At 55.1% G+C, this 115,343-nt stretch carries 98 protein-coding genes and 3 tRNA genes (1 of these 101 running past the window's edge); 54 read left to right on the plus strand and 47 right to left on the minus strand.

What is annotated here, in order from left to right; genetic code table 11:
- The 6 genes from CU041_RS11480 to CU041_RS11505 all read right to left on the minus strand — a co-directional run.
- Positions 1 to 1,712: Ig-like domain-containing protein (locus CU041_RS11480; protein WP_212733794.1), on the minus strand; the 1,712-nt coding region annotated here is incomplete at its 3' end.
- Between the two features lie 146 nt (positions 1,713 to 1,858).
- Positions 1,859 to 3,214, minus strand: a complete 1,356-nt coding sequence (locus tag CU041_RS11485) for an HlyD family type I secretion periplasmic adaptor subunit (RefSeq protein ID WP_068518769.1) — start codon at positions 3,212 to 3,214, stop codon at positions 1,859 to 1,861.
- Positions 3,211 to 5,352: a peptidase domain-containing ABC transporter gene (locus CU041_RS11490; RefSeq protein WP_068518768.1), complete on the minus strand. Its 2,142-nt coding sequence runs from the start codon at positions 5,350 to 5,352 to the stop codon at positions 3,211 to 3,213. The genes CU041_RS11485 and CU041_RS11490 overlap by 4 nt, the downstream gene beginning before the upstream one ends.
- Positions 5,349 to 7,070: a peptidase domain-containing ABC transporter gene (locus tag CU041_RS11495; RefSeq protein WP_068518767.1), complete on the minus strand. Its 1,722-nt coding sequence runs from the start codon at positions 7,068 to 7,070 to the stop codon at positions 5,349 to 5,351. The genes CU041_RS11490 and CU041_RS11495 overlap by 4 nt, the downstream gene beginning before the upstream one ends.
- Before the next feature lie 199 nt (positions 7,071 to 7,269).
- On the minus strand, positions 7,270 to 7,677 hold the full coding sequence (locus CU041_RS11500) for an RNA-binding S4 domain-containing protein (protein ID WP_369813520.1): 408 nt from the start codon (positions 7,675 to 7,677) through the stop codon (positions 7,270 to 7,272).
- A gap of 95 nt (positions 7,678 to 7,772) precedes the next feature.
- A complete protein-coding gene (locus CU041_RS11505; RefSeq protein WP_101247065.1) occupies positions 7,773 to 10,613 on the minus strand; it encodes a helicase-related protein in 2,841 nt (946 codons plus the stop codon).
- Positions 10,614 to 10,766: 153 nt separating this feature from the next.
- On the opposite strand from CU041_RS11505, the gene CU041_RS20615 reads away from it, so the two are divergent.
- Positions 10,767 to 11,075 carry a hypothetical protein gene (locus CU041_RS20615; RefSeq protein ID WP_170310210.1) on the plus strand — a complete coding sequence of 103 codons (309 nt, stop codon included), beginning with the start codon at positions 10,767 to 10,769 and terminating at the stop codon, positions 11,073 to 11,075.
- Between the two features lie 31 nt (positions 11,076 to 11,106).
- A complete protein-coding gene (locus CU041_RS11515) occupies positions 11,107 to 11,868 on the plus strand; it encodes a hypothetical protein (protein WP_101247067.1) in 762 nt (253 codons plus the stop codon).
- A gap of 23 nt (positions 11,869 to 11,891) precedes the next feature.
- Here CU041_RS11515 and soxR read toward each other — a convergent pair whose 3' ends face one another.
- Positions 11,892 to 12,350, minus strand: a complete 459-nt coding sequence (soxR, locus tag CU041_RS11520; protein WP_101247335.1) for a redox-sensitive transcriptional activator SoxR — start codon at positions 12,348 to 12,350, stop codon at positions 11,892 to 11,894.
- 115 nt (positions 12,351 to 12,465) lie between these two features.
- On the opposite strand from soxR, the gene CU041_RS11525 reads away from it, so the two are divergent.
- Positions 12,466 to 13,056: an NADPH-dependent FMN reductase gene (locus CU041_RS11525; protein ID WP_101247068.1), complete on the plus strand. Its 591-nt coding sequence runs from the start codon at positions 12,466 to 12,468 to the stop codon at positions 13,054 to 13,056.
- A 219-nt stretch (positions 13,057 to 13,275) separates the two neighbouring features.
- Here CU041_RS11525 and CU041_RS11530 read toward each other — a convergent pair whose 3' ends face one another.
- Complete coding sequence (locus CU041_RS11530; protein WP_068518762.1) at positions 13,276 to 13,602, minus strand: HPF/RaiA family ribosome-associated protein; 327 nt, start codon at positions 13,600 to 13,602, stop codon at positions 13,276 to 13,278.
- Positions 13,603 to 13,915: 313 nt separating this feature from the next.
- Here CU041_RS11530 and htpG point away from each other — a divergent pair, with 313 nt between their 5' ends.
- The 3 genes from htpG (at position 13,916) to CU041_RS11545 (ending at position 17,521) form a co-directional block, all read left to right on the plus strand.
- Positions 13,916 to 15,796 carry a molecular chaperone HtpG gene (gene htpG, locus CU041_RS11535; protein WP_101247069.1) on the plus strand — a complete coding sequence of 627 codons (1,881 nt, stop codon included), beginning with the start codon at positions 13,916 to 13,918 and terminating at the stop codon, positions 15,794 to 15,796.
- Positions 15,797 to 15,952: 156 nt separating this feature from the next.
- Entirely contained in the window at positions 15,953 to 17,287 is a 1,335-nt protein-coding gene (locus tag CU041_RS11540; RefSeq protein WP_233433092.1) for a deoxyguanosinetriphosphate triphosphohydrolase, read from the plus strand.
- Positions 17,288 to 17,290: 3 nt separating this feature from the next.
- Positions 17,291 to 17,521, plus strand: a complete 231-nt coding sequence (locus CU041_RS11545; RefSeq protein ID WP_101247071.1) for a hypothetical protein — start codon at positions 17,291 to 17,293, stop codon at positions 17,519 to 17,521.
- Between the two features lie 107 nt (positions 17,522 to 17,628).
- On the opposite strand, the gene CU041_RS11550 is transcribed toward CU041_RS11545, so the two are convergent.
- The 7 genes from CU041_RS11550 to CU041_RS11580 all read right to left on the minus strand — a co-directional run bounded on the left by CU041_RS11550 (position 17,629) and on the right by CU041_RS11580 (position 25,754).
- A complete protein-coding gene (locus CU041_RS11550) occupies positions 17,629 to 17,826 on the minus strand; it encodes a YqaE/Pmp3 family membrane protein (protein WP_068518759.1) in 198 nt (65 codons plus the stop codon).
- 30 nt (positions 17,827 to 17,856) lie between these two features.
- The gene (locus tag CU041_RS11555; RefSeq protein WP_228194417.1) at positions 17,857 to 18,621 is read right to left on the minus strand and encodes an OmpA family protein; all 765 of its coding nucleotides are present in this window, start codon (positions 18,619 to 18,621) and stop codon (positions 17,857 to 17,859) included.
- A 575-nt stretch (positions 18,622 to 19,196) separates the two neighbouring features.
- Positions 19,197 to 20,039, minus strand: a complete 843-nt coding sequence (locus CU041_RS11560) for an AsmA family protein (RefSeq protein WP_101247072.1) — start codon at positions 20,037 to 20,039, stop codon at positions 19,197 to 19,199.
- A 182-nt stretch (positions 20,040 to 20,221) separates the two neighbouring features.
- A complete protein-coding gene (gene xth / locus CU041_RS11565) occupies positions 20,222 to 21,019 on the minus strand; it encodes an exodeoxyribonuclease III (RefSeq protein ID WP_068518756.1) in 798 nt (265 codons plus the stop codon).
- 76 nt (positions 21,020 to 21,095) lie between these two features.
- Positions 21,096 to 21,782 carry a fumarylacetoacetate hydrolase family protein gene (locus CU041_RS11570; protein WP_101247073.1) on the minus strand — a complete coding sequence of 229 codons (687 nt, stop codon included), beginning with the start codon at positions 21,780 to 21,782 and terminating at the stop codon, positions 21,096 to 21,098.
- Between the two features lie 66 nt (positions 21,783 to 21,848).
- Positions 21,849 to 24,596: a cation-transporting P-type ATPase gene (locus tag CU041_RS11575; protein WP_101247074.1), complete on the minus strand. Its 2,748-nt coding sequence runs from the start codon at positions 24,594 to 24,596 to the stop codon at positions 21,849 to 21,851.
- Positions 24,597 to 24,767: 171 nt separating this feature from the next.
- The gene (locus CU041_RS11580; RefSeq protein ID WP_068518754.1) at positions 24,768 to 25,754 is read right to left on the minus strand and encodes a 2-hydroxyacid dehydrogenase; all 987 of its coding nucleotides are present in this window, start codon (positions 25,752 to 25,754) and stop codon (positions 24,768 to 24,770) included.
- A gap of 200 nt (positions 25,755 to 25,954) precedes the next feature.
- On the opposite strand from CU041_RS11580, the gene CU041_RS11585 reads away from it, so the two are divergent.
- Positions 25,955 to 26,470, plus strand: a complete 516-nt coding sequence (locus CU041_RS11585; RefSeq protein ID WP_101247075.1) for an SH3 domain-containing protein — start codon at positions 25,955 to 25,957, stop codon at positions 26,468 to 26,470.
- A gap of 224 nt (positions 26,471 to 26,694) precedes the next feature.
- On the opposite strand, the gene CU041_RS11590 is transcribed toward CU041_RS11585, so the two are convergent.
- Entirely contained in the window at positions 26,695 to 27,741 is a 1,047-nt protein-coding gene (locus tag CU041_RS11590; RefSeq protein ID WP_101247076.1) for a flagellin N-terminal helical domain-containing protein, read from the minus strand.
- Positions 27,742 to 28,001: 260 nt separating this feature from the next.
- On the minus strand, positions 28,002 to 29,393 hold the full coding sequence (locus tag CU041_RS11595; protein ID WP_101247077.1) for a class I SAM-dependent RNA methyltransferase: 1,392 nt from the start codon (positions 29,391 to 29,393) through the stop codon (positions 28,002 to 28,004).
- 390 nt (positions 29,394 to 29,783) lie between these two features.
- Between CU041_RS11595 and CU041_RS11600 the strand changes: the two genes are divergently transcribed.
- On the plus strand, positions 29,784 to 32,411 hold the full coding sequence (locus CU041_RS11600; RefSeq protein WP_068516910.1) for a bifunctional diguanylate cyclase/phosphodiesterase: 2,628 nt from the start codon (positions 29,784 to 29,786) through the stop codon (positions 32,409 to 32,411).
- A gap of 127 nt (positions 32,412 to 32,538) precedes the next feature.
- Here CU041_RS11600 and mgtE read toward each other — a convergent pair whose 3' ends face one another.
- The 3 genes from mgtE to CU041_RS11615 form a co-directional block, all read right to left on the minus strand.
- Entirely contained in the window at positions 32,539 to 33,942 is a 1,404-nt protein-coding gene (gene mgtE / locus CU041_RS11605) for a magnesium transporter (protein ID WP_101247078.1), read from the minus strand.
- 202 nt (positions 33,943 to 34,144) lie between these two features.
- The gene (locus tag CU041_RS11610) at positions 34,145 to 36,436 is read right to left on the minus strand and encodes an NADP-dependent malic enzyme (protein ID WP_068516912.1); all 2,292 of its coding nucleotides are present in this window, start codon (positions 36,434 to 36,436) and stop codon (positions 34,145 to 34,147) included.
- A 343-nt stretch (positions 36,437 to 36,779) separates the two neighbouring features.
- Positions 36,780 to 36,866 (minus strand) — tRNA-Leu (locus CU041_RS11615).
- Between the two features lie 117 nt (positions 36,867 to 36,983).
- Here CU041_RS11615 and lipB point away from each other — a divergent pair.
- The 3 genes from lipB (at position 36,984) to CU041_RS11630 (ending at position 39,536) form a co-directional block, all read left to right on the plus strand.
- Positions 36,984 to 37,646, plus strand: a complete 663-nt coding sequence (gene lipB / locus CU041_RS11620) for a lipoyl(octanoyl) transferase LipB (protein ID WP_101247079.1) — start codon at positions 36,984 to 36,986, stop codon at positions 37,644 to 37,646.
- 65 nt (positions 37,647 to 37,711) lie between these two features.
- Positions 37,712 to 38,641 carry a diguanylate cyclase gene (locus CU041_RS11625; protein WP_068517010.1) on the plus strand — a complete coding sequence of 310 codons (930 nt, stop codon included), beginning with the start codon at positions 37,712 to 37,714 and terminating at the stop codon, positions 38,639 to 38,641.
- 355 nt (positions 38,642 to 38,996) lie between these two features.
- Positions 38,997 to 39,536, plus strand: coding sequence for a hypothetical protein (locus CU041_RS11630; RefSeq protein ID WP_228194426.1), 540 nt, complete (start codon positions 38,997 to 38,999; stop codon positions 39,534 to 39,536).
- Positions 39,537 to 39,969: 433 nt separating this feature from the next.
- On the opposite strand, the gene CU041_RS11635 is transcribed toward CU041_RS11630, so the two are convergent.
- Positions 39,970 to 40,371 carry a DUF4169 family protein gene (locus CU041_RS11635; protein WP_101247080.1) on the minus strand — a complete coding sequence of 134 codons (402 nt, stop codon included), beginning with the start codon at positions 40,369 to 40,371 and terminating at the stop codon, positions 39,970 to 39,972.
- 132 nt (positions 40,372 to 40,503) lie between these two features.
- Complete coding sequence (locus tag CU041_RS11640; RefSeq protein ID WP_068516916.1) at positions 40,504 to 41,622, minus strand: hypothetical protein; 1,119 nt, start codon at positions 41,620 to 41,622, stop codon at positions 40,504 to 40,506.
- Between the two features lie 336 nt (positions 41,623 to 41,958).
- Between CU041_RS11640 and CU041_RS11645 the strand changes: the two genes are divergently transcribed.
- A tRNA-Arg gene (locus CU041_RS11645) sits at positions 41,959 to 42,035 on the plus strand.
- Between the two features lie 56 nt (positions 42,036 to 42,091).
- A tRNA-Arg gene (locus CU041_RS11650) sits at positions 42,092 to 42,168 on the plus strand.
- Positions 42,169 to 42,350: 182 nt separating this feature from the next.
- On the opposite strand, the gene CU041_RS11655 is transcribed toward CU041_RS11650, so the two are convergent.
- Positions 42,351 to 42,839, minus strand: coding sequence for a fasciclin domain-containing protein (locus CU041_RS11655; protein ID WP_068516917.1), 489 nt, complete (start codon positions 42,837 to 42,839; stop codon positions 42,351 to 42,353).
- A 267-nt stretch (positions 42,840 to 43,106) separates the two neighbouring features.
- Between CU041_RS11655 and CU041_RS11660 the strand changes: the two genes are divergently transcribed.
- Positions 43,107 to 43,628 carry a glycine cleavage system protein R gene (locus tag CU041_RS11660; protein WP_068516918.1) on the plus strand — a complete coding sequence of 174 codons (522 nt, stop codon included), beginning with the start codon at positions 43,107 to 43,109 and terminating at the stop codon, positions 43,626 to 43,628.
- A gap of 54 nt (positions 43,629 to 43,682) precedes the next feature.
- Here the strand turns inward: CU041_RS11660 and CU041_RS11665 are convergent, their stop codons facing one another.
- Positions 43,683 to 44,843, minus strand: a complete 1,161-nt coding sequence (locus CU041_RS11665) for a GGDEF domain-containing protein (protein WP_101247081.1) — start codon at positions 44,841 to 44,843, stop codon at positions 43,683 to 43,685.
- Positions 44,844 to 45,220: 377 nt separating this feature from the next.
- Between CU041_RS11665 and CU041_RS11670 the strand changes: the two genes are divergently transcribed.
- Positions 45,221 to 46,207, plus strand: coding sequence for an HpcH/HpaI aldolase/citrate lyase family protein (locus CU041_RS11670; protein WP_101247082.1), 987 nt, complete (start codon positions 45,221 to 45,223; stop codon positions 46,205 to 46,207).
- A gap of 87 nt (positions 46,208 to 46,294) precedes the next feature.
- Here CU041_RS11670 and CU041_RS11675 read toward each other — a convergent pair whose 3' ends face one another.
- Complete coding sequence (locus tag CU041_RS11675; RefSeq protein ID WP_101247083.1) at positions 46,295 to 47,317, minus strand: zinc-binding alcohol dehydrogenase family protein; 1,023 nt, start codon at positions 47,315 to 47,317, stop codon at positions 46,295 to 46,297.
- Between the two features lie 178 nt (positions 47,318 to 47,495).
- On the opposite strand from CU041_RS11675, the gene CU041_RS11680 reads away from it, so the two are divergent.
- Entirely contained in the window at positions 47,496 to 47,864 is a 369-nt protein-coding gene (locus CU041_RS11680; RefSeq protein WP_101247084.1) for a winged helix-turn-helix transcriptional regulator, read from the plus strand.
- On the opposite strand, the gene CU041_RS11685 is transcribed toward CU041_RS11680, so the two are convergent.
- Positions 47,861 to 48,352, minus strand: a complete 492-nt coding sequence (locus CU041_RS11685) for a GNAT family N-acetyltransferase (protein ID WP_101247085.1) — start codon at positions 48,350 to 48,352, stop codon at positions 47,861 to 47,863. The genes CU041_RS11680 and CU041_RS11685 overlap by 4 nt on opposite strands.
- Positions 48,353 to 48,500: 148 nt before the next feature.
- On the opposite strand from CU041_RS11685, the gene CU041_RS11690 reads away from it, so the two are divergent.
- The 7 genes from CU041_RS11690 to CU041_RS11720 all read left to right on the plus strand — a co-directional run bounded on the left by CU041_RS11690 (position 48,501) and on the right by CU041_RS11720 (position 58,056).
- Positions 48,501 to 49,457 (plus strand): acetyl-CoA carboxylase carboxyltransferase subunit alpha, encoded by a 957-nt coding sequence (locus CU041_RS11690; protein ID WP_101247336.1) that lies wholly within the window; start codon positions 48,501 to 48,503, stop codon positions 49,455 to 49,457.
- A 159-nt stretch (positions 49,458 to 49,616) separates the two neighbouring features.
- The gene (locus tag CU041_RS11695; RefSeq protein WP_101247086.1) at positions 49,617 to 50,450 is read left to right on the plus strand and encodes an ion transporter; all 834 of its coding nucleotides are present in this window, start codon (positions 49,617 to 49,619) and stop codon (positions 50,448 to 50,450) included.
- A gap of 117 nt (positions 50,451 to 50,567) precedes the next feature.
- Positions 50,568 to 51,347: an MBL fold metallo-hydrolase gene (locus CU041_RS11700; protein ID WP_068516925.1), complete on the plus strand. Its 780-nt coding sequence runs from the start codon at positions 50,568 to 50,570 to the stop codon at positions 51,345 to 51,347.
- An 88-nt stretch (positions 51,348 to 51,435) separates the two neighbouring features.
- The gene (locus CU041_RS11705; RefSeq protein WP_101247087.1) at positions 51,436 to 54,672 is read left to right on the plus strand and encodes an ABC transporter transmembrane domain-containing protein; all 3,237 of its coding nucleotides are present in this window, start codon (positions 51,436 to 51,438) and stop codon (positions 54,670 to 54,672) included.
- A gap of 30 nt (positions 54,673 to 54,702) precedes the next feature.
- On the plus strand, positions 54,703 to 54,948 hold the full coding sequence (locus tag CU041_RS11710; protein WP_101247088.1) for a hypothetical protein: 246 nt from the start codon (positions 54,703 to 54,705) through the stop codon (positions 54,946 to 54,948).
- 179 nt (positions 54,949 to 55,127) lie between these two features.
- Positions 55,128 to 56,615 (plus strand): NAD-dependent succinate-semialdehyde dehydrogenase, encoded by a 1,488-nt coding sequence (locus tag CU041_RS11715; RefSeq protein ID WP_101247089.1) that lies wholly within the window; start codon positions 55,128 to 55,130, stop codon positions 56,613 to 56,615.
- 40 nt (positions 56,616 to 56,655) lie between these two features.
- Positions 56,656 to 58,056 carry an aspartate aminotransferase family protein gene (locus tag CU041_RS11720; RefSeq protein ID WP_068516929.1) on the plus strand — a complete coding sequence of 467 codons (1,401 nt, stop codon included), beginning with the start codon at positions 56,656 to 56,658 and terminating at the stop codon, positions 58,054 to 58,056.
- Positions 58,057 to 58,191: 135 nt separating this feature from the next.
- Here the strand turns inward: CU041_RS11720 and CU041_RS11725 are convergent, their stop codons facing one another.
- A complete protein-coding gene (locus CU041_RS11725) occupies positions 58,192 to 58,617 on the minus strand; it encodes a hypothetical protein (RefSeq protein WP_170310212.1) in 426 nt (141 codons plus the stop codon).
- A 328-nt stretch (positions 58,618 to 58,945) separates the two neighbouring features.
- The gene (locus tag CU041_RS11730) at positions 58,946 to 59,965 is read right to left on the minus strand and encodes a TRAP transporter substrate-binding protein (RefSeq protein ID WP_068516931.1); all 1,020 of its coding nucleotides are present in this window, start codon (positions 59,963 to 59,965) and stop codon (positions 58,946 to 58,948) included.
- A 219-nt stretch (positions 59,966 to 60,184) separates the two neighbouring features.
- Here CU041_RS11730 and ehuR point away from each other — a divergent pair, with 219 nt between their 5' ends.
- The 10 genes from ehuR to CU041_RS11780 all read left to right on the plus strand — a co-directional run bounded on the left by ehuR (position 60,185) and on the right by CU041_RS11780 (position 69,906).
- Entirely contained in the window at positions 60,185 to 61,582 is a 1,398-nt protein-coding gene (gene ehuR, locus CU041_RS11735; protein WP_068516932.1) for a MocR-like ectoine utilization transcription factor EhuR, read from the plus strand.
- Positions 61,583 to 61,738: 156 nt separating this feature from the next.
- Positions 61,739 to 62,320: a TRAP transporter small permease gene (locus CU041_RS11740; protein ID WP_228194436.1), complete on the plus strand. Its 582-nt coding sequence runs from the start codon at positions 61,739 to 61,741 to the stop codon at positions 62,318 to 62,320.
- 13 nt (positions 62,321 to 62,333) lie between these two features.
- On the plus strand, positions 62,334 to 63,617 hold the full coding sequence (locus CU041_RS11745) for a TRAP transporter large permease (protein ID WP_068516934.1): 1,284 nt from the start codon (positions 62,334 to 62,336) through the stop codon (positions 63,615 to 63,617).
- A gap of 117 nt (positions 63,618 to 63,734) precedes the next feature.
- On the plus strand, positions 63,735 to 64,520 hold the full coding sequence (locus CU041_RS11750; protein WP_101247091.1) for a maleate cis-trans isomerase family protein: 786 nt from the start codon (positions 63,735 to 63,737) through the stop codon (positions 64,518 to 64,520).
- Positions 64,521 to 64,532: 12 nt separating this feature from the next.
- Positions 64,533 to 65,522, plus strand: a complete 990-nt coding sequence (gene eutB, locus CU041_RS11755) for a hydroxyectoine utilization dehydratase EutB (RefSeq protein ID WP_101247092.1) — start codon at positions 64,533 to 64,535, stop codon at positions 65,520 to 65,522.
- A gap of 5 nt (positions 65,523 to 65,527) precedes the next feature.
- The gene (locus CU041_RS11760; RefSeq protein ID WP_101247093.1) at positions 65,528 to 66,520 is read left to right on the plus strand and encodes a cyclodeaminase; all 993 of its coding nucleotides are present in this window, start codon (positions 65,528 to 65,530) and stop codon (positions 66,518 to 66,520) included.
- Positions 66,521 to 66,577: 57 nt separating this feature from the next.
- Positions 66,578 to 67,759 carry an ectoine hydrolase DoeA gene (gene doeA / locus CU041_RS11765; protein ID WP_068516937.1) on the plus strand — a complete coding sequence of 394 codons (1,182 nt, stop codon included), beginning with the start codon at positions 66,578 to 66,580 and terminating at the stop codon, positions 67,757 to 67,759.
- 101 nt (positions 67,760 to 67,860) lie between these two features.
- Positions 67,861 to 68,859, plus strand: a complete 999-nt coding sequence (doeB, locus tag CU041_RS11770) for a N(2)-acetyl-L-2,4-diaminobutanoate deacetylase DoeB (protein WP_101247094.1) — start codon at positions 67,861 to 67,863, stop codon at positions 68,857 to 68,859.
- A 1-nt stretch (position 68,860) separates the two neighbouring features.
- Entirely contained in the window at positions 68,861 to 69,352 is a 492-nt protein-coding gene (locus CU041_RS11775; RefSeq protein ID WP_068516939.1) for an Lrp/AsnC family transcriptional regulator, read from the plus strand.
- A 116-nt stretch (positions 69,353 to 69,468) separates the two neighbouring features.
- Positions 69,469 to 69,906 (plus strand): EamA family transporter, encoded by a 438-nt coding sequence (locus CU041_RS11780; RefSeq protein WP_068516940.1) that lies wholly within the window; start codon positions 69,469 to 69,471, stop codon positions 69,904 to 69,906.
- 120 nt (positions 69,907 to 70,026) lie between these two features.
- Here the strand turns inward: CU041_RS11780 and CU041_RS11785 are convergent, their stop codons facing one another.
- From CU041_RS11785 to CU041_RS11835, 11 genes are all read right to left on the minus strand, one after another.
- The gene (locus CU041_RS11785) at positions 70,027 to 70,212 is read right to left on the minus strand and encodes a hypothetical protein (protein WP_068516941.1); all 186 of its coding nucleotides are present in this window, start codon (positions 70,210 to 70,212) and stop codon (positions 70,027 to 70,029) included.
- On the minus strand, positions 70,212 to 71,564 hold the full coding sequence (locus CU041_RS11790) for an amidase (RefSeq protein WP_101247337.1): 1,353 nt from the start codon (positions 71,562 to 71,564) through the stop codon (positions 70,212 to 70,214). The genes CU041_RS11785 and CU041_RS11790 overlap by 1 nt, the downstream gene beginning before the upstream one ends.
- A 13-nt stretch (positions 71,565 to 71,577) precedes the next feature.
- A complete protein-coding gene (locus tag CU041_RS11795; RefSeq protein ID WP_068516942.1) occupies positions 71,578 to 72,999 on the minus strand; it encodes a TRAP transporter large permease in 1,422 nt (473 codons plus the stop codon).
- 57 nt (positions 73,000 to 73,056) lie between these two features.
- On the minus strand, positions 73,057 to 73,629 hold the full coding sequence (locus CU041_RS11800; RefSeq protein ID WP_068517014.1) for a TRAP transporter small permease subunit: 573 nt from the start codon (positions 73,627 to 73,629) through the stop codon (positions 73,057 to 73,059).
- 98 nt (positions 73,630 to 73,727) lie between these two features.
- On the minus strand, positions 73,728 to 74,885 hold the full coding sequence (locus CU041_RS11805; RefSeq protein ID WP_068517015.1) for a TRAP transporter substrate-binding protein: 1,158 nt from the start codon (positions 74,883 to 74,885) through the stop codon (positions 73,728 to 73,730).
- Between the two features lie 208 nt (positions 74,886 to 75,093).
- Positions 75,094 to 76,059 (minus strand): 2-hydroxyacid dehydrogenase, encoded by a 966-nt coding sequence (locus CU041_RS11810; protein WP_101247095.1) that lies wholly within the window; start codon positions 76,057 to 76,059, stop codon positions 75,094 to 75,096.
- Positions 76,060 to 76,564: 505 nt separating this feature from the next.
- Complete coding sequence (locus tag CU041_RS11815) at positions 76,565 to 77,728, minus strand: Gfo/Idh/MocA family protein (protein ID WP_101247096.1); 1,164 nt, start codon at positions 77,726 to 77,728, stop codon at positions 76,565 to 76,567.
- A gap of 56 nt (positions 77,729 to 77,784) precedes the next feature.
- Positions 77,785 to 78,840 carry a sugar phosphate isomerase/epimerase family protein gene (locus tag CU041_RS11820; protein ID WP_101247097.1) on the minus strand — a complete coding sequence of 352 codons (1,056 nt, stop codon included), beginning with the start codon at positions 78,838 to 78,840 and terminating at the stop codon, positions 77,785 to 77,787.
- A 104-nt stretch (positions 78,841 to 78,944) separates the two neighbouring features.
- The gene (locus tag CU041_RS11825; RefSeq protein ID WP_068516946.1) at positions 78,945 to 79,901 is read right to left on the minus strand and encodes an ABC transporter substrate-binding protein; all 957 of its coding nucleotides are present in this window, start codon (positions 79,899 to 79,901) and stop codon (positions 78,945 to 78,947) included.
- A 63-nt stretch (positions 79,902 to 79,964) separates the two neighbouring features.
- On the minus strand, positions 79,965 to 80,978 hold the full coding sequence (locus tag CU041_RS11830) for an ABC transporter permease (RefSeq protein ID WP_068516947.1): 1,014 nt from the start codon (positions 80,976 to 80,978) through the stop codon (positions 79,965 to 79,967).
- Positions 80,971 to 82,524 (minus strand): sugar ABC transporter ATP-binding protein, encoded by a 1,554-nt coding sequence (locus CU041_RS11835; RefSeq protein ID WP_101247098.1) that lies wholly within the window; start codon positions 82,522 to 82,524, stop codon positions 80,971 to 80,973. The genes CU041_RS11830 and CU041_RS11835 overlap by 8 nt, the downstream gene beginning before the upstream one ends.
- A 255-nt stretch (positions 82,525 to 82,779) precedes the next feature.
- Between CU041_RS11835 and CU041_RS11840 the strand changes: the two genes are divergently transcribed.
- Positions 82,780 to 83,814, plus strand: a complete 1,035-nt coding sequence (locus tag CU041_RS11840) for a LacI family DNA-binding transcriptional regulator (protein WP_101247338.1) — start codon at positions 82,780 to 82,782, stop codon at positions 83,812 to 83,814.
- A gap of 60 nt (positions 83,815 to 83,874) precedes the next feature.
- On the opposite strand, the gene CU041_RS11845 is transcribed toward CU041_RS11840, so the two are convergent.
- Positions 83,875 to 84,363, minus strand: coding sequence for a VOC family protein (locus tag CU041_RS11845; protein ID WP_068516949.1), 489 nt, complete (start codon positions 84,361 to 84,363; stop codon positions 83,875 to 83,877).
- An 811-nt stretch (positions 84,364 to 85,174) separates the two neighbouring features.
- On the opposite strand from CU041_RS11845, the gene nspC reads away from it, so the two are divergent.
- Both nspC and CU041_RS11855 read left to right on the plus strand, forming a co-directional pair.
- On the plus strand, positions 85,175 to 86,272 hold the full coding sequence (nspC, locus tag CU041_RS11850; protein ID WP_068516950.1) for a carboxynorspermidine decarboxylase: 1,098 nt from the start codon (positions 85,175 to 85,177) through the stop codon (positions 86,270 to 86,272).
- A gap of 76 nt (positions 86,273 to 86,348) precedes the next feature.
- Positions 86,349 to 87,590, plus strand: a complete 1,242-nt coding sequence (locus tag CU041_RS11855) for a saccharopine dehydrogenase family protein (protein WP_068516951.1) — start codon at positions 86,349 to 86,351, stop codon at positions 87,588 to 87,590.
- 54 nt (positions 87,591 to 87,644) lie between these two features.
- Here the strand turns inward: CU041_RS11855 and CU041_RS11860 are convergent, their stop codons facing one another.
- On the minus strand, positions 87,645 to 88,082 hold the full coding sequence (locus tag CU041_RS11860) for an Lrp/AsnC family transcriptional regulator (protein WP_068516952.1): 438 nt from the start codon (positions 88,080 to 88,082) through the stop codon (positions 87,645 to 87,647).
- 245 nt (positions 88,083 to 88,327) lie between these two features.
- Here CU041_RS11860 and CU041_RS11865 point away from each other — a divergent pair, with 245 nt between their 5' ends.
- Positions 88,328 to 88,561 carry a hypothetical protein gene (locus CU041_RS11865; RefSeq protein WP_101247099.1) on the plus strand — a complete coding sequence of 78 codons (234 nt, stop codon included), beginning with the start codon at positions 88,328 to 88,330 and terminating at the stop codon, positions 88,559 to 88,561.
- 128 nt (positions 88,562 to 88,689) lie between these two features.
- On the opposite strand, the gene CU041_RS11870 is transcribed toward CU041_RS11865, so the two are convergent.
- Together CU041_RS11870 and CU041_RS11875 are read right to left on the minus strand one after the other, a co-directional pair.
- Positions 88,690 to 89,832, minus strand: coding sequence for an alpha-hydroxy acid oxidase (locus CU041_RS11870; protein ID WP_212733795.1), 1,143 nt, complete (start codon positions 89,830 to 89,832; stop codon positions 88,690 to 88,692).
- A 4-nt stretch (positions 89,833 to 89,836) separates the two neighbouring features.
- Entirely contained in the window at positions 89,837 to 90,454 is a 618-nt protein-coding gene (locus CU041_RS11875; RefSeq protein WP_101247101.1) for a helix-turn-helix domain-containing protein, read from the minus strand.
- A 407-nt stretch (positions 90,455 to 90,861) separates the two neighbouring features.
- Here CU041_RS11875 and CU041_RS11880 point away from each other — a divergent pair, with 407 nt between their 5' ends.
- The 17 genes from CU041_RS11880 (at position 90,862) to CU041_RS11960 (ending at position 110,017) form a co-directional block, all read left to right on the plus strand.
- Complete coding sequence (locus tag CU041_RS11880; protein WP_101247102.1) at positions 90,862 to 91,896, plus strand: TRAP transporter substrate-binding protein; 1,035 nt, start codon at positions 90,862 to 90,864, stop codon at positions 91,894 to 91,896.
- A gap of 135 nt (positions 91,897 to 92,031) precedes the next feature.
- Positions 92,032 to 92,550 (plus strand): TRAP transporter small permease, encoded by a 519-nt coding sequence (locus CU041_RS11885; protein WP_101247103.1) that lies wholly within the window; start codon positions 92,032 to 92,034, stop codon positions 92,548 to 92,550.
- An 8-nt stretch (positions 92,551 to 92,558) separates the two neighbouring features.
- On the plus strand, positions 92,559 to 93,863 hold the full coding sequence (locus CU041_RS11890; RefSeq protein WP_101247104.1) for a TRAP transporter large permease: 1,305 nt from the start codon (positions 92,559 to 92,561) through the stop codon (positions 93,861 to 93,863).
- Positions 93,864 to 93,893: 30 nt separating this feature from the next.
- Positions 93,894 to 94,793, plus strand: coding sequence for a 4-hydroxy-tetrahydrodipicolinate synthase (gene dapA / locus CU041_RS11895; RefSeq protein WP_101247105.1), 900 nt, complete (start codon positions 93,894 to 93,896; stop codon positions 94,791 to 94,793).
- Between the two features lie 83 nt (positions 94,794 to 94,876).
- Positions 94,877 to 96,235, plus strand: a complete 1,359-nt coding sequence (locus tag CU041_RS11900; protein ID WP_267893501.1) for an FAD-binding oxidoreductase — start codon at positions 94,877 to 94,879, stop codon at positions 96,233 to 96,235.
- Positions 96,236 to 96,526: 291 nt separating this feature from the next.
- Complete coding sequence (locus CU041_RS11905; RefSeq protein ID WP_101247107.1) at positions 96,527 to 96,988, plus strand: (2Fe-2S)-binding protein; 462 nt, start codon at positions 96,527 to 96,529, stop codon at positions 96,986 to 96,988.
- A 3-nt stretch (positions 96,989 to 96,991) separates the two neighbouring features.
- Positions 96,992 to 99,160, plus strand: a complete 2,169-nt coding sequence (locus tag CU041_RS11910; protein WP_101247108.1) for a xanthine dehydrogenase family protein molybdopterin-binding subunit — start codon at positions 96,992 to 96,994, stop codon at positions 99,158 to 99,160.
- Positions 99,161 to 99,262: 102 nt separating this feature from the next.
- Positions 99,263 to 100,258: an XdhC family protein gene (locus CU041_RS11915; protein ID WP_101247109.1), complete on the plus strand. Its 996-nt coding sequence runs from the start codon at positions 99,263 to 99,265 to the stop codon at positions 100,256 to 100,258.
- A 13-nt stretch (positions 100,259 to 100,271) separates the two neighbouring features.
- A complete protein-coding gene (locus tag CU041_RS11920; RefSeq protein ID WP_101247110.1) occupies positions 100,272 to 100,916 on the plus strand; it encodes a nucleotidyltransferase family protein in 645 nt (214 codons plus the stop codon).
- 56 nt (positions 100,917 to 100,972) lie between these two features.
- The gene (locus CU041_RS11925) at positions 100,973 to 101,653 is read left to right on the plus strand and encodes a response regulator transcription factor (RefSeq protein WP_101247111.1); all 681 of its coding nucleotides are present in this window, start codon (positions 100,973 to 100,975) and stop codon (positions 101,651 to 101,653) included.
- A 5-nt stretch (positions 101,654 to 101,658) separates the two neighbouring features.
- Positions 101,659 to 102,999 carry a sensor histidine kinase gene (locus CU041_RS11930; RefSeq protein WP_101247112.1) on the plus strand — a complete coding sequence of 447 codons (1,341 nt, stop codon included), beginning with the start codon at positions 101,659 to 101,661 and terminating at the stop codon, positions 102,997 to 102,999.
- Positions 103,000 to 103,074: 75 nt separating this feature from the next.
- Positions 103,075 to 103,983 carry a LysR substrate-binding domain-containing protein gene (locus CU041_RS11935; protein ID WP_068517017.1) on the plus strand — a complete coding sequence of 303 codons (909 nt, stop codon included), beginning with the start codon at positions 103,075 to 103,077 and terminating at the stop codon, positions 103,981 to 103,983.
- A 428-nt stretch (positions 103,984 to 104,411) separates the two neighbouring features.
- Positions 104,412 to 105,572 carry an ABC transporter substrate-binding protein gene (locus CU041_RS11940; protein ID WP_101247113.1) on the plus strand — a complete coding sequence of 387 codons (1,161 nt, stop codon included), beginning with the start codon at positions 104,412 to 104,414 and terminating at the stop codon, positions 105,570 to 105,572.
- Positions 105,573 to 105,792: 220 nt separating this feature from the next.
- Entirely contained in the window at positions 105,793 to 106,782 is a 990-nt protein-coding gene (locus CU041_RS11945) for an ABC transporter ATP-binding protein (protein WP_101247114.1), read from the plus strand.
- Complete coding sequence (locus CU041_RS11950) at positions 106,779 to 107,750, plus strand: ABC transporter permease (RefSeq protein ID WP_068516961.1); 972 nt, start codon at positions 106,779 to 106,781, stop codon at positions 107,748 to 107,750. Before CU041_RS11945 ends, CU041_RS11950 begins: the two co-directional genes overlap by 4 nt.
- A complete protein-coding gene (locus CU041_RS11955) occupies positions 107,740 to 108,555 on the plus strand; it encodes an ABC transporter permease (protein WP_101247115.1) in 816 nt (271 codons plus the stop codon). Before CU041_RS11950 ends, CU041_RS11955 begins: the two co-directional genes overlap by 11 nt.
- Positions 108,556 to 108,589: 34 nt before the next feature.
- Positions 108,590 to 110,017, plus strand: a complete 1,428-nt coding sequence (locus tag CU041_RS11960; protein ID WP_068516963.1) for a gamma-aminobutyraldehyde dehydrogenase — start codon at positions 108,590 to 108,592, stop codon at positions 110,015 to 110,017.
- A gap of 66 nt (positions 110,018 to 110,083) precedes the next feature.
- Here CU041_RS11960 and CU041_RS11965 read toward each other — a convergent pair whose 3' ends face one another.
- The 4 genes from CU041_RS11965 to CU041_RS11980 form a co-directional block, all read right to left on the minus strand.
- On the minus strand, positions 110,084 to 111,304 hold the full coding sequence (locus CU041_RS11965) for an amidohydrolase family protein (protein ID WP_101247116.1): 1,221 nt from the start codon (positions 111,302 to 111,304) through the stop codon (positions 110,084 to 110,086).
- Positions 111,297 to 113,846 (minus strand): branched-chain amino acid ABC transporter ATP-binding protein/permease, encoded by a 2,550-nt coding sequence (locus CU041_RS11970; RefSeq protein ID WP_233433094.1) that lies wholly within the window; start codon positions 113,844 to 113,846, stop codon positions 111,297 to 111,299. Before CU041_RS11970 ends, CU041_RS11965 begins: the two co-directional genes overlap by 8 nt.
- A gap of 14 nt (positions 113,847 to 113,860) precedes the next feature.
- Positions 113,861 to 114,736, minus strand: coding sequence for a branched-chain amino acid ABC transporter permease (locus CU041_RS11975; RefSeq protein WP_101247118.1), 876 nt, complete (start codon positions 114,734 to 114,736; stop codon positions 113,861 to 113,863).
- Between the two features lie 105 nt (positions 114,737 to 114,841).
- A protein-coding gene (locus CU041_RS11980; protein WP_170310213.1) for an ABC transporter substrate-binding protein crosses the window boundary here: on the minus strand, positions 114,842 to 115,343 show its end. It continues 686 nt past the right edge of the window; the window shows 502 of its 1,188 coding nt (coding positions 687–1,188); the start codon falls outside the window, past its right edge; it ends in the stop codon at positions 114,842 to 114,844.

A 115,343-nucleotide genomic window follows, 5' to 3' on the forward strand; every position in this document is an offset into this window, starting at 1 on the left:
GCGTCAATGTCGAGCGCGATGGCAGAATCCTCGGAGCCGGATGCATCGGCGACATCCAAAGTCGGCGCATCCGCAACACCCGCAACATCAACCGTAATCGAACCGGTCGTGGTGGCGATATCGTCACCATCAGCAGACTGAGCCGTCACGCCGAGATCAAACGACCCGCTGAAGTCCTCAGCCGGTGTAATCGTCAGACCTTCGAGCTGGTCCGGGTTCAGGGTCCAGGTACCATCACCATTATCAGTCCCTGCCGACAACGTCGCGCCGTCCGGAACGCCGGAAATGGTAATCGTCAACGTCTCGCTGGAATCTGTCAAACCTGCATCGATGTCCAGCGCAATCGCGCTATCCTCGGCGCCCGAAGCATTTGAAGTCTCTAGCGTCGGCGCATCTGCGATGCCTTCGACATCGACTTTGATTTCTTCCATCACAACGGCGGTGTCGTCGCCATCGGTGGTCGAGACGAGGACCGAGAGGTCGATTTCGCCGCTGAAATCCGGTGCCGGGGTGATGGTCAGGCCTTCGAGCTGATCCGGGCTGAGCGTCCAGCTGCCATCGCCATTGTTGGTCCCGGCCGAAAGTGTGGCGCCGTCCGGGACACCGGTAATCTTGACGGAAATGCTTTCGCTGCCATCGAGAAGTTCGGTATCGATATCAAGTGCAATCGCGCTGTCTTCGCGTCCGAAAGCATCCGAAACATCAAGCGTCGCGCCGTCGGCAACGCCGGCAACATCAACCGTGAAGCTTGAAGAGGTCGAGCTGGTGCTACCATTTGCTTCGCGGCTGGTTGCGGTTACGGTGAGGTTGAAACTGCCGCTGTAATTTTCCGGCGGCGTGATTTTCAATCCGCCAAGCTGCCCTGCCGGAACCGACCAGGTGCCATCACCATTATTGGTACCGGTCGACAAAATAGCGCCTTCGGGCACGCCGGAGATCACCACCGAGAGTGTTTCACTTCCGCCATCAAGGTCATTAAGCGCAGCAGACACATTGAGCGAAATGGCACTGTCTTCCGACCCGGTAACACTGCCGGCCGACAGTGTCGGCGCGTCGGCGACTTTTTCGACCTCGATCACGTCATCTGTGATCGCATCATCGGTGATCTCGGACTGGGCTGCATCATCTGCAAGGGCGGTTGCATCCGCATCGGTCGCAGGTGCTTCTTCCCCGGACGGGACGAAATCGGGTCCGCGTTCGCCGCGGCCGGTGCCGCGCGGTTGTTCACGATCACCACGCAACTGGTTGGTGTCGCTGGTCGAAAGCGGGATTTCAGGCAGCTCGATCGTGCTGGGATCGGATTTCAGCGAAATGTCGTCATGACCGAAGCTGTCAAGATTGCCGTCAAAGGTTCCATCAACCGTATCAAGATTGTTTTCAATCTCGGCATTTATCGCCTGGGCGATAGACTGTTTTTCGGTGGCTTCTTCTGCCTGGACGCGTTCCTGGCGCTGGGTCGCGGCATTCTGGCGACGGAAGGCCTGCTGGGCTTCGGCCTGGGGGTTAAAAACCTGGTTGCCATAATGGACAGAGCCAAGCTCCTCTTCGGGCGGACGCGCAGTATTGTTCAGGTCGTCATGAAGTTCGACCAGTTCATTACTTTCCCCATCCTGTTCCTCCACGCGCATCAGCTCTTCTGGCGTCGCTTCCTCATTGACGCTGCTGATATCTTCACTGCGTGAAGTTTCCGTATCGCGAGGATCGTCCGCCATCTAACCCATTCTCCGTGAGACGCAAGACGGGTATAACCCGACTCACACTTCTATACCTTAGTATAGACACCCTGACACATGCCAGAGTTTTGTGCGGCCAGGCAGTAGAAATGGTTTCGGCATTTCCAGCGGGACCAAATGAAAGCTCATCGTTCTTTGAACGCCTGATCAAGCGAGACATACACAGGTTTCAGCAAATACTGAAGAAGGGTACGTTCCCCGGTCTGGATGTCTGCCTGCACAGTCATGCCCGGTATGATCCGTTGAGCCGAAGCGCCTTCACCAACCATGTCGGTATCAAGCGCGACCTTTCCTTTATAATATGGTTGTCCTTCCTCATCAATAAAAGTAGATGCAGAGATCGATACCAATTCGCCGGAAATACCACCATAACGTATAAAGTCAAAGGCGCTGACCTTGACCGTCACCGGCTGCCCGAGATGGACATGACCGATATCTTCGGTCGAGATGCGGGTTTCCGCAATCAGGTCATCATCAACCGGCACCAGTTCCATCACGATCTGCGCCGGGGCAATCACCCCGCCGATCGTGGTGAATTGCAGCCCCTTGATATAACCGCGCGTTGGCGCAACGATTTCAAGGCGGGCAACGCGATCACGCAATTTGCGCAATGCCTCGCGGGTCTGGGCAATTTCACCGCCTAGCCGGCCAAGCTCGGTAATTGCTTCTTCGCGCTGGCTTTTTTCAAGTTCATTCAGACGCAGCTTGGCCTCGGCAATGGTTTCGCGGGCCCGGGCCTGTTCGGCAACGACCCCTGAAAGATTGCCCTGGGCTTCGTTCAGTTCACGCTGGATATTAAGGAACAGCACCTTGGAATTCAGCCCCTGCTCATAAAGCGAACGGCGCATGGTGACTTCCTGGCTTAGCAAATCAACCGATTTGCGAAGCGTTGCTTCCTGTTCACTGAGCTGGGCGAGTTCGGCGTTGCGTTCCTTGATCTGGACCTGAAGGATTTCGTTCTGGTTGCGATCAAGTTCGGTCTGGATGTTATAGATTTCCTGCTGATTGCGTGCGAGTTCCGGATATTGCGCAAGCAGGCTGGCAAAGTCCGGGTCGCGGCCTTCGGCAAGGGCACGATAGCGTTCTGCTTCGAGCTGAAGGTTGCCAAGTTTGGTTTCCGTCTGTGACAGTTCGGCCTGCGCGCCGTCGGCCTTGAGCCGGACAAGAACCTGGCCTTTTTCAACAAGATCGCCGTCACGCACCATAATCTGTTCGATGATACCGCCTTCAAGATGCTGGATCTTGTTGACCGCACCTGTTGGCATCACCTGACCGAATGTAATGGCCGTTTCCTTGATCTCGGTGGTCGCAGCCCAGGCAACAAGCGCCAGAAAGCCCACCGACAACAGCACCATGGCCGAGCGGATAAAGACCGAAATACCGCCTTCTTCAAGCAGCACGGCATGCGAAAGATAACGCGCCATGCGACGGGACCGGCGGAACCGTTCAATCGCAGTATTCTGCACAGCTGCATCACTCATAGGTAGCCTCCGTCTATCACCTGCTGCTTGATCCGTTCGGGCGGGCCGTCGCCGCGCAGCTGTCCGGCTTCAAGAACAAGTATGCGGTCGGCCAGATCAAGGTGACTTGGCCGATGGGTAATCAGGAAAATGGTCGACCCGCCACGCAACCGGTTGATTGTGTGCTGGAAAGCGCGATCGGCGCGCTGATCCAGACCGTTGGTCGGTTCATCAAACAAAATGATCGGGGCTTCACGCACAAAGGCGCGCGCCAATGCCAACCGTTGCAGGAAGCTTGCCGAAAACCGCGAGGAATGCTGATCACCGACACGGGTATCAAACCCGTCGGGCAAGGCTTCGACTTCCTGCAAAATGCCCGCAGACATGCACGCCATGCGCAAGTCATCAGGCGATGCGACCGGATTGGCCAGACGCAGGTTCTGGGCGATCGATCCCCGGAAAAATTCGATATCCTGCGGCACATAGGAAATGGCCTGACGCAGGGTTTGCGGATCCATCTGGCGTATATCCGCCCCGTCGATCAGGACCGCACCGGCCTGGGGCTGATACATGCCGGCCACCAGCTTGATCAGGGACGATTTGCCCGCGCCATTGGCCCCGACCACGGCAACGACCTGTCCGGGTTTGATGTCAAAATTGACCCCGACCAGTGCCGGATCGGAATCCGAGCTGTAGCGGAAACTGACGCGCGAAAACGTAATCGCCCCTTCAAAGCGGCGCTGTTCGACCGAACGCGGCACAAGATCGCCTTCGGGCTGAAGGTTCATCAGCCGGTTGATCTGGCGGACACTTCCACGCAGCTGTGCCAGACGCGGCAAACCAAGAAAGGCCTGGTTGATCGGCCCCAGTACACGCCAGGCCAGCATCATCGAGGCCACAAGCGCACCGACACTCATTTGCGCATTCATCACCTGGTCCGCACCGAATGCCAAAACCAGCGCGCCCGCAGAAATCATCAGGATCTGGGCCGATGTGTTGATGATATTGTTGACCATCGAAACCCGGAACCCGGCATAGGCCGTATCGGCCGATATGTCGCGGAACCGTGCCAGCCAGCGCTTCTCGGATGCGGTATATTTCAAAACCGACATCTTGCCGACCGTTTCGACCAGGAATTCCTGGCGGCTGGCCCCATGACGGCCAAGCTCGACCACCCGGCGTGAAACAACCGGAAAGGCAATGACGCCGATCAACAGGAAGACCGCCATCAGAACAATCGGAATGACTGCCAGCCAGCCCCCCAGATAGAACATCGCAATCAGGAAGATCGGAACAAACGGCATTTCTAGCATCACCATGGCCATCGGCCCGGTAAAGAATTCACGCACACTTTCAAAGTCGCGAATACGCGAAATCTGTACCCCGACCGGTGCCCGTTCGGTAAAGGTCGGCGGCAACGACAGCAACCGTTCAAAGATCGCGCCACTGACCAGCGTATCAAGACGCGCCCCAAAATGACTGACGATCTGACTGCGCAAGGATCGAAGGATCCAGCCCAGAACCATGACAATCACGATCCCGATTGAAAACTGGATCAGCATCGGAATGGATCGGGTTCCAATCACCCGGTCATAAATGCCCATAACAAAGACCGGCGTTGCCAGTGCCATGATGTTAAGAACAAGCGTAAGCAGCAGCAGCTGATAACCGAGCGAGGAAAAGCGCGCAGCAATCCCGCCAAACCAGCCGCGCTTGTCATCTTCGAAATAGCGGGCCCGGCGATCGGCCATCGTGAACTGATACAGCTTGCCCGGCAGAGAAGACGACCGGATGACCATTTCACGATCCGTTCCGCCATCAAAAACCCGGATACCGTTATCTTCGGGGCGAATGACCACCAGTGCGGTGCCGTTATCGGGCACGAACAGGCAGGGCATCATGCGTTCGTCAATCTGATCGAAGGTCGCGTCAATTTCGCGCGACTGATAGTTCAGATGCGCAAGAACGTTGCGGAAATCCGTGATATCAAGCGTCTGGTCCAGATGCGGCAGGGCTTCTGCGACCTGGCGGGGCAACCCGCGCCAGCCAAGTGCCTGAAGCAGCGGCCACAAACAGGCATCGAAATCCGACTGGGCATCAATGCTTGCCATCCCCATGCGATAGCCCAGCGCATAGTTCATGTTTTCGAGCTGTTTCATTGTGCCCCCGTCTCTACTGGTGCACTGAAATTCGATTCTGCACGGGTAACGCGGGCATTGCTGCGTTTGAGAACCGGCACAAGATGATGATCGACAATCCGGTATTGCTTGTTTGCCAGCGCAATCAGCGACGGTCGGTGCGAAACCATGACAAGGGTGCAGTGCTTTTTCAGTTCCAGCATCAGGCTGGCCATGATGTTGTCACCGGCCATATCAAGCGAACTGTTGGCTTCGTCAAACAGCACGATGCGCGGATAATCAATCAGTGCTCGCGCAACCGCGATACGCTGCTTCACGCCACGCGGCAGTGTTTCGGATGCCTGTCCGCCGACTTCGGTGTCATAGCCTTCGGGCATGCGCATGACAATGTCGTCAAGGCCCAGACGACGGGCAATTTCAACCACCCTGTCCACACCGATTTCCTTGCGGAAGCCGGTAATGTTTTCAAGAATGGTGCCCTTGAACATCACGCCATGTTGCGGCAGGTAGGCGATCTGACGGCGCGTTGATTCCGCCGTATAGTCAGATGGATTTTTACCATCGAGCAATATGTCACCGCTGTCAGGGCGCAATGCCCCCATCAAAAGCCACAGCAATGTGGTTTTGCCGGTCCCGTTATCGCCGGTGATCGCCACTGAATCTCCCGGTTCAACCACCAGATCAAGCCGGTCAAAGATCTTCTTTCCATCCGCATGCGAAAAGCCCAGATTGCGCAATTCGATTTTGCCTTCAAGCAGCGGCATTTCGGCGGTTACCGCGCTGTCTTCGGGTTTGATTTCAAACAGTTCGTTGACGCGCTGACGGGCGACACGGATATTCTGGAACTGTGTCCACAGGCTCATGGCGCGCTGCAATGGCTGGATCGAACGCCCCGACAGCATGGTGCAGGCCGCAAGTCCACCAACGGTCAGATCACCATTGATCACCAACACACTGCCGATCGCGGCAACCATCACCATGGTCAGCATCGAAAAGGTTGCACTGGCATTGACCGCCGCATGGGCCGAACGCGCCGCAATCAGGTCATCACCCGAACATTGTTCCTGAAGCTGTTCGTGACGGCGCACCATCAGGTTTTCCATCGCCATCGACTTGATGGTGTGAATGCCCGTAAGGGTCTCGATGATAAAGTTGTACCGGCGTTCGTCAGACTGGCTGCGCTTGTCCAGGGCGGCACGCAACTGATGGCCCAAAATCATCGCGGTCAGAAAGAAGGCAAGCAATATGCCGACCGGCACGGCGACAAGCACCCCGCCAATAACCGCAATCAAGGCCAGAAACAGCACGACGAATGGAAGGTCCACAATCGCGCCGATCGCCTGACCGGAATAGAAATCGCGCAGCAGATTAAGACTGTTCAAACGCTGAAGATGCAGCCCCGGTGCGGTCTTGTCATAGTCGATCAGACTTGCCGAAAGCAAATGACCGACGGCCTTTTGCGAACTTTCATGTTCGAATTTCGCCGCCGACAGCGAAGAAATATAGGCCCGGCCAAGACGCAGCACAGCCTCGATCAAAAGAGCGCCAAGAACGCCAAGGATCAGCAAGGTAAGCGTCGGTATGGAATTATGCGGCAGGACACGGTCGTAAACCTGAAGCAGGGTAATCGGCAGCGCAAGCGACAGCAGATTGATCACCAGTGCGGCAATCAACAGCGAAAAACGGCCGGTGCGCAGATGCGACAATGTCCCGATATTCAAGCCCGGACGACGTGTCATAAAGCGGGGATGCTCCAGGTTATGCAGAAAATACCATCCTAAAGTGGTGATATTATACCATCAGATAGGATACATAGCCGATCACTAATCCCAGTGCAAGAAATTCGTGCACCAGACACAACCGGATAATTTTGTATTCTTGCCATCCTGGCGTTAAGTCGCAGAGATCACCTAAATATCAGAAAAAACTTAAAAAGTCCTAGCCGACATCCCTGTCACCCCGCAGCCGGTCAAGTGCCCGGCGTTCTGCCTTGGTCGGGCGTCCGGCGCCGGCTTCGCGTTCCGCAACCGGTGCGGTTCGTATATCTGACGCAACTTCCTTTTTCGGTAATCTTGGGGGGGAATGGTCGACATACAAGCCCTGGGCTTCCGGGGCGGGCCCGCGACGTTCGCCAAGGGCGATGACTTCGACCACACGCAAATGCGGCCCCTGAAAGAACTGCAACCGGTCACCGGCGACGACCGTGGCACTTGCCTTGGAGACGGACTGACCATTCAGAACGATATGCCCGGACTGGCAGGCTTTGCTGGCCAATGACCGGGTTTTGTAAAACCGGGCATGCCAAAGCCATTTGTCGACCCTGAGCTTTTCTGACTGTTCGTTCACAACCATCCGATCCTGCATCAAGTGATTATAAAGACATAGAACGCAGAACGGCGACCCGCAAGGATCGCCGTTCAATTCCGATTTCCAGGATGCTATCAGCCTTTGGCTTCGAGCATCTCCTTAAGCTTGGCAAACGGAGAATCTTCGTTGATCTGGTTGCCTTTGTCCGGGGCCGGGCCACGTCCGCCCGGCTTGCCACCGCGACCACCCTTGCCGCCATGGTTCGGACGGTTGCCGCCCTTGCCCTTGGGACCGCCTTTGCCGCGTGCATCCTGACGCGGACCACGCTGCTGGCCACGACCGGCACCGCCACGCTTGCGGCGATCGACACGGACAAAGTATTTGACCTCGACCAGCTCATCGCCATCCGCATCGGTTTCCGCGGCTTCGGCCGGGGTTGCTTCTGCGGTGTCGGTGGATGCGGCGTCATTTGCCGGTGCTGTTTCGGCGCTTTCAGCCGGTGCAGCTTCTTCGGTTTTGACTTCGGCATCGGTCTTGGCGGTTTCTTCGGACTTTTTCTCGGCTTCCTTGGCAAGAAGTTCGGATTTCTTGACCTTGGTTACCTCGGCACACCAGCCAAGAGCAGTAAATACACCTTCGGCCTGCTCGACCGTGCAGCCCAGAAGTGACAGCAGATCGGGATCAGGACGTACCTTGCCGTCGTTTTCACGGGCCTTCTGACGCAGAAGGGCTGCGAAACGTTCAAGCATGTCCACACGTGCCGCAAGCGGACCAACCGGCATATAGCCAGCAGCAAGGTAAAAGCCCTTGGAATTGGCACGATCGTTCGGAACCGATGTCCGGCCTGCCGGCGGCAATTCCGGAAGCGCATCCAGTTCACGGGCAACCGCCCAAAGAATGCCGCGCAGCTCCACCGGATCGGGTTTCAGCGCATCAAGCACATGGACGGTTTCAACACCCAGACGCACGCCAAGTTTGGCAAGTGCCTTGCGGTCTTCGTCCGACAGGTCCTTGACCAGGCTTTCGAGTTCCGAGCGCGGTACACAGCCCAGACCTTCGTTCAGCTGGAACAGAAGACCGCGAATCGGACCGGACAACTGACAATCGCGCAGGCGGGTCAGCATTTTAAGGCGCGCTTCGATATGGGCATTGACGAAATTCTGCAAACGGGTGCGCACACGCTCACGTGTCGGACCGTCAAAGAACTCGCTGTCGATCACCTGAACTTCGGGCGACAGAACTGTGTCACCTTTTTTCAGCACGCCAACCTGCGCACCGTTCCAAAGGACATCAAGCTGCCCATTCACCGCGAACTTGTCGTCTTCGTCGGTTTCAAGTTGTTTGACACGCTGGGCGATTTCGCCGGTCAGCGCGCGACGTGCGGCACTGGCAATAGCCTTGCCTTCGAAAGCAGCATCGGTTTCATCAGGGATGAAACGGAATCCATCAAGACGGCCGACAAATTCACCTTCGACCTGTACTTCACCATTCGCAGTGATGGTAGACATGAGTTCAGACTTGTCCTTGAGACTTTTCAATAAAACCGAGGTCCGTCTGTCAACGAACCTTTGGGTCAGGCGTTCATGTAGCACATCTGAGAGCTTATCCTCAATGGCCCGCGTGCGTTCCTGCCAATGATTGGCATCTTCGAGCCAGTGATGCTTGTGCGATACATATGTCCAGACGCGAATACCTGCCAAACGTGATGACAACTGATCGATATCACCATCATAACGATCCAGACGCAAGACTTGTTCGCCCAACCAGTCGATGGGCAGTTTGCTTCCGGGTTTCGCAAGATAGCGATAGATAGATGTTAGCAGCCTTGGATGGGCATCGGTATGGATATTTCTGAAGTCGGGAATCTGGCAGACTTCCCACAATAACTGTACCCGATCCGGGGCCGATGCAATGCGCGCGACATCTTCGTTATGCGCCAGATGATCGAGCATGATTTCATCGACAGGCTCGCGCGCCAGAATAAGGGTCGGGTCATCCGATCGCCGGCGCAAGGATTTCTGCAACGCATCCACAGACCGGAAATCAAGCCGCGCATTGCGCCAGAATACTTTGGCAAGCGGCTCGAACTCGTGGGCTTCGATCTGTTCGATGATATCGGGATCAATGCCCGAAAGGTTGCCGGTAACCCCAAATGTCCCGTCATTCATGTGACGGCCCGCACGTCCGGCAATCTGCGCGGTTTCAGCCGCCGTCAAACCACGGTTGAACTTGCCGTCAAATTTGGTCAGCGCGGCAAAGGCAACATGGTTAAGATCAAGGTTAAGCCCCATGCCGATGGCATCGGTCGCAATCAGATGCTCTACATCGCCATTCTGGAACATCTCGACCTGGGCATTGCGGGTGCGCGGGCTCAGCGCGCCAAGAACCACCGCTGCCCCGCCCTTTTGACGGCGCACCAGTTCGGCCACCGCATAGACTTCCTGTGCCGAAAAGGTCACCACAGCCGACTGGGCCGGAAGGCGCTGGATTTTCTTCGATCCGTTATAGCTTAGGGTCGAAAACCGTTCGCGCCGGTCAAATTCGACATTATCAACCAGCTTGCGGATCACCGGGCGGATGGTTTCCGCCCCCATGAACATGGTCTCTGAGCGCCCGCGCGCATGCAACAGCCGGTCGGTAAAGACATGCCCGCGTTCGGGATCGGCACACATCTGGATTTCGTCAATTGCCAGGAAATCGACCTGCTTGGCCACTGGCATGGCTTCGACGGTACACAGGAAATACCGGGCGGTTTTCGGCAGGATACGCTCTTCGCCGGTGATCAGCGCCACCGCCCCCTTGCCGACCTTGGCCACTGCGCGATCATAGTTTTCACGCGCCAAAAGCCGCAACGGGAACCCGATCATCCCGGTCGTATGCGCCAACATCCGTTCCATGGCCAGATGGGTCTTGCCGGTGTTGGTCGGCCCCAATATGGCAAGGATACGAGGACCGGTTCGGGTTGAAATCTGCATCAAACTTTTCCAATCGACAGCCCATTGATCCGGACCATCGCAATCTTTGGGCCTTTCAACACGCGAACCGGCGCAATGTCAAGCTTTCAGCAAAGTTCGTCACATCGTGTCTCCTCCCCCGTCAACACCCCAAACCATTTGCAGGAGGGCCCGATGAGCAACCCCGATTCTGACGACGACAACGAAGGCCAGGCAGGCACATGGCCAACAGTCGCTGCCAAGGCTGTCAAACGTCAAGTCGAGCCAGAGTGGGAAGAAACCAGTCAAACAAAACCAGTCGACCCTCACAATCCAAACGTTGAACCAGAACTTCCTGCGGATAATGAAGATTGGGAATATTGGTGGCGCAAGCTCCTCCAGCCACCGGCAAAACAGCATAAGCCCGGCTTGCCGAATATCGGTCTCGGACCTTTTGACGCCCCGCGAAAGGAATGGCGTCTATTCCGACGCCCCAAGATCTGACACCCCCAGTAAGTACTAGGACCAACACCGAATGATTGTTCTGTTCAAAGTATCGACGCGTGAAAAATTTAGCCCTTTCATCCCCGGTCCTGAAACCGCTGGATACTTCAATGCATGGCGATTTGACATCGCCAAGGTTCCTGATCAGGATTTCGGGCGCGGCATAGAAAACTGCTTCAAATGCCCATGCTGCGAGCGCATCTTACCCACCGTATTTGCAGAGGCTGATCATCTGTTTCCCAAATCGGCGCTGCTTCAGGCACTCACTGGTGCCACCTATGCCGGGTGGCGGCGGTTTACAGAACTCGCAAACGAGGCAAACAAAAAGGATAACTATGTCTCGCCGGACGGAAACGTAGCGAACTTGAAGCTTGGTAAATCGGTCTTGCGTCTGCCTGATTACGACAACCTGACCGGGATTCTCGCCGACAACTCGGACGAAGGTTACGAACTTATCAAGGCGATCTACACGACCCCAGACGCCATTGAAAAAGACTATGATTCCGACGAGGTAAAGGTTGCCCACTGGGCAATGTCGGGGATTCAAAACGATAGCGGCATCGTACTCGATAACAGCGGAACAGAAATCCTATTTGCCGACCTTGCCGCCTTTGACATTACGAACATCGCGTTCCTTTGTTCCGTTTGCAATCAAGCCAAGAACAAAGACTTCTTCCCTGCTCACAAGGGGTTTCGAACGCGTATCAACCAACAAAAGCAGCTTGTCCACATTACCAAGGGCAGCATCATGCTGAGCAACTCGGGTAACACCTATATTGAGCAACGCAATTAGGTACTAACGCAAACTGAGTGTCACTATTTCCCGTGTTCGAGCAACGGTGCCCCTGGCCCATCCTTTGCCAACTCATCTGCCGGGTTGCGCAGCGGGCAATCTGATATCGACAGGCATCCACAGCCAATACATTGCCCCAACTGATCACGAAGTCGGGTCAGTTGATCGATCCGCTCGTTCAAGTCATCGCACCATTGCGAAGACAGTTTTTCCCAGTCCTTGGCATTGGGGACCGTGTTATGGGGCAACTTGTCAAAGGCTTCTGCAATTTCAGAAAGCGGTATCCCGGTTTTCTGGGCGACCTTGATGATGGCAAGCTTGCGCAACACGCCGCGGTGAAACCGGCGCTGATTGCCATCGGTGCGGATCGAACTGATCAGACCTTTGCGTTCATAAAAATGCACAGCCGACACCGCAATCCCGCAGCGGCTGGCAACTTCCCCGACGCTCAGATAACGCTGTAACACACCGCTTCCGGCCATTTCCCCCTCCTGCATCCTGCCTTCTGACAGCTATCGAATTTCATTGTTGACCTTAACATTAGTTGAGGTTCTAGAAGCTTACGCATTGAAGCGAAATTATCAAGGAGTCAAATCCGTGAAAGAAACATTCAATGTCGCCATCATCTATGGCAGCGCACGAGAGGGGCGGCTTTGTGACATGGTTGCGCGCTGGGTACTGACAACACTCGGATCGGATCGCGATCTTTCACTTGATACGATTGATCCGGCTGTCCTGAACCTTCCGGCGACCCATACGCGGGCAGAACATCCGGGCATTGATGAACTGCACACCGCCCTTTCAGAGGCCGATGCCTTTATCGTCGTGACACCGGAATACAATCACAGCTTTACCGGCGAGCTGAAATTGCTGATTGATGCAGCCAAACAGCCATGGCGTCGCAAGCCGGTCGCCTTTGTTTCCTATGGCGGGATGTCAGGGGGATTGCGCGCAGTCGAGCAATTGCGTCTTGTCTTTGCCGAACTTCATGCCGTGACCATGCGCGACGTGGTGAGCTTTGCAAACGTCTGGGACCGTTTTGACGAAGACGGAAACCCAATCGACCAGGAAAGCACAAACCAGGCACTGCATCACATGGTGGGCGACCTGAAATGGTGGGCCGGCGCATTGCGTGATGCCCGGTATCCGAACAGCAGCCAGCAGCTTCGAACCGCTGTTGCATCCTGACCAATAAAAACAGTCAAAACCCGGCAGGCGAAAGCCCGATATCCGTCCGACTGCGACTTTTGTGCTTTGCCCTTCTCGCGCCACCAGCGCATTTGGCGGAAAACCACAAGATCAGGCTCAAACAAATCAGCCCCCAAAAGCAAAACGGGGCGACCATAAGGTCGCCCCGCCAATCAATGCCGGTCGGTCATCATCATTCGACCATCACCGGTCGGATCATTAATGGTTACGCATCTTGTCCGCATAATCCTTGAGCTGTCGGCGTGCGGCCTGGAAACTGTTTTTAAGCGCGACATAAACATCTTCATGGGCATGATCAGCACTGTCACGCTTTACCATGATTTCCTTGCCCGGCACATTGATCCCGAAATGTACGGCGAAACGGTTACCGTGGTTATGGGATGCTTGGGGTCGTTCCACCACAACATGACAACTGGTCATGCGATCGAAGGTTTCTTCCAGTTTTTGCACCTTGAAACGGATACGCTCGTCAAGCGCATCAGACTGATCAACATCACGGTAGGTGATTTGAACGGGAACCTTCATGATACGGCCTCCTGTTTAAAGCCTTGGACGCAAAGCAGGGCGTTGCACCCTGCCGTTTACCCCCGGTCCATTTGCTGTCCCGGGAAATTCAGGAACGCTTGGGTTTTGGTTTACGCGCCCCTTTTGAAAAACCGTCTATATCTATACTTAGGATACAGGACTTGCGCTGCAAGGTGCGTTGACGCATATCAAGCGCGGTCAGTAGCAATAACAGGTCACATTGCTATTTCGTGTAGCCCGTTGAAGTGTTGCAACTTCTGCCGATTGCGGGGAAGTTCAACAGACGCTTGAAACAAAGGAGAATAAAGAGGTCATGACGGAAGAAAAAATGCGGTTCGAGGCCGAGGTCAGCCGACTGCTCGATATCGTTGTCCATTCGCTGTATTCAAACAAGGACATCTTCCTGCGCGAGCTGATCTCCAACGCTTCGGATGCGTGCGACAAATTGCGTTACGAAGCGATTGCCAAACCGGAACTGCTCGCAGGCGACGCTGAATTCAAGGTCCGCCTTCTGACAGACAATGTCCGCAATGTTCTGACGATTGCCGATAACGGGATCGGGATGAACAAGGAAGACCTGATCGACAATCTTGGCACCATTGCCAATTCCGGCACCGCCAAGTTCCTTGATGCGGTCTCCAAATCCGACAATCCGAAGGATGTCGACCTGATTGGTCAGTTTGGTGTCGGTTTCTATTCCGCCTTCATGGTGGCAAACCGGGTTGATGTCGTAAGTCGCAAGGCCGGCGAAGACCAGGCATGGAAATGGTCATCGGACGGCAAGGGCGAATACACCATTTCCGAAGCCGAAATGGAAGGCCGCGGCACCCAGATCACCCTGCATCTGACCGACGAATTCAAGGAATTCACCGAAGAATACAAGCTCCGCCATATCGTCAAAACCTATTCCGATCATATCGGCATTCCGGTGGTTCTGATGAAGGCCGATGGTGACGAGACCCTCAATGAGGCTTCCGCCCTTTGGACCCGTCCGAAATCCGAAGTCACCGAGGAACAGTACAAGGAATTCTACAAACACAATTCGCATGCGTTTGATGATCCTTGGAAAACCATCCACTATCAGGCCGAAGGCGCGATTGAATACACCGGCCTTCTTTACCTTCCGACCATGCGGCCGTTCGATCTTTATGATCCGCAGCGCAAAGGCCATCTGAAACTTTATGTCCGCAAGGTCTTCATCACCGAAGGTGCAGACGAATTGCTGCCGCCATGGCTGCGTTTTGTTTCCGGTGTGGTCGACAGTCAGGACCTGCCCCTTAACGTCTCGCGCGAGATGTTGCAGCACAACCCCGTCCTGACCAAGATCAAGAACGGCCTGACCAAAAAGGTCCTGTCCGAACTGGAAACAGCCGCCAAGAAGGACGCCGAAGGGTTTGACACCTTCTGGGAAAACTTTGGTGCTGTGGTCAAGGAAGGGCTTTACGAAGACCAGTCCAACCGTGCGCGCATCCTCAAAATCGCCAAGTTCCGTTCGACCCATGGCGATGGCTGGACCACGCTTTCGGAATATGTCGAACGCATGAAAGAAGGCCAGAAGGCCATCTACTATATCAGCGGCGAAGATATCGAAGCCCTGAAACGCAGTCCGCAGCTTGAAGGCTTTGCCGCCAAGGGGATCGAGGTCCTGCTTCTGACCGATCCGGTCGATGAATTCTGGATGCCGTCAGTTGGCCAGTTTGAAGAAAAGGACTTCAAATCGGTCACCCGTGGCGGTGCCGATCTCAATGACGTCAAATCCGATGACAAGGATGACGCCAAGGACGAGAAAAAGGACGATGCCGCCAGTGACGCGTCACTTGATGCATTGATCGCATCGATCAAGATCGCCCTTGGCACCGGTGTTAAGGACGTTCGGGAATCTGATCGCCTGACCAGTTCAGCCTGCTGCTTGATTGCCGATGAAACCGGCATGGATCTGCGGATGGAACGTTTGATGAAACAACATAACCGCGTTGATGAAATCAGCCCGCGTATCCTTGAAATCAATCCGAAGCACAGCCTGATCAAAAAGCTGTCTGACATTGCCATCAAGGATGCCAAGGCACCGATTCTCAATGATGCGGCCCAGTTGCTGCTTGATCAGGCCCGCATCCTCGAAGGCGAAGCCCTGCCCGATCCGGTCAGCTTTGCACGCCGCCTTGATCTGATCATGGAAAAGGGTCTGGGTGCATAAACCCGACACACCAACCAATATTGAGAACGGCGCGTCACAAGATGCGCCGTTTTCTTTTGCATATCGGCAAAATTTAAAATGCTTATTTACCAACAACGGGCATAAAGGCCCCACATGTGAAAGAAGCTCGGAACCGACGGGAAGGCCCAAAACACCATGACTGCGATGATGAACTGGCAAAAACTGTTGTCACCCGCACGCCTTGGCACCCGTCATTCAAGTGTCGGCGCTTTTGGCCGGTCCGATTTTCACAAGGATTATGACCGCATCATTTTCTCGGCCGCGTTCCGGCGCCTGCAACGCAAGACCCAGGTTCACCCGTTGCCCGAAAATGACAATGTCCATACCCGCCTGACTCACAGCCTTGAAGTTTCGTGTATCGGCCGGTCGCTTGGCCTGATGGTTGGTCATCGCCTTTCGGAAAAGGGCAGCCTGCCTGATACCATCGACCCCGATCACATGGCCGCCATCGTTCAGGCCGCCGCCCTGTGTCATGATATCGGCAACCCGCCATTTGGCCATGCCGGTGAATATGCCATCCGCCAATGGTTTATCGATGCCGACCCGGCCTTTACCGGCAGCCTGTCCCGCGAACAGTTTGCCGATCTGACGACCTATGAAGGCAATGCGCAAGGATTCCGACTTTTGACCAACAAACGGACTGGTCTGTATGATGGGGGGATGCGGCTGACCTATGCGACGCTGGCAAGTTTCCTGAAATATCCGTGGTCGGCATCGGGAAGCCCGTTTCCCCAGAAAAAGAAATTCGGAGCATTCCAGAAGGAATTTGCACTGCTTGAGGAAGTGGCCGATGCCACCGGTCTGATCCGGACAAGCGATCAGGCATTTTGCCGCCATCCGCTGGTTTATCTGGTCGAGGCCGCCGATGATGTTTGCTATGCCCTGATTGATATCGAGGACGGGGTCGAGCTTGAACTGGTGGAATTCGAAACGCTGGAAAAGATGCTGCGCCCCTGTATCGAAGGGGACCTTCCCGCCGAATATCACCGCGAACAGAATATCAGCCGCAAGATATCCTTCCTGCGTGGCAAGATCATGTCGGGTCTTCTTGATGCGCTTGTCGATGCCTTTGTCCGCCACGAAGAAGAACTTCTGGCAGGTGTGTGGAAAGGTGATCTTCTTGCCTGTGCAGATGGCCCCTATAACGAGCTGATCTCCACTGCCAAGTCATTCTCGGAAAAACAGATCATCCTGAACCGCCGCAAAGTCCAGATCGAGGTCGGCGCCTTTGCCCATCTTGAAACCCTGCTTGAGACATTCTGCAAAACCGCACTTGAAGTCCACAAAGCCCGATCAGAAGCAGACATTCCCTATCGGGCCGGACGTGTGAGGGAACTGATCGGCAATGATGCCATGCCGATCGGTGCGTCGCTTTATGATCTGTATCTGGTGATCCTGGATTATGTATCGGGCATGACCGATGATTTTGCCGCCCGCCTTGCGCGCGACATTGGCGGCGGTCAGCACTGATCAATGTGGATGCTTGGCCCCTTTATTGCGCGCTATCGCAGACGGACCGCCTTTATTGCCGCAAGCGCGATGGCTGCCGTCATTTACGGGCTGGTTGATCAAAGTACCCGTCCGGAAGTTCAGGCATGGTATTGGCCCGCCGCCCTGTCCGTGACGAGCTTTATGATCACCCGGCTGGTTGTGTCGCGCCTGATCGGGCGTTTTGTCGGCGGGGTCAGACGCCATCTGCGTTGATGCCAGCGGCCCCGACCACACGTCCGGACAATCAAAAAGGCAGGCCCGAAGGCCTGCCTTTATTCTTGGGAATGTCTGTTTGGCCCATATGGGGCAAACACAGTCAGTTAGTCCTGACCGCCACCCATGGCACTGCTGATTTTCTTGTCAGTATTGTACTGACTAAGCGAATAGACAGCCCAGATCGCCGCCGGTACCCAGCCGATCAGAGTAATCTGCAAAATCAGGCAGATGACGCCTGCGATTGGGCGCCCGATGGTAAAGAACAGTAACCAGGGCAGAAGTAGTGCGATCAAAAGACGCATGGATGAAATCCCCTTGTTGCGTTGACGTGCTTACATGCTGTCTTTGAAGGTGACAACAACGACACGGTTACCCTGTTCGGCCACACCGTCTTCGGTTGCGACCGGAACATTGGCTTCGCCGCTGATGCTGATCGCAAGCTTGCTTGCCGGAACACCACCATCACGAAGCGCCTTTACAACCGCATCGACACGCGATTTTGCAAGAATATCGTTATACATTGCATCACCGGCACGGTCGGCATAGGCAACCAGGCTGATCGCAGCCGGGTCGTATTTGCCATATGCTTCGACAATCCCGTTAATGACCGACATAGCTTTGCCGTCAATTGTGGCACTGTCAAAGCCGAAATAGACATTCATCGGAACCGGCATTGCCATCGCGGCAACCGGGGCCGGTGCGGTGTCGATTTCAGCCTGAACAATTGCCAGCGCCTGATAGAAGGCGGCACGGCAATTGTCGATGTCTTCCTGCTGGATGTTTTCTTCGAGTTCCTGCAACCAGCAATCAAAGCTTGCCTGTGCCCGTGCAGCAGCCGTGGCGGCCTTTTCACGGCCACCGGCATCAAGTGCTGCCAGAAGGTCGCTGCGCGCGACTTCGACTTCACCGGTGCTGCCTTCAGGCAGGGAACGTTCGGAAATCATCTGCGGGCCGGTATCCTGGCTCATCGCAGCCATTTTGGCACGGCTGGTGAAGTACCGCGCATCTGCCCAATCGGCTTCGTCATATTCAGCCTGGGCAAGGTCGGCGTAATTCTGATGGAGGGCTGCGTCAAATGCCGACCCTTCGTCAGCCATCTCACGTACCCCTGGAATGTTCATATTTGCACACGCGCTCAAGAAGGCAGCGGCGGACACAACAGCGAGCAGTTTAGCTTTCATCGGTATTACTCCTTGTCTGACCGACATTTTGATCCCAATCCCAATTTTTTGACGGTGATGTTGGCGTCATCATGTGACGGATTTTTACATGCACCTGACAGGTCGTTTTTGCCTGTCTGTTTTTCCATGTTCTGTTCGCCATCGATCCGATCTCCGGTGCCTCAGATCCCCGGAACCGACCCCGAATAGAAGGATGTGAAACCAGTTCATATCCCGAACGCATCATCACAACATGGACAGGGATATAATTACCCCTATCCAAGGATATATAGAAGTCAATTTCATGAAAAAAAGCAGTGGGATAGAGAAAATTCACAATCTTCATACTTCACGGTCGAACACAGACCATTGATCCCGCGCGATTTTGTCCCGCCCCATTCCCCGAACGGGTCACAAGCTGTTGCAAAACGCATAAAAAAGCCTGACCGGGCGTTTCACCCGATCAGGCCATGATTGATTATATATCCCGGAAATCCGGCAGAAAGAAAAGATCAGTCGGACGATCCGCCAAACAATCCTTTGACAGCCCCGCCAAGCGCATTGGCACCGTCTTTAAGTTTCTCGCCACCTGTTCCGGCAGCACCGCCAACGGCACCGACTGCACCGACAACGCCCTTGCCAAGATCGCCAACGCCTTGCAGCAGGCCATCAACATTAAGGTTGGAAACCGCCTTGAACACCGATGCGTTGATCGCGGTCAGGATTTCACCGGCAACTTCGGCCGGGGTTGCGCCGTTATCTTCCTTGCCAACGTCCTTGAGATGAATTTCCGGAAGATTGGCCGACAGTGACTTGCCCTGAAGCAATGCGGCGGAAACACCGACATTGCCGTTGCGCACATACACATTATCAATGATGATTTTGGGCCCGGACGCGGCGTCTTCGCCAGCAGCACTGTCATCTGCACCCTGACCACCGGACGGACCGGAAACACGATGGACAAAGCTTTCCACGTTGCGCTGAATGGTCGCGATATTGGAACTGCCATTGCCAAGTTCATAGGTCACACTTGGCGCGTCCACCACCACTTCGATGATGCGGATGGTGTCGCTGGTCAGTGTCGATCCATCAAGACGTACCGAAATATTGCCAAGTGAAAAGGCATGGTCGGTTTTGTATCCTTCGGGATTGCCGATCACCAGCCCCTTGATGGCCGCAGTATTTTGCGTCGTCTCGATCGATACGGCATCAACCGTGACATCCGCAAGGGTCACCCGCGTTCCAGCCTTTTCGATCGTCGTTTTCACGATGTCATCAAGATTGACATAGACATAAACAAGCCCGCCCACGACCAGTACGATGATCGCTGCCAAACCAAACAGTATCTTTTTCATTGCCCGTATCCTGCGTAATTAGTCATCGAAACGGTGCGACATTGACCTTATGGGCACCTGTCCTGCTTCATACTCCCCAAAGAGTTGCGCTGATTGGCAGGACAATCAAGTTATTTCAAATGACAAACAGCGGGCCGGATGACCCGGGCCCGCTGTTTGGAAGTGTGATGGTCAAGCCGTGATTACAAATTGAATTCGACAACCACCGGTGCGTGGTCGGACGGCTTTTCCCAGTCACGCGCAAGGTCATAAACCGATGCGGTGCGCACCGTTCCGGCCATGTTCGGTGTCATCCAGACATGATCAAGACGGCGTCCCTTGTTGCTTGCACGCCAGTCGCGCGCCCGGTAGCTCCACCAGCTGAAAAGCTTTTCGGGTTCGGGCACGACTTCACGAACCGAATCAATGAAATCGCCGGACTGGCGGAACTTTTCGAGAATTTCGACCTCGATCGGGGTATGGCTGACGACACGCAGAAGCTGCTTGTGCGACCAGACATCATTTTCCGACGGCGCGATATTGAAATCCCCGACCAGAACCGCCTTGCGGTTCGGATCTGCGGCACGCCGATCGGACCACCAATTGGTCATTTCATCGATGAAGGACAGTTTGTGGGCGAATTTTTCATTGATCGCCGGATCCGGTTCATCACCGCCTGCCGGGATATAGAAATTGTGAAGCTCGACACCGTTTTCGAATTTCGCCATGCAGTGGCGGCGATCTTCCTTGCCACAGAAATGGGTGATGTCGGTTTCAACGAAGGGCAATCGCGATACGATTGCCACACCGTTATAGCTTTTCATGCCATGGTTATGGCGATGAACATACCCGGCGGCTTCGAATGCCTCATGCGGGAAATGTTCATCCGGGCATTTCAATTCCTGAAGGCACAATGCATCGGGTTGCTGGTCTTCGAGAAACCGGACCACCTGTTCGATGCGCAGGCGCACGGAATTGATATTCCAACTTACAATCTTCAAAACGGGCTCCGTTCAAGTCTTGTTGGGGAAAGGCCCCTGCCCCACAACCCCGGAAAGTCTATAGAAACCAAAAGGCTTATTTCAGCGTTACCGACAGTTCCGCAACATCGGCAATCACCAGATCCATACGGTCACCGCGCACAACCTGACCGACACCTTCGGGCGTACCGGTGAACAGAAGGTCACCCGGCTTCAATTCGATCAGTGTGGACAAATGCACCAGCGCATCGACAACCGGCCAGATCATTTTCGCAGTGGTGTCATTCTGGCGCACATCACCATTGACCGAAAGTTTCAGATTGGTGGCATGCGGGTTACCGGCATCGGCTTTCGGCTTGATCGCCGAAATCGCCGCACAACCGTCAAAGGATTTTGCCATATCCCACGGCAAACGGCGTTCCTTGAGGCCGGCCTGAACATCGCGGCGTGTCATATCAAGTCCAGCCGCATATCCGAAAATCGCATCTTCGACCGCCGCACGGTCAAGATCCTTGCCCCCCTTGGACAGGGCAACCACCAGTTCGCCTTCGTAATGCAGATCATCGGTTGCCGACGGATAGGGCAAATCACCATCGCCAACCACCAGGCAATCGGCCGGTTTCATGAAAACACATGGCGGGGTATCGGACGGGTCCGATCCCATTTCACGCACATGTTCGGCATAGTTCTTACCGATACAGAAAATGCGGTTCACAGGAAAAACCTGATCCGAACCGGTAACCGGAACCGTTGTATGCTGAGCTGGTTCAAAGACGCTGCGCATTCGAAATCATCCTCAAAAAATCATGTTTGAGATAGTGATAGTCGCTCTGCGTCTAAAAGAAAATGGTCACGTTTTGGCAATTCGATCCGTAACAACACGGATCACCAGTTTTTCCAGTTCGAGAATGACAAACAGCCCGATCCCGGCCCCAATGATCCCGATGCCCGCAACAATGCTGATCGGTCGGGTTTCAAACAGGAAATGCATCACCGGCACATAGGTAAAGATCAGTTGCAGGACAAAGACCGACGATATGGCAATCAAAACCGGTCGCGTCCCGACCATGCCGCGCAAGGTCAAGGATGTACCACCGAGATAACGCACACTGAAAAGATAGAAGACCTCCATCGCGACCAGAACGTTGACCGCAACCGTACGCGCAGTTTCAACAGATGCCCCTTGCATAAGTGCCAGTTCGAACGATCCGAAAATACCCGCCATGAATAACAGCGACACAAACACAATACGCCAGACCAGAAAGCCCGACAAAACCGGTTCGGCAACATTGCGCGGTTTGCGTGCCATCAGGTCGGGTTCGGCCTTTTCAAAGGCCAGCGACAATGCCAATCCGATTGAACTGACCATATTGACCCAAAGAATTTGTAACGGCGAAATCGGCAAAACGACGCCCATCATCAGCGCAACCAGCACACCAAGCGTTTCCCCGCCATTGATCGGCAACAGGAACGTGATCGATTTTTTCAGGTTGTCGTAAACCGTGCGTCCTTCGCGTACTGCATTGACGATAGAGGCAAAATTATCATCGACCAGCACCATTTCGGCGGCTTCCTTTGCGGCCTCGGTGCCGGATATGCCCATCGCGATGCCGACATCGGACCGTTTGAGTGCCGGGGCATCATTGACGCCATCCCCGGTCATCGCCACCACCCGTCCTGCAGCCTGCAACGCCATGACCAGTTGCAATTTGTTTTCCGGGCTGGTGCGGGCAAAGATGTCGGTGGTTTCGATGGCCTGTTGAAGATCGGCCTGGTTCATCGCATCAATTTCGGGTCCGGTCAGGTAGCGTTCGGTATTTTCAAGACCCAGCTGTGCCCCGATCGCCTGTGCGGTAATGCCGTGATCGCCGGTAATCATTTTGACGCGAATCCCGGCCTGCCGACAATTTGCCACCGCGCTGATTGCTTCGGGGCGTGGCGGATCAACAAGCCCCAGCAACCCGATCATCACAAGCCCGTTTTCCACATCATCAAATGTCAGTTCCTGATGGCTTGCTGGCATTTCGCGAATGGCAACCGCAAGAACACGCATGCCCTGTGCGGCAAGTCCGGCGATCCCGGCTGTCCATTTTTCCCGATCAATTTCATGATCCTGGCCATCACTGTTGCGTTGATGGCTTGCCATGGCAACCAGACGATCCGGCGCACCTTTGACAACAATCAGTTTATGCCCCGCATGATCATGATGAAGGGTCGCCATGTATTTGTAGCTGGAATCAAATGGCAGAACATCAAGACGCGGAACCGTTTCATCAAGCCGGTCATGATCAAACCCCGCCTTCATCGCCAGAACCAGAAGCGCACCTTCCATCGGATCGCCAAGGACGTTCCACGCATCGTCCTTGCGCACCAGTTTGGCATCGTTGCACAACATGGCCGCGCGGGTCAGAAGCGCCAAGCCCGGAATGTCATCGGCATCCTGTTCGACCCCACTGGCAACAAAGCCGCCATGCGGGTCATAACCGATCCCGGAAACATCCACATTGCAATCAGGCATCCAGACCGATTGCACCGTCATTTCATTGCGCGTCAGCGTCCCGGTCTTGTCCGAACAGATTACCGATACTGCGCCCAGGGTTTCCACCGCCGGCAATCGCCGGATAATGGCGTGCTGGCCGGCCATGCGCTGAACACCGATCGCCATCGCGATGGTCAGAATGGCGGGCAAACCTTCGGGAATGCCCGCCACGGTCAAACTGACAACCGCGACAAAGGTGGCGTCGATGCTCATGCCCTGCACCACAACGCCAAAGGCAAATACCATCACCGCAACCAGCAAAATGATGCCGGTCAGGATCTTGGCGAACTGGCTCATTTGTCGCAGAAGCGGCGTGGTCAGGGCCGCAACATCGCCCAGAAGACGGTTGATCTTGCCGATTTCTGTCTGGAAGCCGGTTGCCACCACCAGCCCCTGGGCCTGACCGGTGGTAACCAGTGTTCCGGCATAGGCCATCGATTTGCGATCACCAAGGGCTGCTTCCCGCGCCACCGGATCGGCATTTTTGGTAACCACCAGGGATTCCCCCGTCAGGGCAGATTCAAGCACCCCGAAATTCTTGACCATGAAAAGGCGAATATCCGCCGGGATGCGGTCCCCTGCTTCGAGGCGCACAACGTCCCCCGGGACGAGTTCGGTGGTCGGAATTGTCTTGCGCTGACCATCGCGCAGCACCGATGCGCTTGGCGAAAGCATGTTCTTGATGGCGCGCAGCGTTTCTTCGGCCTTGCCTTCCTGAATGAAGCCGATGGTCGCATTCAAAAAGCACACCGCCAGAATAACCACTGTATCGATCCAGTGTGCCATCATCGCGGTTACCGATGACGCAATCAGCAATACATAGATCAAAAGATTGTTGAATTGCCTGGCAAAACGTACGAGCGCGCTTTTGGGTTTGGCCGTCGGCAGGCTGTTTGGGCCATATTGGCGTTGGCGGGCAATAACGGTGTCATGGGAAAGTCCGGTGCGATCGCATTCAAGCTGATCACAGACCGCATCGATGGCAAGACCATGCCAGGCAGCGGGTGCTGTTTTGTCCTGCGAAGACTGACCGTTGTTGGAACCATTGCGTGACGCCATCAAAGCACCTGCTGCCGAATTCGAACCCGGCAGCAATCATAACCATGCTGCACCGCAGCGCAATTACAGACTGTGATCATGCACGCAATTGGCAACGTCACCACACATTTCAGATGTGGTGACGTGCCGAAATTTGTTGGTCGGATTTTGAAAAACCGGACTGTAACCGGGTCACAGAAGGCCTTCGATCACCCGGTCTGGCGGTGTGTGACCATCAACAAAGGTCTTGATATTGATCAGAACCTTTTCGCCCATATCAACACGGCCTTCGATGGTCGCCGAGCCCATATGCGGCAACAGAACCGCATTTTGCAGTTCCAGCAATTTGGGATTAACCGCCGGTTCGTGTTCGAACACATCAAGACCGGCACCGGCGATCTCGCCATCGGCCAGCATCCGCGTCAGGGCCGGTTCATCAACGATTTCCCCGCGTGCCGTGTTGACCAGAATTGCGTGCGGCTGCATCAGTTTAAGACGGCGCGCCGACAACAGATGATAGGTTGCTGGCGTATGCGGGCAGTTGACCGAAACGATATCGACATGTGCCAACATCTGATCGAGGCTTTCCCAATAGGTCGCATCAAGTTCGTCTTCGATCTCGGGATGAACACGCCGACGGTTATGGTAATGCACAGACAGACCAAACCCCTTGGCACGGCGCGCCAGGGCACGGCCAATACGGCCCATGCCGACAATCCCCAGACGCTTGCCCCAGATACGATGCCCCAGCATCAGTGTCGGGCCCCATCCGGCCCATTCGCCTTTGCGGATAAGACGCTCGCCCTCGGCAAGGCGGCGCGAAACCGACAGGATCAGCGCCATGGTCATGTCAGCGGTGTCTTCGGTCAGGACATCGGGGGTATTGGTAACCGTAATCCCGCGCGACCGCGCTGTTTGCAGGTCCACATGATCAACACCGGTCCCGAAATTGGCAATCAGTCTAAGGTTCGGCCCCGCATGGGCAAGCACGGCCGCATCGATCTTGTCCGTCACGGTCGGCACCAGAACATCGGCCTCTTTGACGGCATCAATGAGTTCCTGTTTGCTCATTGCGGCGTCATCAATATTCAGACGCGCATCGAACAATTCCATCATGCGGGTTTCAATCGCTTCCGGCAGTTTCCGGGTCACGACGACAAGCGGTTTTTTCTTGGTCATCTGCCGATCCTATGCGGTCTTTTAACTCTTTTTCTGACAAAATGTGGCATGACGCGCTTTTGTGCCCTGCCGCATTGCAGTGATGCCACGCTAAAAGGTACAAAAGCAAGGATTTTGACGCAGTTTTTGTAATTTTATTACACAAAGAAGAGTTCTGGCAGGACGCTGTCAGAGAAAATAAACGAAGGAATACCAACACGATGCCGCAGATTTTGCGCAAATTTCTGTATCGCTTCATGGCTTTGGCGATTTTGGGCAGCCTGACCACCCCGCTCGTGGCCAGCGCACAAGAATCCGGCTTGCCCATTCCGCGATTTGTCGCACTGCGGTCAGACAAGGTATTTCTGCGTTCGGGCCCGGGTTTGCGATACCCGAAGGTCTGGATCTATCACCGCCGCAACATGCCGATGGAAGTCGTTTCGGAATTTGATACATGGCGCAAGGTCCGCGACTGGGAAGGCAGCGAAGGCTGGGTTCATCAAAGTCTTTTGGTCGGGTCGCGTCATGTCATCGTAACCGATGACAGCATCACGCTTTATTCCGCAGCAGATGAAAACGCTCGGAAAATCGCCATGGTTTCGGCCAGTGTCATCGGACGCATCGAAGATTGCCCCGCCAACATGAACTGGTGTCAGCTGCGCTTTGGCGATTTTGAAGGCTGGGCCCCCCGTCACGGGTTCTGGGGCGTCTATGAGGATGAAACCGTCGAAGGCTAGGCTCCACGCCCCGTCCATTTCCAAAGCACGTGCCGCTCAATCACCTTCGCAGCCCGGGATGCGCGTGTCATCGCAATTGACCGACTGATTGTAATCACCTGAATACGACCCAATGATTGAGGGCAATTAAGGGTGAAGACTTCCAGTGTCGTCATTGCCCCGTACCCAAAAAGCTCACTGGTTCAGGGCAATAACCCCGCCATAGCCCGGTGCGGCATCAGGCATCAGGCATCAACAGACACCCGGCTTGGGCGCTGTGTATTGCCGCCGCCGCCGCTTGAGGTCGCCTGACCACCACTGTCATAGCCGCCAAAGACCGGTGTGCTGGTGGTGCGTGTGCCTGTGGGGCTGTTTGGTGTCGTGCCGCCAAATCCGGTTTCAAAGCCGGTGTCATCATCAGCATTCGGATCGAAGGCCGCCGTGTCATTCTGTTCAAGGAACGGATCAGGTTGCGGTTCCGGCAGGGCAAAGCCACCGACCGTCACGGTCTGGTTGGCAAGCTGACTGGCGATATCCCCCAGATAGGCCTGAAGGTTTTCAGAAATTCTGGCCTGCACATCGTCAGCCGCCGAAGCATCATTTGCCGCCAGCTGCGCCTGGACAATGTTGTCACCGGCAACCTGCGAAATACGGTTCTGATCGCGGGCAATCGATATGCTGCCGCCATCAGCCGCCAGCGAGATTTCACGATCACGAAGGGCTTGTTGTGCCTCGTCAATGCGGGTGCGTGCATCGGTGACGCCCGCCACATCCGACAGGTCAATCGATGACAGCCCCGCTGCCAGATCATCGGCCGATGACGCATACAGATCGACATTGATCCGGTTGTCCGACGAGGTTCCCGATCCGGCCTGAACGGTGATGGTCTGGTCTTCGGCCAAAAGATTGCGACCGTCATAGCTGCTGTTTGCCGCGATATCGTCGATTGAGGTCAGATAATCTTCGATCTGGGCGTTAAGCTGGGCGCGTTGTTGTCGTGAAAGGGTCGGGTTTTCTTCGGCGGTTTTGATCAGCGCATCTATTTCATCAAGCGCATCGCCGATCCGTGACAGATCATTTGCAGCTTGCGAGACCAGATCGCTGGCACTGCCAAGTGTGCCACGCAGCTTTTCAGATGTGTAATTTGCGCCGCGCACCGCATCGGTATTGCGCCCGGCGGATCCGGCATTGGTGGCAGACTGGTTCGCATCGCCCGCAATCAACCTGTTCTGCGGTGCGATTGCACGCGCAGTATTGGTATAGATCGTAAGCTGGCTGGCCAGTGGTTCCATCGCTTTTCCGCACAAACAAGCCGGCGAGGCAACTACATGCTGCGCGGACAAAGAATTTGAAATGCTTTCAAACTTTTGCCCGCCTGACCTTCCTGGTGTCCGGCGGAAATACCAGCCATTAGTATAGATTATTCGGCGTTAAACATTAAGCGCAAATGCACAATCAGCGCGCGATATCGGGATTTCCGGCCTGATCGACCCGCATCAATGGTGATGCCGGGCCCAAACGGACGGTTAATCGGGACCGAATCGATCCCTGATCAAGCCGCCTTTGTGCGTCGCAATACCGCAAACAATTCAAGATGCGATGACCACAGGAACTGATCGACCGGGACAATTTTCTGGATTTCATAACCGCCATTGCGCAGAACCCGCATGTCACGGGTGAATGTCGCCGGATTGCACGATACGGCCAAAACCCATTCCGGGCCACCAATCGCCAGTTCCTCGCACTGGGCAAGCGCCCCGGCGCGCGGCGGGTCAAACACTACCAGATCAAATCCCGCCAATTCAGTCGCAGTCAGGGGCTGTCGGAAAAGATCCCGTTTGACGACCTTGATCGGGCTTCCTGATTGTCCGACCGCATATTGCAGCAATTCAACCGCACGCGGATCGCTTTCAACCGCGGTGACCGAACGCCGTTTCCCGGAAAGGGCCAAGGCAAAGGTGAAACTTCCAACTCCGCAAAACAGATCGGCCACCTGTTTGGGGGCAATATCGGCCAGTGCGGCCTTAAGAGCCGTGACGAGTGACTGTTCACCTTCGCGGGTGGCCTGCAAAAAACCGCCCGGGGCGATCGGAACATCGACATTTTCAAAACCGACCGTTGGCGTATGACGGGCCGCAACCGGTTCATCGGGGCGATCACCGACCTTCCAGCTCAGGCGGGCAATATTCAGACTGTCTGCAAATTCCGCCAGGTCCTGACGCATATCAAGATCAGGATCGGCTGTCGCATGGATCAGAACATCAAGCCCGTTATCGGCATGCGTGACAAAAACTTCCTTGATGTCGCGCGCCTGGTCGGGCGGACAGGAGGACAGAAACGTCACGAATGCTTCGCGAAATGCCATCAGTTCAGGGCGCAAAACCACGCAATCCGGAACATTGAGAACAGTATGGCTGAACCGGCCATGGAACCCGACAAACACGCCAGCCGCCCCGACATGCACCGAAAAACCGGCCCGTCGGCGGCTTGCCGGCGGGGAGATTTCAACATCAGCAATCAGGTTATCGGCATCTTCAGGGTCAATCCCGGCCCGCAAAACAGCCGTTCTGGCCTTGTCATGTTTCCAGGCGCGGTAATCATCATCATTCATATGCTGAAGCGCGCAGCCACCGCATTCCTTGAAATGCGAACAGCGCGGCGGATTGAATGCGAGGCTTCTTTTCAGTTCCTCGATGACTTCGGCGCCATAGCCATCACCGCGCTTCTGACGCAGGGCAACACGCACCTCGTCCCCGGGCAAAACGCAATCGACATAGACCAGCACGGACTTGCCGTCCGGCGCCTGGACATGGGCAATACCATCACCACGCGCCCCAACCTGTTCGATTGTGACGGGCGCTTCAAAACCAATCAACGGATCGCGCCGCGACGGCTGACGCTTGCGTCCCCCGCGGGCCCGGGGATTGCGATGATGATGTTTCATAAATTCTCTCTCGGGGGTGATCTTTGTCACGCTTTGCCTGACAGATCGACGCCACTGTCAGATGCCCGCCTGAGATACACCAGTTGACGCACCGCGAACAGGGGCGATCAAAGATTTATCTCCCGATCATGTCGCGCAATCGCCATACAGGCCGGGCCAGCATTACCATGACGCGAAAATTTATCCGCAAATGAACGCGACCAAACCCTTAAAATCGTGTAAGAATAACACCATAAAACATACAGGGAACTGTTAATCGGCCGCGTGACACGACACCATTTGTGCGACATCATGGGTTTGATGATCAGCGCAAATGGCGCGACGGAAACGTTTTCTGCGCGTATTGACGGGTCGGGGGGACCCGTTTGGCGGGTCACGTATGGGGGAGATATGGAAGAAGAAAACAAGCAAGCCGACGAAAACACATCCACGCAAACGACCCGTTTGAAAAAGCGGGCCTTGGTGGCTGGTTTTCTGACGGCTCTTTTCTTTGCCTCAGTGACATTCTTTTTCTGGCAGACGTTTGAAAACAACCGCCGGACCATTTTGCTGTCTGCGGCCCAGATCACCGCCAATGCTGTTGCCCAGCAGGTCAATCAGATCGTCACCAGCAATCTGGCTGTGCTGGAAAGTTTTGCCGATAACTGGCAGGACGGCGCACCGGAAGACGAACGCGCATATCTGTCGATTGCAACGCCGTTACAAAGCCGCTTCCCCGCACTTCAGGCCATCAACTGGATTTCGCCCAACTACATCATTCTGTATGTCGCCCCGATCAAGGGCAATGTGCCCGCGATCGGTGCCGACCTTAAACGTCATCCGGTTGCCGGTCCCGTGCTTGATATCGCACTTGATCAACGCCGCACCCAGATCACCCCGACACTTGAACTTCTTCAGGGCGGCCGCGGTTTTGCTGCCTATAGCCCGGTCCTCGGGCGGGATGGGGAAATTATCGGCGTGATTAACGGTGCGTTTCGCATCCGGTCCATGCTGGCAGCAGTGATCAATACCGAACAGGTCGAAGATTACACCGTTCGCGTCCGCGAAGGTGACACCGTCCTGTTTGAAATCCGCGGCGAAGGCGACAATGAATTGTTGCAGCGAACCGTACCGGTCGAAATCGTCGGACGCCAATGGCTGGTTGATGTGATTGCCGATCCGAAACTGGCAACACAAAGCACCATCAATCCTGAACTGATTCTTGTGTTCGGCGGAACGGCGACCGTCATATTCACCGTTCTGATCTTCATGCTTTGCAACCGGCAAAGACCGGCGGGCCGCCGGACGATGCATCACATCAATGCCGGTGATGACATCAATGATCTGGCGCTGTCGATTACCAAGCTTGATGGTCACCTGAAATCGATGTCCCCCGAAACGGCCGAATTCTTTGACCTGCGCGAAGAAGATTACGGCTTTATCCGGTTTTACAATCTGGCCCCCGAATTCCAGTCGGACGGCACCGCATCGCGCCGGTCACAGGAAAAGATGCTGCTTGCAATCAATCGCGGTGACGAAGAATTGCGCCGTGAATGGATTGTGCGCAGCGCCGAGGGCGTTCATGTCGTCTGCAATCTGTCGATGAAACCATCGACGACCAATGCCGATTGCGTCGATATCACCCTGCATCACAATCCGGCTGCCAATGCATCGGTCAATCGTTTGCGGTATCTGGCAACCCATGATCCGCTGACCGGATTGCCAAACCACGCATTGTTTGAAGACCGCCTTAATCAGGCGGTCGCGCATGCCAAACGCTATGAAAAGCTGTTGTCGGTTCTGGTGGTCGATATCGACAATTTCCGCGCGATCAATGATCGATTTGGTGCAGATATCGGGGATGAAACCCTTCGGACCATTTCCGGACGTCTGCGCGCGACCGTGCGCGAAAAGGATACCTGTGCGCGGTTTTCTGGCGACATGTTTGCGATCATCGCAACCGACCTGTCAGAAGCCGAGGGTGCCGCACTGGTCGCCGAACGTGTCGTCGAAGCCATGTCGCAACCCATTCAGACGGCAACCGGCGATGAAATCCGCCTGCATGTCAGTGTCGGTGTTGCCCTGTATCCCAATGACGCGCGTGCGCCGTCGCAATTGCTGGCCAATGCCGATGCGGCAATGTATCGCGCGCAAAAATCGGCAGAATCGTCTTATTGCTTCTTTGTTGAAACAATGAACAACGTCATGCATGCGCGCCTGTCGATGGAAACGCAGTTGCGCCGTGCGGTGGATGAAAAACGCTTTGTGCTGGAATATCAGCCGCGCTACCGGACATCGGATCGCAGCCTGACCGGGTTCGAAGCGTTGCTGCGCTGGATCGATGACAGTGGCAAACGCCGCCTGCCGCCTGACTTCATCGCGGTTGCCGATCGCACCGGATTGCTGTCCCCGCTTGGTCAATGGATCATTGAAACCGTGTGCAAGCAACTGTCCGACTGGCGGGCACAGGGATATGTCCCGGTTCCGATTGCGCTGAACGTTTCAAGCCGCCAGTTCATTCAGGCCGATCTGATCAAGAACATCATGGATCTGACCACAGAACATGAAATTGATGCGGCCATGATCGAGATCGAGGTATCCGAAGACATCGCCATGCGCGAACCCGAACGGGCACTTGGTCAGTTCTATCGCTTTGCCGAGGCGGGCATTGGCCTGACACTTGATCATTTTGCGGCCGGCAACACGTCCTTGCGCTATCTGAAACGCTTCCCGGTACAGCGTATCAAGCTGTCAAAATCGCTGTTTAATCTTTCACTCGATGAACAGCCCGAAAACAGCATTTTGCAGCCGGCAATCCGCCTGTGCAAAAGCCTGAACCGCAAAGTCGTTGCCGTGGGTGTTGAGACCGAAGAACAGCTGGCTGTCCTGCAAGCCGCCGATTGCGATGAAATGCAGGGCTTCCTGCTTTCGGCCCCGCTTGATGCGCAGGACACGACCGAACTCCTGACCCGTCAGAAAAGCTCGACGCGGGCTCAACCCAAATCAAAACCCAAACAGGATGAACAGTCCGGCAAGTAAAACTGTGCTGGCTGCTGGGCCTGTTGCGGTTCCTGTCACCCGAAATGCCATACTGCCATGACGAAATGACAAAAGCCCCGCTCGGACTGAGGCGGGGCTTTTTATTTATGCTGTGCGATGTCCGGTCCTAAAGCAGGAATGCCGCGGCCAGTCCCAGAAAGGCAAAGAAGCCGACCACATCGGTAATCGTCGTCAGGAACACCGATGACGATACCGCCGGGTCAATGCCTGCGCGCTCAAGCCCAAGCGGGATCAGAGCACCGAACAATCCGGCAAACAGCAAATTGACAATCATTGCCACACCGATGACAGCGCCAAGCATGACATCACCAAACCAGAACCATGTCACCGCCCCCGAAAGCACGGCAAAGGCAAGGCCGTTCAGCCCGCACACAGCCACTTCCTTGCGGATGACGCGCCAGGCGTTGGTGCTGGTCAGTTCACGGGTGGCAATCGCACGCACCGCAACGGTCAGGGTCTGGGTGCCGGCATTGCCGCCCATCGATGCAACAATCGGCATCAGAACGGCAAGTGCCACCAGCTGCTGAATCGTTCCTTCGAACATCCCGATCACAAGCGACGCCATGATCGCGGTGCCCAGATTGACCAGAAGCCAGGTAAAGCGCGACCGCGTGGTATCAAGGATGGCACTGGAAAGGTCATCCTCCTCGCCAACACCGGCAAGACGCATCATGTCTTCTTCATATTCCTCATCGATAACGTCAACGACGTCATCGACCGTGATCACACCGACCAGACGGCCGCTGTCATCAACCACCGGGGCGGAAATAAGGTCGCGCTGACGGAACAGATGGGCGACGTTTTCCTGTTCCTCGGTGACCAGAACCGTACGCATTTCTTCTGATTCCATGACATCGCGCACCAGAACCGGGCGATTGGTGCGGATCACACGTGACAGCGGCACGATCCCGACCGGGCTATAGCGCGGATCGACGACAATGATGTCATAGAAATCATCCGGAAGGCTTTTGGCCGAACGCAGGAAATCGATCGTCTGGCCGACCGACCAGTAATCCGGGATCGCCACCAGCTCGCGCTGCATGATACGGCCGGCGGTATATTCCGGATAGGACAGCGCTTCTTCAACACGCGCACGTTCGATATCGGACAGCGCGCCCAGAAGTTCGCGCTGCTCGTCCTCGTCGAAATCCTCGATGACCTCGACGACGTCATCGGAATCCAGTTCGGTAATGGCCTCGGCCACCACATCGGTACCAAGCAGATTGATGACTTCTTCGCGAAGTTCGTCATCAAGCTCGGTCAGGAATTCCGGATCAAAATCGGGACGGATCAGTTCGACAAGCTGCGCACGCTGGTTTGAACTTGCCCAGCCAAGCAAGTCGGCAATATCGGCAAAGTGAAGTTCCGAAAGCAGTTCGGAAGCGGTGTTGCTGTCATCTTCACCAAGCGCGTCGAAAATTTCGCGCGCATATTCAGGTGTCAGATCGACATATTCATCGCCAGTCGACGTTTCCGCCGGACGGTCCAGTTCTTCAACCTGACCTGTCATCTGCCCCTCCCTGAATGATGTGCTGCTTTTTGCGTCCCGCACCAGATTTCGACTGCGCCAAGAAAACGCCGCGCCGGGAAGTTGATAATCAAAATCCCGACACGGCTGTTTTTGCGCTATCACATGGCCCCGGTCAAGGGCGCCGATAGAAGATTAAAGTCTGAACCCCGCCGAATAATTCAAGTGGGGTTCAGGCTATTTTTTATTGGCCTTCCTGGCTGCGCGTCACCGCGTCAACAACGGCAATCGCCGTCATGTTGACAATACCGCGTACCGTGATGGACGGGCTGACGACGTGTGCAGATTTTGCCGCACCCACCAGAATCGGACCAACCGGCAAACCGTCGCCCAGCATCTTGACGAGATTGTACGAGATGTTGGCGGCATCAAGGGTCGGCATCACCAGAAGGTTTGCAGAACCCTTAAGCATCGAATGCGGGAAGATACGATCACGGATCGGCTGCGAAATTGCGGCATCGGCATGCATTTCACCTTCGACCTCAAGATCGGGGGCCTGGGTGCGGATCAGCTGCAACGCATCACGCATTTTGCAGGCCGACTTGTTTTCGTGGCTGCCAAAGTTGGAATGCGAAATCAGCGCGGCTTTTGGCGTGATGCCAAACCGCTTGACCACATCGGCGGCCATGATCGTGGTTTCGGCCACATGTTCCGGGGTCGGATCCACCGACACATAGGTATCGGTCAGGAAGAATGTCCCCTGTTTCATGATCATCATGTTGACGGTCGAGAAATCGGTGACACCTTTGCGCAGGCCGACAAGGTTGCGGACATAGCGCAGATGACGCAGGAAACCGCCCTGACAGCCGCACAGCATCGCATCGACTTCGCCACGACGCAGCATCAGGGCCGCAATCACGGTTGGACGGGTACGCACGATGGAACGGGCATATTCCGGGTTGATCCCGCGACGGCCCATGATGTTGTGGAAGTCCTGCCAATCCTGTTCGAAATGCGGATTGTCATCGGGATCGTGAATTTCGATCTGCTCGTCAGGAACAAGACGCAGGCCAAGCTCGGCAATCCGGTCAAGGATCACTTCACGACGGCCAATCACCACCGGATGGCACACACCGTCATCGACCAGAACCTGACAGGCCTGAAGCACACGGCGCGATTCGCCTTCGGGATAGACAACGCGTTTCTTGTGCGCACGCGCCATGTCAAAGACCGGCTTCATCACCAGACCGGACCGGAAGACAAAGCCTTCAAGCTGCTGACGGTAATGATCGAAATCCTCGATCGGGCGTTTGGCAACACCGCTATCCATCGCGGCCTTGGCAACGCGTGGCGGAATTTCAAGCATCAGGCGCGGGTCAAACGGCTTGGGAATAAGGTATTCCGGACCGAATTTAAGCTCCTCCCCGCCATAGGCGGTCGCCACCACGTCCGATACTTCGGCGGTTGCCAGATCGGCAATTGCCTCGACCGCGGCGATCTTCATTTCCTCGTTGATCTCGGTCGCGCCGACATCAAGGGCACCTCGGAACAGGAACGGGAAGCAAAGAACGTTGTTCACCTGGTTCGGATAATCTGTACGCCCGGTTGCCATAACGGCATCGGGGCGGATTTCCTTGACCAGTTCCGGCGATACTTCTGGGGTCGGGTTGGCCAGCGCCATGATGATCGGGCGTTCGCCCATCTTGCGCAGCTCGTCCTCGCCCATGACATTTGGCGCAGACAGGCCAAGGAAGATATCGGCACCTTCGACCACATCGCTCAGGGTGCGGGCGTTGGTTTCAATGGCATATTCCGCTTTCCACGGATCCATTTCTTCCTGACGGCCCTTATAGACCACACCAAACCGGTCGGTGACCGTGATGTTTTCCTTGGGCAGGCCCATCGACACCAGAAGGTTCAAACATGCCAGTGCCGCGGCACCGGCACCCGATGCCACCAGACGGACCTTGTTGATATCCTTGCCGGTCACACGCAGACCGTTCAGGACGGCCGCGGCCACACAGATTGCCGTGCCGTGCTGGTCATCATGGAAGATCGGAATGTTGCAACGTTCGCGCAATGCCTTTTCAATGATAAAGCATTCCGGTGCCTTAATGTCTTCGAGGTTAACACCCCCAAAGGTCGGCTCCAGCGCTGCGACAATATCGATAAATTTCTGCGGGTCGGTTTCGGCGACTTCAAGGTCGAAGACATCGATATTGGCGAACTTCTTGAACAGAACCGCCTTGCCTTCCATCACCGGCTTGGATGCCAGCGGGCCGATCGGACCAAGACCAAGCACAGCCGTACCGTTGGAAATCACACCAACCAGATTACCACGTGCGGTAAATTCCGCCGCAGTGTCGGGGTTTTTGACGATTTCCTCACATGCGAACGCAACGCCCGGCGAATAGGCCAGCGCAAGGTCACGTTGGTTGGCAAGTGTGGTGGTTGCCGTTACGGACAATTTCCCCGGGGTGGGATACCGGTGATAGTCCAAAGCTGCTTCGCGCAGCTTGTCATTTCTATTTGCCATTATAATACCTTTTAATTTCAGGTATTTACATTAATTAACCACGAAATGGTTAAATCCTGATAATTCACTCTAGCGGGACGCCCAGACTAAAGCAGTTTTCCCTGCGATAGAAGCACTCAGTGTAACGCACGGCCAATGGGCTGCATTGCATAATTCTCAACGCGGCACTGCACAATAAATCAATCAGTTGTATCGCAACTGCGTTGATTACCGGACATCGCCCGACACCGCCTGACCGGAACATTGTAGGACATATATGGGGAAGGTCCAGAAACGAAAAAACCCGCCATTTCTGGCGGGCTCTTTTTCGTGGCTTTCCCGGTTGCCCGGGTGGGCCAGATAATGGTGCGGTCGAGAAGACTCGAACTTCCACGGTATTTCTACCACAGCGACCTCAACGCTGCGCGTCTACCAATTCCGCCACGACCGCATATTGTCTGCAGCAAGTCCCGTGAGGTTTCGAAGTGGGCTTGCCTTGGCGCGGAAAGGGAGATAGCAAATTGGTTACCCCTGATCAAGGGATCTTTTCACTTATTTGACAGGAAAAATGCAAAGCATCGCCCCAACCGCGCAAATCCTAGAGTGGCGCACCACCTCCGAGTTGGTTTCCTACCCCGAAGCCCTTGCCGAAATGGAAGCCCGTGCCGAGGCCATCCATGCCGGCGAAGCCAATGAACTTGTTTGGTTTCTTGAACATCCGCCACTTTATACAGCCGGCACCAGCGCCCATCAGGAAGATTTGGTCGATCCGGATCGTTTTCCTGTCTATGACGCGGGCCGTGGCGGCCAATATACCTATCACGGGCCGGGTCAGCGCACGGTTTACCTGATGCTCGACCTCAAGAATCGTGGTCGTGACGTGCGTGCCTATGTCCATAATCTTGAAGAATGGGTGATTCGCACCCTTGCCCTGCTTGGGGTCAAGGGCGAACGCCGGGACGGCCGTGTCGGCATCTGGGTGGTGCGGGCAGATGGCCGTGAAGACAAGATTGCCGCCATTGGCGTACGTGTGCGCCGCTGGGTGACCTTCCACGGCATTGCCATCAACCTTGCCCCGGATCTTTCGCATTTCGGTGGCATTGTTCCGTGCGGAATTTCCGATCACGGGGTCACAAGCCTTGCCGACCTTGGGGTCGATATTACTATGGGTGAACTTGATCGCCTGTTAAAACAGACCTTTACCGAAGTTTTTCCCGGGCCAGCTGAATGAATGACACGTCGCAACCAGCATCGAATGCCACCCGATCGGCGAAAGGCAACAGCAAGGGCCACAAAATGCCCGAAAGCGTTGCCGAGGGCGGCATGGCCGATGCTGAACGCGACATCCTGGCCGAGCTCGAAAAGGCACTTGGCGAACATATCGCACTGATATTGCGCTGGAATCGGAAGCTGATGTTTCCCGATTCTCCGCATCCGTCCGAAATGGACGATGACGAACATGACTGCGATTTTGGCGCCTGGTACGAACTTAACCGCAATAACCGCCTGATTGATCAACCCGCCATGCATGCGCTGGCAGCCACTCATCAACAATTGCACGATTCGGCCAAACGACTTTTAAGTGCGCGCGCTGTTGATGGCGAAATCGATTCGGCCGAATTCGATATGATGGCCCTGCGCGCCGAATCGTTTTTTGCCCAGTTGCGTCGTCTTGAACGCGCATTTCGCACGGCGCGCTCCGATGTTGATCCGCTGACCGGGACCTATAACCGTCAAACCATGATGGGGGATCTGAATTCCGAACGCGAACGTGCGATTCGAACCCAGGTCCCGACCGCCATCGCCCTTGTTGACCTTGATCACTTCAAATCGGTTAACGATACCTATGGCCATCAGGCCGGCGATCTGGTGCTGCAATCGGTTGCCGGCATCCTGCAATCCCATGTCCGCCCGTTCGACAAGGTTTACCGATATGGCGGCGAGGAATTCCTGATCTGTCTGCCCAATGCAGACATGAAACAATGTGCGCGCGTGCTGGAACGTCTGCGCCGGGTAATCGAAGCATCCCCGGTAACGATATCCGATAGCACCACCCTTCCGGTCACTGCCTCCATCGGGGCGGCCCCGATGACCAAAAGCCGCACAATCGAACAAATCATCGAAAAGGCCGACAGGGCCCTTTATGCCGCGAAGGAAGGCGGTCGCAACCGAGTGCGGGTCTGGCGCAGCCCCGACACAAAACCGGCCCCAAAACCGTCTAAATAGCGCGCAAGACGCATTCCCGATCCCTAAACAGTGACCAAGTGGATGCGATTTGCGCATACCGGCGTGTTTTCATGACGTCATGATCGGGTTTGCATCGGATTTATAGGGTGATCATGGCCTTTTGCCGGTCTGCCGATTTTCACGGAAAAACAGATACCTGGTGCGGTGGTGCGATGCATTTCACACACAGGAATAAAAAATTCTTTCGGTCTGCAATCTTGTCTTCACAAGTTGGAAACATATCTGCAAACTATAATAATAAAAGGCAGCATGGCTTCGGCCCCGACGCCGAGGAGAGAGAGAAAAGCTGCCAGATTGGGAGGGAATTCGGTTCTATCTGAACGGAGGCCCCTGAATGTCCAGTTCTATGGATTTTGCACCTGGCGATCCCGCGCTGATGCTCACGGTGTTGCGCAGTGCCGAAGCAAATCTTGACCGCAACATGCTGTTGCGGCGCGTTTTATCCCTTTTCTGCACAGACGATGATGGCAATCAGGTTGCCATTGAAGATGGTCCGGATTTGCAACGGCGCATCGACACCGCCATTGCCAATCTGCAAATGGCCGGGCTTATTCGTGTGACCACCGGTGACGAACTTTCGATCACATCTCTTGGAACAGCCATGATGATGGCCTATCCGCTGGGTATTGATGATGGCGTGCTGTGTTCGCTGCCGGCATTTCGCAACCGGGTCTATGAAACCAATGCCCCTGTGGTGCATGAACGTCATCTGCCCAATTCGGCATATGGTTCCGGCTTTTCCGCCGGGCTTGATGCACATCGCCTGACGGAAAATCCCTATCCGTCAGATTCGCGCGATCATGAAGACTGGCTTATGGGTTGGGACGAGGCACTTGATCAAAGCAAACGCGAAGCCGAAACGCTTCTGAACTGATTTCCGGTTCATCCGGAATATCCGCCCAAAAGACCTGTGACCGGCACCGGATCAAACGTGTTTTTTTTGGTGCTGTGATTTGAATTCCCGGCATATCGCCGGTGCTGCCGTGCTCATCCGATGTAACGGCCCGAATTTGCCCGCGTGTTTTGCAGTGATGGCATCAGCCCCCTGACACTGCATTTCCGACCCGGGTGACGGCATTCTGCCCCCTGCTTCCCAGTTCAATGTCCCTATTCAATGTCCACTCTCAACGACAATGGCGCCTTTAACCGGTCAAAAGCGCGCCAGTGATGCCTTGGACGTCCAACATCGCTTCCACCACCCAGCAGGCAGAAACGGCTTCTGACGGGCCTCACCAAGCACGGCGGGGCAACCGCATCACACGAACGCGACGACAGGATGGGAAAATTATCTATGACAGGAAGACTGATCAGGCCGGATCATTCCCCGGTTTGCCGTGACCGAAAATCGATACGACATTATCCCGCGCGGTTTCGTCTGATCGGCTTTTTGTCAGCGCGGCCTCGGACGGCTGCGGGCTTTGATCGGCATCATGGTCTTTGACAACCGTATCCTGGGCATCAGTCGCATCGGCATTATCCGGTTCATCGGACACTTTGGGCCTATTGGGCGCATTGGACGGATTGGAGGCATCGGGATCGTCACGGCGATGACCATCAAGATGCTTGCCCGCCGATTGTTTGCGGGCGTCATTCAGATCGCGTTCATGCCGGGTGCGCCCGTGGAGAACCCGGTTCTCGTCGGCTTTTTTGGCCTTTTCATTGCGCTGCTTACGTTTGCGCACCTGACGCAAATTGACGAGATCACCCATCACACTTCTTCTTTGGAACATTATCAAACCGACAGGGGATCTGTCGGGTCATGTTATCCAAAACAAACGGGTGCTTCGATTTCCCGAAGCACCCGCCATAGCCGTTCTTAAAATCCGTATGCCCAGCCGGACTTAGCGCACGAAGACATGCACCTCGTTGGCCGAAACAGATGCGCTGGTGGCATCCGATGCGCGCACGCGCGAACTCGGCATGCCCATATCGGTGAGCGAGCGAAGAACCGCCTGCGCATTGCGTTTGGATTTGTTGGAATTCAACGCAACCTGCGCCGGGGTACCACGATTCGGGGTCACGGCAACCACGTCAAAGCTTGCCTGCGGGCGGCGTTCCAGAACACGGTTTACCGCGTTATAAAGCGCCTGCTCGTATTTCACGTTGGCATTGTCAAACCGGATGACCACCAGCGGACGGTCGCTGGTTGCGGCCATGCGCGGGCTGCTCGATGCCGGTGCGGCCTGTGACTGGAAGACACGCTTGGAAAGCGAATCCCCGAAGATTTCACCGTTTTTGACGGCCAGTGCCAGGGCATTCAGGTTCGCACGTTCGGTGCTGACATAGGATGTCTGACGCGACAGGCTTTCGCTGATTTCATTGAGAAGACGGTCAATCAGCACCGTGGTGCGGTTGGTTTCGTCTTCAAGCAGTGCGAGCTGACGGTGATCTTCGTCAACAGCACCCGATACCTGATAAGCCGAACGCACCGACTCAAGCAGGAAGGTCGAAAGCGTGCTGTCGGCGGCAACCTTGTTTGCCAGCGAATTCAGCGCGGCGATATCGTCATTCACACGATCCAGTTCGGACTGCGCGGTGTTCCACTGCTGCACCAGAACCGGGTTACCCGGGGTGGTACCAACCTGCAGACGCGCGCTGATTGCCGCCACAGTGCCGTGATAGGCCTGCGAGTGCGAAACAGTCTGTGCCCGAAGCTGTTGCAATTCGTTGTTGTGTTCATTCAGAGCCGCCTTCAGGCGGTTGAGTTCCTGCTGCATGTTCTCGACTTTGGAACCGACAAAGGTCCCGGTCTGAGAAACACCGGTCAGCGGCTGCGTGCTTGCAGCAACATCGTAACTGGTGGTGGCATTGGCACCAACCGGCTCGGATGCGACCACATTGTTCTGGGTCGTATCTTCTTCACCAGCAAGTGTCGGCCAAAGGGCCTCAGAAGAAAAAGAACATCCCCCCAGCATAAGGGCGGTGCCGATTACGGCAAGGTAGGTTTTACGAACGGCCATTTCGATCTATTACCTAAGTAGAAATATGCGAATCTCCCTGGGCTTGCCTTTTTATGTGGTGAAACAAGCCCCTGCTCCCCCGGGATTGAAAGCATCTTAGTCCACGACCACTTATGGAACAAGACGCATTTGCCCCTTTTTTGCCGAGTCTTGTCCATAAGTCCGACAAACCGGACAAAGCCGGGCAAAACAAGTGCGTAGCAGTCCTGTAAACGGTGGCTTGTGAAAAAATACCTTTTTTTGAAATTTACTGCTTGCAATGCCCTGCTCGTTTGCATAAGTTCCGCTCCGCCGACGGGGAGCACACCCAAGCAAACCGCCGGAAATTAAGGCAATGCGCCCGTAGCTCAGCTGGATAGAGCATCTGACTACGAATCAGAAGGCCGGAGGTTCGAATCCTTCCGGGCGCGCCAGTGAAAGGCTCGACGTTACCGCGTCGAGCCTTTACCATTTACATAAGCTTTAAAAAGCGCCCGTAGCTCAGCTGGATAGAGCATCTGACTACGAATCAGAAGGCCGGAGGTTCGAATCCTTCCGGGCGCGCCAGTCAAAGGCCCGACGTTACCCGTCGGGCCTTTGTGCTTTTTGGGCCTTTGTTGTTTTTGCACTTTGCCACTGCCCTTCGATCACAATCCCCAAAAGAAAACAGCCCGCCGCAATTGCGCGACGGGCTGCACGGATGCCAATTCTGGCTAATTGCCATTCCGGCCAATCATAATTCCGGCAAATTACATCGATGGCATGATCACGCTGTCGATCACGTGAATGACACCGTTATCGGCTTCGATATCGGCCGTTACGACCGATGCGTCATCGACCATGACGCCACTGGTCGCGTTCACATCAATGGTGTCGCCCTGCACACTGGCAACCGCCATTTCCTTGCCGGCGATGTCACCCGACATCACCTTGCCCGGCACCACGTGATAGGTCAGGATCGCAACAAGTTTGTCCTTGTTTTCGGGCTTCAGCAGATCTTCGACCGTGCCTGCCGGCAATTTCGCAAAGGCATCATCAGTCGGGGCAAATACAGTAAACGGTCCGTCACCCTTAAGGGTGTCGACCAGCCCTGCTGCCTGTACAGCAGCAACCAGCGTTTTGAACGAACCGGCCGAAACGGCGGTATCGACGATGTCGGCAGCCTTGGCCGATGCCGCGCCAAGCAAAAGGCCCGCAGCGGCGCTAACAGCAATAAGCGAAGTTCTGAAAGCAGTCATGTTTCAATCTCCTTGGAACGTGATTACGGAATTTCGCATTCCGCATTTCGCTGTCAGAGATCGCTTACGCTCACGGTTTGACGGTTGGTTCAATCATATAAATGTGAACCCGGATGCCTCATCGGATGTCTGATCCCGCGCGTATTGACCTTATTTTTCTTTGTTTCGGACAATCGACAAAAGACCGTGCGAAGCGCATATAGCTATTGATAGGATGGCAATTCAAAACAAAGCCTTAGGGAACTTCCACAATACGGAGCGCGACAGATGAACGCCAACGCACGCATTATGATTTCTTGCGATGACCGCGTCGGTCTTATTTCGGACATTACCGGACGCCTGTTTGACATTGGAGCGAACCTTGGCACGACATCCTTCACCATGAAGGACGCAAAAGCGATCTTTGAAACCGATTGCGAACTGCCTGAAAGCTGTTCCATTGCCGAATGCAAATCCGCTGTCAGCGAACTTCCGATGACCAATGCGGACATTGTTGTTGAACAGATCGCGGCTGCACCGGAACTGACCACCGCCCCCGGCGCGACCCACTTGATCGAATGTTCCGGCATTGATCAGCCGGGTCTGATCGCCCGACTGTCGGAAATTTTCATCGAATATAATGCCAATATTGTTCGCATGGCGGCATCAGCAACCGATGAAAAGGATGCGCGCATCTATACCACCCGTTTTGCGGTCGAAATCCCGGCTGAACGTGCGGCAAACTGCCTGGCGACCCTTGCCAATACGGCGGGGTCCATGCGGCTTGTGTTCAAATTTGATGAGCTTTGAGCAGCAAGGCAGCCAAGCCTGACGCCGTCCCGAACCGATAGTTTTGTTGCCTGATCAGGCAACAACGCGGTTACGGCCGGCCTGCTTGGCTTCATAAAGTTTCTGATCGGCGCGCTTCAAAACGCCCCAGGGATCGGTCGCATCATCGTCGCGTTCGCAAACCCCGACCGAAATCGTCACGGAAACGGTTTTGTTCTTTTCAGGGACAGCAATTTTATTTTCAGCAATCCGCTTGCGCAGCGCTTCGAGCGGCTCTGTAGCCTTTTGTGCGGTCCGGCCGGCAAACAGTACGGTGAATTCTTCGCCGCCATATCGGAACGCCTTGCCGCCCCCGCCAACACGTGACAATTCACGCGCCACCTTTTTCAGAACAATGTCACCAACATCATGCCCATAGGTGTCGTTGAATTTCTTGAAGTGATCAACGTCAAGCATCGCAACCGTATATTGATTGCCAAGTTCGGCCATGGCATGGCCAAGCGCGCGCCGCCCGGGCAGCCCCGTCAGATCATCAACAAATGCCATGCGCCAGGCTTCCTGGGCCAGCCCCGCCAACACCACCCCGGTGGCGGCAAGATATCCATACTGGATGATGCCCGCCCCCATGACAGTTGCGACATCAATGGCAATGATCGCGGCTGCAAAACTGGTTTCAAGCGGCTTGTGACGGATCAGCAACAACACCACCGCCACAAACGAGATAATCATGGCCGGGTGAGGCATTGCGTCAAGGAAACCGGCACTGACGAAAAACCGGGTATCAAGCAGATGATACAGTGCCGAGCCGACATCGGGCTGCCCGGCAAGCATCAGCATGACAAAAATCTGCAATCCCAGAACCAGCATCCGGGCGATGCCGCGCGGGTTCAAAACACCACGTTCCGCGGTAAAGCCAAGGATCAGCAGATTGATCGGGATCAGATACAGCGTCGCAATGCGTAAAAAGGCCAGCCCGTCAGGCGAAAACCCCGCCCCGTTTCCGACCAGAAGCCAATAACAGATCAGCAGCAATAGCATCACAAACACCGCGCGCCCGCGGTTGAACCACCACGCGATCGCACCGCCCAGAACCGCCAGCAAAAACGGACCATACCGGACAAGCCCGGCCAGTTCGTTCGGTACAAGGTTTGGCGAAACCGCCAGAACCAGACATGCCCCCATGATCAGGACAGGTGCCATACCGGCGGAAACAATGATGGAATAAGCGCGACGCATGGGTCGATTTTTACTACCTGCTGATGTGACCATCGGGAATGGCTGCAGTACGCCGCCCCCGGATATCGGCGGTAATCTAGCGGCTGAGCTGTTAAGGGGCTATTGCTTTATCGGGCTTATCTCCACTTTTTCTTATTAAACACCCGTCTGCATCGAAAGCACAATGGAACGCACGCTTTTTAAGCTTGCCAGCCTTCGCATATGCACCATAAATTGAGATCAGGACTACCGCGACGCACAATGATCGCGGACCACATAACTGTCACGGCGGCCACGGTACGATCCCGAAAACGGGACGCAAAACACGCCAGCGACATTCACGGGATTGCTTGCCCGTGATGTCCACTTGAAATGACAGGTTCTGGAGAGACGTTATCATGAGCTTCACCACACCGACCCCGGCGCCAGCACGCCTGAACAGATCGGAACTTGCCGTCCCCGGCAGCCGGATCGAGCTGTTTGAAAAGGCCGCCAAATCCAAAGCCGATGCCATTTTCCTTGATCTGGAAGACGCGGTAGCGCCCAGCGACAAGGAACAGGCCCGCAAAAACATTATCGCGGCAATCAACGACATTGACTGGGGTGACAAGGTTCTGTCGGTCCGGATCAACGGTCTTGATACACATTATATGTATCGCGATGTTGTTGATGTTCTTGAACAGGCCGGCGACCGGCTTGACCTGATCATGATCCCCAAGGTCGGGACCGCGTCCGACGTCTATGCCCTTGATATGCTGACAACCCAGATCGAAACGGCCAAAGGCCGCAAAAAACGGATCGGGTTTGAACTGATCATTGAAACCGCCCTTGGCATGCAGAACATTCACGAAATTGCCGCGGCCTCCCCGCGCAATGAAAGCCTGCATTTCGGTGTTGCCGATTACGCGGCCTCGACCAAGGCAATGACGACCGGCATTGGTGGCCCGAACCCGCATTATGGCGTTCTGACCGACAAGGATGGCGACAATCCGCGCGACTATCACTGGGGCGATATGTGGCATTATGCCATTGCACGCATGGTGGTGGCCGCACGCGCCAATGGTCTGCGCCCGATTGATGGGCCGTTTGGTGACTTTTCCGATCCCGATGGCTATCGCGCCCAAGGGGCGCGCGCCATGGTGCTGGGCTGCGAAGGCAAATGGGCCATCCATCCAAGCCAGATCGGCCTTGCCAATGACGTCTATTCACCGTCCGAGGCCGAAGTGACCAAAGCCAAACGCATCCTCGAAGCCATGGCAAAAGCCCAGGCCGAAGGTGCCGGCGCTGTCGCCCTTGATGGCCGCTTGATCGATATTGCATCGATCAAACAGGCCGAAGTCATGGTTAAACAGGCCGAAGCCATTGCCGCGCGTGATGCGGGCTAATCCAAAAGCCCGGCGACGTTAAAACAGCAAAAGGGGCGCAAATCACTGCGCCCCTTTTGGCTGTAAAACGCGAATTTTCAGGCGTTCCTAGTCCGGGATCGCATCAAAGGTGATCTTGCCAATCGCCTTGCCGCTTTCAAGAAGCGCATGGGCCTTTTGCAGGCTTTCCGGTGTCAGCGGGCCAAAGCTTTCATTTGCGGTATTGGCAATCACACCGTCATCGACCAGCTGTGCGACAGTTGCCAGCAATTTATGCTGTTCAATCATGTCATCGGTCTGGAACATCGAGCGGGTGAACATGAATTCATAAGAGAAGCTGGCAGACTTTGCTTTCAGAAGGTCGACATTATGATTTTGCGTCGCTTCGGTGATGGTCACGATCCGGCCCTGTGGCGCGATCATGGTTGCCATCACATCGAAATACTGATCCGTTTCCGACGTGCAGAAGATGTAATCGACATTCGACATGCCAAGGACGGCCAATTCTTCATCAAGCGGATTGCGATGATTGATGACGTTGTCCGCGCCGAGTTTTGTGACCCAGGCAACGGTTTCGGGGCGCGATGCGGTCGTGATCACCTTCAAACCGGCAAGTTTTGCCAACTGGATCGCGATCGAGCCGACACCGCCTGCACCGCCAATGATCAGGATGGTTTTTGCGCCATTCGTTGCCACCGCATCGCGATCAATCAGCAAACGGTCAAACATCGCTTCCCACGCGGTGATGGTGGTCAATGGCAAGGCCGCGGCCGCTGCGAAATCAAGTGATTTCGGTTTTGGGGCGACGATGCGTTCGTCCACCAGTTGCAACTGGGCATTCGATCCGGACCGGGTGACATCGCCCGCATACCAGACTTCATCGCCCGGACGGAACAGGGTCACATCTTCGCCGACCGCTTCGACAATACCGGCCGCGTCCCAACCCAAAATCCTGAACGCGCCGTCATCCTGTTTGCCTTTGCGAACTTTGAAATCAACCGGGTTAACCGCAACACCCTTGACCCGCACAAGAATGTCATGACCGGTCGCTAACGGTTCTTCGGTCTCAATCCGGGTGAACAGCCCGTCGGTATCGACCGGGGCGGATTTGTAAACGCCAATGGCTTTCATCGTATGTCGTCCTTTTCTTCAAAGGTTTGATTTGTGAATGCCAAAGAGTTAGCGCATAATGACCAAAGTGATAAGTACGCACAATTTTTGCATATAGTGACAATTTGTATACTATTGCGGATTTATGCGGTTTTCGCCAACAGTGCGCGCACTATTTCGCCCATGAAGGAGTTTCACGATGACCATCTGTCCGCCAAATCGCAGTCCCGGTTGCCCGGTCGAAGGCGCACTTGATGTCATTGGGGGCAAATGGAAAGGTGTGGTGATGTTCCATCTGCTTGATGGAACAAAACGGTTCAACGAATTGCGCCGCATGATGCCCGGCGTGACCCAGCGCATGCTGACCCGCCAACTCCGCGAGTTGGAGGCCGACGGCCTTGTCCATCGCGAAGTCTATGCCGAAGTTCCCCCGCGGGTCGAATACAGCCTGACGGCCAAGGGCGAAACATTGCGCGACATTATCCTGGCCCTCAAGGCATGGGGTGAAACCCATGTGCCCTATTATGCAGTGTCAAAACACGGAATTCCGGAAACACAGACCGCCTAGACCGAAAGACGCCGGGCCATTTTCCAGAATGTCGGGCGATCATATCCGTCGTGAATGCCCTCGCCCGCAATGTCAAATCCGCGGGCGCGAAAGAACGCGATATTGTCGCGCAGTTCCACACGAACATGCAGGCGCATCATCTCCTTGCCGTTCTTTGCCGCGAACGCACAGGCCGCCTCGACCAGTGCACGGCCGATACCCCCGCCCTTGCTCGCGGGGTCCACTGACAATTTATATAGGTACGCATCCTTGCCGATATCTTCGATCCAGACCTGTCCGACAACGGTGCCGTTTTGATCATGGGCCAGAATCAGGGTATCGCGGGCAAATCGCCACTGAAGTTCGGACACATTCACCGACTTTGCCGAGCTTGGCGGATCGACGATGCCATCCTGAAAGGCGAATGCCGCCAGAAGAATTTCCACAAGCCGATCAAACGGAACTTTTTCAGGTACTTGTGCGACTGTGATCTGGATACTGGACGTCATGGCAACCCGCGTGCAAAATGTCACTGGATGAAGTGCGAACCTTACGCCATAAACGGAAAATATGGATAGCTTATCGGTCAACTCTTGACGTAGCGGGTTGATCAACTATGTTCCGCCCCATTGTTTCCCAGTCGGATATGATGCCCTGATGCATAACTTCCTCGATTTTGAAAAACCGATCGCCGAACTTGAAGGCAAGATCGAAGAGCTCCGTCACCTGACGGGCAATGACGAAGTCAACATCGCAGACGAGGTTGCGCGCCTGCAGGACAAGCTGACCAAGTTGCTGCAAAGCACCTATGGCAAGCTGACCCCGTGGCAGAAGACGCAGGTCGCCCGCCACCCGGATCGTCCGCACTTTGCCGACTATATCGCAAACCTGTTTGACGATTTTACCCCGCTTGCCGGCGACCGCCAGTTTGGCGAAGACGCTGCAATCATCGGCGGTTTTGGTCGTCTTCAGGGCCGCACCGTAATGGTGATCGGCCATGAAAAAGGCCGTGATACCGAAACCCGTGTGAAACACAATTTCGGTTCGGCCCGTCCGGAAGGGTACCGCAAGGCCATCCGTCTGATGCGTATGGCTGAACGTTTCAACATTCCGGTTGTGACCCTGGTTGATACGGCCGGCGCCTTCCCGGGTGCCGATGCCGAAGCACGCGGCCAGTCCGAAGCCATCGCGCGTTCGATCGAAGCCTGCCTTGATATCAAGGTTCCGCTGGTATCGGTCATCATCGGCGAAGGCGGTTCTGGTGGTGCGATTGCGCTTGCGGTTGCCAACACGGTGCTGATGCTTGAAAACTCGATCTATTCGGTGATTTCGCCAGAAGGCTGCGCCTCCATTCTGTGGCGTTCGGGCGACGAAGCCAAAACCGCCGCCGAAGCCCTTCGCCTTACCGCGCAGGATCTTCATCAGCTTGGCGTGATCGACGATATCGTGCCCGAGCCGCTTGGCGGCGCACAGCGCAACGCCAAGGAAGCCTGCAAACGTGTGGGTGACGCCATCATCAAGGCCCTTGAAAGCATGGATGATGTCGAAGGTGGTGTTCTCAAGGCACGCCGTCGCGACAAGTTCCTTGAAATGGGCCGCAAAGGCCTGAACTGATTTTAAATTCAGGGCGCGATACTCGTGGTTTGACGTGTCGCGCCCTGTTTTGCTGATCTCCGGCGCAATGTGTCCGTCGGTTACATCCCGGCAAGAACAGGCGCCCATTTTCTCCCCTTTTCGGTGTCATCATACTCATCGAACGGAGCCTAGACCTGAATGGACGCTCTTCGCCGGATCGTAGAATCCAGTCGCTTTAAAAATTTCATCACCATCGTCATTGCTGTGAATGCCGTGATTCTGGGGTTTGAAACCTCTGAAACGGTCATGGCAAAGGCCGGAACGGTTTTACATGTTCTCGACCAGATTGCCGTTGCGATCTTTGTCGTCGAACTGCTGATGAAACTTGCCGTTTATCGGCTGGCCTTTTTCAAGCGCGCCTGGAACGTCTTTGACTTCACCATTGTCGCGATCACACTGCTTCCGGCCGGACAGGGCATTTCAGTATTGCGGGCATTGCGAATCCTGCGTGCGTTCCGCCTGATTTCGACCGTGCCCTCGATGCGCAAGGTGGTCGAAGCCCTGATGCGTGCTATTCCGGGCATGGTGTCGGTACTGACATTGCTGTCGCTTGTTTTCTATGTTTCTGCGGTCATGGCAACCAAACTGTTCGGTCAGGGTTTCCCCGACTGGTTTGGCACAATCGGAGCGTCGCTTTATTCGCTGTTCCAGATCATGACGCTCGAAAGCTGGTCGATGGGGATCGTCCGTCCGGTCATGGAGTCTTACCCGCTGGCGTGGCTGTTTTTCGTTCCTTTCATCCTTGTCACGACATTTGCGGTGCTCAACCTGTTCATCGCAATTGTGGTTGATGCAATGTCGACCCATGTCGATGTCGAAGAAAACAAAACCCGCGACGAGATCGAATTTGATCATCAGGAAATCATGCAGGAACTCCGCGCGTTACGTCAGGAAATGAGCAAACTTTCCGCCGCCCAATCAGCGGCAAACACCGGCCCGAATTCCAATCAAAACAGATCATCCAACACCTAAAAGACAGGTGGTCAGAGCACCATCGACAAGAAAAATTCAAGCTTTGCTCATAAAAGGGGGTGGTTAAACGCCCCGAACCTCGTCTAATCTTTCGACAAAATATCGGGAGAACGGGGAATGAAGCTTACGTTTGCGGGGACGGGCTCAGCCTTTTGCATGGCAGCCGACAATTTTCAGAGCAACATGGTTCTGGAAACGACCCCGTCGGGTAACGCACAACCGCATCGCCTGTTGATTGACTGTGGTTCAGATGCGCGCCATTCGCTGCGCAACCTTGGCTACATGCCCAACGACTTTGATGCGGTCTATATCAGCCATCTGCATTCGGACCATATTGGTGGTCTGGAATGGATGGCACTTGCCAACTATTTTGTGTTTGACGGGCATCGCGCCACGCTGTTTGCGGTTCAGGAACTGCTGGAACCATTGTGGGAACATTCCCTGCGGGGCGGTCTTGAAACCAGCGACCATGGCAACAGCCAGCTGTCATCCTATTTCGATGTTGCCCCGCTCAGCATCAAGGACGGCTTTGACTGGCAGGGACTGCATCTGGATGTCATCCCCGCACCGCATATCGTGACCAATGAAACCACCATGTATTCCTATGCCCTGTTCGGGCACGGAAAAAAGCAGTCCTTTTTCCTGACGACAGATGCGATTTTCAATCCCGACGACCATATGTCGCTGTATCAAAAAGCAGATATCATTTTTCAGGATTGTGAACTTGGCCCCAGACATTCCGGCGTCCATGCCCATTACAAAGAACTGGTCACGTTGCCCGACGCGGTAAAGGCCAAGATGTGGCTTTACCACTATCAGGCCTATGACAAACCCGATGCGATTGCAGACGGATTTTGCGGTTTTATCGAGCCAGGACAAAGTTTCGATCTTGGCTGATCGGTATCCTTGCGCATAATCTGCACTGCACCCAATAAAAACGAGCGACAGGAACAAAAAGTTCCAATGCAACAGACGGGACGTGCGAATGCCCAAATCGGTCTTTGCCTATATCTGGCGCCATAGTCGCCTTCAGCAGATCATCCTGACCGTGGTGACACTGCTTTCATTTCCCTTCCTGTATTATTCGCTCGACCTGCCAAAGCAAATCGTCAACGAAGCCATCGGTGGTGCCGGCGCGCCCTATGATATTCTTGGCGTGCCGCTGAACCAGATTGAATATCTGTTTGCCCTGTCGGCAATTTTCCTGTCGCTTGTGTTTGTGAATGGCGGGTTCAAATATTTCATCAACGTCTATCAGGGCGTGATGGCAGAACGCATGCTCAGACGGATGCGCTATGAGCTGTTTGACCGTGTCCTGCGTTTTCCCCTGCCGCATTTTCGCAAAACCAGTCAGGGTGAAATCGTTTCAATGATCACCGCCGAGGCCGAACCGCTCGGCGGCTTCTTTGGCGAGGCGTTTGCCCTTCCGCTTTATCAGGGCGGCATCCTGATCACGATTTCGGCCTTTATCTTTATCCAGGACCCGTTGATGGGTCTAGCAGCGGTCGCCTTTTATCCGTTGCAAGGATATCTGATCCCCAAATTGCAACGCCGGGTGAACCTGCTTGGCAAACAGCGCGTGCAAAACGTGCGGCGCATGTCCGAGCATATCGGCGAAACCGTTGGCGGTGCGACCGATATTCGCGCCCATGAAACCCAGGGGTTTGAACTTACCCATTTCACCCAGCGTCTGGGCCGGATTTTTGAAATCCGCAAGGAAATCTATTACCGCAAATTCTTTATCAAGTTTCTCAACAACTTCATTGCCCAGATCACGCCGTTCTTTTTCTATTCGATTGGCGGTTATCTGGTTATCACCGGTGACCTCAGCTTCGGGGCGCTGGTCGCGGCCCTTGCCGCCTATAAGGACATGTCAGCACCGTGGAAAGAATTGCTGGCCTATTACCAGCGTCTGGCGGATGCCCATATCAAATATGAACAGCTGCATGAACAGTTCGAACTGCCTGATCTTGCACCCGAACATCAGCTTAGTGCGCCTTTGTCGCCTTCGCTTTCCGGCCCGCTTGATGTCAGCGCCCTTTCATGGATCGACGAAGACGGCACCCGCGTTGTTGAAAATGTTTCCTTTAACATGGCGCTTCCGGGCAATGCCCTTCTGACCGGCTCCTCCGACAGCGGCAAGTCACAGCTTGCCCGTCTTTTGGCACGCATTCTTGATCCGACCAGCGGACGCATCCAGTTCAATGATCTTGATGCAACCGCGTTGCCGCCCGCGGTCATCGGCCAGCGTCTGGCCTATGTCGGGGCGGATGCCTATCTGTTTAATGGCAGCATCGCCGATAACCTGTTTTACGGATTGAAGCACCGCCCGGTCATCATTGATCAGGATGCCGAAAACGATAATCCGGATCTTGAAAAATCCGACGTTAAAAACGCGCTTGCCCGCACCAAACAGGACGGGAAGCATCAAACAGACGATCCTAAATATCCGCTTCCGAAATTCGTCGAGACCATCGAACTGTCAGATCCGGCCGATCTGCCCTGGAAGCTGACCCGCGAGATGTATGACGAGATCAGGATGTCGGGCAACATCCCCTATGATCCGTCTGCCGAATGGATTGATTATATCGGACCGGGCTATCAGTCGCTTGATGAATTGCGAAGCGAACTTTTGCGCCTGCTTGAAGTTGTGGGCCTGGATCGGGACATCTACCGGATCGGCCTGTCGCGCCGGATCAATGCCGAAGAACGCCCTGACCTTGTCGAGGCCATTCTTGATGTCCGCCCGCGCCTGAAGGCGATCCTTGAAGAACGGCAATTGTCCGATCTTGTCGAACCCTATGACATCGAAAAATACAATGATAACGCCCCGGTCGGCGTGAACCTGATGTTCGGGTCGCCATCGCGTACCGATTTCAAGCGTTATGAATTCCTGTCTCATCCTTACATTCAGGAAAGCCTTCGGGAAAACGGCCTCTATGACAAAATGGTCAAGATGGGTCGTGAAACACTTGATCTGATGATCGAACTGTTTACCGGCTTGCCGCCCGGTCATGAATTTTTCGATCGTTACAGCTTTGTCTCGGCCGATGAGATTGCCGATGTCAAAAACATCCTGAAACGCACAGACGGCGTTGCTGTCGATGACATGCGCGAAGAAGACCAGCTTCGTCTGCTTGACGTTGCCATGCAACTGACCCCGGCCCGCCACCGTTTGCGGGTGATTGATGATGATTTCCGTGACCTGATTCTCAAGGCGCGCCCGAAAATTCGCGCCAACCTGCCAGAAGAATTGTCACAACATATCGACTTCTTCGAAGCAGACGGTTACGCCCCGGCTGCCCCGATCATTGACAACCTTCTGTTTGGTCGCTTTGCCTATGGCCGCGCGCACTCAGAAGAACGGGTTGGCGAAGTCCTGTTCGAAATCGCCCATGAGGGCCGCCTGTATGAAGGGCTGGTTGCGCTCGGTCTTGAAAGTCAGGTCGGTGTCGGCGGCAGTCGCATGTCACAGAACCTGCGTCAGAAAATCGCCCTTGTCCGCGCCCTGATCAAAAATCCCGATCTTCTGGTTGTCGACGAAGGATTGTCGGCACTTGACCGTGAAACCCGTGAAAGCGTCATCAATTATCTGACCGGGGAAAACGACAATACCAGTCTGGTCTGGGTTGATGGCGATGATCAGGACAATGACAAGTTCGATACATTGCTGCATATGTCGAACGGCAAACTGGTCAAACGCCGCAGCCATACCGACGATGAAAGCAGCGACACCACCGAAACCGAAGACGATGCCGCCATTCTTGCCGATGGCAATATCGAACAGGAAGTCCGGCTGCTGCGCACCATTCCGCTGTTTGCCGGCCTTGATCCCAGTGTCGTCAAGCTGCTGGCCTTTACCAGCCCGCGCCTGACCTTCAAACATGGCGAGGTCCTTGTCAAACAGGGTGACCCGGGCGATGCCGCCTTTATCGTGATTTCCGGTCGCGGTGAAATCTGGCTGACCACCGAGGAACAACAAACCCTGAAACTGCGCGATGTCCATCCCAAGGAAGTCATCGGCGAAATCGCCCTTCTGGTCGATGCACCGCGTTCGGCAACCATCCGTGCTGTCGAGGATATGACGGTTCTCAAACTCGACAAAACCGAATTCCTTGGCCTCGTCCGACAGGACCAGGCCGTCGCGGTACAGCTGATCCGTGTCCTTGCAGACAGACTGGATCAAACCACCAAACAACTCAGCAGCCGGACAAGCGACTAAATGTGCCCTGAATTGCTGAAATAGCCGACCATGAACAAAGTTGCTTCCATATTGCTTGCTGCGGTGATGGCCATTGTCATGCTTGGCGGGTTTATGGCCCTGCTGGGCGGCAGCATCGTCGGGGCGCTGGTTTTCATCCTTGGCATTCCCTTTGCCTTTCCGATGTCTACCAGTGTGGTTGTTCTGTTCTTTTTGGTGATTATCATCCGTACCGTGATCGAAAAGCGCCGTCAGAAACGCGAAATGCAGAAATACCTGACATCGCCTGACGACTGAAAACCGGGCGTTTTGCGCCCGCGCAGAAAAAACATCCGGATTTGACCATCGCGGACCAAAAAAAACGCATCATTTGGGTCCGAGTTCGGAAACCTCCTCTGAGAAACTGCTGATAGCTTCCTTGCAGTTCAACAAACAGGCTCGACCGGAAGTGTCGGCTGGTTCTCAAGGAGGTCAAAATGACGGCACAGTCAAAAGAACAGCGTTGTGTGTCGTTAAGCCAGCTTGCCGATTTGCGGCTGCTGCGCGAACACGCCTATATCGATGGACGCTGGTGCTCGGCCGATAATCTTCAGGTTATCGAAGTCACCAACCCGTTCGATGGAAGTTTTATCGGCACAGTCCCGAATATGGGAATCTTTGAAACCCGCAAGGCCATTGCCGCGGCCCGCGCGGCCTTTCCGGCATGGGCCGGGTTGCTGCCCCAGGAACGTGCATCTGCACTGCGTCGCTGGCATGATCTTCTGATCGAGAACAAGGAAGATCTGGCTTTGCTGATGACCCTTGAACAGGGCAAGCCGATCAACGAAGCGCGTGGCGAAATCGATTACGCAGCAAGCTTTGTCGAATTTTACGCCGAAGAAGCCAAACGCGTGAATATTGAAAACATCACGTCCCACCTTCCCGGCCGCAATATGAGCGTCAAACGCGAACCGATCGGCGTTACCGCAGCCGTCACACCATGGAACTTCCCGTGCGCAATGATCACGCGCAAGGCCGCTGCCGCATTGGCAGCCGGTTGCACCATGATCGTCCGCCCGGCAACCGAAACGCCGTTTTCCGCCACCGCCCTTGCCGAACTGGCCGAACGGGCCGGGATCCCGGCGGGCGTGTTCAATATCGTTACCGGTGATCCCAACCCGGTGGTGGGTGAGCTGTGCGGCAATCCGCTGGTGCGGGCATTGTCCTTTACCGGTTCGACCGAAGTTGGACGTTTGTTGCTGTCACAAGGGGCTCAGACCATCAAGAAAATGTCGATGGAACTTGGCGGTCATGCCCCGTTCATCGTGTTTGATGATGTTGATGTCGACGAGGCCGTGGCACATGCAATCAATGCCAAATTCGCCACCAGCGGACAGGATTGCCTTGCAGCCAACCGCATCTTTGTCCAGCGCGGCATTTATGATGCGTTCCTCGACAAATATGCCAAGGCGATTGCCGCCCTTCGGGTTGGAAACGGCATCGAGGAACATGTCGAAATCGGACCTTTGATGCATGATCGCGCCATTGCCAAATGCGAACAGCATGTGGCGGATGCCCGCGCCAAAGGTGCGCGCGTTCTGACCGGCGGCAAAAAGATGGGTGGCCTGTTCTATGCCCCGACACTTCTGGCCGATGTCACAAGCGATATGCAAATCTATCGCGAAGAAACATTTGGCCCGGTCGCACCGGTCATGGCCTTTGACCATGAAGATGATGTCGTCCAACAGGCCAATGACAGCGAATATGGTCTGGCCGCCTATCTGCTGACCAATGATCATGACCGTGCAGCACGGGTTTCCAATGCCCTGGAATACGGCATGGTCGCGCTTAACTGCGTCAAGATCACCGGCGCCCCCATTCCGTTTGGCGGGGTCAAACAGTCAGGCCTTGGTCGCGAGGGATCGCGTCACGGTCTCGAAGAATTCACCGAACTCAAATATGTCTGCGCCGCCTACAAGGCCTGATGCGCCAGAACGACCACCGCATTCACATGGGAGAAGCAAAATGAATGTCATCAAAAACACCACCGCCGACTTGCAGGAAATGGATCGGGCGCATTTCATGCATCCATCCACCCATATGCGCCAGCACGCCGCCGGGGAAACCCCGAACCGCATCATCAATGGTGGCAAGGGTATCTATATTCATGACACCGAAGGCAAAGAAACCCTTGATGCCTTTGCCGGTCTTTATTGCGTGAATATCGGTTATGGCCGCACCGAGGTCGCCGATGCGATCTATGCCCAGGCCAAGGAACTGGCCTATTATCACACCTATGTCGGGCACAGTAACGAGCCGATCATTCGTCTGTCGGACCGTATTGTCAAAAGCGCCCCAGAAGGCATGCAGCGCGTCTATTACGGCATGTCGGGTTCGGATGCGAACGAAACCAACATCAAGCTGATCTGGTACTACAACAATATCCGCGGCCTGCCGCAGAAGAAAAAGATCATCTCGCGCTGGCGCGGCTATCATGGTTCCGGGATCATGACCGGCAGCCTGACCGGTCTTGCGGCCTTCCACAATGCGTTTGATCTTCCGCGGGCACCAGTTTTGCACACCACCTGCCCGCACCATTACTGGAACGCCGAAGCCGGCGAGACCGAGGCCGAATTTGCCAAACGTTGTGCCGATGATCTTGAAAAAATGATCTTGCGCGAAGGTCCGGAAACCGTGGCCGCCTTTATCGGCGAACCGGTCATGGGCACGGGCGGCATCATCACCCCGCCAGAAGGTTACTGGGATGCCATTCAGGCGGTTCTGAACAAATATGACGTTCTGCTGGTTGCTGACGAGGTTGTTACCGCGTTTGGTCGTACCGGGTCCTATTTCGGGTCCCAGCATTACGGCATGAAACCCGACCTGATCACGATTGCCAAGGGTGTGTCATCGGGCTATCTGCCGCTTTCGGGTGTGATTATCGGTGAACGCGTCTGGAAGGTCCTGGAACAGGGTTCGGATCAGATGGGCCCGATCGGCCATGGCTGGACCTATTCCGCCCATCCGGTATGTGCGGCTGCTGCCAATGCCAACCTTGATATTGTCGATGGTGAAAACCTGACGGGCAATGCGGCCGAGACCGGTGGCTATTTCCAGCATCTGCTGCGTGAAACCTTCAAGGATCATCCGCTGGTGGGTGAAGCCCGCGGTGTTGGCCTGATGGCGGCCCTGGAATTTGTTGCCGACAAAACCAAAAAGGAACGCTTCGATCCGAACGCAAAGATCGGCCCGCGTGTGTCAGCCGCCTGTCTTGAACGCGGCATGATTGCACGCGCAATGCCGCACGGTGACATCCTTGGCTTTGCCCCGCCGCTTTGCATCACCAAGGCGGAAATCGACAAGGTTGTCGATATCGCCAAACAGGCGGTCGATGCCGTTGCCGACGAAGTCGCCGCGGGTAAATAATCCGGCGGAACATCATCCCCGCCGCGTCCAACCTTCTTCCCGACGCGGTGCACGAACAGGGGCCGGGCCCATGACCGGCCCCTGTTTTAATTTTTGTCATTGATGGTCACGGCACCGCTGATCCGGGGATCCGGATTACTGACAAACCGTTTCAAACTTGCCAGACGCCCCTTTTTTCGACGATACAGCGCAACTGCCGGTCATGCTGCCGGATGCATTGATGATTTGAAGTTTGATTTCGGCATTGCCGCCATTTTCCGCCGGCCACCAGATCGAACCGGCACTGTCAGAACCCGACAGGTTCAGAAACGGTGCAGCATTGCTGTTGGCCACCCCTGAAACGACAGTGCTGTTTGCGGAATTGCTAAGCGCATCACGCACAGTCACCGCTGCAGAATCAGGCGACTTTTCCGCCCATTCAGCCGGCGACACGGGCACACCATTGGGGTTGAGGACCTCTGCCTTGGGCGAGGTCACAAATGTTCCAAGCGCCATCAACGCAAACATCAGCACCGGAAAAATAGCATCACGGGCACATTGAAGCAGGTTGAACATATTCACGGCCAGTTCCTTTCACGTCAGTTTCAACACCACAGACCGGTTATCGGAATGGGCACGTATTAGACGCCTGCCCCCCGTTATTGTGAGGTTTGCAATAACGTCCGGCCCGTCAAGCCATCGATCCGGCCTTCGATCAAGCACCCGCGCATCGAAAACAGACCGGGCATCCGCGATGCATACGTCATTTGCGGCACAGGTTTGAAATGCACGCCAAGATATCAACCATCAAAGAATACAACTTTTGGTGTTAAATCTCAAAATACAAAAAACCCCGCAGCAAGGTGCTGCGGGGTTTTGTCAGATCACCGTTGAAGACGGCGAGACGTTGTTACATCTCGGTGCCGAATTCCTTGCGAAGTGAGTCCAGAACTTCTTTGGTGTCACCACCGACTTCCTCGACCAGGCTTGCGCCAATGCCTTTGGAAGCGTCTTTGAACGCTGCGCGCTGTGCATCATCAAGACGGATCACCTGGATGTCCGGCTTGGCTTTCTTGATGCGATCAAGTGCTGCGTCGTTGGCTTTTTTCTGGGCTTCATAGATGAAGTCGTCGAGTTCGGATTTCACCTCTGCCAGCATTGCCTTGCGCTCGTCAGACAGACCTGCATAGAAGTCGGCATTCGAGACCACCGTGGTGGTGTATTGCTGCTGACCGGCATAAATCAGATAGTCGGTAACTTCATAAAACTTGGCACTTTCGATGAAGAAGATCGGGTTGACCTGTGCGTCGATCACGCTGGTCTGAAGGCCCGAATAAACTTCACCCCACGGCAGTGCGACCGGATCGGAACCGAACGATTTATAGGTCTCGATCAGGATAGGCGAAGTCATCACACGGAATTTCACACCATCGAAATCAGCCGGTTTCTTGACTTCTTTCTTGGTGGTCCAGACCATTTCGCCTTCCGGGTACATGGTATAAAGCTTAAGCCCCTTGGACTCGAAATCCTTCGAAAGACCTTCATAAATGGTCGGGCTGCTCGACAGGACCTTTTTGTTCACATCGTTGTCCTGCGACAACAGATACGGAACACCAAAGACCTGGATTTCCGGAACAAAGGTACCAAGGTGACCCGGTGACGCGTTCGAGAACTGAACAGCACCTGCCGCCGTCAATTCGGTAATGTCGTTTTCCGTGCCGAGCTGACCATAGGTGTAAATGGTAACCGTCACATCGCCATTGGTCTTTTCTTCAACAAGGCGTTTGAATTCCTTGGCATAAAGATCCTGAACATCACCCGGGCTTTCCTCGTGGGCGAATTTCCATTCTTCGGCATGGACGGCGGTCCCGGCTACTGCGAACAGGGCGGCAGCAGACAGGGTTGCCTTGAAGAGTTTGTTCAAACTCATATCGAAGTCTCCCTTATTGTTACGCGCAACGACCGAGTTTTGACCCGGATTCAGGGGCGTTTGGTTGGCACATCAATGTCATGAACGCGCAAAGTGTTGAAATGTTCCTGCATCAGGTCAATGCTAGTTTTGTTTCATGACAAAATAACATTGACGTCTACACATTAACCCGCAGCTCATGTTAGGGTTCGACAAAACAACGAGGGTGGAAATCGAACAATGTGGCTGCCAGACATCAATCTCAGCGGCGAAACAGGTCCGAAATACAAGGCACTGGTCGAAGCAATCATCACCGATATCGAGTCGGGCAGATTGCGCCACGACGTTCGCATGCCAACCCATCGCGAACTGGCCTATCGCCTGAAAGTCAGCGTGCAAACCGTCAGTGCGGCCTACAAGGAAGTCGAACGCCAGGGCTATCTCAGATCCGAACGCCGCCGCGGCACCTTTGTCCAGGCGCGCCTGACCGACCGGGCATCTACCTTTATCCTCGACAGTCGGCAACCCGACCTGATCGACCTGTCAATCGTACGCGCCGCCTATACCGATTTTCACAATGATCTGTCGCGTCAGATCAATACCCGCCTGTCCGAAGAACCGCATCACAGCTGGATGGAAAGCTGCCGTCCGGTCGCCGGGTTTGAATATCACCGTGACATCGGCCGCACCTGGCTTGCCGGACATGGCGTTGATGTTGCCATCCCCAATCTTTTGATCACCAATGGCGCGGCACAGGGGGTTTTCACCGCCCTGGCCACCGTTGTTCAGCCTGACGACGTGGTTCTGACCGAAAGTCTGACCGACCATGGGGTCATCGGAACGGCGAGTATCCTGCGCTTTAAACTCGGCGCCCTGCCCACCGATGACGAAGGCATCCTGCCCGATGCCTTTGAACGCGAATGCCGCAACCGGCAGATCCGCGCCCTTGTCGTCACCCCGATTTTCACCAACCCGACCAACTGTCTGATGGGGCTGGAACGGCGCAAGAAGATCGCTGAAATCGCCGAACATTACGGTGTGTATGTCATTGAAGATGACGTCTATCGCCCGCTTCTTGAACAAAACCTGCCCCCGATCACAAGCTTTTTGCCCAAGCTCGGCTTCCATGTTTCAAGCCTGACCAAGATCGTCATGCCGGGCCTGCGCACCGGTTTCCTGACAGTTCCCCAGCACTTGTCGATTCGCGCCAGCAGCGTGTTGCGCGTCACCGGCTGGATGGGGACTCCGATGATGGCAGAGATCGGCGCACGCTGGATTGTCGATGGTACGGTCGAACAGGCCGTCACCGTGCAACGCGCCCTGATGCGCGAACGCCAGGCCCTTGTCGCCGATATTCTGGGCAGTGCGGTCGTGCGCCATCACCCGACATCCCTAAGCGCCTGGGTTCGTATTCCCGCCCATTGGCAGGAAGAATGGTTTGCCTCCGAACTGCGTAAAAACGGCATTGCGGTTACGATTTCCGACCCCTTCATGACCGTAAAGGTCCCCCGCCCCAATGCCATTCGCATCTGCCTTGGCGGGGCCCCCGACACCCCGACATTGCATCACGGGCTGATGCAAATCCGCCATACCATGGAACAGATGCCCGGCGTCCATGCCTTCGACGTTATGTATTGATTTTTGTGCCATGACAAAAATCTGATTGAACCGTCACAAAGCGTTTTTATTCTGACCAGACCGGCGCGAAGCGAACGGCAATACTGTGTGGGAGGGAACCATTCACCGCACATCACGTTCTGCAACAATGTCTCGCACGCGCATCAAGGAGGTCGTATGTCAGGTTCAAACGGGGAGACCCCCGCCCCGAGTGGTGGGGTGTTGGGCATTCTGAAACGTCTTGATGACGGGTTATCCGTGATCGAGCGTCAGCTTCTGGGGTGGAGCATCGTGATCATGGCGGTCAATACCGTCGCCAACGTGATCATGCGCCTTGTCTTCAGTTCGAGCATCTTCTTTTCCGAAGAACTCAATCAGTTTCTGATCATTCTTGTCACATTCGTCGGCATCAGCGAGGCCGCCCGCATGGGGCGCCATATTCGCATGTCCGCCTTTACCGACATGCTCGGCCCGACGACCAGCAAGATCATGATGATCATCATCACCACCGGGACCGCCTGCCTTCTGTTTCTTCTGGCCTGGTATTCCGTCGATTATGTGATGTCCCTGATCAAGTCGAACCGCCTGACCCCGGCCTTGCGCATACCGTATTACTTCACCGTCCTCTGGGTTCCGTTCGGTCTGACCGTCACCGGCATCCAGTTCCTGTTTGCCGCTGCAACGAACATCTTCAAACCGGGGACCCATCTGTCCTATCGGGTCGAAGACACGTTCGAAGCCGAAGATCATCACCTGTAAGGAGGACGGAAAAATGGATCTTGGAACCTCAATCCTTCTGGTGATGCTGGTCCTGCTGGTACTTGGCTTCCCGATGATGGTACCGCTGGCAACCGCCAGCGTCGTTGCATTCGCCTTTTACATGCCGATCCCGGAACGCATCCTGATTCAGCAAATGGTCACCGGCATTTCGCCCGTGGCCCTGATCGCGGTGCCGATGTTTATCTTTGCCGCCGATATCGTGACAAAGGGCCATACAGCCAATCGGCTGATTGATCTTGCCATGACATTTGTCGGTCATGTGCGTGGCGGTCTTGCTGTGACCACCGCCCTTGGCTGTACGCTGTTTGGCGCGGTATCGGGCTCGACCCAGGCAACCGTTGTTGCAATGGGGGGACCGCTGCGTCCCAAGATGCTCAAGGCCGGCTACGAAGACAAATTCGCCATGGCCCTGATCATCAATGCCAGTGACATTGCCTTTTTGATCCCGCCATCAATCGGCATGATCGTGTTTGGTGTGGTTGGCAAGGTTTCGATTGGCGAGCTGTTCCTCGCGGGGATTGGTCCGGGCATTCTGATCCTGATCATGTTCTCGCTTTACTGCATGTATTACGCCAAAAAGAACAATATCCCGACCATCCCGCGCATGACCTGGGCGGAACGCGGACGGGCCGTGATCAATGCCGGTCCGGCGATCATGTTCCCGGTTCTGATTGTCGGGGGCATCTATCTGGGTTGGGTCAGCCCGACCGAGGTCGCAGCCGTCGCCGTGGTTTATGCAATCATTCTTGAAGTTCTGATCTTCAAATCGGTCAAATGGTCCGAATTGCTTGAAATTGCGCGCTCCACCGGCCTGATTACCGCAGTTGTGTTTATTCTGGTTGGCGCTGGAACAACATTCTCGTTTGTCATTTCCTTTGCTCAGATCCCGCAGCATGTCATTGGTGCGCTGGGTCTTGAAGGTGCCAACCCCTACATCATTCTGGCCGCCATCTGCATCGCGTTCTTTATCGGTTGCATGTTTGTCGACCCGATTGTCGTCATTCTGGTTCTGACACCGATCTTCATGCCGCTGGTCAATCAGGCCGGTCTTGATCCGGTTCTGGTCGGCACACTGGTAACACTTCAGGTCGCGATCGGATCGGCGACACCACCATTCGGGTGCGATATCTTTACGGCCATCGCGATCTTCAGGCGACCCTATGCCGAGGTCATTCGCGGGACGCCACCGTTCATTTTCATGCTGCTGCTGGCAGCGGTGATTCTGATTTTCGTTCCGCAGATCGCGTTGTTCCTGCCTGAACTGGCGTTCCGTTAACCGACACCAGTCTGGCAGAAACCGGGCACTGTCCCGGAAACAAATTCGACAGCATGTGAAACCCGGGGCGGTCCCGATCAAAACATAAAGACCGCCCCATCCATGGAGTTCAGGACGATGTCCGTATCCCCAGCGGTCACGCCAGAGCCGGTAGACCTGCCCTATTTTCCTGATCCGGTCGGACCGGCGGGCAAGATTGGGCTGATCACACTGGCGACTGACTTCAACAGCGAGGATGACCTGCGCGGCATCCTGCCAGCCGATATTCGTCTGTTCACCACCCGGATTGAAAATGCCAATCCGGTCACGGTCGAAAACCTGCGTGCGATGGCCGATGACCTGCCACGCGCGGCGCGCACCTTGCTGCCCGGATACGGGGTGGATGTTGCGATATTTGGCTGTACGTCGGGCACGGCTGTCACCGGTTCGGAACGGATCGCGTCCCTGATCCATCAGGGGATGCCCGGTGTAAAGGTCACCAACCCGCTTCTTGCCGGTGAATTGGCCCTGCGCGCAGTAAAGGCGCAAAAAATTGCCATCCTGACCCCCTATGTTGCCGACGTTACCCGCTCGGTCGCCGACGGCTTTGCCGCACAGGGTTTCAAGGCCACCCGTCTGATGGGGTTTGGCCTTGATAGCGATCAGGACATGACCGCACTGCCCCCGGGCATTCTGCTTGAAGCAGCCCTTAAGGCCGACACACCCGATGCGGATGCAGTTTTCATTTCCTGCACGGCCATTCGGTCAGCCGAAATCGCCGCCGAGGCTGAAAAGAAACTCGGCAAGCCGGTGATCACCAGCAATCAGGCCCTGATCTGGCATGCGCTGCATCTGCTTGGCTATGACAAACCGGTCACGGGGTTCGGAACCCTGTTTGACCATGCCCCGCAACCCGAAGAATAAGTCGAGGTCGCCATGAAAGACCCCATCACATTTGCTGATGTTCTTTCTGCCCGCAAAACCATTGCGGGTCATGTGATCCATACGCCATTGCGTCCCTCTACCGCCCTGTCCGAGCGTGTCGGGAGCCCCGTCTGGCTGAAATGCGAACACCAACAATATACCGGAAGCTTCAAGCTGCGCGGTGCTGCCAACGCTGTCTTGCGCCTCAGCAATGATCAGAAGGCCAAAGGCGTGGTCGGCGTTTCGACCGGCAATTACGGTCGCGCCCTTGCCTATGCCGCGCGCAATGCCGGGGTGCGGTCGGTCATCTGCATGTCCGAACTGGTGCCAAAGAACAAGGTCGACGGCATTCGCGCCCAAGGGGCCGAAGTCCGCATTACCGGACAGTCCCAGGATGAAGCCCAGCTTGAAGTCGACCGTCTGGTCAAGGAAGACGGCATGACCATGCTGCCGCCCTTTGATCATGCCGACATCATTGCCGGTCAGGGCACGCTTGGACTTGAAGTCATCGAAGCCCTTCCCGATGTCGATACCCTTCTGGTGCCGTTGTCTGGCGGCGGGCTTCTGGCCGGGGTTGCGCTGGTGGCGAAATCGATCAATCCGGCCATCCGGGTGGTCGGCATTTCGATGGAACGCGGCTGCGCAATGATCACAAGCCTTCAGGAAGGCAAACCAACCGCTGTTCGGGAATTGCCGACATTGGCCGACAGTCTTGGCGGCGGCATTGGCGAAAACAACCAGTACACATTCGATATGTGCGCCGATCTGACCGATGACTTTGTTCTGGTCAACGAAGCCCAGATCGCAGACGGCATTCGTGCGGCCTATCACGATGATCAACAGGTGATCGAAGGATCAGGCGCCGTTGGCATCGCCGCCCTGCGCGCCGGTCTGGTGGATAACCCCGGACGGACTGTTGTCCTGACCACGGGCTGCAACATCGATATGGAATTGCACAAACGCATTGCCGGCGGCGAAGACGTCGACCTGATGGCGGAGTAACCGATATGCCCAAAATCAGAATTCTGACCGAAAGCGATCTTCGCAACGTCATCGATCTTGATCGTGATGCGATCAAATGCGTTGAAGATGCCTTTGACGCACTGGCGACCAAGGATGTGCGCATGCCGCCGATCCTGCGCCTTGATATCGAAGATCATAATGGCGAGGTCGATGTCAAAACCGCCTATGTACCGGGGCTCGACAGCTTTGCCATCAAGATCAGCCCGGGCTTCTTTGACAATCCCAAACTGGGCCTGCCATCGGTCAATGGCATGATGAACCTGTTTTCATCAAAAACCGGCATGCTTGAGGCCGTCCTGCTTGATAACGGCTATCTGACCGATGTGCGAACAGCAGCCGCGGGCGGCGTTGCCGCGCACCATCTTGCGCGAAAGGATGCCAAACATGCCGCCATCTTTGGGGCCGGTGTGCAGGCCCGCCTGCAACTCAAGGCGCTGACACTGGTGCGCGATATCACCTCTGCCACCATTTGGGCCCGTGACATCGCCAAGGCCGAAGCATGTGCCAAAAAGGCGTCGCTTGAACTGGGGATCCCGGTATCGGCCACCGATGATGGCAAGGAGGCCGCATCGAACGCCGATATCATCGTCACCACAACCCCGGCCCGTGAACCGGTCTTGATGGCCGACTGGATTGCACCGGGCACCCATGTCACGGCCATGGGATCGGATGCCGAACATAAAAACGAAGTTGATCCGGCCCTGATCGGCAGGGCGGATCTTTATGTCTGCGACAGTCAGGCACAGACCAGCATCCTTGGCGAACTTCACCACGCCTTGGCTGCCGGGATTGTTGCCCCTGATGCCGCATTCCCCGAACTCGGTCAGATCATCGCCAAATCGGCAACCGGCAGGACATCTGCCGCGCAGATTACGGTCTGTGACCTGACCGGAACCGGTGTCCAGGACACCGCAATCGCCACCCTCGCCCGTCAACGCTGCGACTTGGTCGCTGCTGGCGTCGAGATTTCGTCTTAATAACACAAGGACAATGGGTCAGGAAAAACTGAAACCCGCCTTTTTTGGAGGCCTGCGATGAGCCAGGTTGAATTGAATTTCACGCGCGAGGAATATGCCGAGCGTCTGGAGAAAACCAAAAACGCCATGGTGGAAAGGGGCATCGATCTTTTGATCGTCACCGATCCGTCAAACATGGCCTGGCTGACCGGCTATGACGGCTGGTCCTTTTATGTCCATCAATGTGTGCTTGTCCCGATCGAAGATGATCCGATCTGGTTCGGGCGATCCCAGGATGCCAACGGGGCAAAGCGCACGGTCTATATGACCCATGATCGCATCATCCCCTATGCCGATTACTATGTGCAATCGACGACCCATCACCCGATGGATTACCTGTCCGAGGTCATCGAACATCGCGGCTGGGCAAGTCGCCGTATCGGCGTGGAAATGGATAACTACTATTTCTCGGCCAAGGCGTTCCTTCAACTTCAGACCCATCTGCCCAATGCCAAGTTTTCCGATGCCACCGCACTGGTAAACTGGCAGCGCGCGGTAAAATCCGAGACCGAAATTTTCTATATGCGTCAGGCCGCCCGCATTGTTGAAAACATGCATGAACGCATTTTCGAAATTGTCGAACCGGGCATGCGCAAGAACGAACTGGTTGCCGAAATCTTCCGTACCGGGATTGCCGGGATTGACGGTATTGGCGGTGATTATCCGGCGATCGTGCCGTTGCTGCCATCCGGGCAGGATGCCAGTGCGCCGCATCTGACCTGGGATGAAAAGCCCATCCCCGGCGATGCCGGAACCTTTTTCGAGATCGCGGGTTGCTACAAACGCTATCACGCGCCCTTGTCACGCACGATCTTCCTTGGCGATCCGGATCAACGGTTCCTTGACGCCGAAAGTGCACTGATCGAAGGCCTTCAGGCCGGGCTCGAAGCCGCCAAGCCGGGCAACGTTTGCGAAGACATCGCCCTTGCCTTCTTTGGTGTGCTTCAGAAATTCGGCATCGAAAAAGACAGCCGCTGTGGCTATCCGATCGGGCTGTCCTATCCGCCGGACTGGGGCGAACGCACCATGAGCCTGCGTCCCGGTGATCGCACGGTCCTTGAACCGGGCATGACATTCCACTTCATGCCCGGTCTCTGGTTTGATGACTGGGGGATCGAGATCACCGAAAGCATGATGATCACGGAAACCGGCAGCAAAACACTGACCAGCTATCCGCGTCAGCTGTTTGTAAAGAACTAAGCCAAAAGCCGCACCGGGCCGCGCCATCGACTTACGATGCGGGGCCCGGTTGCCCGATATCAAAGCCCGTACAAGACGGTCGCAGGACCAAGGACACGACCATGACAAAACCATCCCCCATCAGCCCGACGATCCCCCTTGATCAGGATGGCGTGCATCACGGCTTTTTAAAACTGCCCTATTCGCGCGACGATTCCGCCTGGGGCGCTGTGATGATCCCGATTACCGTTATCCAGAACGGCGATGGCCCGACCGCCCTTTTGACCGGCGGCAACCATGGTGACGAATATGAAGGGCTGGTTTCGCTGTTCAAACTGGCAGGATCACTTCAACCATCCAACATTACCGGTCGCGTCATTATCCTGCCGGCCATGAATTATCCGGCCTTTCGCAATGCATCGCGCACGTCGCCCATTGATGCCGGCAACCTCAATCGCAGCTTCCCGGGCAAACCAGACGGAACCGTGACCCAGAAGATCGCCGATTACGTTTTCCGCCATCTGGTGCCGATGGCCGATATCGTTCTCGATATCCATTCCGGCGGCAAGACGCTTGATTTCATTCCATTTGCAGCTGCCCACGTCCTGCCTGACAAGGAACAGGAAGCCCGGTGTGTCGCCGCGATGAAGGCATTTGGTGCCCCCTATGCCATGATGATGCTTGAACTTGATGCGGTTGGCATGTTTGACACTGTGGTCGAGGAAGCCGGTAAAACCTTTGTCACCACCGAACTCGGTGGGGGTGGTTCAACCACGGCCGAACGGGTGGCGATTGCCGATCGCGGGGTGCGCAATCTTCTGATCCATGCCGGGATCATGACCGGTGACATTGAACCGGCCCCGTCGGGGACCACCATGCTCGATATGCCCGATGACAGCTGCTTTGTCGCATCCGAGGCCACCGGGCTGTTCGAACCCTGTGTCGATCTGGGTGCAATGGTCAAAAAGGGCGATCTGATCGCACGCATTTATGATGTTGAACGCACCGGCACGCCGCCGCGCGAATATCACGCGGCCCGTGACGGCATTCTGTCATGTCGCCATTTCCCCGGACTTATCAAGACTGGCGACTGCCTGGCAGTGATTGCAAAGGTACTCTGACATGATCAGGCTGGATGAGCTGGATCTGAAAATCCTTAAAACCCTGCAACGCGAAGGGCGCATCACCAAGGTCAAACTGGCCGAGGCGGTGAACCTTTCGCCCAGCCCGTGCTGGGAACGTTTGAAACGCCTTGAAGACCTTGGCGTTATTTCGGGATATCACGCCCATCTCAACCTTGAAAAGCTGGTCAAACCGACACTGGTGATGACCGAAGTCACCCTGCGTCATCATCAGCATGCCGATTTCGAAATTTTCGAAAAGGCCGTGCAGGACATCCCCGAAATCATCGAATGCTATGCGCTGGGTGGCGGGGTTGATTACATGCTCAAGGTGCTTTGTCATGACGTTGATGCCTATCAACGTCTGATCGACCGGTTGCTGGTGTCCGATATCGGGATTGACCGGTATTTCACCTATATCGTGACCAAAAAGGTCAAAACCACCGCCATCATCCCGGTCGAAAACCTGGTCGAGCCCCCCGAACGGCGATAAGTGCGTGAATATTCCTGGTTATGGGCGTTTGAAACGTCTTAACAGTCAGGGATTATGATATCGCGGGCAATCCCCAACCGGATTGCCTGCATACACGCATTTGGCAGGATAAACCGATGAAAGAAGTAATCGACAGTTGGCAACTCTGGGCCGGGCTTGCGGCCTGTTTTGCCGCATTAACAGCAATCTTTGCCAAGGTCGGGGTGGCCAATATCAATTCCGATTTCGCAACCTTCGTCCGCACCATCATCATATTGATCATGGTTTGGGTGATCATGCTGACCAAGGGAGCCTGGGAAAATCCGGCCACCATATCGGCGAAAACCTGGTATTTCCTGATCCTGTCGGGATTGGCGACCGGTGCGTCATGGCTGTGTTATTTCCGCGCTCTTAAAATCGGCGAAGCCGCCAAGGTGGCCCCGATTGACAAGCTCAGCGTCGTTCTGGTTGCGGTGTTTGGCGCGATCTTCCTGGGTGAAAAACTGACCATGGTCAGCTGGCTGGGTGTCGCCATGATCGGTAGTGGTGCCGCCCTGATCGCCTGGCGGGGATAGCATCCCGCCCCCAACCACGAAGCCCTATCCACAAAAAGAGAGGCAGGAACATCTCCCTGCCTCGTCAGTTTGCTCACATCTATCTGTGATCTTCAGGGTATTGGTATTCCCCTGAACAAATCAGTGTTTGTCTTCGGAATGGCCCATGGCGACACGCCAGATGTCCCAACCGGCAAGCCCGATACAGATCGAAACCATGATGGCAAGATCCCAGCGCGGCACATAGGCCACCAGAATGCCGACAAACCCGACCAGAATGACAAACGCCAACAGCGCCATGACACGATTTAAAAGACCGCTTTGCATTACGCGTCCTCCTGATTTTTGAGGAATTTTTTCAACCAGTTTGCCGTGCGCATCAAACGCGCATCATCGCCAACCCGGCCAACAAGCTGAATGCCCATCGGCATGCCGTTCTGTGACCATAACAGCGGGATGGTAACCGCCGGGGTGCCACAAAACGTCCAGAGCCCGTTAAAGATCGGATTGCCGGTTGTCTGAAGATTTTTCGGTGCCGGTCCTGTTGCCGCCGGCGTGATGATCACGTCACACCGGTTAAAGACTTCCTCAAGCCCGGCATTAAGCACCGTGCGCCAGTCAAGTGCCGCAAGATAATCGCGCGCCTTGATGTCATTGCCCTTGTCGATCGCCTCAAGGATTTCGGGCGACAATTGTGCGCGACCGCGCTTTTCATAGTCGTAGTAATCCTTGGCCATTTCGGCAAAGTTGATGCGTGCGCGCAACGCATTGGCATCATCAAACGCCTTTGGCAGCGGGGCCTCGAAACATTGATCCCCCAGCATCCCGGTGATTTCCTGAAATGCCATGACGGTTTCTTCGTCTGCAACTTCTTCAAATTGCGGCGGACGAACAAACGCAAACATCGGGGTCACCAGCGGATCGCTTTTTGCGATTTCAAGCAATCTTGGCGCCGGGCTTGGTGTTGTTGCAGGATCCTTTGGATCATAGCCAAACAGGCTTTCGGCCACCAGCGCCGCACCATTGACCGAATTGGAAAACACTCCGATCGTATCAAGGGTCGGGCTTTGGCTTAGAACGCCGGTCCGGGCAATGGCCCCGAAGGTCGGCTTGAACCCGACGACACCGCAAAACGATGCCGGACGGATCACCGATCCCCCGGTTTGGGTTCCCACGGCAAGTGGCACCATGGCCGCGGCAACTGCGGCGGCCGACCCGGCAGATGACCCACCCGGGGTATGTTCCGGATTATGGGGGTTGCGGGTTTTTGACGGATGCATAAAGGCAAGTTCGGTCGAAACCGTTTTGCCCATAATGATCGCACCGGCTGCCTTAAGGCGCGAAACCAGCACGGCATCTTCTTCGGGCACGCGTCCCTCATCAAGAACCGTGCCGTTTGACGTCGGGATTTTGGCCGTATCAATCACATCCTTGAGACCGACCGGAAGCCCGTGCAACGGTCCGATCGGTGCACCGGATTGCCGCCGGATATCAAGTGCCCGCGCCTGGGCAAGGGCATGATCCCCATCCAGCCACGCCCAGGCCTGAACCTGGGGTTCGACCTCGGCAATGCGGGCAAGACAGGCCTCAACATATTCGACTGCACGGACCGCCCCGCTGGCAAGGCGGTCGCGCAGTTCAATAACATCAAGTGTCAGTAACGGGTTGATTTCAGTCATCTGAATGCCCCCGTTACCGTGCGCCATAGAACAGGTCAGGCAGATGGAACACGATCTGCGGGAACGCGTACATCAGAACCATGCTGACAATAACCATGAACAGGAACGGCATGATGCCCTTGAAGATATCGGTCAACAGGATGCCGCTTGGCGCAACCCCCTTCAGATAATAGGCCGACATCGCCATTGGCGGGGTCAGGAAGGATGTCTGAAGGTTCAGGGCAACAAGAATACCAAAGAACAGCGGATCGATATCAAACAGCGGCAGCAGCGGCAGGAAGATCGGCACGAAGATGATGATGATCTCCGACCATTCCAGCGGCCAGCCAAGCAGGAAGATGATCAGCTGTGCCAGCAGCAGGAACTGAAGCGGGGTCAGGTCCAGTCCACCGACAAATTCAGCAATCACATGTTCACCGCCAAGATAGGAGAACACAGACGAGAAAGTGTAGGAGCCGACAAACAGCCAGCACACCATCGCCGATGTCCGCACCGTCAGATAAACCGACTCACGCAGGCGGTCAAAGGTCAGCGCACGATAGGCCGCGGCAAGGATCATCCCGCCAAGTGCACCGATCGATGCTGCTTCGGTCGGGGTTGCCAGACCAAACAGGATCGAGCCCAGAACCGCCAGAATAAGAAACGCCAGCGGGAAGAACGATGTCGCCAGCATCCAGAGAACCTGCGGCAACGGAACTTCCGGGATTTCGTCGCTGGTCGGACGCGGTGCGGCTTTGGGCTGCAACATTGCACGGCCCATCACATACAGCAGATACAAACCGACAAGGGTCAGACCCGGCAACAGCGCACCGGCATAAAGGCGCACGATCGACACACCCGATGCGGCGGCATAAACAATCAGCATGATCGAAGGCGGGATCAGAATGCCAAGCGTACCACCGGCACAAATAATGCCCGCAGCAAAGCTTTTGTCATAGCGTGCCTTGAGCATCGCAGGCAGTGCCAGCATCCCCATCAGGGTCACAACCGCACCGACAATACCGGTGGCCGTTGCAAACAATGCACAGGTGATCAGGGCTGCAACACCGAGTGATCCGGGGATATTGCGGGCCGCGATATTCAGGGTCGAGAACAACCGGTTGACGATATTGGCGCGCTCAACGATATAGCCCATGAACAGGAACAGCGGTACTGCGGTCAGCACCTCGTTGGACATCACCGTGTATGTCTGGTTGATAAATAAGTCGAATATTCGGTTGTTAAACGCCCCTTCAAACCACGTTATCGCGGATGTAAGGGTGTCACTGTCTTCGGCAAGTCGGTTAAAGGCCCGCCACATACGACCGGCATCAAAATAGGCGTAGTAGCCAAATCCGATCCCCAGCGCCATCAGGGTAAAGGCAACCGGGAAACCCAGAAATACCAGAATAATAAAGATGCCCAACATCATAAGGGCGACATGTGCGTCAATCACTTTGGAAGCTCCGTTCGGGGGCGTGTCTTGCGCGTGTATGACAAAGGCTGATCATCATCAGTCTTCTTTGGTCACACGCTGTTTGATCAGCAGTTCTTCGGTTTCTTCAACATCATCCTCTGCATTGCGCCAGTACCCTTCACGGATACACAGAATGCAGCGCATCACCTGTGCGATGCCCTGAATGAAAAGAAGAATTCCGGCCGCGACCATCACCGCCTTGAATTGGAAAATCGGAACACCCGCCGGGCTGTTCACACTGACTTCGCCATATCCCCACGACCGGATGGCATATTTGCTGCCAACCAGAATGAGCGCCGTCACCCCGGGGAAGAAGAAGAAGATATAAAGTACCAGGTCGACCATGGCCTGTGTTTTGGGTTTCCAGAGACGATACAGGAAATCCCCACGGACATGTCCGCCGCGTGACAGGGTATAAGCCCCACCCATCATAAAGAGCGTGCCATACATGATGAATGAAACATCAAGTGACCAGGTCGTCGGCGCGTTAAAAATATATCGCGCAGCAACCTCATAGCTCATGCCCAGTGTCATCAAAATGATCAGCCAGCCAAAAGCCTTGCCAAACCAGCCCGAAAGCTTGTCCGCGAATTCAATAAATCCAATCATGAAACCCTGTCCGTTAGCATTGACCGCCCCGCCTGATGCACGGGCACCAGACGGGGCAGTCAGATTCATCGCAACACTGAACAACCGTTAATGGTTGATCAGAGTTTCAGCTTGCCCGGGAAGTAGTGATTATAAGCAAGCTGATAATCAGGCGAGTTCATCAGTTCATAATAGGTTACACGCTCGACCCAGGCGCGCTGGCTGTCGAGAACCTTTTTCATGAACGGATCTTCTTCAAGCGTCGGGATCAGTTTGTCCCACGCATCAAGCTGTGCACTCAGGATTTCCTTGGACGTACGATGTACTTCAACACCTTCGGCCTGCAGTTTCTGCAAGTCAGAGGAATAGTTGTCCATCGCAAGTGCGGTGTTCGAGGTCGAAGCTGCTTCAACCGCGTGACGCAGGATCGCCTGCAGATCCGGTTCCAGATCTTCCATCAGCGACTTGTTGAACAGGAATTCAAAGCTTTCGGAAGCCTGATGGTACGAAGACAGATAGTAGTTCTTCGCAACGTCCTGTGCGCCGAAACGCATATCCGAAGACGGGTTGTTGAATTCGAACGCGTCAATCACGCCACGTTCCATTGCCGGTACGATCTCGCCGCCCGGAAGCTGTGCAACAGACATGCCCATCGACTGCAGAAGGTCTGCGGCCAGACCGACAGTACGGTATTTGAAGCCCTGGATGTCGGCAACGGAGTTTACCTGGCCCTTGAACCAGCCGAACGGCTGTGCAGGCATCGGGAAACCGAGAAGACCGACAATATCAAGACCCATCACGTCCTGGATCAGTTCGCGATAGAATTCTTCACCGCCACCGGCATAGAACCAGCTCAGCATGGTGGTTGCAGAACCGCCAAAGACCGGACCGGTACCGAACAGCGATGCTGCCTTGTTCTTGCCGTACCAGTAAACCGGCACGGAATGGGCGATGTCGATCACGCCATCATTGACACCGTCCAGAACCTGGAAGGCTGCGACAACCGCACCAGCCGGCAGAAGGTCGATTTTAAGACGACCACCCGACATTGCTTCTACGCGGTCAACATATTGCTGGGCAAACGTCATCCAGATATCGGACGACGGCCAGGAAGTCTGCATTTTCAGCACCATCGGTGCCGGCTGCGCATGAACTGCCGGTGCGGCAAACAGCCCTGATGCTGCTGCACCGCCGGCAACCACCCCGGTCGCACCTTTGGTAAGGAACGAACGACGGGATACTTCCTTGGACTTCACGTCTTCAGACTTGGTCTTCATATCCATTATTTCCTCCCAGATTTACCGTCTTTGACCAACAACCATTGCCGGAAAAAGAACGATAACTGTCAGCCTTCAAAAGCCCCTGACTTCAGTATTGAAGATCGTAGATCATGCGCTTATCCCGTTTCGGGACCTGAAAAACGGCACGCATTTTGTTATTATTAGAATTACGAACTAACTGAATTACGACGGTTTTCCCGTCTTGTTATGCCACCCGGTCACCCGGTTCACGGCCTGCAAAATAGGCATCAAGATTATCAAGTGCGCGAAAGCCCATCGCATCGCGCGTTTCTTCGGTGGCGGAGCCTATATGTGGCAACAGAAACACGTTTTTCAACGCGCTAATTCGTTGATTTCCACCGGGTTCGTTCCGAAAAACGTCCAGACCGGCAGCAAACAACTTACCACTTTCAAGCGCATCCACCAATGCGTCCTCATCGACAAGATTACCACGTGCTGTATTGACCAGAATGGCCCTGTCCGGCAGCCAGCCGATCGTCTCGGCATTGATGATGCCGGTCGTCTCGGGCGTTGACGGACAATGCAATGACAACACATCGGAATTGGCAAACAGGCCTTCAATCGTGTCGTGATAAATTGCCCCCTTTGCCAGATGTTCGGCAACCGGCTGACGATTGTGGTAATGAACAGTCATTCCAAAACCGCGCGCACGTTCGGCGGCAACCTGACCGACACGGCCCATGCCAAGCACACCGAAACGCTTGCCGGTCACCTGACGCCCGACCATAAAGGCCGGCGACCAGAAATCCCAGTTGCCAGCACGGATCATGGCGTCACCCTCGGCCCCGCGACGTGCGGCACCAAGCATGCACAACATGGCGATTTCGGCCGTGGCATCGGACAATACGTCCGGCGTATTGGTCACGACGATGCCGGCCGTCTTGGCAGCCGCCAGATCAACATGATCAACCCCGACCGAATGGTTGGCGATGATTTTGAGACGATCGGGCAATGCCGCAATCACATCGGCAGAAAAATGTTCGGAATGACACGGCAGAACCGCGTCAACCTGCTGACATTTTTCAATAATCTCATCCCGGGTAAATACCCGGTCTTCGGCATTGGTAAGCACCTGATAGTCGCGCGCCGCGCGTGCCTGTACGGCATCGCGAAGACGTCGGGTAATCAGAAGCTTTGGTTTCTCGGGCATGCGGACGCTCCCGGTTTTCCCTGATAGGTAGATTTATTTATTATGCTTCAAGGAAACACCTATACGAAAAAACCATCAATAGGCGATCAACCAACCGGTAACTCTTTTTCACTTCGTGGAAAACCATCAGGTTGACGCCCATCGCGCCGCATATGCGTAAATTTAACTATCACATTGATTTTAATATATTAAATACCGATTTCAGGTTCCTGTACGGCCAATGTTGCGACCATCGAAATCCGGACCTCTTCCACCATCCAGAAGTATAAAATCAACGGATCCATGATCGGGAATCGTTACATCAACATTGGTCATTTACCGCACTGCAAGACTCTGATTCGCGGGAAATCGTTGCCAAAGTTGACCAATAAAAAAGCCGCTGCCAGATGGCAGCGGCTATATGCCGACATGGCTGTCGGTCGGGAAGAATCCGTTTCAAGGATGTCTCGACATGGTTTGGCGATCCCCAGAAACACCAAGCAATGTCAACGAATATGAGACATCCTCACATTTTAACCCAAACGGCCCCGTCCCGCCCGGACCGCACGACGGCCTCGACAAATTTCATGCCCTTAAGGCCTTCGACCACACCGGGCACCAGAAGCGCGCCGTCATCGGGCTTGGTGCCGTTGATATGGGCCGTCAGTTGATCGGCAAAATCGGTGTAAAGGTTGGCAAAGCCCTCAAGATATCCCTCCGGATGTCCCGGCGGAACGCGTACACCACGAAGCCCCTCGGCACCGATCCCCGCACCACCGCGGGTCATCAGTTCCGGACGACCATCAAGGGGACGGAAATGAAGCTGGTTGGGATGTTCCTGGGCCCATTCGATGCCACCCTTGTCCCCGTAAACACGAAGACGCAGACCGTTTTCATGTCCGACCGCAATCTGGCTTGCCCATAACATGCCGCGCGCACCATTGGCATAGCGCAACAGGATTTGCACATTGTCATCAAGCTTGCGGCCCGGAACGATCGCATCGACATCGGCGCAAAGTTCGCTGATCTCAAGCCCGGTTACGAACTCGGCAAGGTTATGGGCATGGGTTCCGATATCGCCAAGCGCACCGCCCATGCCGGCCTTGGCCGGGTCAGCGCGCCAATGGGCCTGTTTGTTGTCGGTATCTTCAACCCGGGTCGCCATCCAGCCTTGCGGATATTCGACCTGCACCAAACGGATATCGCCAAGTTTGCCGTCCGCCACGATCTTGCGCGCCTCGCGGACCATCGGATAGGCGGTGTAATTATGGGTCAGGGCAAACAGAAGTCCGGTTTCCTTGACCTTGGCGGCGATCTTTTCGGCTTCTTCCACTGTCAGGCAAAGCGGCTTGTCACAGATCACGTGAATACCGGCATCGAGCATCGCCATGGTGATGGGAAAATGCAGATGGTTCGGCGTGACAATCGCACAGACATCAATACCGTCCTCGCGGGCGGCCTCGGCCTTTGCCATGGTTTCAAAACTGTCATAGCTGCGATCCGGGGCAATGAACAGTTCGGCTGCGGATGCCGCCGCCACATCGGGCTTGGATGACAATGCACCGGCAACCAGTTCATAACGATCATCAAGACGGGCGGCGATGCGATGGACCGCACCGATAAAAGCCCCCTGACCACCGCCAACCATGCCAAGGCGGATGCGACGACCGGGATTGGAAGAATTGCTCATGTCTGTCTCCAGATGTCGTTGACTGTTTTCGAACCGCGAAAGTCTTTTACGACGGCCTATCCAAGGCCAAGGATGCGGCGATTGGCCGCCTCGTCGGTGCCGCCATCGGCAAAATCGTCAAAGGCCTTTTCAGTTACGCGAATGATGTGATTCTTGATGAATTCGGCCCCTTCGCGGGCACCGTCTTCGGGATGTTTAAGGGCGCATTCCCATTCCAGCACGGCCCAGCCATCAAAATCAATGGCCGCCAATTTCGAGAAGATCGCACCGAAATCGACCTGCCCGTCGCCAAGCGACCTGAACCGGCCGGCCCGCCCGACCCAGCTTTGATACCCGGAATAAACGCCCTGGCGTCCGGTCGGATTAAACTCGGCATCCTTGACGTGGAACATGCGGATACGATCCGCGTAAATATCGATAAAATCAAGATAATCAAGCTGCTGCAACACAAAGTGGCTTGGATCATAAAGGATGTTGGCACGCGGGTGGTTCCTGACGCGTTCAAGGAACATCTCGAATGTCACCCCGTCAAACAAATCCTCGCCCGGATGAATTTCATAGCAGATATCAACCCCGGCATCCTCGGCAGCATCAAGGATCGGGCTCCAGCGTCTGGCAAGTTCATCAAACGCGGTTTCGATCAGACCGGCCGGGCGTTGCGGCCACGGATAAACATAGGGCCAGGCAAGCGCGCCCGAGAATGTCGCATGGGCCGAAATACCCATATGGTTTGATGCCTTGATCGCGGCCTTGACCTGATTGACGGCCCATTCCTGACGGGCCTTTGGATTGCCGCGGACTTCCGGTGCGGCAAAACCGTCAAACATTTCATCATAGGCCGGATGAACGGCGACAAGCTGTCCCTGCAAATGAGTGGAAAGTTCGGTCAGCGCGACACCATGCTGGCCAAGAATTCCGGTGATTTCGTCGCAGTAATCCTTGCTTGATGCGGCCTTTTCAACATCAAACAGGCGCTTGTCCCAACTGGGAATTTGCACCCCCTTATATCCAAGCGACGCAGCCCAGCGACCAATGGAATCAAGGCTATCGAACGGGGCTTCATCGCCTGCAAACTGTGCAAGAAAGATTGCCGGTCCCTTAAGTGTTTTCATTGCGGGCCTCTTTAACTGCGTCCTGACGGGATATCGGGGAAAGATGGATGTGTCGGGCGGACAGCCGCCCGACACGCAAGCGTGCTCGTTTCAACCAAACCCGATTAGAACGGGCTGTCCGGGAAATAGAAGTTCTCGGCATTGTCCTGGGTGACAACCGTGGCGCCAAGGATGTAACGGCCTTCGACCGGCGCGTTCGAGGTAAACTTCATCACCGTGATATCAATCGCGGTTGCGATCATTGCCGGCGGATAAAGCACATCAATCGGGGTCAGTTTGTCGCCATCCATCACGCGTTTGATGATGTCTTTCATGCCCGCACCGCCAACGATGAACATTTCATCGGTACGATCGGCCTGTTTGACCGCTTCGATCACGCCAAGCGCAATGTCGTCATCCTGTGCCCAGACCGCATCGATTTTCGGGAAGCGCGACAGGAAGTCCTGCATCACTTCATAGCCGTCATCGCGGTTCCAGTTGGCATGTTTCATATCAAGGATTTCGATCTTTGACCCATCAAGCGTTTCGACAAACGCATCAACACGTTCGGTATCAACCGTGGTCGGAATGCCGCGCAAAACAACGATCTTGCCTTCGTCATTCAGACGTTCACGAATATATTCACCCGATACACGGCCCAGTTCCGGGTTATTGCCCGCAACATAGACATCCTCGATCCCCGGAAGCGAAAGACCGCGGTCAACCACCGTGACAAACTTGCCGGCCTGTTTGACCTGCTGGACCGGAACGGTCAGCGGATCGGATTCAAAGGGCAGAACCACAAGCGCGTCGATATTCTGAACCGATACCAGATCTTCAAGATCGTTGGCCTGTTCGGATGCGCCATTCGCGCTGACCACGATGATGTCGATATTCGGATAGGTTGCCTCGATCCGCTTTTCAGCCTGTTCGGCATGCCAGTTCAGGCCACCGGCCCAGCCATGGGTTGCCGCAGGAATGGAAACCCCGATCTTGATTTTATCAGCCGCCAAGGCCGTCGTGGATGCAAGGCCAAGACCCAGCACACAAGCAGCCCCCAGATATTTTGTAAACGTTTTCATCAACGCTTCCTCCTGATCAAAAAATGATGCGTTTTCACATTCTTCCCGGACGTTGATCGCCGGTTATTTGCTCTTTTTGCGTCGCCAGTCCCCGCGTTGCAGGAACACAGCCACGATAATGATCAGCCCCTGAACCGCTCCGTTCAGATAGTTACTGATCGCATCCGTCAAATTCAGGATATTGCCAATGGTGGTCAGCATGATTGCACCAACAACCGTGCCCCAGATCCGGCCATAGCCACCTTTAAGCATCGTGCCGCCAATGATCACCGCGGCAATCGCTTCGAGTTCCCAAAGAACGCCCGTGGAACTGGATGCAGATCCCAAGCGCGGCACATAGATGATGGTGGCAAGCGACACGCAAAGCCCCTGGATCACATAGGTCATGGTCTTGACCCGGTCGACATGGATTGCCGAATACCGCGCGACCTGCTCGTTTGATCCGATGGCAAAGCATTTGCGGCCAAACGGCGTCATGTTCAGCAACACATAGCCGGCAACCGCGACTGCAAAGAACACCAGAACCGGCACCGGAATGCCCAGAACATCGCCGTAATAGACCGGGCGATAGACACCGCGCACCTCGAAATCAAGCGACAGCGTCCCGCCATCGGCCATATAGGTCACAAGCGACCGGTAAATCCCCATGGTGCCAAGGGTGACGATGAAAGCTTCGATCTTGCCTTTGGTACTGACAAGCCCGTTGATCGCACCGGCCCCGACACCCAGAACAATGCTGAGCACAACACCGATCAGAACCGTTTCAATCCCGGCGCCAAGGGTTGCGACCAGCGTGTTCATCACAACAATCATCGCACCCGATATAAAGGCCGCCATCGACCCGACCGAAAGATCAATTCCACCAGCGGTAATCACAAAGGTCGCCCCGACCGCGATGATCCCGATAAAGGCCGCACGGGTAAAGATATTGGCAAGGTTGCCACCACTCAGGAACGCTTCGTTGATCGCGGTTCCCAGAATGAACAGGCCGACAAGGGCCAGAAACGGACCCAATGCCTTGAAATCAATAGTGAACCCGCTTGAAGCCGATCTTTCGGTTCGCTCAAGGCTATTCATGAACAGACACTCCCTGCTTGCCTGAAATTCCTGTCGCATGCCGCATGATTTCATGTTCGTTGCGGTCGTTTCCTTCAAGAATGCCGGTAATGCACCCGGCTGCCATGACCGCAATACGGTCAGACAGGCCGAGCATCTCAGGCATTTCAGACGACAGGAGGATGACGGATTTTCCGCGATTGGTCAGATCACCGATGAAATGATAAATCTGGCTTTTGGTGCCGATATCGATGCCGCGTGTCGGTTCATCGATAATCACGATTTCCGGATCGGTTTCCATGACCTTGGCCAGCAACAGCTTTTGCTGATTGCCGCCGGAAAAATCACCGACCTTGGATTTGCGATCGGCGGCCCGAATGTCAAAGGCCTCGATGGCGGCTTCAAGGGCGGCTTCCTCGGCCTTACGGTCAATGATCACCCGCCCGAATTTCTCCAACGCCAAAAGGGTCAGGTTCGGGCGCATTTCCATATTCAAAAGAAGCCCGCTGCCTTTTCGATCCTTGGTCAGATAGGCAATCCCGCACTTTTTGGCGTCCTGAAGACTATTGATCGCGACCGGATTGCCATTGCGTTCGATTTGGCCTGAACTGCGTTCGCGAAGCCCGATGATCGCTTCCATAAGGGCGGTACGCCCCGCCCCGACGATCCCGGCAAAACCAAGAACCTCGCCGCGTCTAAGATCAAAGCTGGCGTCACGCACCTGACCGTCCACCGACAGATTGCGTACCGAAAGCGCAACATCACCGGCATGTCCGGGGGTGCGATCGGGGAACATCTGTTTGATGTCACGTCCGACCATCAGGCGCGCCATATCATCCTTTTCAAGACCCGCGACCGGTTCGGTCGTGATATGGCGGCCATCGCGCAGAACCGTTACCCGGTCAGCAATGGCTTTGATTTCATCAAGTTTGTGGGAAATATACAGGATCGCGACACCCTGATCGCGCAGGCGCCTGATCTGGTCAAACAGGATATCGACCTCGCGCCCGGTCAGAACGGCGGTCGGTTCATCGAGGATCAGGATATCGGCCTTTTTCGAAAGCGCCTTGGCGATTTCGACCATCTGGCGATCAGAAACCGACAGATCACGGATACGGGTTTTGGGATCAACATCACATTGTAACTGGCTCAGAAGCTTTGCGGCTTCCTGTCGCATCGTGGCTTTATCAAGGAACCAGCCACGCTTGATCTCGCGCCCCAGAAAGATGTTTTCTTCAACGGTCAGCTGTTCGGCAAGGTTCAGTTCCTGATGGATCAGGATCACACCGTGATTTTCACCGGCCTCGCTGTCATGAAAGGTGACTGGCGCCCCATCAAGAACAAGTTCGCCGCTGCTGGGCTGATGATAACCGGACAGGATTTTCACAAGTGTCGATTTGCCAGCACCGTTTTCCCCCAACAGCGCATGAACTTCACCGGCCATCAGGTCGATGGAAACATCAAAAAGGACCTGTGCAGATCCGAATGACTTGCAAATCTGCCGACCGGACAGGCGTGTGCGCACCTGTTGATCGGGATTAACGGCGTGAACGGCCGCATCCGTCATGAATGTATCCTCCCTGGCGTCGCATTTTTTTTGCGATCAGCTTTTAGCACCGCGTGCCGCGATAAATGCCCCGCCCGGGCGCATTGGGCGCCAACAGACCGGCCATTCACCTGAACTGGCGGTATTTATCACTGTGTAAACGTTTTCATTTTGAATGTAAACCTTTACATTTTCATGATTGTGACCAAAATCACCACCGACAACGATGTATCGAATGCCGCTGGACAGGGTTTATCGGGCGGAGTAGGAAGAAGCATGAGTGAAAAAATCGCGACGATTGAAGATGTTGCCCGCCATGCAGGGGTATCTATTGCCACTGTCAGCCGGGCCTTGCACAAACCTGATGTGGTTTCCGAAACCACACGCGAAAAAGTGCAAACTGCGATCGCCGCGACCGGCTATACCGCCAATGTCATGGCCAGAAACCTGCGCCTGAACCGTTCGGGCATGATCCTTTTGCTGGTGCCTGACATCGGAAATCCGTTCTTTTCGGCGATTCTGTCCGGAATCGAAAAAGGTGCTAGCCAGGCGGGCTATAATGTCCTAATCGGTGATACACAAAACGATCCCGAACGCGAAGCCACCTATGCCGCCTATCTGCGCAGCAATCAGGCCGATGCCATGATCCTGCTGAACGGGCGTCTTCCTGCATCGCTTGCCAATGCTCCGGCCAATGCCACGCCGCCGGTGGTTGTTGCCTGCGAACGGATCCCGGGCTGCGCCTTGCCAACCGTGATCATTGACAATGACGAGGCATCCTTTATCGCCAACTGTCACCTGACAGAGCTTGGCCATACCCGCATCGCCCATGTCAGCGGCCCATCCACCAACATCCTGACCACGGACCGCGTTGCCGGATATCGCCGCGCCCTCGAAACCGCCGGCATTGCCCATGACCCGGCCCTGATTTATCGCGGGGATTTCTCGATTGATTCGGGTATTGCAGCAGGCCGGGCGCTTCTAGCCGACCCTGAAACCCGGCCGACCGCCGTTTCCTGTGCCAGTGATGGCATGGCCATCGGCGTGATTGTTGCTGCCAAGGAATATGGGCTTCGTATCCCCGAAGATGTATCGGTGGTCGGCTTTGACGATATTCCCCATGCCGCGGCTTATGATCCGCCCATCACCACCGTTCGTCAGCCGCGCCGCCGCCTTGGCGAACAGGCAATCAGCCTGCTTCTTGACCGTCTGGGATCAAAGGGGATGTTTGAACATCGCGAACCCGGTCCGGTCATTATCCCGACCGAACTGATCATCCGCCAAAGCAGCGGCCCCTGCCCGGCATCCTGACACATAAGGAACCATCGCAGCCCGAACCGGTCAGCGATCTTTCATCGGCAGAACGCCCGATCAGTCGCCGGAAATCTTTTTCCATTCACCAATGACCGCACGGGCATTGCCTTCGTGATCATGTCCGGACTTGGCACTTTCGGATGCAAAAATCTCGAACCGGATGCCATTGGGATCGCGAATGAAAAGACGCCGCGACTGTCCGTCATCTTCATTGTGATAGACGACCTTGTGCTGAAACAGATGATTTTGCCAGGCAATCACATCGCGTGGCGCGGCACAGCGCAACCCGATATGAAACACATCATCTGGCATATGCGGATCATCGGGATAAGGCCCGGTATCCGCCGGCCAGTCATAAAAGGACAATCTGGTCCCGTCAGGCAGCGCATAGGTAATCAGCAAATAATCGCTTTTCCAGGACGGGCTGTAACCGCTTTCGGCATGAACAAGCTTGGCCGCCAGCACCTTGGAATAAAAGTGGTCGGTTGCTTCAAGGTCGCGGGTTGGAAACGCAAGATGGTCTACACTGACTGCTGCAGGTTGCATGGTTTCCTCCGTCTTTGTGGGTCCCTACCGCCCCAACGCCCGTGATCGGAAAATGATCCGTCACGGGGTTTGCGTTTTGCCGGTGCATCGGGTTCCGGTCTGGCGGGGGTGCTGGCACACCCGTCCAAGAACATTATTCCACCATCACCCTTACCGGCGTCACATTGCGGGGCCGCTCCGTTGGCGGGCGGGTCATGATCGATCAAACCATGCGCACCGCCCATAACTATCAGATAGGCAATGGCAAACCGAAATCAATGCGACCAGATACCAGATGCCCGCGCGCACGCATGACATGTCCCGATGCGCGATACCCAGCGCAAAGCCGCCCTGCATCGCGAAAGTCCGGTGGGGTTTCCAACCGAATACACATCAAAACAATAACATCGCCCCCAGGATCACCGCATCGCATCACGGCTAAGCACTTGGTTATTTTGGCGAATACACATCGGTCCGGGGTGTTTTGCAAATCCCGGCAGTGCCGTTACAATCATGTTAAACAGTTCGGACTTTGGAATGCGGTATTGACCACCCTGCCCCCCGCTGCTATTGGGTCGCGGCAGATACGCAGAAACACGCGCAGCCCTTATCGGCTGACTTTGGCAACAACTCAAATGACGGGGACGAAGTGATGAATGAATACAGTTTATCTGTCTCTGTCTATTGGATCACGCATCGTCTTGCTGATCACTAGTTGATCCGGTTGTTTTCCACCAGATTGGTGACTGCCCGAAACCCGGAAACTGGCGCAAACCGCCACGTATCGCGTTTCATCCGCATTTTCCCGTGACATAGTTGTAGAGAGCCGCCTATGCCCGCAACGCCCTATTATCTGATCGACAAATCCAAGCTGCTGCGCAACATGGAAAAGATCGCCTATGTGCGCGAACATTCCGGTGCAAAGGCGCTTTTGGCGCTCAAATGCTTTGCGACCTGGTCGGTTTTTGATTTCATGTCCGATTATATGGATGGCACGACGTCTTCGTCGCTTCATGAAGTCAAACTGGGTCGTCAGAAATTCGGCAAGGAAACCCATGCATACAGCGTGGCCTATTCCGACAGCGAAATCGCCGAAGTCATCGAAAATGCCGACAAGATCATTTTCAATTCGATCAGCCAGCTGACCCGGTTCAGCGCACAGGCATCGGGCATTGTGCGCGGCCTTCGCCTTAATCCGCAGGTATCGACTTCAAGCTTTGATCTGGCCGATCCGGCGCGCCCGTTTTCGCGCCTGGGCGAATGGGATGTCACCAAGGTCGAAGCGGTGATGGATCAGATTTCCGGCTTCATGATTCACAATAACTGTGAAAATGCCGACTTTGATCTGTTTGACCGGATGCTTGGCAATATCGAGGAAAAATTCGGATCGCTGCTGTCGCGTGTTGAATGGGTCAGTCTTGGTGGCGGCATTCATTTCACCGGTGATGACTACCCGCTCGATAAATTCTGTGCGCGCCTTAAGGCATTTTCCGAAAAATTCGGCGTGCAGGTTTATCTGGAGCCGGGCGAAGCTTCGATCACCAAAAGCACGACCCTTGAAGTCACCGTGCTTGATACCCTGTTTAACGGCAAGAACCTTGCCATCGTTGATAGCTCGATCGAGGCCCATATGCTCGATCTTCTGATCTATCGCGAAAGCGCAAAGGTCCTGCCCAACAAGGGCGACCATCATTACATGATCTGCGGCAAGTCCTGCCTTGCCGGTGATGTCTTTGGCGAATTTGATTTCGAAAACGAGATCAAGGTAGGCGACCGTATCTCCATTCAGGATGCGGCCGGTTACACCATGGTCAAAAAGAACTGGTTCAACGGGGTCGGCATGCCGTCCATCGTGATCCGGGAACTGGACGGAACTGAACGCGTTATTCGCGAGTTCACTTTTGATGACTACGTATCGAGCCTTTCGTAAATCGAAAGCGCACTTTTCATAGCGAACCGGAGCACGGGTGCTCCACCTCTCAAAACAAGGGAGTTTTTGGCCCGACATGAAAAAGAATGTTCTGATTATCGGCGCAGGTGGCGTCGCACAGGTCGTAGCACATAAATGTGCGCAGCATAATGACGTGCTTGGCGATATCCATATCGCTTCGCGTACTGCTGCGAAGTGCCAGGCAATCATCGACAGCATCCATGAAAAGAAAAACCTGAAGAACCCCGGCGTTCTTGAAGGTCATGCACTTGATGCCACGGATGTCGATGCAACCGCCGCCCTGATCGAGAAAACCGGCAGCCAGATCGTCATCAATGTCGGGTCTGCTTTCATCAATATGCCGGTGATGTCGGCCTGCATCAAAACCGGTGTCGCCTATCTCGATACCGCCATCCATGAAGAGCAGGATAAAATCTGCGAAACCCCGCCATGGTATGCCAACTATGAATGGAAGCGCCGCGAAGAATGCGAAAAGGCCGGTACCACCGCAATCCTCGGTGTCGGCTTTGATCCGGGCGTTGTGAATGCCTATGCCAAACTGGCGGTCGAAGACTATTTCGACAAAATTGACTCGATTGACATCATCGACATCAATGCCGGCAGCCACGGCAAATATTTTGCCACCAACTTCGATCCGGAAATCAACTTCCGCGAATTCACCGGCACCGTCTATTCCTGGCAGGATAACGAGTGGAAATCGAATAAGATGTTCGAGATCAAAAAGATCTGGGACATGCCGGTGGTCGGCGAAAGCCAGACCTTTATGACCGGCCATGACGAAGTCCATTCCCTGTCCCAGAATCTTGACGTTCCGAACGTTCGTTTCTGGATGGGCTTTGGCGATCACTACGTCAATGTGTTCACGGTTCTGAAAAATATCGGCCTTCTGTCCGAACAGCCGGTCAAAACCGCCGAGGGCCTTGAAGTTGTGCCGCTCAAGGTCGTAAAGGCCTGCCTGCCCGATCCGAGCTCGCTCGCACCTGATTACACCGGTAAAACCTGCATCGGTGATCTGGTCAAGGGTACGAAGGATGGCAAGGAAACCGAAGTCCTGATCTATAACGTGGCCGATCACAAGGACGCCTATAACGAAGTCGGAAGCCAGGGCATTTCCTATACCGCCGGTGTGCCGCCGGTTGCTGCCGCGATGCTGATTGCCACGGGCGAATGGGATGTGAAGAAAATGGCCAATGTCGAAGAACTTCCGGCCAAGCCGTTCCTGAATCTGCTTAATGGCATGGGTCTTCCGACCCGCATCAAGGACGCCAATGGCGACCGGGCACTCGACTTTTCCTAAGTCCGGGTGACATCAGAAATACAAAGAAAATGGCGGGTTTTGGCCCGCCATTTTTCATTTAAGCGATCCGAGAACCGCAAGACTTTCATATCGCTTGATATAGGGTTCATGAAACACCCGATCGACAAAGGCACTGTATTCTTCCATGTCACCGACCTGAATGCGCAGCACAAAGTCATGGGCACCGGTGACGTGATGGCACTGCACGACTTCGGGCATTTTGGCGAATTCTTCGCGCATCAGCATATACCGGTCCGGGCGATCACGTTCCATGGTCAGCAGCACGATCACGGTCATGCGCTTGCCAAATACCTTGGGCGATACCACCGCAACATCACGTTCAATCACCCCGGTTTCACGCAAACGCTGAACACGGCGCAGGCATGCCGCCGACGAAAGCCCAACTTTCCCCGCCAGTTCATTGCCTGTCATGCGGCTGTTTTCCTGCAACAGCTCCAGCAGGCGATAGTCGAATTTATCGAGTTCCGCCACGTTTCGAATTCCCGGCTCGTGATGATGCCATGTTAACCCATCAATCAGGTTCGGCCCCTAACACCCTGTAACCAAACATGGCGCAGGCCGCAAACGAAAGAAAATCGTTTTTACAGAATTTTTGCGAAAATCTCGCACTAATTTGCGAAGTTTGCGCGCCAATTCACATAAGTCAGGCGTAAATTGTTTTCGGGTTCAGAGGAAACTCTGCCCCTTATTAGCAAACAAACTAGCGAGCCAGCATCATGCCAGCACAGTTTACGAATGACTCCCTCGTCGCCACCACCAATGTAGCGCCGGTTTCGGGCGCATCCATCTGGCGCTGGCTCGTCCTTTTGCCCCGCAAATGGGCCCATACCCACAAGGTCGCGCGCGACACCGAAATGCTTCGCCATGCCCCGCGTGAACGCCTTGAAGATATCGGCATTGCCCGCAGCGACATTGACTTTGCCTGCGAACACGGCCACGCCCCGCGGTAATTCACATCCCCCCAAAAAAAGATGGCAGACACGTGCCCCACACAGTCTGACCAACTAAAAAAGCCTGTCCATGCACACTGCATCGACAGGCTTTTTTTTAAGATAAGACCGTCGCCATTAAAAAGCGGTCATGCGATTCCGTTTTTCCGGAAAGCATCAATATCCTTGGCACCGGCAAAAACCAGATTGCTTTGCATTTCTTCGATCAGCATCGTCAGGATATCGAAAGCCCCCTGCTCCCCGCCTGCGGCAAGACCATAAAGCGGCAACCGTCCAATCATGACCGCATCTGCCCCAAGCGCCAGATATTTAAGGGCGTCACTGCCGCGACGAATCCCGCTATCGGCCATGACAATCATCTGATCGCCAACCGCCTCAACAATTTCAGGCAAAACCTCTGCCGGGACCTCAGCGACGTCAAAGTTCCGCCCGCCATGGGCTGAAACAACAATGCCATCAACCCCCAATGCGCGAGCCTTGATGGCATCATCGACAGACAACACACCCTTAATGATGATCCGACCAGTCCAGTGTTTCCGGATTTCCACAATATCGTCCCAGCTGATGCCATTTTCGATTTTGATATCTTCGGCGATGGCGGCACGGGTGATTGCGGTTTTGAATTCTGCCGGATAATGGGCATAGGTCGGCATGCCCGTGGTCATCAGATACCGCAACATCACCGAACACAGCCAACCGGGCCGGGACGCGACATCGCAAATCCCGCGCACAGACGGCACGAACGGAACAGAGAATCCGTTGCGTTGATTATAGTCACGCTTGGGCGAAAGCGGTGTGTCGGCCGTTATTACCAGTGTCGAAACACCACTGTTCCTAGCACGATCAAGCAACCCCCATGTCAGGTCACGATTACGCCAGACATATAGTTGCAGCCACAATTCGGCATCGGGCGCACCTTTGCGAATGTCGTCAATCGCCGTGACTGACTGGGTTGAAACACAAAACGGTATCCCAAGCCGCCCGGCAATGCGGGCCAGCTTGGTTTCCCCGTCATGGGATACCAGCCCCGCCAATGCGGTCGGGGCAATAATTAATGGTGTCGGATATGTGCGATCAAACAGCGAAACCGTCATGTCACTGCTGGAATGCCCGGTCAGGACCGAGGGACGAAACTTGATCGCGTCGAGCGAACGGCGGATATCATCCATCGCCAGTTCGGCCTCGGTGCCACGATCAATATATTCGAACAACCCTTTTGGCAGACGCCGTTTGGCCGCTGCCCGGTAGTCACTGCTATTAAGCAACGCCATCAGATCAGCTCGTCAAAACCCACAGCACAACGGCTTCTTCCGGCCCTTTGCGCGTCCAGACATGTTCGGCACTCGCATCATAATACATTGAGTCCCCTTCATGCAGTTCAAGCGGCTCATAGATCTTGCTATGAACAACAACTGTGCCGCTGAGGATCGTCATGAAAATCTCGGCGTCGGTTTTCGGCCAGACGTCATATTCTTCGACGTCACGGGCAACCACGCGGGTCTTTATCGGGGTCATCCGCTTGTTTTTTAGCTCTGCGCACAGAAGCTTGTTGTCGCAATTGCCCGACAAATGCGGCTTGCCCTCGTTGGCACGGGTCACACTGCGACGCCCCAAAAGGGTCGGCTGCGCATCCGGGTCAGACAACAGACTGACCACATCCATATCAAACCCGCGCGCGATGCGCTGAATGGTCGAGATGGTCGGAGACAGTTCGCCGCGTTCAATCTTCGAAAAGGCAGATGCAGAAATACCTGATGCCTTGCTGGCATCCTGCAAGGTCCAGCCGCGCCCCTTGCGCAGGTGATGCAATCGCGGTCCGATCTCGTCAGACTGGTCGCTTGCGACACTTACCTGTCGTCGGTTGGCCTGAAAGTCTTCCAGATCGACATTCATCCTTGCTCATTCCCTTTCGCAAACATCTTACTTTTATTTCCGTCACTTACCGGTCTGACAACCATAAATTGCGCACGCCGTGATTCTTTTATGACCAGCACAATATACCATCCTATGCAATATGCCACATATGACAAAAAATATACTATAGGAAATTTTTTGTCATATTGTGTTGACTTGCATCATATCGGATATATTTTGAATTTACCGGATGCGATCGGATTCCTTGATGTCCTTCTCGCCCAACCATCATTGCACAACCGTTCGGTCTGCATCCGGTAACAAAGCTGGCGCCAGTGATCGGGCACAAAAAAAAGCCCCACGCTGCCGTCCTAACCTTATCAGGGGAAAACCAGGCAACCTTCGAAGCGCCACTGCTTTGTGCGTCGCCCGGCAAAGGAGTAAAAATGACAATCCTTCGTAAAATTCGGCATGTCACCCTCGCCGCCACCATCGGCCTGAGCACCGTTCTTTCCGTATCCGCCTACGCACAAACTGTTGTCAAATTCGCCCACGTAGATGGCGAAGGCAATCTTCTGGACAACCCTTACTGGACCTTTACCGAGGTCTTCGACAACGTTCTCCAGAACCAGTCCGGCGGCCGCTACAAGCTTGAAGTTTTCCCGAACGGGCAGCTTGGTGATCTTGAATCCCTTGCAGAACAGAATTCCATCGGCCTTGTCGACATGGTTGGCGGCCTGAATGCAGGCCACCTTGCGGCTTACTATCCGCCGGCACAGATTCTTGAAATGCCCTATACCTTCCCGACCACAGAAGTCGCGCGCAAGGTTCTCAATGACGGTCCGTTTGGCAAAAAACTGTCTGACATGATCGCCGAGGGCAGTGGTGTTCGGATTCTCAGCTACCTGACCGGTGCATTCCGCAACTTCTCAAACTCGGTCCGTCCGATCCGCACGCCCGAAGATATGAAGGGCCTGAAAATCCGCACCCAGACCGTTCCTTTGCATATGGAAATGGTCAAAGCACTTGGCGCATCTCCGACCCCGATTGCATGGGCAGAGCTATACAGCGCCCTTCAGACCGGTGTTGTTGATGGTCAGGAAAACGCCCCTTACACCATGCTTTTGACCAACCTTCAGGAAGTCCAGAAGTACTACACACTTGATCACCACCTGATCAACATGCCGCTGATCACCATCAACGACAAATTCTATCAGAATTTGAACTCTGAAGATAAAGTGATCTTCGACAATGCAACCCGCGAAGCAACCTTTGCTATGCTGGGTATTATCGCTGCCAAGGAATCGCAGGACCTTAAGGTCATCCGTAATGCCGGCGTCGAGATCTATCAGCCCACCCCGGAAGAATTCCAGAAATTCGTTGATGCAACCAAGGAACCCATCCGTGCCTTCATGGCAGACAAGGTTGGTATCGACTTGATCAACGAACTTGAAGCAGCCGTCCAAGCGGCACAGGAATAAGATCCACGGGCCCGGGCAGCATTGTCCGGGCCCGCGTGCTTCCCGCTTTATTTGCGAATTGTACTCGGTCCATTCGCACGCCGTTCTGCGATTGATGTTTCACCTGCCCGAAACACAATCCGAGAGAGGACCTTCATGCTTCAGACCCTCGATAAACTTTCATTGGCCGTTGCCTATGGCACCTCAGTCGTTGCACGACTGATGCTGGCATCCGTCGCCGTTGTCCTGTTCATGCAGGTCGTTTTGCGATTTGGCTTCGGTTTTTCCCTACCCTGGCCGGAAGAAGCATCACGCTTTCTGATGGTGTGGGTAGTGATGCTTGGTGGCAGTCTGCTTGTCCGCGACGAACAACTTGTCTGCGTTGATTTCTTTGACAAGTTCTGGCCGCGCAAATGGCTTGGCTATCGCAATGCCCTGTTCCGCCTGCTTCTGGCATTCCTGCTGACGGTTCTGCTGATCAAGGGCATCGATTCCGCAATCTTTGGAATGCGTCGCACGTCAGCAGCACTCAATCTGTCGTGGTTCTGGATCTATCTCTCTGTTCCGGTCGGAGCAGCTCTGATGTTGTTCCACATGGTTATCCTGGCCATTCGTGACCTGATCAAAGGTCCCGATCTTGAGCAGGAAGCATCTCTTCTTCGCGCCGAGCTCTGAGGGCCATTATGGATTACGCACTTATCACCATGATCGGGTTGTTGCTGTTGCTGATGTTCCTCGGCAGCCCGGTAATCTTTGCGATCGGTTTCGCCGGTCTTTCCTATTTCTTCGTCAAGCCCGGCATGACCGACATGCTGCACATGTATTCCCATAAATTCTTTACCGGGATGGATGTGTTTATCTGGCTATCGATTCCGCTGTTTATCATTGCCGGTGAAATCATGACATCGGTGGGAATGACAGAACGGCTTGTTCAGTTTTCCCGCCTGCTGGTCGGTCGCTGGCGCGGCGGTCTGGCCTATGTCAACGTTGTCGGTTCGATGATGTTTTCCGGCGTTTCCGGTTCCGCCCTTGCCGATATTTCGGCCCTTGGTCCTGTCGAAATCGACATGATGAAAAAGGACGGTTACCGCGCGGACTTTGCCGCGGCCGTTACGGTCAGCTCCGCCATTCAGGGACCGATCATTCCGCCATCTATCCCGCTGATCATTTTTTCGAGCCTGACCAACACGTCAGTTGCGGCCCTGTTCCTGGGCGGCGCGGTACCCGGTGCGTTGATGGGGATCGCGCAGATCATCGTGATCTATTTCATCGCACGCAAAAACAACTTCCCGGCCAACCCGATCAAGGCCCTGACCTTTGGCCTTGCGTTCCGCATTTTCTATAATGCGTTCTGGGCTTTGTTCATGCCGCTGATCATCATTGGCGGGATCATTTCGGGCATTTTTACCGCAACCGAGGCCGCATCAATTGCCGTTGCCTATGCCATTGTTGTTGGTATCTGCGCTTACCGCACCCTGTCGCTTAAACAGATCTGGGACATCCTTGATCGTGCTGTGCGGACATCTGCGTCGGTTTATCTGATTGTCGGCTTTGCCAGCGTCATCAGTTGGATCCTTGCTACCGAGCGCGTACCGTCCGAGCTGACGGACCTGATCGCAAACCTTGATATGCAGCCCTGGATGCTGCTGCTGTGCCTCAACATCTTCTTCCTGATCAATGGTCTTTGGATCGGGGATTCTGTTCAGTTGCTGCTGTTTGCACCGCTTTTCACCCCGATCGTTGCCGCAATGGGTGTCGATCCGGTGCAATTCGGTGTGATCATGGTTGTTAACGTCATGATCGGGTTGATGACACCACCTTATGGATTGGGACTTTATCTGGGATCGGCCATCAGCGGCCAGCCCCTTGCCGCCATTGTCCGCAAAAGTTTCCCGTTCCTTGTTTCGAATATCGTTGTGTTGCTGATCGTGACTTATGTCCCGGCTGTTTCACTGACATTGCCGCGTTTGCTCGGCTTCCTCGACTAATCGCCACCACCCAAAAGATATGAGACTAAAATGACGCTCACCAAAAACGATATCAGTGGCCTTTATACCGCCATTGTCACGCCCTTCGCCGCAGACAAATCTGTTGATCACAATGCCCTTGCAGCGCTGGTCTCCCGTCAGCTTGCCGCTGGTGCAACCGGTATCGTCCCGATCGGTGGTACCGGTGAATACCCCGCCCTGTCGCGTCAGGAACGCAAGGACATTGTTAAAACCTGTGTTGAAGCCGCGGGCGACGCACCGGTCATTCCGGGTGTTCTTTCGACCGGCTTCCTTGATGCTGTCGAAGCAGGCAAGGATTTTGAAGCTGTCGGTGCGGCCGGTGTCATGACCGTGACCCCGTATTATGCCGCTGGCACCCAGGAAGGCATGCGCGAATATTTCGCCAACTATCGTAACGAAGTCGGCGTTCCCGTTCTTCTTTATGAAATTCCGCGTCGTACCACCGTTGCCACCAAGGCCGAAACCATTCAGGCAATGGCAGAAGACGGCTCGATCATCGGCATGAAATGCTCGAACTACGACATGCCGGAATTCATCAAGACCATGAAATTTGCCGGTGAGAAAATGGCGATCCTCAGTGGCGAAGAACCGCTCTTCGCGACCCATGTAACCATGGGTGCCAAGGGTGGCGTTCTGGCTTCTGCCAACATCTATCCGGAAATCTGGATCGAGATTTTCAATCTTGCACGCGAAGGCAAACTGAACGAAGCGCTGAAACTTCAGACCAAGCTTGATTGCGCGATTGATGCGATCTATCGCGAAACCAATCCAGGCCCGCTTAAGAAATACATGGAAATGGCTGGTCAGCCGGTCGGCGATGTCCGCCTTCCGCTGCAAAGCCCGTCCCAGGACACGATGGCAGCCCTTAAGTCTGCTTTCGATGTTACCTCAGTTGCCAACGTCGCCTGATTTATCTTTTCCAAGGACCTGCCATGATTGATCGTCTCCTCCAAATTCTCGGCGATAAAGGTTTGATCACCGATCCTCAAGAAATGCGCCCCTTCTTGACCGATTGGCGTGATCGCAGGCAAGGCAAGGCGGTTTGCGTTGCGCTTCCAGCCAGCGTCGAGGAGGTCTCCCTGACGATGAAGGTGGCTGCCGAGGAAGGGCAGCCGGTATTTCCCCTCGGGGGAAATACCGGTCTTTGCTATGGCGGTGTGCCCGAAAGCCCGTCGCCCGAAGACAAACCCGGTATCGTCATCAGCCTGCAACGCATGAAGCAAATCCGCGACATTGATGTTGCGGCCAATATTGCCACTGTCGATGCCGGTGTGATCCTGGCCGAGCTGCATGAAAAGACCAAAGCCCACAAACGCCAGTTCCCGCTGTATCTTGGCAGTGAAGGCAGTGCGCAGATTGGCGGTCTGATTTCGACCAATGCCGGTGGCACCGGCGTTGTGAAATATGGCCCGATGCGTGATCTGGTTTGTGGCATCGAAGTCGTTCTGGCCGATGGCCGCATTCTAAGCGATCTTGAAGGCCTTAAGAAAAACAATACCGGCTATGACCTTAAACACCTGTTCATCGGAGCCGAAGGTACACTTGGCATCGTAACCGGCGCAGCCCTTCGTCTGCATCCGGAAAACACCAATGATGCCCATGCGTGGGTGTCGGTTGATTCCCCGGAATCTGCGGTGCGTCTGTTCACCGAGTTTCAGGAAAAATGCGGTTCCTATGTCGAGGCATTCGAACTTCTGTCCGGCACCGAAATTGATGCCGTCGTCCGTCATATCGACCGTGTGCATGTGCCCTTTGACAGCGTGCCGGAATGGTCATTGATGATCGAACTGACATCGAATGACAGCACGGTTGATCTGAATGCCGCGTTCGAGGAAATCCTTGGCGAAAATCTTGAAAACGGATCGGTTCTTGATGCTTTCATCGCGACCCATTCCCAACAGGCCGAACAAATCTGGCATGTCCGTCATTCCGTGACCGAGGCCAACAAGCTTGAAGGCATGGGCATGGTCCATGACGTTGCCGTGCGCGTATCCAAGGTCCCCGCATTCATCGCTAAGGCCAAGGAAGTCACTGCTGAAAAATTCCCGATGGCGACCCCGCTTCTGGTCAACCATCTGGGGGACGGCAATGTGCATTACATCCTGATGTTCCCGCATGATTACTGGAAAAGCCTGCCCGATCCCGAAGCAGTTACCCACGATGTTCAGACCTGCGTGCATGATATTGCCGCAAGTTTCGGCGGAACGTTCAGCGCCGAACATGGCGTTGGCCGCAAACTGACGGACGAGCTGAAACGTCTTGCGGACCCGCTGCGGTATGAGCTGATGAAAAACGTCAAACAGGTCTTTGATCCGGAAAACCGCATGAACCCGGGCGTTCTGTTTGAATAGCTGTCGTCTAACAAATATGGTTTCCGATCTGCTTCGTCTCCCAATCATAAGCAGCATCGATAGAAGCGGGCGCAACCTTGTTGCGTCCGCTTTTTTTGATTTCCCCCCATGCTTCGATCAACTATCCCCCCGAAACACCCGTCGCGACCAGCCTGTTTTTGGCCGTTTGGAAAAGTTGATCACCCTGTTCGGAGCCCACGGTAAATGGGCCAAATACCCGTTTACCGCTTGGTTACCTGCGCCTGCGTGATGATCGCCCATAACAAGCCAAAAGAGAGAGATGAGGCGGTCATGCAATATCAGCTTAAAATCAATGGCGAGACCCGCACCGTTGATGCCGAACCCGGCACACCGTTGCTTTGGGTTTTGCGCGATGAACTTCAACTGACCGGGACCAAGTTCGGTTGCGGTGTTGCCTATTGCGGTGCCTGCACCGTGCATGTGGACGGTTACCCTACCCGTTCCTGCCAGACCTTTGTCGAAGACGCGGTTGATAGCGAAATCACCACCATCGAAGGTGCGACCGACAAGGTTGCCCAAGCCGTTCAGGAAGCGTGGCGTGAAAAAGACGTCGTGCAGTGCGGCTGGTGCCAGTCCGGTCAGATCATGTCGGCCATCGGTCTTTTGACCGAAAACCCGAAACCGACCGATGATGACATCAAGGATTACATGAATGGCAATGCCTGCCGCTGTGTGACCTATGTCCGCATCAACGAAGCCATCAAGCTCGCATCCCAAAAGCTGGAGGCCTAAGTCATGAACATCAATGTTTCACGTCGCGGTTTCCTTAAGGCATCTGCTGCGGGCACCACTGCCCTTCTGGTCGGGATCAATGCCAAGGGTGTTCTCGCGGCCGGTTCAACGGCGACGGCGGCAACCGATCTGAACCCGTTTGTCAAAATCGATGCCGATGGCACCGTTACCGTCATCATCAAGCATTTCGAAATGGGCCAGGGCACGACAACCGGCCTGACCACACTGGTCGCCGAAGAACTCGATGCCAATTGGGATACGGTCGTTCCCGAATTCGCCCCGGCCGATGTTGAACGCTACAAGAACCTGTTCTTTGGTGCGCAAGGCACGGGTGGATCGACCTCGATCGCCAACTCCTTCATGCAGTATCGCGAAGCCGGTGCGGCTGCGCGCGACCTTCTGGTACGTGCTGCCGCCCAAAGCTGGGGTGTCGATGCATCAACCATCACGGTTGAAAACGGCATGCTGTCATCGGGCGGAAAATCCGGTCATTTCGGCGAATTCGTTGCCATCGCCGCAACGCTTTCCCCTGTCGAAAAGCCCGCGGTCAAAACCCCCGATCAGTTCAAACTGATTGGCAGTGACAAGCTGCACCGCAAGGACAATACCGGTAAAACCAATGGCACCGCGATGTTTGCCATGGATGTCAATCTGCCTGGCATGATCTATGCCGCCATCATCCGCAGCCCGAAATTCGGCGGCACGGTGGTGTCATTTGATGACAGTGCGGCCAAGGATGTCGGTGGTTTTATCGCTGCACAGGTTCTGCCCAACAAGGCCGGCGTGGTTGCCTTTGGCAAAAATACCTGGGCGGCGTTTCAGGCCCGTGACGCCCTGTCGGTTGAATGGGATTTCAGTGCGGCGGAAACACGCAGCACCGATGCCATGATTGCCGATCATGTTGCATTGCTTGATGCCCCGCAATTTGATGCCAATCACGAAGTGCCGCTGGCCTCGGTTACACCGATCCTTGAAGGGGCCGCCAAAACGATTGATGCACAATTCACCTTCCCGTTCCTGGCCCATGCACCGCTGGAGCCGGAAAACTGCACGATTGAGCCGGTTGGGGATGGTGTGCGCGTTCATGACGGCTGCCAGTTCCCGACCCTGACCCGTCCGATGGTCGCAGCAACCCTTGGCATTGATCCGTCCAAGGTCGAGATCAGAACGCTTTATGCTGGCGGATCATTTGGCCGTCGTGCCAATGCGGCATCGGATTACAATGTCGAAGCCGCCATGGCCTTTGCCGTTTCCGGACGCAAGGTTCCGGTCAAACTGGTCTGGAGCCGCGAAGACGATATCAAGGGCGGCTATTATCGCCCGATGTCGGCCCATCGTGCCAAAATCGGCATTGATGCCGATGGCAAGATTGTCGGCTGGGATCATCGTCTGGCAACCAAATCGATCGCCAAGGGTGGCCCGTTCGAAATGATGGTTCAGAACGGCGTTGACCCGACCTCGGTCGAAGGAGTCGCCGAAAGTCTTTATACCCTTCCCAATATGGGGATCGGTCTAAGTGACTTTACCACCGCGGTTCCGATCAACTGGTGGCGGTCAGTCGGTCATACCCATACCGGCTTTGTGATGGAAAGTCTGATGGATATGGTCGCGACCGAAACCGGTCAGGACCCGATTGACATGCGTCTTGCCATGCTCGACCCGTCTGGTGCCAATCAGGCCCGCATGATCGAGGCCATCAAACTGGTCCGCGAGATTTCCGGTTGGCAAAAAGGCGACAAGCGCGGCTTTGCTGCCCACTTCTCGTTCAATACCTGTGTGGCAGTGGTTGCCGATGTCACGGTCGAAGACACCACTGTTCACGTCAACAAGCTGTTCATGGCGGTCGAATGCGGGGTTGCCATCAATCCCGATGTCATCCGTGCCCAGATGGAAGGCGGGGCGGGCTATGCCCTTTCGGCCATCTTCCGCAACGAAGTCACCCTGACCGACGGCGAAGTCGATCAGTACAACTTCCCGGACTATGAATTGCTGCGCAATCCGGAAATGCCGGAAATCGAAGTCGCCATTGTTTCATCGAACAATGCACCAACCGGTGTTGGCGAACCGGGCGTTCCCCCGACCGGTCCGGCTGTTGCCAACGCCATCTTTGCCCAAACCGGCAAACGGATCCTTGATCTTCCCATGACCAAGGCCGGTTTCGATTTCGTCTAAGGTATCGTCGGCATTGCCGGCATCGCTGCCCGGGGGACCAAATTTCTTCCCCTTCCCCGGCTCTCCGGGCAGCTCCCCTTTTATTGAAAGGGCGTGTGACTGATGAATAACCAACTTTCCGCCATGCTGTCGGCCTGGCAGGAAAACCGCAACAGCACCGAATGGGTGCTGGGCACGGTTTACCGCACCGAAGGATCGGCCTATCGCAAGGCCGGGGCAATGATGCTGATTAACGGGCACGGACAGCAGTTCGGCCTGCTGAGTGGTGGTTGTCTTGAGGCCGACATTATCCGCAATGCCCGCAAGGCCATGCTGACCGGTCGCCCGGTCATGCTGACCTATGACGGCAATGACGAAGACGACCTTTCCTTCAAGCTTGGTGTTGGATGTGGCGGCACGGTCCATATCATGCTGCAACCGGTCAGTGCCGAAAACGACCTTGGCCTGTCGGATTTGCACAGCGCCCTGACCAGACGCCAAGGCGGCCTTTATTTTCAGAAAATCAACGCGGTCGAAGGCTATTTTCAGACTGGTGAAATTCACGCCAACCCGCCCGCCCATATCGAAAATCGTATCGATGGCGACTGGCTGGTTACGCCGATTTCCTCCGAACCCCACATCCTTGTGGTGGGGGGTGGCATTGATGCCCGCCCGGTGATCGGGATTGCCCATACCATGGGCTGGAAAACCACACTGGTCGATCCGCGCCCCGCCAATGCGCGGCCCGAACATTTTCCGCAGGCCGATATGATCCTGCGCACTATTGACCAGGACCTTGCCGTCTATGTCCGCGATCAGCGGGTCGATGCCGTGATCCTGATGGCGCATAGTGTCGGCATTGATGCCAATGCACTTGGCGTTTTGTGCGACACCCCGATCCGGCATCTTTCGGCCCTTGGCCCGCGCCATCGTTTTGCCGATGTGCTTGAACGCGCAGGCCTGACCCGCAATGATCTGGCATTTGATATTTCAAGCCCTGCGGGTCTGGATATTGGCGGGCAATTGCCCGAAAGCATTGCGCTTTCGATGTTGTCGGGCATCCATCACGCCCTGTTCAAGCAGCGCGCCGCACCGGCCATGGCGCAGGCTGCGGAATAAGACTGATGCATTCATGACCCCGCAGACAAATCATCCGGTGCCCAAATGCGCTGCCCTTATTCTGGCTGCGGGCGAAAGTACGCGTTTTGGCGGCCGCAAACAGTTGGCCGACATTCATGGCGTTCCGATGATCCGCCACACGATCGATGCGCTTGCCAGTTTGCCGGGGCTTGATCGCTTTGTCGTGCTGGGTGCTTTTGCCGATGAAATTCGCCCGGTCATTGGTACCGATTGCCATATCGTTGACAATCCGGACTGGGCATCGGGGATGGGAAGCTCGATCGCTGCTGGCATTAAGGCCATTGCGAAAAACGGGGATTATCACGCCGTTCTGATCGCGCTGTGTGATCAGGTCAGGCTAGGCCGTGGCGAATATCAAAAACTGATCGGATTCTTTGACGGTGAACACATCATTGCCACGCGCTATTCCGGTGGCTTTGGTGTTCCGGCCCTGTTTCCGGCAAGCCTGTTTTCCGAAATTGCCACCCTGTCCGGGCCATCGGGGGCGCGCGCAATCCTGAACGGGGCGGATCATGACGTGATCGGTCTTGAACTTGAAGCCGCGCGTTTTGATATCGATACCCGTGACGATCTGAATGCCGTTCTGAGCATGCCCGCTGGCTCGGCCGTATCTGGCAAGCCGGGCATTTCCGGCTGACCTGCGGGTGGAAATGCGCCATGGTAACCCTGCGCGCTGTTAACGAGATGACGTGAATGAAAGCAACCGCCAACATCATGGTCCTTCTGGTCGAGGACAATATGGATATCGCCGCAACCGTCAGTGACTATCTGACGATTGAAGGGGTCGAATGCGACCATGCCTATGACGGCGAAACCGCGTTCAAAATGGCCCTGACCGGAGAATATGACGTTATCTTGCTTGATCTGATGTTGCCATTTCGCGACGGCATCAGCATTTGCAAGGCGCTCCGCGATGAAGGGATCGATACCCCGGTCTTGATGCTGACCGCGCGCGATACCCTTGATGACAAGATCGAAGGTTTCCATGCCGGTGCCGATGACTATCTGGTCAAACCGTTTGCACTTGAAGAACTTTTGCTGCGGACCCGCGTTTTGTCACGTCGGCGCAGTGGCGAGGTAAAGCGTTTCTCGCTTGGGGACCTTCGGATTGATTTTGAAAACCGTTCGGTCGTGCGGGCCGGGCAAAATATCAACGTATCGCCAACCGGTTGGACGATATTGGAAGTTCTTGCGCAAAACAGCCCGCGCGTTGTCACCCGGTCGCGCCTTTCAATGGCATTGTGGCAGGGCGACCCGCCTGATACCAATGCGCTGAAAACGCATCTTTACAAATTGCGCCATCGGATCGACAAACCGTTCGAGCAAAATCTTATTCACACCATTCCGGGCCAGGGCGTGGCCCTGCGCGAGTAACTGTTATGTCGTCACACTGCTGTGCCCCCAAGACCCGCTCCTTTTCGCGCTTTGTGCGCAATTACGTGTTACTGGGTCTGATCATCACGCTGGTTCTTTATACCGCCGTGCTTAATTTCTACATGCTCTATGGCAAGTGGATGGTCGCAGCCTTTCAGCTTCAGCTGATTGCCGAACAATATGACGATCAACTTCTTCGTGACCCGAATGCGCCCCTGCCCAAGGGGTTCAATATTGAATCCTTTGAAAATTTTGATCAGTTGCCCGCCGAATTGCGCGCCCATGTCACACCCGACGATCTGGAAACCGGCGAGCTTTTCTACATCAATACCGATCAATATACCGATCAGAAAACCCCGGAAAATCCGATCTTTCTGGTCTTTCCCCATCAGCTTGCCGATGGGCGCAACATCCTGATTTTGCAGACCTATCACGTGGGTGACGGCGACAGTGTGTTTTTCGAACGCCTGCATAATCTGGCGTGGCTGTCTGTTCCCTTTGCCCTGATCGTGATCTGCATCTTTGCGTGGTTCCTGTGGATCATTGGCAAACGCCTGACCAAACCGTCCGAAGATTTGCAAAGCTGGGCCAATAACCTGACCGCCGACAACCTTGGTGCGCCGATCCCCGATTTCGGGTTCGAAGAATTGAATGACGTTGCCCACGAACTGCATCGGTCCGTTGACCAGATTGACAAATTCGTTGCCCGCGAACGCGAATTCCTGCGTCAGGCCAGCCACGAATTGCGCACGCCTGTCACCATCGTTTCGGGCAATGTCGAACTTCTGGAAAAAAGCCCGCTGAACACTACCCAGTCACGGGTGATGGCACGCATCAAACGCGCAAACCGCAACATGCAGCAATTGCTTGAAACGCTTTTGTGGCTGGGTCGGGAAAACGCGCCGCTGGGCGAAACCGAACATATCCATTTTTCAAGCTTTATCGAACAGGAAATCAGCGATCTTTCCTATTTGACCGAGGGCAAACACGTCACATGCCACTTTGTCCCCGATAGCCGGGAAACCGAAATCGCGACATCACGTGCGGCCCTGATGATTGTGGTCTCCAACCTGATCCGCAATGCGTTCCAGCACACCCCAAAAGGTCAGGTCACCATCACCCTGACCGGCACCGAACTGACCGTTGAAAACACCATTTCGACCTGTAACGGCCAATGCACCACGCCGCAGGGCGAAGGCATCGGCTTGCAGCTTGTCCGGCGTATTTGCCAACGGCTGGACTGGCATTGCACATCGACACATTTGCCCAATGGCGGCATGTCGGTCAGCTTCGATCCCGGCGCCAGAACACTGGTCAAACCGGCCCCGGAATTGGTGGAAAGCTAAGTCCATCTGCATTCCTTGTCGCGGTATCGAAAAAACCGCGACAAGGCAACTGCCATCGCCTATCGTGATGGCATCATGGCATTTACCATTCGACAGCTTCAATATTTCGTCGCCGTTGCCGAACAGGGAACTGTATCGGGGGCGGCGCATATTCTGTCGATTTCGCAATCTGCCGTGACCGAGGCGATCAAGGAACTCGAAGCCGATCTGGGCGTCACCCTGTTTGACCGACATTCGCGGGGCCTCAATATCACCCATAACGGGCATCAGTTCCTGCGCCATGCCACCACGATCCTGGCCAGCGTATCGGACGCCAAACAGGCATTCGAAGACACCGCCAAGGCCGAACAGGGCGAATTGCATCTGGGCGTGACCTCGCTTGTTGCCGGTTATGTTCTGTCTGACATTCTGGCCCGCTATCGCCGCGCCTATCCACATGTGACGGTCAGTGCGATTGAAGATAACGGTGATTATCTGGAACATCTTTTGATTGGCGGGGAAATTGATGCCGCGGTCATGGTGATTTCCAACCTGCGCGATCGCCTTGCCCTGCAATCGGAAATTCTTGAAGTTTCCCCCTATCGCCTGTGGTTGCCACTTGGTCATCGGTTGGCCACCGCGCAAAGCATCACCCTTGATGATGTGACATCCGAACCGCTGATCATGTTGACCGTTGATGAAATCGAAGAGGCCACCGGCAAGCTTCTTGGTGCGCTGGGCACCCGTCCGCGGGTGGCATTTCGCACCAGATCGGTCGAGGCAGTACGCAGTCTGGTCGCCACCGGGGCAGGATTGTCGTTGCTGCCCGATCTGGTTTATCGCCCCTGGTCGCTTGAAGGTGACCGGATTGAAAGCCGCGATGTATCGGGCACCCTTCCGATGGTTCAGGTCGGTGTGGTCTGGCGCAAAGGGTCACCGCTTTCACAAGCCGCGCGCGATTTCATCGGATTGGCTCAGGCCCACCGCGCGACACGTCTGCGTTAAAGCATATTGCCCTAAATCTGGTCCACTTTGCCGGAGGCATCATTTTGTCCGGCAAGGAAAGGTTTGCAGAGCGTAGCGGGGCTACGGTCAAGAACCTTGACGCTGTGGGGCAAAACGATGTCCCGGCCCGAAGGGTTTGTTTTTGGCGTGTCGTTTGGCAAGGCACAGCGCACAGGACGATGCGGCGCATCGTTCAAACGATGTAACGTCGCCAAAGGCCGCCAAAAACAAACAAAGTGAACCAGATTTAAGGCAACATGCTTTGGCCTCGCCCAATCGCTTTGCTACCATACGCTTCAGTATGATATCGGAAAAACCGATAACGTATTTCTGATAAATGAAATTGTGAATGCTCAGGATCGGCGTACCCTTGGCTGCGGGAAATAAAAGTCACACGAATTGACGCCCTGCAACTGGGAGACATCACTATGAAATCGTTACTGAAATCGGGCGCGTCCGTCATGGTCGTGCTTGCCTTTGCGGCCAGCCAGGCCGCAGCCGCCGACATGATGACCGAACTTGGCACCCCCGAAGGCAACGTGAATATCGTTGCATGGCCGGGCTATATCGAACGCGGTGAAACCGATGCCAATTTTGACTGGGTGACATCGTTTGAAAAAGAAACCGGATGCAAGGTAAATGTCAAAACCGCCAACACATCCGATGAAATGGTCGCCCTGATGAACGAGGGCGGCTTTGACCTTGTCACCGCATCGGGCGATGCATCGCTTCGCATGATTGCCGGCAAACGCGTTCAGCCAATCAATACCGACCTTATTCCAAGCTGGAACACGGTTGATGACCGTCTGAAAAGTGCGCCCTGGCACACGGTTGACGGCAAACATTACGGCACGCCCTATCAGTGGGGGCCGAACGTTTTGATGTATAATACCGAGGCCTTCAAGGAAGCGCCGAAAAGCTGGGATGTTGTTTTCAAGGAAATGACGCTGGCCGATGGCAAATCCAACAAGGGCCGCGTTCAGGCCTATGACGGTCCGATCCATATTGCCGATGCGGCGCAATATCTGATGGCGCATAACCCGGAACTGGGCATCAAAAGCCCCTATGAGCTCAATGCCGATCAATATGCCGCCGCCCTTGATCTTTTGCGCGGACAGCGCGAACTGGTTTCGCGGTATTGGCATGACGCCTTCATCCAGATGGATGACTTCAAGAACGAAGGCGTTGTTGCATCGGGTTCATGGCCGTTCCAGGTCAACCTTCTGAAATCCGAAGGCCTTCCGATTGCATCGACCATCCCCGAAGAAGGTGTGACCGGCTGGGCCGATACCACCATGCTTCATGCCGATGCCGAAAACCCGACCTGTGCCTATTTGTGGATGGAACATTCCCTGTCACCGAAAGTTCAGGGCGACCTTGCCGCATGGTTCGGTTCAAACCCGGCAGTTCCGGCTGCTTGTAAAGGCAATGCCCTTTTGGGTGACGAGGGTTGTGCAACCAACGGCTTTGATGATTTCGACCGCGTAAGCTTCTGGCAAACCCCGGTTTCGAAATGTGAAAGTCAGGGTGAATGCGTCCCCTATTACCGTTGGGTATCTGACTATATCGGTGTGATTGGCGGTCGCTAAGACCTCCTTGTGACCAGACATGGTAGGGCGTCAGGTGTCTCGTACACCCGGCATCTGATGCCTGCCTGCTGAATTGCGCAATCGCTGCCAATCCGGGGGGCTTGGCCGTGCGATGGGCATCAGCCACGGTCACACATCACCCGATTGGGCGCCACCCGCAACCTCCCTTGCGACCCGAAGCCCGCCCTGCGCGGGCGGGCTTCAAACAACTGGTTTACCAATGACGACTGCAGTTTCCTTTTCAAGAGTTTCACGCCATTTCGGCGCGGTTCGCGCCGTTGATGACGTGGATCTGTCAATTGCCGAGGGCGAATTTTTCGCCATGCTCGGCCCGTCAGGATCGGGCAAAACCACCTGCCTGCGCCTGATTGCCGGCTTTGAGCAACCGACAAGCGGCCATATCGAAATCTTCGGCACCAAGGTCGAAAACGTGCCGCCCTATCGGCGCAACGTGAATACCGTGTTTCAGGATTACGCCCTGTTCCCGCACATGAACATCATCGACAATGTGGCCTATGGCCTGATGATCCAGGGAATGGGCAAGGCCGAACGTCACAAGGCCGCCAATGAGGCCCTCGAACTTGTCGCCCTGCCCGGCTATGGCGACCGTCGCCCGGGGCAGCTTTCCGGTGGACAGCGCCAGCGCGTTGCCCTTGCCCGTGCCTTGGTCAACAAACCCAGGGTCTTACTGCTTGATGAACCGCTGGGCGCGCTTGATCTGAAACTGCGTGAACAGATGCAGGATGAACTCAAAACCCTGCAACGCAAACTTGGCATCACGTTCGTCTTTGTCACCCATGATCAGGGCGAAGCTCTGTCGATGGCCGACCGGGTTGCGGTGTTCAATGACGGCAAAATCCAGCAGGTCGGAAGTCCGCAGGATATCTATCAACGTCCGCAAAGCCGCTTTGTCGCCGATTTTGTCGGATCATCAAACGTTCTTGAACCCGATTTTGTCAAACAGCTGACCGGCAAGGCCACCTATGCCAGCCTGCGCCCCGAAGCCATCCGCTTTGTTCAGTCTGATGGCCACGCAGCAACCGTGACCGGAAGCAGCTATTTGGGCGGCACCACCCGGGTCGGGTTAGCGCTTGGCGATATGCGGATCAATGCCCTGATTGCTGCCGATCAGGTCGTGCCGCAAAATGGCGCCGCAGTTCAGATCAGTTGGCAGGAAAGCGAATTGCATTTGATGGAGGATGCCCAATGACGGCCGCATCCCCCGTCACGGAACCCGCGCAAGGTACGGCCATTCTGCCCGGTCAGGGCGGATGGACCGGATCGCTGTCAGACCGGTTCTGGCGCAATCCCAAACTGCTTTTGATCCTGATGCTGACCCCGCCGGTTCTGTGGCTTGGCATCATCTATCTTGGATCGCTGTTTGCGTTGCTGGCGCAAAGCTTCTTTTCCATCGATGAATTTTCCGGGATGGTTCAGTACGAACTGACGCTTAAAACCTATGGCGAACTGTTCCGTCCGGCCAATCTTGATATCATCATCCGCACCGTTTCCATGGCGGCCATCGTTACGGTTGCCGCGGCCTGTGTGGCCTTTCCGATTGCCTATTTCGCCGCGCGCTATGCACGCGGTAAATGGAAGGCACTGTTTTACATCGGTGTGATGCTGCCGCTTTGGTCTAGTTATCTGGTCAAGGTCTATGCCTGGAAACTGATCCTTGCCAAGGAAGGCATCCTGACATGGATTTTTGCCAAGCTGCATCTGACCTGGCTGCTTGAAGCGTGGCTGGCGATCCCGATCATTGGCGGCTATTCCCTGTCGGTCAGCTATACCGGGACTTTCCTTGTGTTCCTTTATGTCTGGTTGCCCTTCATGGTTCTGCCGGTTCAGGCCGCCCTTGAACGTGTCCCGGGAAGCTATATCGAGGCATCCGGTGATCTTGGCGCTACGCCGGGTCAGACATTCCGCCATGTGATTTTCCCGCTGGCCCTGCCCGGTATTGTCGCGGGGTCGATTTTTACCTTCTCGCTGACCCTTGGCGATTACATCATTCCGCAAATTGTCGGGTCATCACGCCTGTTTATCGGTCAGGCCGTCTATGCCCAGCAGGGCACGGCGGGCAACATTCCGCTGGCCGCGGCCTTTACGGTCGTGCCGATTGTCATCATGGGCTTCTATCTTTGGGGTGCAAAACGTATGGGGGCTTTCGATGCGATCTGATGGAAAGCAAAGCGCACCCTTTGCGCTTAAGGCAGCTGCCGGGCTTGGACTTGCCTTCATGCATCTGCCCATTGCCCTGATCTTTGTCTATGCCTTCACGACCGAAGACAAATCATATCAGTGGCCGCCGCCCGGTTTCACCCTGAAGTGGCTGGAAGTTACCTGGAACCGCCCGGATGTCTGGGATGCACTGAAACTGTCGCTTCAGGTCGCGACCATTTCGACCGTGATTGCCATGGTTTTGGGAACGCTTTGTGCTGCGGCGGTATCGCGGACCAAATTCTTTGGCCGCGAAACAATATCGCTTCTGGTGATCCTGCCGATTGCCTTGCCGGGCATCATCACCGGTATTGCGCTTCGATCCGCCTTCAGCATTGCTGACATCCCGTTCTCGATCTGGACGATCATTCTGGGTCACGCGACCTTCTGTGTTGTCGTTGTCTATAACAACGCGGTCGCACGGTTCCGGCGGACATCGGGGTCGCTTGTCGAAGCATCGATGGATCTGGGCGCAAACAGTTTCCAGACATTCCGCCATGTCATCCTGCCCAATATCGGCACTGCCCTTTTGGCGGGGGGGATGCTGGCCTTTGCCCTGTCCTTTGACGAGGTGATTGTCACGACCTTTACCGCCGGTCAGCAATCAACATTGCCGATCTGGATGCTCGAAGAACTTGTCCGACCGCGCCAGCGACCGGTCACCAATGTAGTGGCGATGGTTGTGGTTCTGGTCACGGTCCTGCCGATCCTTGCGGCCTATTACCTGACCCGTGATGGCGATCAGGTGGCCGGATCCGGGAAGTAACAACGTAATAACGATAGAAACGGGAGAGCTTATCATGGACACAAAGATGCTGATCGGCAGCAGCCTTGAAACGGGCGTCGAAGCCGAAGAAAACATCATCAATCCCAAAACCGGCGAAACCATCATGATGCTGCCCGAAGCATCGATGGAACAGATCGACCGGGCCGTAAATGCCGCCGAACATGCATTCCAGTCATGGTCCCGTACCACACCGGCGGAACGGTCGAATTACCTTCTGAAAATTGCCGACCGGATCGAGGCCGAGGCCGAAGAATTCGTCAAACTGGAATCGCTTAACTGTGGCAAACCGATCAATGCGGTGCGCGATGACGAAATCCCCGCCATTGTCGATTGCTATCGTTTCTTTGCCGGTGCCGTGCGCTGCATGCAAGGATCGCTTGCCGGTGAATATATGCCCGGTCATACATCAATGATCCGTCGCGATCCGATCGGGGTTGTGGGTTCCATCGCGCCGTGGAACTATCCGATGATGATGATGGCCTGGAAACTGGCCCCCGCCATTGCCGGGGGCAACACCGTTGTCTTCAAACCGTCTGAACAAACTCCGCTGACAGCCCTTAAGCTTGCGACCATTCTGGCCGATATCCTGCCCGAAGGTGTCGTCAACATCGTTCTGGGCCGTGGGGCAACGGTTGGCAATGCCCTGATCAACCATCCCAAGGTCGATATGGTTTCGATCACCGGCGATGTCGCGACCGGCAAAAAGGTCCTTCAGGCCGCCGCCAAATCGGTCAAGCGCACCCATCTTGAACTCGGTGGCAAGGCGCCGGTGATTGTATTTGATGACGCGGATGTCGATGCCGTGGTCGAAGGCCTTCGCGCCTTCAGCTACTATAACGCCGGGCAGGATTGCACAGCGGCATGTCGCATCTATGCCGGTCCGAAAATCCATGACAAGCTGGTGGCGGATCTTTCATCGGCGGTTTCAAGCATTGCTTATGCCCGTCCCGATGATGCTGAAAACGAAATCGGCCCGCTGATTTCCGAACGCCAGCGCGACCGGGTGGCGAGCTTTGTCGCCCGCGCATCGGAACAAAAGCACATCGAAATTACCACCGGCGGCAAACTGCATGACGGGCCGGGCTTCTTCTATCAGCCGACCGTGATTGCAGGTGCCCTGCAAAGTGACGAGATCGTCCGCCGCGAGGTCTTTGGCCCCGTGGCATCCATCACCCGCTTTACCGATGTTGACGAGGCCGTCGCATGGGCCAATGATTCCGATTACGGTCTGGCATCATCGATCTGGACCAAGGATATCTCGCGCGCCATGCAAACAAGTGCGCGGCTGCGGTATGGCTGTACCTGGATCAACACCCACTTCATGCTGGTCAATGAAATGCCCCATGGTGGTTTGAAACAGTCCGGCTATGGCAAGGACATGTCACATTACGCACTCGAAGATTACACCGCTGCCCGTCACATCATGATCGCGCACGGCTAAGCTAAAAAAACCAATCATCAGACAAAAGGGCAGCCCGGAAAGCTGCCCTTTTTTCATTTGTATGATTTATGGGTGAAACAGCCTGGCGGCAGGATGTTCGAACGTGACCCGCCCGTCTTTCATGCCCAACACGGGACGGCTGATTTCGGAAACCACCTGGGCGCGACTTTGGGCGGGCAGGATGATGAAGCTTGCAGTTTCGCCCACCGCAATCCGGTTTGATCTGCCCAGAAGTTTGGCCGGGGCATCGGCGATCATGGCAAAGCAGTTTTCAAGTTCGGCTTCTGTCGAAAGCTGACTGACATTGGCATAAAGGTTCGCCATGCGTGACAGTGAACAATCCCCATAAGGCGTAAACGGATTAAGCACATTGTTGGTCGCAATCGTGCAGCAAACCCCGTGCGCGGCCAACTTGTGTGCCGGGGCGACACCCCGCGGTACACTATGATCATGATCGCGCCCGGTCAGGAAAAGATCGGTTGCCGGAAGCACGGTTAATCCGATCCCGGCATCGCGCATAATCGCAATCGTGTCTTCAAGTTGCGGTTTGGGCAGGACCGACAGTTTGGTGACATGGCCAATCATCACCCGCCCCTGCCAGCCAAAGGCAATCGATTGGCGGGCCACTTCATCAAGATGACGCCATGAACCGTCCAGATCAAAATCCAGATGGAAATCAAGATCGACATCATATTCCTGCGCCATTTCAAACAGGCGCAGGATCTGACCGTCGGGATCGGTATCCATATATGGGCAGCCCCCCAAAAGGTCCGCGCCGTTTTCAAGGGCCTCGCGCAGCAATTCCTCGGTCCCCGGATAATTCAGCAACCCTTCCTGCGGGAACACGCAAATCTCGATATCCATCGCCCATGCGTAATCGACCTTAAGCCGTTTGATCGCGTTAAAACCCGCAAGCCCGATGCCCGGATCAATTTCCACATGGGTGCGAATGGCGTTGGTGCCCTGGGTGATTGCCTTTTCAATTACCTTGGCCCCGCGTGCATAGACGTCATCTTCGGTAAAGCCGCTTTTGGCATTGGCAACCGCACTGATCGCACCGGCAAGTGTGCCGGTTTCATTCTTGGCACGATCCAGAATGCAGGCCTTATCCAGATGCAGATGGCTTTCAACAAAGCCCGCCGTCACCAATTGCCCGGCCGCATCAAAAACCGGTCCATCCCCGGTGATCGATTGAGCGATTTCAACGATTTTGCCGTCGGCAATCCCAAGATCAAGAAGGGTGTTTTCGCCATGCAGACAGGCATTCTTTACCAGATAATCAAACATCTCCTACCGCCACCTTTTCTTGATTTTTATCGCCCTGTTCACTGCCGCCCAGATAGGCGGCAATCAGGCGTTCATCCTGACGCAAATCCGATGCAGGCCCCTCGGCCACTACCTGTCCCTGTTCAAGGACATAGGCATAATCGGCCACCGAAAGCGCCATGGTCGCCATCTGATCGACCAGAAGAATGGTCACGCCATCATCGCGAAGCTCGCCCAGAATGGCATAAAGTTCTTCGACCATCGCCGGTGCCAGACCAAGGGACGGTTCATCAAGCAAAAGCGCCTTTGGCTTGGCGACCAGACCGCGCGCAATCGCCATCATTTGCTGTTCACCACCCGACAGCAACCCTGCCGGACTGTTGATGCGGTCACGCAACCGCGGGAAGCGTTTCAGGATGGCTTCAAGTTCATCAGCGCTGACGGGTTTCGGTTGTTTATAGGCCCCCAGTTCGATGTTTTCGCGCACCGTCAGTTCGGGGAAAACCTGACGCCCTTCGGGCACAAGGATCAATCCCTGTTCAACGATCTGATGCGGGGCAAGGGCATGGATATATTCGTTATTAAGAACAATCTGCCCCTTTACCGGACGCAACAGACCCGCAAGGGCGGTCAGGAAGGTCGACTTGCCCGCACCATTGGCGCCAAGCAGCGCGACCATTTCGCCCTGACGGACCTTGATATCAACCGATTGCAGAACCGGGGCCGCCCCATATCCCGCGGTCAGACGCAGGGTTTCAATCACCGGGGAATCCCCGGCTTCGAACGGAATGGGTCTTGGACGGGCCTTCATTTTTCCATCGCCAAGATAGGCAGCAATGACTTGCGGGTTGCTTTGCACTGCCTGCGGGCTTCCGAAAATGATCGGGGTTCCGGCATCCACCGCCAAAATCTGATCGGAAATGCCCATGACCATTTCCATGTCATGTTCGACCAGAACAACCGTAATCCCGGCATCGGCCAGTTGGCGCAGCAGTTTGGAAAGTGCGACCTTATCGGCATGCATCAATCCGGCGGCCGGTTCATCAAGCAGAAGAACACCGGGCCTGGTCGCAAGTGACCGGGCAATTTCGACAAGACGGCGATCCACATGCGGCAAATCACCGGCACAGGCATCGATATCGCCCTGATAGCCGCAAAATGCCAAAAGTCCGGCGGCATGGTTGCGGTTGTCATCTGATGCAATCGCGCTGAACGGCTTGCCAAAACGACCAACCGGAAGACCGGCAATGACATTATCGACAACCGACATATTTTCAAAAAGCCGGGTTGCCTGATAGGTGCGCGCAATCCCGTTGCGGGCTGCAAAGTCGGTCGGTTTCCCGGCAATGTCCTGATCACCAATGCGAACCGCACCCTCGGTCGGTTTGTAGAACCCGCTGATGATGTTCAAAAGCGTGGTCTTGCCCGCCCCGTTCGGACCAATGATCGACGTAACCTGCCCCGGCTTGGCGGTGAAGGATACGGAATTGACCGCCTTCACCCCGCCAAAGGCAATCGAGATATCATCAACCACCAACCCGTCTGACTTGGCATAGGCTTTAAGCCCTGCCTCGATCTCGGCCGCCGGGGTGGCATTGACCATACGTTTTTTAAGCGGGATGAACCGTTCGATCACCCCGACAATACCGCGCGGCGCGATCAACAGAACCACAATCAGAAGTGCGCCAAAAATCAGCAAGCGATATTCGGCAAAATCGGCCAGCATTTCGGGCAGCATCACCGAAACCGTGGCGCCGACCAGTGGCCCCAGAACCGTACCGGCCCCGCCCAGAATGACCGCAAACAAATACAGGATCGACTGGCTTAGCGGGAAGTTGCTGGGTGCAATAAACATCATAAGCGGCGCAAACAGCGCCCCGGCAAGACCCGCCATCGCCGCCGCAATGGCAAAGCCGGTCGCCTTGACGACAAAGGCATTATAGCCCAGCGAACTGGCCGCAATTTCGGCATCGCGCATCGATGTCATCGCCATGCCCCAGCCACTTGTCGCCAGACGACGGAATGCCAGCAACGCGACCCCGCCCAGAATAACGCACAGCATTACAAGATCGGTTTCGCTTAGCATATAGCCAAACAGTTCGGGCATCGGGAAGCCCATCAATCCGTTCTGCCCACCGGTCAGGGCACGCCATTCAATCGCGCCATGTTCGACAATAAAGGCAAAGGCAATGGTCACCATGGCAAGAAACGGCCCCGCCATTCGCACCGCCGAAAGAGCCAGCAAACACCCGGCAAACCCGGCAATCACCGATGACGCCAAAAGCGACAGCCAGAAATTCAAGCCAGCCAACGTCAGGATCGCACTGGCATAGGCCCCGATGGCAAAGAACCCGACCTGCCCCAGTGACACCAGACCGGTCAAACCATAAAGAACGTTCAGCCCGACACAGAGAATGGTTGTGATCGCCACAAGGCCGATGATGAACTGGGTATAGCCACCGGTGATTGAAACGCCGATCAAACCGCCAAGCACAGCAAGGATGATCGCAGCATCAAGAGCAACAGGCTTGTTCAGTTTGGGCATCGGGTTTTTAAATTTCATATCGCGTTTCATCATCAGACCTTCTTGATCGCTGCACGACCAAACAGGCCGCTTGGTTTGATGGTCAGAACCGCGATCACAAGCGCGAACACGACGATGAAGGTATAAGACGATCCGAGATAGGTGGTCACAGCGGCTTCGACCAGGCCATAGATAAAGCCTGCCAACATGACGCTATAGGCCGATGTCATGCCGCCCAGAATGGCAACGGCAAAGGCCTTAAGCCCGAACAAAGTGCCCATGTCCGAATGCACCGAAAATAGCGGCGCGATCAGAAGCCCGGCACAACCGGCAAGCATCGATGAAATGGCAAAGGAACCCGTGACCATCACGGTGGTATTGATCCCCATCAGCTTGGCGGCCTGAAGGTTTTGCACCACCGCCAAAAGCGCGCGGCCCTGCCGGGTATGGCGGAACAGGGCATGAAGGGCCAAGGCCACACCGATGGCGGCAATCGGGATCAGGATTTGTTGCGGATAAACACCCGTCCCAAAGATATTCCAGCTTTCACCAACAAGGGCGGATGGCAAAGTGCGCGGTTCATTGCCAAAGGTAAAAAGCACCGCGTTATCAAGCAAAATACCGCCGGCGACCGTCGCCATCAGCCAGGCTTCGGAATTGCGAATGGCAAAGGGACGCACAAGGAAAAACTCGACCAGAATACCGCCAAGCCCGCAGCACAGAATGGCAAGCGGATAACCGACAATGACAGGCAAGCCATATTGTTCACAGAAAACAAAGCCCAATACCGCACCCAGCATCACCATTGATCCTTGGGCGAAATTGACCTTTGAGGACACCGAATAGGTGATTTGAAAACCAAGTGCGATCAGTCCGTACATACTGCCCAGACCGATCCCGGTAATCAGGGCTGCGATTAATAATGTCATTGCCAGTCGCCTGTTATGTCACGCACCAGAAGTGCATCATTCAAAAAGGAATAAAGCCCTGTGCGATGCAGGATGGGTCCGCCGCGCACAGGGGTAAAAAGCGGCTTATTTAATCGGAATGATTTCGCCTTCGACGAAATGCGCGAAGGTGTAATCTTCCGGACCAAGCGCGTCCTGGTCATCCGGGGTGAACGGCTTGTCATAGGTTTTGATCATGCCTTCGACACCCGAAATCTCGTACATCGCTTCGCGGATGGCCGGACCGTCGGTCGAACCGGCCTTTTCGATGGCCGCTGCAATCAAAAGGGTCGCGTCATAGGCATTGGCAATACCGGTTGCCGGGGTCACATCGGCAAGGGTTTTGATTTCCGGGAATTTTTCCTGAAGCTTGACGAACATCGGGCTGGTTGCATCGGTAAACAAATAGGTCTGGATGAAATGGACCTTCTCGCCGGATTTGCCTGCCAGTTCGGTAAAGCGACCACCAGCCGGGCCCCAATGCGAGGAAATCGGCACATCCCAACCCATACGATCAAGCGACTTGATCACCTGTGCGGTCGGGGCAACGTTGGCAACCACGAACAGGGAGTCAGCACCATTTTCCTTA

The sequence above is a fragment of the Thalassospira povalilytica genome, from assembly GCF_002844235.1.
Lineage (GTDB): Bacteria > Pseudomonadota > Alphaproteobacteria > Rhodospirillales > Thalassospiraceae > Thalassospira > Thalassospira povalilytica.

Excerpts from the sequence above, each read along its gene's own strand:
- CU041_RS11485 (WP_068518769.1), bottom strand. The coding sequence starts at position 3,214 with ATGAGTGATGCAGCTGTGCAGAATACTGCGATTGAACGGTTCCGCCGG.
- CU041_RS11490 (WP_068518768.1), bottom strand. The coding sequence starts at position 5,352 with ATGAAACAGCTCGAAAACATGAACTATGCGCTGGGCTATCGCATGGGG.
- CU041_RS11495 (WP_068518767.1), bottom strand. The coding sequence starts at position 7,070 with ATGACACGTCGTCCGGGCTTGAATATCGGGACATTGTCGCATCTGCGC.
- CU041_RS11505 (WP_101247065.1), bottom strand. The coding sequence starts at position 10,613 with ATGCAGATTTCAACCCGAACCGGTCCTCGTATCCTTGCCATATTGGGG.
- CU041_RS20615 (WP_170310210.1), top strand. The coding sequence starts at position 10,767 with ATGAGCAACCCCGATTCTGACGACGACAACGAAGGCCAGGCAGGCACA.
- CU041_RS11515 (WP_101247067.1), top strand. The coding sequence starts at position 11,107 with ATGATTGTTCTGTTCAAAGTATCGACGCGTGAAAAATTTAGCCCTTTC.
- soxR (WP_101247335.1), bottom strand. The coding sequence starts at position 12,350 with ATGGCCGGAAGCGGTGTGTTACAGCGTTATCTGAGCGTCGGGGAAGTT.
- CU041_RS11530 (WP_068518762.1), bottom strand. The coding sequence starts at position 13,602 with ATGAAGGTTCCCGTTCAAATCACCTACCGTGATGTTGATCAGTCTGAT.
- htpG (WP_101247069.1), top strand. The coding sequence starts at position 13,916 with ATGACGGAAGAAAAAATGCGGTTCGAGGCCGAGGTCAGCCGACTGCTC.
- CU041_RS11540 (WP_233433092.1), top strand. The coding sequence starts at position 15,953 with ATGACTGCGATGATGAACTGGCAAAAACTGTTGTCACCCGCACGCCTT.
- CU041_RS11545 (WP_101247071.1), top strand. The coding sequence starts at position 17,291 with ATGTGGATGCTTGGCCCCTTTATTGCGCGCTATCGCAGACGGACCGCC.
- CU041_RS11550 (WP_068518759.1), bottom strand. The coding sequence starts at position 17,826 with ATGCGTCTTTTGATCGCACTACTTCTGCCCTGGTTACTGTTCTTTACC.
- CU041_RS11555 (WP_228194417.1), bottom strand. The coding sequence starts at position 18,621 with ATGGCTGACGAAGGGTCGGCATTTGACGCAGCCCTCCATCAGAATTAC.
- CU041_RS11560 (WP_101247072.1), bottom strand. The coding sequence starts at position 20,039 with ATGAAAAAGATACTGTTTGGTTTGGCAGCGATCATCGTACTGGTCGTG.
- CU041_RS11570 (WP_101247073.1), bottom strand. The coding sequence starts at position 21,782 with ATGCGCAGCGTCTTTGAACCAGCTCAGCATACAACGGTTCCGGTTACC.
- CU041_RS11575 (WP_101247074.1), bottom strand. The coding sequence starts at position 24,596 with ATGGCGTCACGCAATGGTTCCAACAACGGTCAGTCTTCGCAGGACAAA.
- CU041_RS11580 (WP_068518754.1), bottom strand. The coding sequence starts at position 25,754 with ATGACCAAGAAAAAACCGCTTGTCGTCGTGACCCGGAAACTGCCGGAA.
- CU041_RS11585 (WP_101247075.1), top strand. The coding sequence starts at position 25,955 with ATGCCGCAGATTTTGCGCAAATTTCTGTATCGCTTCATGGCTTTGGCG.
- CU041_RS11590 (WP_101247076.1), bottom strand. The coding sequence starts at position 27,741 with ATGGAACCACTGGCCAGCCAGCTTACGATCTATACCAATACTGCGCGT.
- CU041_RS11595 (WP_101247077.1), bottom strand. The coding sequence starts at position 29,393 with ATGAAACATCATCATCGCAATCCCCGGGCCCGCGGGGGACGCAAGCGT.
- CU041_RS11600 (WP_068516910.1), top strand. The coding sequence starts at position 29,784 with ATGGAAGAAGAAAACAAGCAAGCCGACGAAAACACATCCACGCAAACG.
- mgtE (WP_101247078.1), bottom strand. The coding sequence starts at position 33,942 with ATGACAGGTCAGGTTGAAGAACTGGACCGTCCGGCGGAAACGTCGACT.
- CU041_RS11610 (WP_068516912.1), bottom strand. The coding sequence starts at position 36,436 with ATGGCAAATAGAAATGACAAGCTGCGCGAAGCAGCTTTGGACTATCAC.
- lipB (WP_101247079.1), top strand. The coding sequence starts at position 36,984 with ATGCAAAGCATCGCCCCAACCGCGCAAATCCTAGAGTGGCGCACCACC.
- CU041_RS11625 (WP_068517010.1), top strand. The coding sequence starts at position 37,712 with ATGCCCGAAAGCGTTGCCGAGGGCGGCATGGCCGATGCTGAACGCGAC.
- CU041_RS11630 (WP_228194426.1), top strand. The coding sequence starts at position 38,997 with ATGTCCAGTTCTATGGATTTTGCACCTGGCGATCCCGCGCTGATGCTC.
- CU041_RS11635 (WP_101247080.1), bottom strand. The coding sequence starts at position 40,371 with ATGGGTGATCTCGTCAATTTGCGTCAGGTGCGCAAACGTAAGCAGCGC.
- CU041_RS11640 (WP_068516916.1), bottom strand. The coding sequence starts at position 41,622 with ATGGCCGTTCGTAAAACCTACCTTGCCGTAATCGGCACCGCCCTTATG.
- CU041_RS11655 (WP_068516917.1), bottom strand. The coding sequence starts at position 42,839 with ATGACTGCTTTCAGAACTTCGCTTATTGCTGTTAGCGCCGCTGCGGGC.
- CU041_RS11660 (WP_068516918.1), top strand. The coding sequence starts at position 43,107 with ATGAACGCCAACGCACGCATTATGATTTCTTGCGATGACCGCGTCGGT.
- CU041_RS11665 (WP_101247081.1), bottom strand. The coding sequence starts at position 44,843 with ATGCGTCGCGCTTATTCCATCATTGTTTCCGCCGGTATGGCACCTGTC.
- CU041_RS11670 (WP_101247082.1), top strand. The coding sequence starts at position 45,221 with ATGAGCTTCACCACACCGACCCCGGCGCCAGCACGCCTGAACAGATCG.
- CU041_RS11675 (WP_101247083.1), bottom strand. The coding sequence starts at position 47,317 with ATGAAAGCCATTGGCGTTTACAAATCCGCCCCGGTCGATACCGACGGG.
- CU041_RS11680 (WP_101247084.1), top strand. The coding sequence starts at position 47,496 with ATGACCATCTGTCCGCCAAATCGCAGTCCCGGTTGCCCGGTCGAAGGC.
- CU041_RS11685 (WP_101247085.1), bottom strand. The coding sequence starts at position 48,352 with ATGACGTCCAGTATCCAGATCACAGTCGCACAAGTACCTGAAAAAGTT.
- CU041_RS11690 (WP_101247336.1), top strand. The coding sequence starts at position 48,501 with ATGCATAACTTCCTCGATTTTGAAAAACCGATCGCCGAACTTGAAGGC.
- CU041_RS11695 (WP_101247086.1), top strand. The coding sequence starts at position 49,617 with ATGGACGCTCTTCGCCGGATCGTAGAATCCAGTCGCTTTAAAAATTTC.
- CU041_RS11700 (WP_068516925.1), top strand. The coding sequence starts at position 50,568 with ATGAAGCTTACGTTTGCGGGGACGGGCTCAGCCTTTTGCATGGCAGCC.
- CU041_RS11705 (WP_101247087.1), top strand. The coding sequence starts at position 51,436 with ATGCCCAAATCGGTCTTTGCCTATATCTGGCGCCATAGTCGCCTTCAG.
- CU041_RS11710 (WP_101247088.1), top strand. The coding sequence starts at position 54,703 with ATGAACAAAGTTGCTTCCATATTGCTTGCTGCGGTGATGGCCATTGTC.
- CU041_RS11715 (WP_101247089.1), top strand. The coding sequence starts at position 55,128 with ATGACGGCACAGTCAAAAGAACAGCGTTGTGTGTCGTTAAGCCAGCTT.
- CU041_RS11720 (WP_068516929.1), top strand. The coding sequence starts at position 56,656 with ATGAATGTCATCAAAAACACCACCGCCGACTTGCAGGAAATGGATCGG.
- CU041_RS11730 (WP_068516931.1), bottom strand. The coding sequence starts at position 59,965 with ATGAGTTTGAACAAACTCTTCAAGGCAACCCTGTCTGCTGCCGCCCTG.
- ehuR (WP_068516932.1), top strand. The coding sequence starts at position 60,185 with ATGTGGCTGCCAGACATCAATCTCAGCGGCGAAACAGGTCCGAAATAC.
- CU041_RS11740 (WP_228194436.1), top strand. The coding sequence starts at position 61,739 with ATGTCAGGTTCAAACGGGGAGACCCCCGCCCCGAGTGGTGGGGTGTTG.
- CU041_RS11745 (WP_068516934.1), top strand. The coding sequence starts at position 62,334 with ATGGATCTTGGAACCTCAATCCTTCTGGTGATGCTGGTCCTGCTGGTA.
- CU041_RS11750 (WP_101247091.1), top strand. The coding sequence starts at position 63,735 with ATGTCCGTATCCCCAGCGGTCACGCCAGAGCCGGTAGACCTGCCCTAT.
- eutB (WP_101247092.1), top strand. The coding sequence starts at position 64,533 with ATGAAAGACCCCATCACATTTGCTGATGTTCTTTCTGCCCGCAAAACC.
- CU041_RS11760 (WP_101247093.1), top strand. The coding sequence starts at position 65,528 with ATGCCCAAAATCAGAATTCTGACCGAAAGCGATCTTCGCAACGTCATC.
- doeA (WP_068516937.1), top strand. The coding sequence starts at position 66,578 with ATGAGCCAGGTTGAATTGAATTTCACGCGCGAGGAATATGCCGAGCGT.
- doeB (WP_101247094.1), top strand. The coding sequence starts at position 67,861 with ATGACAAAACCATCCCCCATCAGCCCGACGATCCCCCTTGATCAGGAT.
- CU041_RS11775 (WP_068516939.1), top strand. The coding sequence starts at position 68,861 with ATGATCAGGCTGGATGAGCTGGATCTGAAAATCCTTAAAACCCTGCAA.
- CU041_RS11780 (WP_068516940.1), top strand. The coding sequence starts at position 69,469 with ATGAAAGAAGTAATCGACAGTTGGCAACTCTGGGCCGGGCTTGCGGCC.
- CU041_RS11785 (WP_068516941.1), bottom strand. The coding sequence starts at position 70,212 with ATGCAAAGCGGTCTTTTAAATCGTGTCATGGCGCTGTTGGCGTTTGTC.
- CU041_RS11790 (WP_101247337.1), bottom strand. The coding sequence starts at position 71,564 with ATGACTGAAATCAACCCGTTACTGACACTTGATGTTATTGAACTGCGC.
- CU041_RS11800 (WP_068517014.1), bottom strand. The coding sequence starts at position 73,629 with ATGATTGGATTTATTGAATTCGCGGACAAGCTTTCGGGCTGGTTTGGC.
- CU041_RS11805 (WP_068517015.1), bottom strand. The coding sequence starts at position 74,885 with ATGAAGACCAAGTCTGAAGACGTGAAGTCCAAGGAAGTATCCCGTCGT.
- CU041_RS11810 (WP_101247095.1), bottom strand. The coding sequence starts at position 76,059 with ATGCCCGAGAAACCAAAGCTTCTGATTACCCGACGTCTTCGCGATGCC.
- CU041_RS11815 (WP_101247096.1), bottom strand. The coding sequence starts at position 77,728 with ATGAGCAATTCTTCCAATCCCGGTCGTCGCATCCGCCTTGGCATGGTT.
- CU041_RS11820 (WP_101247097.1), bottom strand. The coding sequence starts at position 78,840 with ATGAAAACACTTAAGGGACCGGCAATCTTTCTTGCACAGTTTGCAGGC.
- CU041_RS11825 (WP_068516946.1), bottom strand. The coding sequence starts at position 79,901 with ATGAAAACGTTTACAAAATATCTGGGGGCTGCTTGTGTGCTGGGTCTT.
- CU041_RS11830 (WP_068516947.1), bottom strand. The coding sequence starts at position 80,978 with ATGAATAGCCTTGAGCGAACCGAAAGATCGGCTTCAAGCGGGTTCACT.
- CU041_RS11835 (WP_101247098.1), bottom strand. The coding sequence starts at position 82,524 with ATGACGGATGCGGCCGTTCACGCCGTTAATCCCGATCAACAGGTGCGC.
- CU041_RS11840 (WP_101247338.1), top strand. The coding sequence starts at position 82,780 with ATGAGTGAAAAAATCGCGACGATTGAAGATGTTGCCCGCCATGCAGGG.
- CU041_RS11845 (WP_068516949.1), bottom strand. The coding sequence starts at position 84,363 with ATGCAACCTGCAGCAGTCAGTGTAGACCATCTTGCGTTTCCAACCCGC.
- nspC (WP_068516950.1), top strand. The coding sequence starts at position 85,175 with ATGCCCGCAACGCCCTATTATCTGATCGACAAATCCAAGCTGCTGCGC.
- CU041_RS11855 (WP_068516951.1), top strand. The coding sequence starts at position 86,349 with ATGAAAAAGAATGTTCTGATTATCGGCGCAGGTGGCGTCGCACAGGTC.
- CU041_RS11865 (WP_101247099.1), top strand. The coding sequence starts at position 88,328 with ATGCCAGCACAGTTTACGAATGACTCCCTCGTCGCCACCACCAATGTA.
- CU041_RS11870 (WP_212733795.1), bottom strand. The coding sequence starts at position 89,832 with ATGGCGTTGCTTAATAGCAGTGACTACCGGGCAGCGGCCAAACGGCGT.
- CU041_RS11875 (WP_101247101.1), bottom strand. The coding sequence starts at position 90,454 with ATGAATGTCGATCTGGAAGACTTTCAGGCCAACCGACGACAGGTAAGT.
- CU041_RS11880 (WP_101247102.1), top strand. The coding sequence starts at position 90,862 with ATGACAATCCTTCGTAAAATTCGGCATGTCACCCTCGCCGCCACCATC.
- CU041_RS11885 (WP_101247103.1), top strand. The coding sequence starts at position 92,032 with ATGCTTCAGACCCTCGATAAACTTTCATTGGCCGTTGCCTATGGCACC.
- CU041_RS11890 (WP_101247104.1), top strand. The coding sequence starts at position 92,559 with ATGGATTACGCACTTATCACCATGATCGGGTTGTTGCTGTTGCTGATG.
- dapA (WP_101247105.1), top strand. The coding sequence starts at position 93,894 with ATGACGCTCACCAAAAACGATATCAGTGGCCTTTATACCGCCATTGTC.
- CU041_RS11900 (WP_267893501.1), top strand. The coding sequence starts at position 94,877 with ATGCGCCCCTTCTTGACCGATTGGCGTGATCGCAGGCAAGGCAAGGCG.
- CU041_RS11905 (WP_101247107.1), top strand. The coding sequence starts at position 96,527 with ATGCAATATCAGCTTAAAATCAATGGCGAGACCCGCACCGTTGATGCC.
- CU041_RS11910 (WP_101247108.1), top strand. The coding sequence starts at position 96,992 with ATGAACATCAATGTTTCACGTCGCGGTTTCCTTAAGGCATCTGCTGCG.
- CU041_RS11915 (WP_101247109.1), top strand. The coding sequence starts at position 99,263 with ATGAATAACCAACTTTCCGCCATGCTGTCGGCCTGGCAGGAAAACCGC.
- CU041_RS11920 (WP_101247110.1), top strand. The coding sequence starts at position 100,272 with ATGACCCCGCAGACAAATCATCCGGTGCCCAAATGCGCTGCCCTTATT.
- CU041_RS11925 (WP_101247111.1), top strand. The coding sequence starts at position 100,973 with ATGAAAGCAACCGCCAACATCATGGTCCTTCTGGTCGAGGACAATATG.
- CU041_RS11930 (WP_101247112.1), top strand. The coding sequence starts at position 101,659 with ATGTCGTCACACTGCTGTGCCCCCAAGACCCGCTCCTTTTCGCGCTTT.
- CU041_RS11935 (WP_068517017.1), top strand. The coding sequence starts at position 103,075 with ATGGCATTTACCATTCGACAGCTTCAATATTTCGTCGCCGTTGCCGAA.
- CU041_RS11940 (WP_101247113.1), top strand. The coding sequence starts at position 104,412 with ATGAAATCGTTACTGAAATCGGGCGCGTCCGTCATGGTCGTGCTTGCC.
- CU041_RS11945 (WP_101247114.1), top strand. The coding sequence starts at position 105,793 with ATGACGACTGCAGTTTCCTTTTCAAGAGTTTCACGCCATTTCGGCGCG.
- CU041_RS11950 (WP_068516961.1), top strand. The coding sequence starts at position 106,779 with ATGACGGCCGCATCCCCCGTCACGGAACCCGCGCAAGGTACGGCCATT.
- CU041_RS11955 (WP_101247115.1), top strand. The coding sequence starts at position 107,740 with ATGCGATCTGATGGAAAGCAAAGCGCACCCTTTGCGCTTAAGGCAGCT.
- CU041_RS11960 (WP_068516963.1), top strand. The coding sequence starts at position 108,590 with ATGGACACAAAGATGCTGATCGGCAGCAGCCTTGAAACGGGCGTCGAA.
- CU041_RS11965 (WP_101247116.1), bottom strand. The coding sequence starts at position 111,304 with ATGTTTGATTATCTGGTAAAGAATGCCTGTCTGCATGGCGAAAACACC.
- CU041_RS11970 (WP_233433094.1), bottom strand. The coding sequence starts at position 113,846 with ATGAAATTTAAAAACCCGATGCCCAAACTGAACAAGCCTGTTGCTCTT.
- CU041_RS11975 (WP_101247118.1), bottom strand. The coding sequence starts at position 114,736 with ATGACATTATTAATCGCAGCCCTGATTACCGGGATCGGTCTGGGCAGT.